This is a genomic window from Rhodococcus sp. IEGM 1370 (assembly GCF_033142325.1).
GTDB lineage: Bacteria > Actinomycetota > Actinomycetes > Mycobacteriales > Mycobacteriaceae > Rhodococcoides.
The window spans coordinates 56,804-168,627 of sequence record NZ_JAWLRY010000006.1; the positions used below are offsets into that span (position 1 = coordinate 56,804).

The following is a 111,824-nucleotide window of genomic DNA, read 5'->3' on the forward strand; positions in this document are numbered from 1 at the left end:
TGCCGCCGATCGTGACGGTCACCAGATCGGTTTCAGGGGTCAACGCGTCGAGTTGCACAGGAACCTCACCGCTGGAGGTTTCCTGCGGAGTGGAGAGGATGTTCTCGGTGACGGCACCCGAGCAGGTGACGTCGACGAACGAGCCGACCGCCAGATCCTCGGCGAGTACGTGCGGGTAGTTGGCATCGGACTGCTGGCATCCCGGTACGCCGACCTGGTTGGGGATTCGCGGGCCCGATGCGGCCGAGTCACCCAACGCGACGTAGTTCACCGAAACCGGGGCCTCCGACGGCTGAGCGGGCGCTTCCGATACCGAAGACTCCGACGAACAGCCCGCCAGTACGCAGGCGGACACAGCAAGACCGACGAGAATTCCCTGGCTCCTCACAGCTTCGACGCTACAGCTGCCGGTAACCTCGACCGGGTTGTCCAGGACAGAGCGTCCATCGCATCGAACAGAGGAATTTTCATGATCACCGCGTTCATCAACCAGATCCTCGGCGGCTTCGGCTCCATTTCCGCTGGCAGCAGCGGCTTCGAGCTGGCACCGGGAACGCTGCCCTTCGGGCTGTAGAGACCTCCGGAACGCCCGCCCGTGCGGGGCCGACGATTGCATCGGTTCCGCGCGGGTACCCCGGGGTCATGACTACCCACAACAACGACTCGAAGAACGACGACACCGCTCCCGACGCCAAGGAAGACGTGACCTCCGATCCGGCCGCGGCGGCGGAAGACAACGATTGGTCGAGCGAAGGCGGAGCAATCGAAACCGGTCCCGCGACCGACGACGAGCGAACCGACAGCAACTAACCGATCAGACGGCGGGGAGCGGCCCGCAACGTGCGGACGTCGCCGTCGGCGACTATATGCTCCACCGTCTCGCCTCGGGTGCGCATCGACTCGCCGACGGTGAAGCTCACGCGAGCGTCACCGAGCCAATCGACGCCGACGACGATTCCCACGGTCCCTTTGGGAATTCCGCTACGCCATCGCACATGTCCCAGGTTGCGGACCGTGATCACGGTCTCGCCGATCTCGAAGTGCCCCACACGCCCCCCCGGCTCGATTCTTACCGACCAGTAGACCTCGAGTGAACGCCCTGTTCAAGCGGTAGATCCGCGCTTACATCGACCGCTGGCCGCCTCGATGCCAGTCGGCACGATCACAATTCGGCACTAGGCCGGGTATGGGCGTTCGATCCCGTCGTGCGGTATTTTTCGATTCCACCATTTGCTGTTGTGGCAAGTTTTCTTGCCAACTGTTGGGCTGTGTCGGACACTCTCCCCATGACTACAGACACCGATCGACACACTCCGGTCGACGCGATCATCGTCGGCGGCGGAGTCGCCGGACTCAGCGCCGCCGTGGCCCTCGGCCGTTCCCGACGATCCGTCGCGATCATCGACGCGGGCGATCCCCGCAACGCTCCGGCAGCGCATTCACACAACTACCTCACCCGCGACGGCGAGTCGCCTCTCGAGCTGGTTCGCCTCGGCCGAGACGAGGCGCTCCACTACGGCGCACGCATCGTCGAGGGTGTCGCGACGTCCGCGAGTCGAACCGAAGCCGGGTTCGAGGTGACTCTCGCCGACGGTTCCGTCGTCCGCGGACGCCGCCTCCTGGTCACCACCGGCCTCACCGATGTACTGCCCGACATCCCCGGCCTCGCCGATCGGTGGGGGCGCGACGTACTGCACTGCCCGTATTGCCATGGCTGGGAGGTACGCGATCGCAGGATCGGCATCATCGGCAGCGCCATGATCGGACATCAGGCACAGATGTGGCGTCAGCTCACCGAGCACGTCACGGTGTTCGCCCACACGGCAACACGATCGGCCACCCAAGAACGCGAGCGACTTGCCGCACGTGGCATCGAGGTCGTCGACGGGGAGATCGCTCGGGTCGATGTCGAGGGCGACGCGATCGTCGGAGTGACGCTCGCGAGCGGCACGCAGATCCCGGTCGACGCATTGGTCGTCGGACCCAACTTCACCTCCCGCGCAGACGTCCTGTTGTCGCTGGGGCTGGCCACGACCGAGATGGTCATGAACGACCATGTTCTCGGCACGTACGTCGAGGCCGACCCCGTCGGTGCCACATCCGTGCCCGGCGTGTGGGTTGCGGGCAACGTGTCTGCACCGATGGACACCGTCGTGGCGGCGTCCGCGGCCGGAGTCAAGGCAGGCGCGGCGATCAACGGTGACCTGATCGAGGAGGAGGTTCGCCTCGCCGTCGAACAGGCGAAGGCCATCGCCTCCTGAATGCCCGGAGACTGGCGCCTGTGCGCTGTCACAACATCTGTTGAGCTTCTCCGGCCTCCGGGTCGTCTTCGGCCCCGTGTGCGCTGCGCAAAGACGTATATTCACCCATGGAGGCGCCGCGAACAGGCACGCGAACGCTACGAGCGAGAAGGAAGTAGGTCCTTCGATGAATACGAAGGTCGCTGCGCCCTTCGCCATGCACACCGTACGAACCGTCGGCCTGGGTGCAGTGGTCGTCGTCGCGGGCACCGTCTTCGTTCTCGGCGACGCCGGAGTGCGGGCCGGTGTGCTGGCCACCGTCGCAGTCGGATCGGTACTGGCCATCAGCGCCGCGATCCGTAGATACCGTCCCGACGACTCTCGATGCTGGTGGGCACTGTTCGGTGCCTCGGTGCTGTTCATGTTCGGGGTCTCGCTCCGCAGCGATCCCACCGCTCTGAACCATTCGTTCCCGCTGCTGCCGGATCTGTTCACCCTGACCGGGTACGCACTCGTCGGGTACGCACTGTCGCGGTGGATTCGAGATCGCCGGTCGATCGACGACATCACTCCGCTCGTCGACGCCGGCCTGATCTTTCTCGGCACCCTGTTCCTGTCGTGGTTGCTGTTCATCTCTCCGGCCCTGGGATCTCCCCGTTCGTCGGCATCGACGGTGTTCAACGGGCTGTATCCGGCGATCGACGCGGCACTGATCACCTTGACCACCTACCTGCTGTTCTCGTCCAAACCCCGTACCCCAGCGCTGCAGTGGGCTCTGATCGCACTCGTCGCGACACTCGTCGGCGACATCTCGTACGCCTTCGCGGCCACCACCGACGACGCGCCGTCCTCGGGATTGCTCGACGGCATCTACCTGTTCGCGTATCTCGCCCTGGCGATGGCCGCCCTGGATCCGTCGATGCGCACCGTCTCCCAGCGGCAGACTCCTGCACCGGCGCACAGCAGCCGCCGCGTCGTGTTCGTGGTGACGCTGCTGGTCGTCTGCGCCACGGTCCCGCTGCTGGGCTCGGCCGTGTCCACCGGAGATCTGATCGTGCGGTCCCTGTTGCTCGCCTCGATCCTGGTGGGGGCCTTCCTGCGCGGCGAACGCGCACTGACCCGAGTGCAGGTCGGCGAGGAGCACGCGAAATACCTTGCCGCTCACGATCTGTTGACCGGCCTACCGAACCGCACGATGCTCGACGAGGAGTTCACCCGGCTCGAGCGCACCGAGACTCCGGGGCGCACGTGCGTCCTGTTCGTCGACCTCGACAACTTCAAGATGGTCAACGACTCGTACGGTCACCGCGTCGGTGACGAACTCATCGTCGCCGCAGCGCGACGCATCCGCGCCGCCGTCGGTGCCGCCGACACCGTGGTCAGGTACGCCGGTGACGAGTTCGTCGTGTTGACCCGCCGCGATCGCGGCGGAGCAGAAGCGTTGGCCCGCCGCATCATCGATCGGACCAACGAGCCGTTCCCTCTGAGCGCCGCAACGGCATACGTCACGGCCTCGGTGGGAATCGCGGACGCGGACCGACTGCACGACGCCATCCGAGAGGCCGACACCGCGATGTATCACGCGAAATCTCTCGGCGCGGCGCGCTACGCGTCCTTCGACGAATCCCTGCGGGCCCGAGCGACATCCGCGATCGAGACCGCCACCGCGCTGCGCGGCGCGATCAGACGCGGCGAGCTCGAGGTGTACTACCAGCCTATCGTCGAGACGACCTCGCGCACCACCGTCGTCTACGAGGCACTCCTGCGCTGGAACTGGCAGGGGCGAGTGCGTACCCCCAACGAGTTCATCCCGATCGCCGAATCCACCAATCTCATCAAGGAAATCGGCGAATGGGTGCTGCGCACCGCGATGTCGGATCTGGTGACACTTCGTTCCAACGGGCAGGACGTCACCATGTCGGTGAACGTGTCCCCGATGCAGTTGCGTGACGATTCGTTGCCGGTGATCGTCGCGCGACTGCTCGACACGTACGGCCTCGACGGAGCAGATCTGGCCCTCGAGATCACCGAGAGCGTGCTGATCGACGACATGGGTACGGCGAAAAGCGTTCTCGACCGACTCGCCGCGATGGGTGTGCTCATCGTTCTCGACGACTTCGGTATCGGCTACTCCTCGTTGAGCAGGCTGCGCGCGATGCCGATCGCACTGCTCAAGATCGACAAGTCGTTCGTCCACCAGATCGGCACTTCGGAATCCGACACGCAGCTGATTCGCGCGATCGTCGCCATGGCGTCGGCGCTGCCGGTGGCCACGGTCGCCGAGGGCGTCGAGACCGAGGAGCAGGCCGCGATCATCGAGGCTCTCGAATGCCGCTTCGCGCAGGGCTTTCTGTTCGGTAGACCGGCACCCGTCGCGCATTGGCTTCTCGAATCTGCCGAGACCCGTGCCGGCAGGTGAGCCGGGTGTTAGCGTCGGGCGGTGTCTGTAATCGGAGTGCACCGCTCGACTGTCCTTGCGTGTGCCCTACTGCTGGTGCCGCTCGCCGCGTGCAGTAGCAGCGAGAGCACCGATCCCGACCCCGCGTCCGAGAACAGCTGTGTTCTCGGTGCCAGCGGCGGCACCCCGGTAGAGGGGACGCCGAGTGCGAGTTCGGGTGACATCTCCACCAATCCCGAAGTGGCGACCGGGTATCGATCCGACATGGCTCCGGTGGAGACGGCCTCGTATTCCGTCTCGACGGCCAACCCGGTCTCCACCGAGGCCGCGTGCGCGGTCCTGCGTGACGGTGGCACCGCGACCGACGCGCTGATCGTGGCGCAGACGGTGCTCGGCCTCGTCGAGCCGCAGTCCTCCGGCATCGGCGGCGGGGCCTTCCTGATGTACTACGACGCGGCCACCGGTGAAGTACAGAGCTACGACGGCCGCGAGACCGCCCCGATGAGTGCGACCGGCGACTACCTGCGGTACATCGACGACGTCGATCGCACTCTGCCGCAACCCGATGCCCGTTCGAGCGGCCGATCGATCGGCGTCCCCGGGGTGCTGCGGATGCTCGAGCAAGCCCACGACGATCACGGCACCAAGCAGTGGGGTGAGCTGTTCGACCCCGCAATCGGTCTCGCCGACAACGGAATCGAGATCAGCCCGCGCATGGCATCGTCCATTGCCGACTCGGCACCGAAGCTCGCCCTCGACCCCGCGTCCAAGGACTACTTCCTGGAGCCGGACGGCACCGGCAAGCCGGCCGGGACGGTGCTGAACAACCCGGCGATGTCGAAGACGCTCTCCGCCATCGCAACCGACGGTGCGGACGCCTTCTACACCGGTGACATCGCGCAGGCCATCGTCGACGCGACCGCGGACACCACCGCCGGCCGTACCCCCGGACAGATCACGCTGGAGGATCTCGCCGCGTACGAACCCAAGACCCGCACGGCCGTCTGCACCGAGTATCGCGACCACGACATCTGCGGTATGCCCGGCCCGTCCTCGGGCGGTATCGCGGTGGCGTCGGCGATGGGAATTCTGTCGAATTTCGATCTCGCGCAGTACGCCCCGACGGGAATGGACGCCAACGGCGGAACCCCGACGGCCGAGGGCGTGCACCTGATCGCCGAGGCCGAGCGCTTGGCCTACGCCGACCGCGACAAGTACGTCGCCGATCCGGACTTCGTACCACTGCCCGGCGGATCCCCCGATGCACTGCTCGATCCCGAATACCTCAGTGAGCGAGCGGGACTGATCGACGAGGGCAGATCCATGGGCACAGCGCAGCCCGGCGACTTCGGCCCGGTGCAGTTCGCCTCGTCCACCGATCCCGAGTTCGGCACCAGCCACATCTCCGTCGTCGACAGCCAGGGCAATGCAGCCTCGATGACGACGACCGTCGAGTCGGCTTTCGGCTCGTTCCACATGGTCGACGGCTTCCTGCTCAACAATCAGCTCACCGACTTCTCGGCATCGCCGGTGGCCGAGGACGGTACGCCGGTGGCCAATCGCGTCGAGCCGGGGAAGCGTCCGCGTAGTTCGATGGCACCGACCCTGGTCTTCGACCGAAACGACGACGGCACGCGCGGAGATCTGGCGCTCGTCGCCGGCTCTCCCGGCGGTTCGGTGATCATCCAGTTCGTCGTCAAAACACTGGTGGGACTGCTCGATTGGGGTATGGATCCGCAGCAGGCGGTGTCGATGGTCGACTTCGGTGCGGCCAACACCCCGTCGACCAACTACGGCGGTGAGCACCCGAACGTGATGGGCGAGAACGATCCGGTGGTCGTGCAGCTCCGCGAGATGGGCCACCAGGTGTCGGTCGCCGACCAGTCCAGCGGACTGAGTGCGCTGCAACGGACCGACGGAGGTTGGATCGGGGGAGCGGACCCACGCCGCGAGGGTGAGGTACTGGGCGGTTAACTCACAAACCGGTAGCCCATACCGGTTTCGGTGATCAGATGCACCGGGGACGCCGGATCTCGTTCGAGCTTCTGCCGCAGTTGGCCGAGATAGATTCGCAGATAATGTGTTTCACGCTCGTGGCCGGGTCCCCACACGGTGCGCAGTATGTCCTTCTGCGACACCAGCTTGCCCTCGTAGCGCACCAGCAGTTCGAGAACCCCCCATTCGGTGCGGGTCAGGTGCACGTTCTCGCCCTGCCGTACAACGGTTTTGGCGGCGAGATCGACGGTGAAGTCCTCGGTGACGACAACGGGGTCGGCGACGGAGTGCGGTCCACGGCGCAGCGCGGCGCGCAATCGGGCCAGCAACTCGTCCATGCCGAAGGGCTTGGTGACGAAGTCGTCGGCACCGGCGTCGAGTGCCTCGACGGTATCGGCCGAATCGGTGCGAGCCGAGAGCACCAGGATCGGTACGTCGGTCCAGCCGCGCAGACCGGCGATGACGTCGATTCCGTCGATGTCGGGCAGCCCGAGGTCGAGAATCACGATGTCCGGGTGGAAGTTCGCGGCCACCCGCAGCGCCTCTCCGCCACTCGCCGCGCTGACCACCTCGAACCCACGGACATTGAGGTTGATCCGCAGCGCCCGCACGATCTGCGGCTCGTCGTCGACGACGAGCACCCGCACCTTCACCTACTCGCCGCCTTCAACTCGACCGTCATCGTCAGCCCGCCGCCCACGGTGTTCGATGCCGTGACGGTACCGCCCATCGCCCGCACGAATCCTCGCACCACCGACAACCCGAGCCCGACGCCCACCGAGTTGTCGCGATCCCCGAGGCGCTGGAACGCGTCGAACATCGTCTCCTCGGCTCCCTCGGTGATGCCGGGGCCGTGGTCGGCGACGGAGATACTCGCCCACTCGCCGTGCACCGCCGCACTGACGATGATGTCGCCGGTGGGTGCGTAGCGGGCACTGTTGTGCACCAGGTTCGCCAGCACCCGCTCGAGCAGACCCGGGTCCGCCAGCACTTCGACATCGCCCACGTCCACTCGAACCCGATCGTCGGCTCCGATCAATGCGCCGGCCAACACGTCGTCGACGAAAACGGGTCGCAGGCTCGGCTGAACCACGCCCGCTTGCAGCCGCGAGGAATCGAGCAGATTGCTCACCAGAGCGGTCAGCTGATCGGCAGACTCGTCGATGGTGGCCAGCAACTCGTCGGTGTCCTCGGGCGAGAATTGCACGTCGGTGCTGCGCAGCGACGAGGACGCCGCTTTGACCGCCGACAGTGGCGTCCGCAGATCGTGGCTGACGGCGGAGAGCAATGCTCGACGCAACGCGTCGGCCTCGGCGAGCGCGTTGGCTCGGCTGGCTTCCTCGGCAAGACGCGCCTGACGGACCATGCCGGCCGCCTGATTGGCCACCGCCGCGAGTACCCGCCGATCGTGCGCGTGTGTGCGTTCGCCGACGAGCAGCAGCGTGAAGTCGCCCGCGTCGACCTCGGTGTCGGCTGCGGCACGGTCGACAGGAGCCTGCGCACCGGCGCTGCCCACGATGGATCCGGACTGGTTGTCCCACAGCGCAACGCCCGTCTGCCGATAGGTCTCACGGGCGCGTTCGAGGAGTGCGGTCAGATCCGCTCCGCGGAGTACCGATCCGGCGAACAGCGTCAGCAGCTCGGCTTCCTGGGTGGCCCGGCGTGCCTGACGCGTCCGCCGGGCGGCGGCGTCGACGAGGGCGGCGACGGCAACGGCGACGAGGAGCAGCACGACGGTGACGACGAAGTTGTCGGGCTCGGCGATCGTCAGGCTGTACCGGGGTGTGGTGAAGAAGCAGTTGAGCAGGAAGCCCGCGATCAACGCCGAGAGTGCCGCCGGCGCAACCCCTCCCAGCAGCGCGACACAGAGCACCACCATGAAGAACAGGGCGCTCTCACCGCTGGAGTCGAAGTCCGGTCCGACCGTGCTCAGTACGGCCGCGGCCAGGCACGGCACCAGGACGGCGGCGACCCACGCGATGATCCGTCGACGACCCGAATCGACCTGCATGCCCCTGCGGGTGGCCTGCTCGGCGTGGGTGACCATGTGTACGTCGATCTTTCCCGAGTTCTGCACCACCGCAGCGCCGATGCCCTCGTCGAGGATGCGGGCGGCACGTGACCGTCTCGAGGTGCCGATCACCAGCTGCGTCGCATTCACCCCGCGGGCGAAGTCGAGCAGCGTCGTCGGCACGTCGTCGCCGACGACGCTGTGCACGCTGGCACCCAGCCCGGCGGCCAGCTTGCGCACCGAACCCATCTGCGGTGCCGAGACACCCATGAGCCCGTCGCCGCGGACGATGTGCAGCACCATCAGCTCGGCACTGGACTTCGAGGCGATGCGACTGGCGCGGCGCAGCAACGTTTCCGATTCCGGGCCACCGGTCACCGCCACCACCACGCGCTCGCGGGCCTCCCACGTGTCGGTGATGCGATTGTCCTTGCGGTACTTCACCAGTGCCGCGTCGACCTGATCGGCGATCCACAGCAGCGCGAGCTCGCGCAGGGCGGTGAGGTTACCGCCGCGGAAGTAGTTGCTCAGTGCGGCGTCGACCTTCTCGGCGGCGTAGACGTTGCCGTGCCGCAATCTGCTGCGCAGCGCCTCGGGGGTGATGTCGACCAACTCGACCTCGTCAGCGGCTCGAACGACGCTGTCGGGCACGGTCTCTCGCTGCGGCACCCCGGTGATCTGCTGCACCACGTCGTTGAGCGATTCGAGATGCTGGACGTTGAGGGTGGAGATGACGTCGATGCCTGCGTCGAGCAGCACTTCGACGTCCTGCCACCGCTTGCCGTGCACGCTGCCCGGGGTGTTGGTGTGCGCCAGTTCGTCGACGAGCACCACCTGCGGCTTTCGGGCCAGGACGGCGTCGAGATCGAGTTCCTGCGCCGAGGACCCGCGGTACTCGACGGTCGCCATCGGCAACACTTCGATGCCGTCGAGCGCGTCGATCGTTCGCGCTCGGCCGTGTGTCTCGACGACCGCCGCCACGACGTCGCAGCCCCGGCTGCGCAGTCGATGCGCCTCGCCGAGCATGGCGAAGGTCTTGCCGACGCCGGGCGCTGCGCCGAGGTAGATCCGCAGCTCACCCCTGTCCGCCACAGCCTGTCTCCTCACCCGGCCGGTATGTGTCCCGTAGTGCCAGGTTCAACTCCGGAACGTTCACCGCTTCGGCACCGAGTACACCGTACTGCGGCCCGTGCGTGTACTCCGCGACCAGAGCCTCGACGTCGCTCACCGACGCCCCGTTGGCCTGAGCCACTCGCGCGATCTGGATGGCCGCGTAGGCGGGGCTGATGTCGGGATCGATCCCCGAACCGGACCCGGTGACGGCATCGGCGGGTACCGCAGCAGGATCGACGTTCTCCCGAGCGGCGATGGCAGCGCGGCGCTGCTCGACGAACGACGCCAGCACCTCGCTCGACGGCCCCTGGTTGGTCGGCAGCGCCGCCGCCGGATCCCCCGGAGCGAACGCGTCGTCGTCGGACACCGACCCGGTGACGCGGGTGTGGAAGAACGGATCCGGCTCTCCCGGAGCCACCTGCGGGTCGACGCCGATCAACGAGCTTCCGACGACGCAGCCCCGGGCGTCGCGCAGCGGCGAACCCTCGGCGGAGTCGGTCCCGATACGGCTGATGCCCCAGACCACGGCCGGGTAGCCGATGCCGAGAACGACCGTCAATGCCAGCAGCACTGCGAAGCCGGCCACGACCTGGCGAAGAAATCCCTGTACGAAGCGCATGATCAGCCAATCCCTGGAATGTGTCGAACGAGGAGGTCGATGAGCCAGATGCCGACGAACGGGCTGATGACGCCGCCGACGCCGTACACCAGCAGGTTCCGGCGCAGCAATGCTGCCGCCGACGCCGGGGTGTAGCGAACACCTTTCAGCGCCAACGGGATCAGCGCGACGATCACCAACGCATTGAAGATCACCGCAGACAGGATCGCCGATTCCGGCGTCGCCAGACGCATGATGTTGAGCCCACCGAGCTGCGGATAGACGGTGGAGAACATCGCCGGCAGAATCGCGGAGTACTTCGCCAGATCGTTGGCCAGCGAGAACGTCGTCAGCGCGCCGCGGGTGATGAGGAGCTGCTTGCCGATCTCGACGATCTCGATCAACTTCGTCGGGTCGGAATCGAGATCGACCATGTTGCCGGCTTCCTTGGCGGCGGACGTGCCGGTGTTCATCGCGACACCGACGTCGGCCTGGGCGAGAGCCGGGGCGTCGTTGGTCCCGTCGCCGGTCATCGCGACCAGCCTGCCGCCCTCCTGTTCCTGCCGGATCAGCGTGAGCTTGTCCTCGGGCGTCGCCTCGGCGAGGTAATCGTCGACCCCGGCCTCGGCGGCGATGGCCTTGGCGGTGAGCGGATTGTCGCCGGTCACCATCACCGTCCGAATTCCCATGGCGCGCAGCTGTGCGAACCGCTCGGCGATGCCCGGCTTGACCACGTCGGAGAGCTCCACGACACCGAGAGCACGAGCAGCAGAACCGGTCTCGCGTACCGCCACCACCAGCGGCGTACCGCCGTTCTGGGCAATGTCGTGCACGGTGGCGTCGAGATCTGCCGTCCCGCCACCCTCACGAATCCAGCCGTAGACCGAATCCGCTGCACCCTTGCGGATCTCCATGCCCGGTAGGTCCAACCCACTCATCCGAGTTTGCGCCGTGAAGGCCACGAACTCACCGCGCTCGGATTCGCCTTCTGCCGTTGCAGATTCGAAGTCACGCTCGACCAGTTCGACGATGCTGCGGCCCTCGGGGGTGCCGTCGGCGAGTGAGGACAGTCGGGCTGCCCGAGCCAGTTCGACGGCGTCGACGCCTGTGGCCGGGTGCAGTCCGGTCGCGCGTCGATTTCCGAACGTAATGGTGCCGGTCTTGTCCATCAGCAACGTGTCGATGTCGCCTGCCGCTTCCACTGCGCGTCCGGACATCGCCAGCACGTTGCGTTGCACCAGTCGGTCCATGCCCGCGATGCCGATCGCCGAGAGCAGCGCGCCGATCGTGGTGGGGATCAGACAGACCAACAGTGCGATCAGCTGGATCAGATCCTGCTGCTGCCCTGCGTAGTTCGACATCGGACCGATGGCGACGACGGCGAAGAGGAACACGATCGTCAGGGACGCGAGCAGGATGTTCAGGGCGATCTCGTTCGGCGTCTTCTGCCGAGCCGCGCCCTCGACGAGTGCGATCATTCGATCGACGAACGTCTCACCCTGCGCTGCAGTGATTTTCACGACGATCTCGTCCGAGAGCACGATGGTTCCGCCGGTCACCGCCGATCGGTCGCCGCCGGACTCGCGCACCACGGGAGCCGATTCTCCCGTGATCGCCGACTCGTCGACGGTGGCGATGCCCTCGATGACGTCGCCGTCACCGGGTATGACCTCACCTGCCGAGACGATCACCTCGTCGCCGACGAGCAATTCGGCACCGGCGACCTCTTCCACTCCGGATGCGGTGCGACGTCGGGCAACAGTGTCCTGCTTGACCTTTCGCAGGCTGGCGGCCTGGGCCTTGCCGCGGCCCTCGGCCACGGATTCGGCGAGGTTGGCGAACAGCACCGTGAACCACAGCCATCCGGTGACGAACCAGGCGAACACCGACGGCTGGGCGATCGAGAGGATGGTGGTGACGATGGAGCCGAGGAAGACGACGAACATGACCGGGTTGCGGGCCAGGTGCCTCGGGTCGAGTTTGCGGAACGCGCCGGGGACGGCCGTTCTCAGTGACAGGTTCATTGCATGGCCTCTGCTATGGGTCCGAGAGCAAGTGCGGGGAAGAACGTGAGGGCGGCGACGAGAATCGCGGTGCCGATCAGCAATGTGCCGAACAGCGGCCCGTCGGTGGGGAGGGTGCCTGCGTTGGGTGCGCTGCGTTTGGTCGTCGCCAGCGATCCGGCCAGTGCCAGCACGAAGACGATCGGCAGGAAGCGGCCGAGCAACATCGCGACACCGAGGGAGATCTGGAACCAGTCGCTGGTCACCGTCAGTCCACCGAAGGCGCTGCCGTTGTTGTTCGAGGCCGACGCGTAGGCGTAGAGCACCTCGGTGAAGCCGTGGATACCGGGATTGCCCTGATAGCTCGTCGTCGATTCGAGAATCACGGTGATGGACGTGCCGACGAGCACGAGGATCGGCATCACCAGTACCGACAGCGCGGCCATCGTGATGGCGCGTCGACCCAGCTTCTTGCCGAGGAATTCCGGAGTGCGGCCGACGAGCAGGCCACCGACGAACACGGCGATGACCGCGAGCACGAGCAATCCGTACAGGCCGGTGCCGACGCCGCCGGGCGCGATCTCGCCGAACAGCATGTTCAGCAGTACTGTTCCGCCGCCGAGTGCAGACATACTGTCGTGGGCGGAATTGACTGCGCCGGTGGATGTTCCGGTGGTGGACACGGCGAACAACGCCGACGCCGGAATTCCGAAGCGGACTTCCTTGCCTTCCATCATCGCGCCCGCGGCGGTTGCTGCGACGCCACGGGTTCCGGACTCGGCGAACAGCGTGACCGCCAGCAGCGTGGCCCAGAGCGACGCCATGACCGCCAGCAGCGTCACGCCCTGCTTGCGGTTTCCGACCATGGTGCCGAACGTGCGGGTGAGCGCGACCGGAATCAACAGCAGCGAGATGATCTGGACGATGTTGGTCAGTGGGGTCGGGTTCTCGAAAGGATGCGCGGAGTTGGCTGCGAGGATGCCGCCGCCGTTGGTGCCGATTTCCTTGATCGCCTCCTGAGAGGCAACGGGCGCAAGCGCATTGGTGACAGCCTGCCCGTCCAGTCCGGTGGAGGTGAATCCGGTCGAGAACGACATGATGGTGCCCTGAGTCAGCATGATCACGGCCACCAGCAGCGCCAGCGGCAACAGAATGCGCAGTGTCCCGCGAGTGAGGTCGACCCAGAAGTTGCCGAGCTCCCCGCCGGTGGAGACACGCACGAAGCCACGGATGACGGCGATCGCAACCGCGAGACCGACTGCGGCAGAGACGAAGTTCTGCACCGCGAGGCCCAGCGGCTGCGTCAGGTTGGACAGCGTGGTCTCGGGGACGTACGACTGCCAGTTGGTGTTGGTGACGAACGACGCGGCGGTGTTGAACGCCATCGCCGGGCTGACACCGGACAGGCCTCCGTTCAGCGGCAGCACACCCTGAATTCGCTGCAGTACGAACAGGAACACGACGCCGGCGAACGAGAACCCCAGCAGACTGGTGGAATAACCCACCCACGTCTGTTCCGAGGCGGAGTTCACCCGAGCCACCCGATAGAGCAGACGCTCGACGCGCGTGTCGTGGGACGAGTCGAACACTCGGGCCATGTAGTCGCCGAGCGGTACGTACGCCGCAGCCAGCACGACGATCACCACCGCGATCTGCAGGCCCGCGACAAGAGCAGGATTCATGGCGGCGTCAGAACCTCTCCGGATCGAGGAGAGCGACGAACAGGTACACCGCAACACATGCGGCAACCACGAGACAGAGCAATTCGGTCATTGCTCGATCCTGAATCCCGCCACCGAGCCGAGCCGCGTTCCTTACGCTTTCTTACGCCGTCGACCAGCGGTCATGACGCAGTTATTACGCTAGCGCTCCTCGATGTCGTCGACGCGGATCTCCACGACATCGCGTCCGAGGGTGGTGCCCAGCAGATCCGACACGGTGTCGATCGCGATGGTCGCCAGCTCGTCTCCCGCGGCCTGCAGGTCGTCGCCGTACACGCCGATCACCGCGACGAACAGGCCGATACAGGCATGGTCGTCGAGGTCGAGGTCGATCTCGGTCGGCTGCGCGCCGCGTACGCCTGCGAGTGCACGCCGGAGCGTCGTCTTGACGATGTGATCGCTGATGCGCAGCGAGTCCGCCGGTCCCGCCGTGGAGCCGAGCGGATACGCGCTGTCGATGGGCCACGTACGCCTGGTGGTGTTGCGCACTTTCGTGAGGATGGACGCGCTGATGTCCACCCAATTCGGTTCCGGCGGTGCGTCCCGAAGTTCGGTGGCAGCACGCGCGAGAACCGAATCCGGCTCTACTGGGTTCGCCATGTTGCCAACCTTTCGCTCAATGTTGCTCGTGCTCTGGTCAACTGACCACGTACTGCGCCTGCGGACAACGTCATGATCGCGCCGATCTCGGGATGTGTCAGGCCCTCGACCTCGCGGAGCAGCCAGCATGCCCGCTGGCGATAGGGCAGCTCCGACAACGCGACGCCCAGCTCGGTCATGAAGCTGTCGGCCTCGACATCGGCCTCGGGATTGCTGCCCGCGCCGGTGCTCTTGCGCTCGAACAACCAATCTTCGGCGGGTGGAACGCTGCGCTTGCGGCGATGGTCGATCACCTTGTGCGACACCAACGAGAACAACCATGTTCGCAGAGCCGATTCCCCACGGAAATTGTCGAGGCCCTTCCACGCTGCCACAAAAGCGTCCTGCACCACCTCCTCGGCGGCACCTTGATCGGACAACATGTTGCGCGCATAGCGGAACATCTCCGGGCCGTAGCGCCGGACGATCTCCTCGAACGCATCGGTCTCGCCCAGCGCCGCAGCGCCGACGAGAACGCGGTCCGACGCGTCAACCCACTCCATCGGGCCCCCAGTTCGCTTCATCGTGGTCATCGATCACGCAAGTCTCTCGATACCGGTTTACCAGTAGACGTAATCTATGACGTAGGTCACTTTATCCGGGCGTGCGTTTCACCGATCGAGCTACGACCAACTCCTGTCACACACTCTGCACCGAAGACATACAACGAAGAGAGGCATTCATGAGCTCCACGACGGACACCAAGGCAACCGTATCCGCAGCAGGCGAAGGAAAGACCGACATCACCACCAAGTCGGACTCCGTGCTCGTCAGCTCGCAGGGCCGCACCACCATTGCCGATACCGTCGTCTCCAAGATCGCCGGCATCGCCACCCGTGAGGTCCAGGGAGTGCACGCCGTCGGCGGCGGAGCCAGCCGCGCAATCGGCGCTCTCCGCGAGCGCATCCCCGGTGCCCGCGTCAACCAGTCGCAGGGCGTGTCGGTCGAGGTCGGCGAGCGTCAGGCAGCGGTCGACATCGACATCGTCGCTGACTACGGCGTCTCCATTGCAGACCTCGCAGCGGGCATCCGTCGCAACGTCATCAACGCCGTCGAGCGCATGACCGGCCTCGAGGTCACCGAGGTCAACATCGTCGTTCACGACATCTACCTCGACGACGGCTCGGACGACGAAGACACCACCAGCGAGCCCGCCACCACCCGAGTGCAGTGACCGACCCGCACATGACGGAACGTGACAGGTCCGAGGACATCGCCGACGCCGTACTGGCGATCGACGGTGTCGTCGGGCTGCACGGCGGCATGTTCGGTGAGGCCGCTACGTATCTGCCCGGGCGTCGTATCGCCGGCATCCGAATCGGTGAGGACGGGACCGAGGTCCACGTATCGCTGGAGTTCGGTGTCGCAGTCCGCGAGACGGCCGATGCAGTACGACGCACAGTGGCGGCGATGGTCGACGGGCCCGTGCACGTCACCGTCGAGGACATTGTGCGAGTCTGACCAGGTGAACCAGCACGCAGCGCAGGACCGAGCCGCCGAATACAAGGCGGCTCGGCGCGCTGTGGCACGCGAACACCACCCCGACATCGGCGGCGATCCGGCCCGGTACATGGCCGAACTCGCTGATGTCGACCGACGATTCGCGGTGCTGCCCTCGGCCCCTGTCAACGCAGCGAGCACACCGACGGCATTCCGTGCGTCCTCGATTCCGTCCCCTCTACGCACACTTCCCAAGCGGATCGCTCGTATCCGCAAACGCGTCACCAGGCGCAACTACTTCGAACTCTGAGTGGAGATCAAGACCATGACCACTGCAACCATCGGTTTGTTCGTGGGACTTCTGCTGGCCATCGCCGCAGCGGCAGGCGGCTTCACCGGCTTCCTCATCGCCATCGTTCTCGGCGGCCTCGGATTCTTCGTCGGCCGCTACATCGACGGCGAACTGGACCTGAACTCGATCATGCGTGGTCGCGGTCGTGACTGAGACAGCTGCGACCGACACCCCCGAGGACGCCGGCGAACGCGGATCACTGGAGATCAAGCACAAGGCCGTCGAGCGCCTGGCAGTACTCGCTGCCCGCAGCACCGACGCCGTTGCCGATCCTCAGCCGGGCCTGCGCGTCCTCGGTGGGCGTGACCTACCCAAGGCCGACGTGACGATCAACGGCTCCCGCGTTCGCGCCCAGGTCGCGGTGGCGGTCACCTGGCCATCGCCGCTGGCGAAGGTGGCCGCTGAAGTTCGCGCCGCCGTGGCTCGGGATCTGTCCGAGCTGGGCATCTACACCGTCGATCGAGTCGACGTCACCGTCCAATGCGTACCCGCCGAAGCAACCGTCGAAGAAGGGAGAGTGCAATGACCGCGAAAGCGACGAAGAAGCCGGTAGCGAACCCCGCCGCGGCCGTACCCGCAATCCTGTTCGCACTCGTCCTCATCGGAGCCGGTGTGGTCCTCGGCCGAGAAGCGTTGCTGAACCTGGGTGCCATCGACGGCCCCGAGTGGGTCGGCCCCGCTGCCACGAACCTGGACGGGCTCACCGCGCAGAGTTGGATGTTGCCGGGCGGAATCGCCGCCGTCGTCGTCGGATTCATCCTCGTTCTGCTCGCCGTCAAGCCACGCCGGCGGACTCACCGTGCCCTCACCGAGCAGGACGTCTGGCTCCGCAAGGGTGACGTCGCCGCTGTTGCTCGCACTGCCACTCTCGACAACGCCGGTGTCGACTCCGCGACGGCCAAGGCCGGAAACAAGAAGGTCACCGTCGCCGCGTCGACCGTGACGGGCACCGACACCGCAGCGCTGAAATCGTCGATCGCCACCTCCGTCGACGACGCTCTCCGCCCACTCGCGCCGGCACCGAAAGTCCGCACGCGAGTGCGAACGACAGGACAACCATCGTGAAACGCGCAACTGCCTCGGTCGACCGCACCAGTACAGCGGTCGTCGGACTCGCACTGATCGCCCTCGGCGGCGGAGCAATCGCGTGGGAACGTGGCCAGTTCCCGGGCCGCGAGCGCATCGATGCCGCGTTCGTCGACACCACCGTCGACGCCGGCTGGTGGCCTTGGGCTCTCGGAGCAGGCGCGATCGTTCTCGTACTTCTCGGACTCTGGTGGTTGCTCGCGCACCTGCCCCGCCGTTCGGTCGGCACCGTCGCGTTCTCGTCCACCGCAGACTCGGATGTCGACGGCAGGCTCAGTGTCGATCTGACCACCGTCGCCAAGAGTGCTGCCAAGTCCCTGGCAGCTCACGAGGGCGTCGTGTCGGCACACGGCCGATCGGTGTCGGACCGCGGTCAGCGGGTCGTCGAGATCACCGCGACCATCGACCCGGCCGTGACGACACTCGACAAGGTCTCCGCGGTGGCGGCACAGACGCGCAACGACATCGTGACGTCACTGGACGGCACTCCCGCCGCAGTGCGAATCCTGTTGCAGTGCGGAAAGTCTCGAAAGCAGTCCGTTCGCGTGAGCTGACTTCCGCTCGCACGCTCAGGAGAATTCGATCTCCCCGATCAGGCCGTGATGGTCCGATCCGGGGAGATCGATTCTTTCCAGCGACCGCGCATGGCCGGAGTTGGTGAGGATGTGGTCGATCCCGACGACAGCGGGCGTGCCCTTGTCCGTGGGATAGGTCGGGATCAGGCCCTTGCCCAATTGTGCTGCGGCGTCCGAGTATCCGACGTCGAGCAGGTTGCGGAACTTCTTGTGCGAGTACGTGGTGTTGAAGTCCCCGCTGACGATCACCCGGCCGGTGCCTGCCACCGCCTCCAAATCGTTTCGGAGCGTGTCCAATTCAGCGGTCCAGATGTCCGCCGGGGTGATGTAGGCGGGACCGGGATGCACGGCCAGCAGCGTGACCGGCTCGGAACCGGGGACCTCGACCTCGGTGGCGAGATTGACCGGGCCGTATCCGTTGAGCTGCCGGTTGTCCGAGATCGGGAATCGGCTGTAGATTCCGGCTCCGCCGCCGCCGGTCACGTGCGGCTCGAGGTAGCTGTAGGGAAAGAGTTCGTCCATACCGGCGTCACGGAGACCGACCACCGACGCGTCGGTCAGTTCCTGGATCGTGACGACATCGACGGCACTGTCGCGGGCCTGACCGACCACAGCAATGGGATCGGCCAGCCCGATCATCAGATTCGCCTGCATGACGCGCAACCGCACGCCCTCGCTGCCCGTCGCGTCCTCCGGTGCCGCGTCCGCCACGTAGAGCGGTGCGTAGGCCACTGCGCCTGCAGCGAGAACCAGTGCGGAGACTCCCGCCAGAACCCAGCGCCTACCGATCAACGCCACCAGGGCACCGACCACCACGGCGATGAACATCAGCGGAACGAACGACGCGAGCGCGATCAGGACGTTGACCCGGGTGTCGGTGTAGTAGACGCCCAGTGCCACGAGCCCAGTAGCGATGCCCAGAATGGCGATCGAGCCGGTGAGTATTCGTATCCAGGTTCGCTGCATCCGCCCTAGAGTAGCTACGCTCGCACGCCGCCGACCAACGCTCGGATGGTCGTCCAGGTCATCGACAACAAACCGCGAACCGCCGCGAACGAGAACGCAATGGACCACACCGTTCGTGTCGACGGTTCTTCGACCGGCACTCCGGCGAATCGATCGGACAACCAGTTCAAAGTCAGAGGCGCACCGATCGGGTGCAGCGACAGGTGTTCGCTCAGCCGATCCCGCAGATAGGTCACGTGGGCTCCGGCCTCGATGTACCGATCCACCTGCCCGTCGACGTCGTCGACGGCGATGATCTGATCGTGCACCGACTGAATGACCAGCAGCGGTGCCGTCGGGGCGGTGCGCCCGGGCTGAATATCCAGGAACACCTGCACGATCTCGGGCAGTGCCAACAGATCGGCCAGCGGAACGTCGATGTAGTGGTCCAGGTCGTGCCTGGCCAGTTTGGTCACGGCGCGCACTGTCGTCATCGACTCCACGGAATCGAGAATGCGCATTCCGTCCTCGTCGACGTGCTGACGGATCACCCGATCGAGCTCGGGGTAGGTCCGCCGCAGGCCGGCCACCACCAGTGTCGGCAATGCTGCGTGCAGCGTCGCATTGAGCCGGGTGAACGCCGAACCCGGATCGCCGACGGGGGAGCCGAGGGCGGCACCGACCAGCTCGATCTCCGGTGCGTATTCCGGAGCCATCTCCGCTGCCCAGGATGTTGCGAGCCCGCCGCCCGAGTAGCCCCACAGCGCGACCGGCGTGCTGTCGTTCAATTCGAGCGGCTCGAACGACAACGCCGCGCGGATGGCGTCGAGCGTGCAGAACCCGGGTTCCTGCGGCGAACCCCAGTGGCCGTCGGGTCCCTCGTGATCCGGGATCGAGATGGTCCACCCTCGGCGCAGGGCGTGCAGTACCAGCAGGAACTCGAACTGTGGGACCGCGCCGAACGCCCGCGAGCCACGCCGAAGCGCGTAGGACGGGAAGCACGAGGATGCGACGCCGTCGATCGCACACTGATACGACAGAAGTACCGGCTCCGCGTCCCGCGGGCGCAGCACCGTCGTGACGCTGGCCTGGGGATACCCACCGAGATCAGCGGTTCGATAGAGCAGCTGCCATGCATCGACTCGCTGGCGCACACGACCGAACATCGCGACCTCGACCGGCCGTACCTTGAGAATCGTCCCCGGTGGAGCCGCTTCGTACCCATCGGGCGCGGCGTAGAAGGGGTCGTCCTCCGGCCTGGTCGCGTCGCTCCGGCTCGGTGCTCGTTCCACCGGCCAGGGCTGTTCGTCCTCCATCGATCTGTCGACGCTCATGTCCCACCGCTTCTTGTCCGAGTCTCGCCGTCACACTAACTTGCCCTCAACGACTCCATTTCATGCAGCCTGCTGCCAATTGGTGATCAGGACGTCGGTCGCGTAGCTGAGGTCGAGGCCCTCCCCACCCCAGTTCGGGATTATGGCGTCGGGCGCGATGCCTTTGTGTCGCCGCCTGAGTTCGTCCGCGTCGCCGGACATCGTCGGCGCGTGAATCATCTCCATTCCCGAAGGATGGTGAAACGAGAAGCGTTGATCGTCGAGGGCTTCGATGAAGAAGTAGCCGTCGTGCAGCGCTCGATGGTGTTCGCCGCACAGCAGGACCAGGTTGTCGAGCGTGGTCTTGCCTCCCTGTGAGCGGTAGGTGACGTGATGGGCATGCAGAAATCGAGTGCGCCCACACCCGGGCACCGTGCAGCATCGATCCCGAATGATCAACTGCCGCAATTGGGTTCGGCTCGGCGCTTTCGCAGTCGAACTCCACCGCACAGTCTTGCCGAGGCGGCCGTGGCCGACCGTCCGCATGACCGCAGAACACAGCACCTGAGCCAACGTTTCGTCGTCCAGACCCGGGCCGTCGTCGAAATGGGCATGATCGTGACCCGCCTCGTCGATGCCGCCGAGGTGGACCAACACTTCCGCTGCCGGTGAGACCACCGGCGAATCCATTCCGGCACAGACCATCTCGGCCATGGCAATCATCGCCGGCACCGGGTTCGACGGTGCCGGAGCCGCCCGGTCACCCTCGGATTCGCCCTCGGTTCGGGTGCGCTCGTACTCCGCCCTGGTCAATGCAGCCAGAAACCGCTTGCCGTCCTCGGGCCGAAAGCGCGCCGTCAGCACGAGCGAGCCGTCGTCCTCGTCCCAGCGCCACCGCCCCACGGACGGATCGGCATCGACTCCGTTACCCCTGGTCGGACGCATCGCTTTCTTCAGGCCACGGCACAGACGCTCGATGTGGGCAGCAGGTGCATCGAGCGCCTTCTGCAGCAGCGACGCCTCGTTGTCGACCGTGGCCACCCTCGTCATCGCCCGAACCTTCGAGTAGGAAACCGTGCCGCTCAGGTACGCCGAGGTGATCAGCGGCAACTCCCGCATCGCCTTGGCCACCCGTACCTGCTCACGGGCCGTGTGCAGGTCGACTCCCGCACGCCACGACAACCAGTGCGCACAGGACCGCACTTCCCATCCCGCCCATCCGCGTCGAGCATCGAACTCACCCACCAGAATCAGATACTGCGCCGACGCCGCAGCGATCTGACCGGCCAGAGCGCAGATCTCGGTCTCGATTTCTCTCGTCTCGATCCGTCCCGCCTCGGATCCTGCCTCTTGCATGTCGCTCATGAACGCCCCCATTCATCGAATGCATGTTCGACGAAGCGTACGACGCGGTACCGACAAGAACTTCTCGACGAGGTCCGACGCGTCCCCGCGGGGACGTTCCGGGCTTGCTTTCTCGCTGTCCGGCCCGATACTGACACCGGATGCTGGTTCCGAGCGGAGGGCGGTAGGCGCACGTGAGCGACGACCCGCCGGTACCCGAGCAGGCCACGAGACATCCGGCACCGACTGGGCAGCGAATGCCCTACATGGCCGACGTCCGCAATCCTCTCGCGCGCTTTCGCAGTCCGCTGCGCAGCACGTGGTTGACGTCGCTGTTCGGTGCGGTGCTGCTCGTCGCGCTGCCGATCATCACGGTGACGGGGCTGCTCTCGTACAGCGCCTACGGACCGCAGTTCGGCCAGGCCAGACCCGGAGCCGTCGGGTGGCTGCGGTTGCCGTACTTCGACTGGCCCACCAACCCTGCCTGGCTGTACCAACTCACCCAGGGCCTGCACGTCGGGCTCGGGCTGATCATCGTGCCGCTCGTCATCGCCAAACTGTGGTCGGTGATGCCCAAGCTGGTCGAACTACCACCGGTCCGATCGCCGGCACATGCGCTCGAACGACTGTCGCTGTTGGCACTGGTCGGTGGCCTGCTGTTCGAGATCGTCACCGGCGTTCTCAACATCCAGTACGACTACGTGTTCGGTTTCGACTTCTACGCCGCTCACTACTTCGGTGCCTGGGTGTTCATCTCCGGATTTCTCGTGCACCTCGGTCTCAAGGTTCCGCTGATGTGGCGCACCCTGAGGTCCGAGTCCCTGATGGACGTGTTGCGGGCCCGCAACGAAGCTCCGGACCAGCAGTGCGACGACAGCCCCCCGTCGACCATGAGTCGACGCGGTGCCATCGGATTGGTCGCTGCCGGAATGGGTTTCGTCGCGGTGTTGACCGTCGGCCAGACGCTCGGAGGAGTGCTGCGCAAGGCCGCGATTCTGCTGCCTCGCGGACGCTCGTACGGTGACGGCCCCAACGACTTCCAGATCAACCGAACCGCCGAAGCTGCGGGGATCACCGAGGCGCAGACCGGGCCCGACTGGCAACTGACGATCAGCAGCGCAGCCGACGACGCCGTCCCGGTGGTGCTGTCTCGGGGCAGGCTGCTGTCGATGCCGCAGCGCACTGCCGAACTTCCGATCGCGTGCGTAGAAGGATGGTCGACCACGCAGACGTGGACCGGCGTCCCGTTGGCCGAACTCGCCGCGCTCGCAGGCGTACCCGCACCGCGATCGGCCGAGGTCACTTCGCTCGAGCAGAACGGTGCATTCACGCGCGCGGTACTACAGGGAAATCAAGCGAGCCATCCGGATTCGTTGCTCGCGTTGCAAGTCAACGGCGTGGATCTCTCGCTCGATCACGGATTTCCCGCGCGCGTGATCGTGCCTGCGCTGCCGGGCGTACACAACACCAAATGGGTTGCCACCATCGTGTTCCGTTCGTGACTTCCGGCTGTGCGCTTTTCAAACCTCCGTGAATGGTAAAGAATCTTTCTTCGGTGGCCCGTGGGGCTGCCGACGAGGGTGTGTTCTCTCGCCTCGATGAGTTCCGAAGGTCATGCCACGATGCTTGCTTTGTCCAGAGGCCTCCTCGCCGCAGGTGCAGCGCTCACGCTGCTGTTCGCCGCAGGATGCTCGTCGTCCGAATCGGGCAATGCCGTTGCCGCAGACACCACCACCTCGTCCTCCACGTCCGCCGCGGCCGGCACCACCGATGACGTATCCGGCCAGGAAGGCATCGACGCCGGCGGCTCCACCGACATCGACGTCGAGATCGGTCAATGCGTCCAACTCGGCGGAACGATGACGGCCGCCACCATCGAGAACGCCGAATGCGGCAGCATGGAATCGAACTACAAGGTCATCGCCAAGGCCGAGCAGAACGAGCAGTGCCCCACCGACGTGAATCAGACCTACTACGAGACACTCGACGGTGTGGAGCAGGGGGCACTGTGCCTCGACGTCGACTGGGTCGTCGACGCTGCATGAGCGTGCCCACCGTCGGTATGGACGAGCCCTCACGAGTCGACTGCAACGACCCCACCGCGACCGACGTCGAACAGGTCACCGAGATCAAGACCGGTACCGCCGATCCCAACGAATGCCCCGAGGGTGGATTCGCCTACGATTCAAGGCAATTCGTCGTCTGCACCACGACGATCTCCTAGTCGAGCTGCGCCGTCACCATCTGCGTGACGTAGCGGTAGTCCACGTAGCTGTGGCGGGCGATGGCCGCGTGTACTGCGCCCAGGACCTCGCCGCGGCGCACGTCGTCCAGGGCTAGATGGCTCGAGTACGTGGCGGCCATGGCGCAGAATTCATCTGCGGAATAGCGCTGAACCCATTCGTATGTCGAGGTCGTCCACGGACCGAAGCCGGCAGCGCGGGGCACGTTCGACTCCGGTTGCGCACCGAGAGAGTGCGCCAACAGTGGTGCCGCTGCCGGCTCGGTTGCGTCGTAGGCCGCCCTGACCGCTTCCCATGCCGGGCCCTCTAGGTCGCCCGGCATGTTCCACCACAACCGAAGGACGCCGCCGGGGACCAACGCGCGGGCCGCTACTGCAGCTCCTTGCTCGTGGTTCACCCAATGCCAGGATTGGGCGGCGACGACTACATCGAACGACGCCGCCGGGACTGCACAATCCTCGAACCGTGACACCTGCACTTCGACGTCGCGGTTCTCGGTGCGCCGCCGAACCAGCTCTGCCATAGCCGGATCCGGTTCCACCGCAACGACGGACGCACCGAGTTCGGCCAATGCAACGGTGGCTTTACCGGTGCCTGCTCCCGCCTCGAGCACTCGCAGCCCGTCCCCGGTCACGACGTCCGCGTACAACTCGGCGGGGTAGCCGGGACGGGCCCGGTCGTAATTCTCGGCAACCTTGCCGAAGCTCAGTGCACGCGATGACTGCTCTCCGTCGGTCACCGCATCGACGGTACCGAGCGCTGACTTGCCAGGAACCGTACGTTTCGTAAAGAGTGAGACAGGTCACTGAGCAACCCCCGGCGCACGAGGAGAATCGATGACCGAGACCACTGCACCTCCGAAATGGAAGGTGGTCGGCCCCGGACTCGTGGTCGCCGCAACCGGCATCGGGGCTGCCGACCTAGTCGCGACTCTGGTGGCCGGCTCGCGCTACGGCTACGCACTGCTCTGGGTCATCATCGTCGGCGTCGTCATGAAAGTCGTTCTGGTGGAGGGTGCCGGCCGCTACACGTTGGCGTCGGGCAACACGATCTTTCAGGGCTGGCGTTCGCTGGGTAAGTGGACGACGGTCTATTTCGCGCCGTACATCGTGATCTGGGGATTCGTCTACGGTGCTGCGGCGATGTCGTCGAGCGCGTTGCCGATCGTCGCGCTGTTCCCGGCCTTGGATCTGAAGGTTGTCGCCATCGCGTCCGGGCTCCTCGGGTTCGCGTTGATCTGGCTCGGTAGCTACGGGTTCTTCGAGAAGATCATCACCGTCTTCGTGGGCATCATGTTCGTGACCGTGATCGGCGCTGCGGTAGTAGCGGTTCCGAACGTTCCCGCCATCGTCAAGGGCATCGTCCCCACCATTCCCGACGGCTCCATCGTGTACGTCCTCGGCCTCGCAGGTGGCGTCGGCGGCACCATCACGCTCGCCGCATACGGCTACTGGCTGCGCGAGAAAGGCTGGATCACACCGAAATTCATGCGCGTCATGCGCATCGACAATTCGATGGCCTACGTCATCTCCGGAATCTTCGTCCTCGCCATGCTCATCGTCGGTGCCGAGCTGCTGTACTCGTCGCAGATCGCGATCTCCACCGGCGATCAGGGCCTGATTCAACTCTCCGACGTGCTCGCCGAGCGCTACGGCACGGTGTTCGGGTACGTCTTCCTCATCGGATTCTGGTCGGCGTCGTTCTCGTCCCTGATCGGGGTGTGGAACGGAGTGAGCCTGATGTTCGCGGACTTCGTCGGCAATCTGAAGGGGCTCGAACAGGGCCACCCCGAAACACGCGTGGGCGGTAAGTACTTCCGCTGGTACGTCGCATGGTTGACGTTCCCGCCGATGGCGCTGCTGTGGCTGGACCAACCGATCGGACTCGTGCTCGCATACGGCGTCCTCGGGGCGGTCTTCATGCCGTTCCTGGCGGTGACGCTGTTGATTCTGCTCAACAGCGATCGGGTGCCACAGCAGTGGCGCAACGGCTGGTTCACCAACCTGACGCTGGGTGTCTGCGCATTCCTGTTCGCGTGGCTCGCCGTCGACCAGGTCTTGGACGCACTCGACAAGTACGTGTACTAGTCGGCCGCTTCCAGGCGGGCGCGCAGCGTCGACTCCGTGTGCTTGATCGCCTGACCCACAACGGGTTCGACCACAGCGCCGAGCACCTTGCCTGCAATTCCGCCGGGAAGGCTGTAGCGGAACACCACATCCAGACGGGTACCGCCGTCTGCCGTGTCGGAGAACGACCACGTGGACGAGTTGGACAGGCCCTCGACCGATTCGAGCGTGAGCCTCTCGTTGTGGACCCATTCGGTCACGTGCACAACGGAGGTGAGAGCCTTCGGACCGATCTGCATCGTCGCGTCGTACGTGGCTCCGAGACCGGACAAAATGTCGCTCCTCGGCTCGAACCGGGTGATGCCGAACATCCACTGCGGGACGTTTCTGAAGTCGTCCATGTAAGCGAATGCCGCATCACGACTGGTCGACGCCATGGCCGAACGATTGATTTCACGCACTCGTGCACCCTAGTACATGCTACGGCGTGTTACGCATACTTTGGCGGTCCGTTTCAGCGGCGCACGTATCCCGCCTGCATATCCACCACGTTGACCAATGCCGAACCGCGGACGTACCGCTGCAGGTTGTCCTCGAACAGCGCCCACAGACGCTCTGCGAAATCGTCGGAGTCGCCCGCCAGATGCGCGGTCAGGATGACGTTGTCCATGTCCCACAGCGGGCTCGTGTCCGGCAACGGTTCGACCTCGAACACGTCCAACACGGCCCACCCGATCGCTCCGGATCCCAGGGCATCGCACAGGGCCCGCTCGTCGACGACGGGACCGCGGGCGATGTTGACCAGGCCTGCATCGGAACGCATGGCCCCCAGCACCGCCGCGTCGACGAGTCCGCGCGAGGCATCGGTCAGCGGTGTCGCCAGCACGATCACGTCGTATTCGCCTGCATACGAGGGCAATTCTCGAAAGTTTCGGATCCGCGAGAACTCCGAATCGCCCGGTCGCTCGGACGTTGCCGCCGCCTCGACGCGCATACCGAGCGCGCCGAGTACGCGGCCGATCTCGCGTCCGATCGAACCAGGACCGACGACGAGGGCGGCGCGACCGTGAATTCCGCCGGCAACTCTGTGCTCCCACACCCGCTCGCGCTGCCGAGCAAGCGCCAGGGGCAGCTTCTTCACCGACGCCAGGATGCCGGCTGCGACGTACTCGGCGATGGCCCGGTCGAGGATGCCACCGGAATTGGTCAGCGTCCACAGGCTCTCGCGCAGAACCGGATCCAGCAGTCTGTCGACTCCGGCACTCGACGCGTGGATCCAGCGAAGATTCTCGGCACCGGGCCACACGCCCCGCAGATCGGCAGTCTCGAAGGTCCGAAACAGCAGCACCTCGGCCCACGACACCGCGTCGGCGAGTTCGTCCATGAGGCAGCTTCGGAAGTCGACTCCATCGATCAGGGGGAAGGTCCTCCGGTCCGAACCGCTCTCGACCACAAGCACGTTCACCACAGAACTCGCCACCTCCGTACCATGGCACCGTGCTCACCGTGGAACCCGCAACTGCCGCCGACGCGGCAACGATACTCGGCCTCCGGCACGCCGCCGAGGACTGGCTCTCGGATCGAGGAATCGATCAGTGGACGCCACGCGAGGTGCCCCTCGGCACTGTCGCAGCGCAGATCGAGGCAGGAGAGTTCTACGTCGCCCGACGCGATCCCGGCGGCCCGATAGTCGGAGCACTGCGCTTGATCGGATCCGACCCGACCATCTGGCCCGAGCACGACGAACTGGCCTGCTACGTACACGGATTGGTGATCGACAGAAGCGAGGCCGGTACCGGCCTCGGCGCGTCGCTGCTCGAGTGGGCGTCGGAGCAGACTCGCCGGGAAGGACGCTCGCTGCTGCGTCTGGACTGCGCCGAGACCAACGGTGCGTTGCGCAGCTACTACCTCGATCAGGGGTTCCGCTACGTCGGCCGCCGCGAGTTCGCCGAGGGCAGTGCATGGTTCAGCGTTGCCCTTTTCGAGAAGCCGACCGATCGGTAGTGTCTCGTCCATGGGCGAGAACCGGGATCGTATGCTGCGCGGAGAACTGTACCGAGACAACGATCCCGAACTGGTGGCGTCTCGGGTGGCGTGCGGCAGGCTATTGGACCGATTCAACGCAACCGACGCAGACCGGAACGAAGAGCGTCGGGAGATTCTCGGCGAATTGCTCGGATCCTTCGGAGACGATTCGTGGATCATGCCCAGGTTCCAATGTGATTACGGCACAAACATTTCCATCGGATCGAACAGTTTCCTCAACTACGACGCGATCCTGTTGGACTGCGCGCCCATCACCATCGGCGACGATGTGTCGATCGGACCACGGGCACAACTGCTGACGCCGCTGCACCCCATGGAGGATCACGAGGCGCGCCGAACACGCTGGGAGAGCGCTCTTCCCATCGTCATCGGGAACAACGTCTGGCTGGGCGGCGGAGTCATCGTGTGCCCGGGCGTCACGATCGGCGACAACTCGGTGATCGGTGCAGGCAGCGTCGTCACCCGGGACGTGCCGTCGCGCACCTTCGCTGCCGGCAACCCGAGTCGGACCATTCGCGCCCTACCGTGAGATCACCTCGTGCAAGATCTTGTCGGAGTCACCGACGAGGGTGCCGACGGCCATCCGGGCGCCCCACCAGATGCCCAACCACCCGATAGCCGCGGCCACGGGAACGGACAGGTACGCGAACGCACCGGGCAGGAGCAGTGCCAGCAGCAGACCGGGCACCACCGACACTCCGAGTACGACCATCGACAGCAAGATCAATGCGAACGAACCTCCGTTGAACGACCCTCGGGTGTTCAGCGAAAAGGCCTTGGTGGGTTCGGGGACCGGGTAGGCGGCACGGACCGAGATCACGACGATGAGCCCTGCACTGACCCCGAGCATCGACAGCGTCACCGAAATGGGGACCGCCAGCCGGTCGAGCCCGAGGTCACCGAACACTCGGACCACCGTCGTCGACACGATAGCGAACGGTGCCGCAACCATCAGCCACGCGATCTGCCGACCACGGACGTCGTCGCGCAGAGCCTGCGGAATCATCACCAGATGCCACATCGAACCGCCGTCGAGGCCGTACAGATTCGATCCCGCGCCCATCGCCATGTAGATCACCATCCACGCACCCCACTCTGCGGTGAACGGAATCGAGTCGGTCAGCAACGGCTGAGACATCGCCACGGTGACCACCCTGGACAGCGTCACGAAGAGTACGACGGTCGCAGGCCAGGCCACCAGGGCAAGCGGAAGTGCTGCGAGAGAACGGGACACGGCATAGATCGGGATCGACGCGGTCGCGATGGCTGTCAACGGCACGAGCATCCCGTACGCCGAGGTGGCCAACAGGGCACGCGCCAGGCGTGAGGGTTTCACCGACAGCATCTGGAAGTGGCGGGGCTGGATGTTGTCGTCGGAGATACCCGAGAGCACCGGGAACAGCACCCAGCTCAGACCGATCAGTGTCAGCCCGAGGCTCACGGTGCCGCCGACCAACACCTGCGAGGCTCCACTGCGCGCAGACAACACACACGCCAATACCGCGAAGACCAGCCCCAGCAACCCGAACACGCTTTTCACCACTGCTTGGCCGCCCCTGAATTGCCTGCGGTAGAGCGTGATTCGCATCTGCAAGACGGTTCGACCCAGAGACGTCACGAGCGCATCCAGGACAGGCCGTCGGGGTTCTGTTCGCGAGTACCGACCAGGCGAACGAAGGCCTCGTCCAGACTTCCGCCGTTGCGGACCTCGTCCACCGTTCCCGCAGCCACGACTCGGCCACCGGTGATGACGCCGACGTGGGTACAGAGCTGCTCGACGAGTGCCATCACGTGACTCGACAGGATCACCGATCCGCCGGACCGGACGAATTGGACCAGGATGGTGCGAATGGTGGTGGAGGAGATGGGGTCGACCGCCTCGAAGGGCTCGTCCAGCACCAACAGCCGGGGGCCGTGCAACAGCGCCGAGGCCAGCCCGATCTTCTTGGTCATACCCGCTGAATAGTCGGCGATGACGGTTCCCCCGGCGTCGGCAAGATCCAATGCGTCCAACAGCTCGTCTCGACGCTGCGCAATCACGTCCTCGGGCATTGCGCGCAGTCGTCCGAAGTAGGTCAGAAGCTCGTGGCCGGTGAACTGGGATGGCAGAGCGAGCCCGTCGGGCAGTACTCCGAGTAGCTCTTTCGCGGCGATGGGGTCGGCCCAGACGTCTCGTCCGAACACCAGACTTCGGCCGTACTGTGGCCTGAGCAGACCGACTGCCATGGACAGACACGTCGTCTTGCCTGCGCCGTTGGGGCCGACGAGCCCGAACATCGAACCGGGTGGAACCATCAGCGACAGGTCGTCGACTGCAACTTTGGGGCCGAAAGCCATACAGAGGTGCTCGATCAGCAGGGCAGCAGAATTCGTTTGCACGGGTAACAGACTAACCGGTATGGGACGGTTCGTCATCCGGTATCGATCAGCCGTCCCGGTACCATCTGGGCATGAATCGCACGGCAGTGGTCACCGGAGCTTCGTCGGGTATCGGACACGCGGTTGCGCAGGCGCTCCTCGCCCGGGGGTATCGAGTGATCGGCACCTCCCGCAATCCGGACTCGATGACCGACGCGCAACGGGCCACCGGCGTCGAGTATCGCGCTCTCGACCTCACCGATGCCGACTCGATCCGGAACTTCGTCGCCGATCTCGGTGTCGTCGACGTGTTGGTCAACAACGCCGGTGAGAGTCAGTCCGGGCCGTTCGAGGAGCTGCCGACCGATGCCATCGAGCGGTTGTTCCAGTTGAACGTCTTCGGTGCAGTGACGCTGTCCCAGGGCGTCATTCCCGGTATGCGCGAGCGTGGCTACGGCCGCATCGTGATGATCGGATCGATGCTGGCGAGCTTCCCGCTCGCCTACCGCTCGTCGTACGCGTCGACGAAGGCCGCCATCAAGGGCTTCTCCGATGCCGCGCGCCTGGAACTCTCGCCCTTCGGCGTGTGGATGACCACCGTCGAGCCGGGCTCGATCAACACCGGAATCAGTGAGCGTCGGACCAAATACATCGCACCGGATTCGGTCCACCGAGACGACTTCCACACCGCGATCTCGTCCCTGGACCGCAAGGAGGGAACCGGCATCTCCGCCGAGCAAGTCGCGGAGGTGGTGTTGAAGGCCATCGAGGCAGACAAGCCGAAACCGTTGTACGCCAGAGGAAGCAACGCACCGGTCGTGTTCATGGCGCGGCGATTGCTCCCGGCGACCTTCATGGAGAAGACAATTGCGAAGATGTTCGGGCTGAAGAGATAGTTTGAACCTCTGACCTGGTGGAATACAGCCGGGTGAACTATTTCCCTCTCGACTTACCGTGATAGAAACTCTCGGCTTGGTCCTGGCCGCCACGGGTCTGATCGTCGCCGCACAGGTGATCTCGAAGAAGACGACGCTGCCCGCGGCCGCGTTGCTGACCCTCGCCGGCCTGGCGGTCTCGGCATCGGCGTTGCCCGACATCGTTCTCGACCCCGAGGTCGTTCTGACCCTGGTAATTCCGCCGCTGCTCTACAGCGCTGCGCTGAACTCTTCACTGATCGCCATCCGCCGCAACGTATGGACGATTCTGAGCTTGTCCGTGGCCTTGGTGGTGGCCACGGCAGCACTGGTGGGAGTGGGCCTTTGGCTGCTCGTGCCCGGCATCACGTTGGCGGCCGGTATGGCGCTGGGTGCTGCCGTGGCACCACCGGACCCGGTGGCGGCGCTCGCGGTGGGTCGACGCGCGGGCATCCCACCGAAGCTGGTGACGCTCATCGAAGGCGAGGGACTGCTGAACGATGCGACCGCGCTGACGATGCTGACCGTGGCGATCGCCGCGATCTCGAGTCAGGACATGACAGCCGCCCATGCCGCGGGATTGTTCGTGCTCGCCGCAGCAGGCGGCATCGTCGTGGGCCTCATCGTTGCACTACTGATTCGATTGGTGCAGAGGTTCGTTCACGATTCGCTACTGCTCAATATCGTGTCGCTGTCGACGCCGTTCGTCGCGTACCTCGCGGCCGAAGAAGTGCATGCGTCCGGGGTGTTGGCGGTCGTCGTTGCAGCATTGGTGATCGGTCACCACACCCGTCACGCCATCTCCGGAGCCAGCCGCCTACAGACCAGCGCGGTGTGGCGATTGATCGATCTTCTGCTGGAAGGCTTTGTGTTCCTGTTGATCGGCGAGCAGTTGCCCACCGTGGTGGGCGGCCTGTCGGCCTACTCGGGGACGACCATCGCCCTGGCAGTCACGGTCACGCTCGCCGGCGTCCTCCTGCTGCGGCCGCTGTGGTTGCTGACCACGGGGCTGTCCGCCCGCGAGGCGGTGGTGATGAGTTGGGCAGGCACTCGCGGAGTCATCACCGTCGCCGCCGTCTTCACGTTGCCGCTCACCATCGACTCGGGCGAGCCGTTCGAGAGCCGAGATCTGCTGCTGTTCTGCGCATTTCTCGTCGTGCTGGTGACGGTGATAGGTCAGGGGCTGACATTCGCGCCACTGGTACGCAGGTTGAACGTCGTGGCCGATCCCGCAGAGGAGGCGCGACTACGGAACGAAGCGCGCGAGGGTTCGACGAAAGCTGCTCTGTCACAGTTGGATCGAATAGCCGACGAGGAGAACCTGGACGACGAGGGTCGGGAGATATTGCGGCACGAGTTGGAACACCGCATCGACCGCTACCACCGCCGGCTCGATCACCTCGACGAATCCGAAGTGGGCGATTCGGTAATTTCACCGGAGCAGATCGCCGCGATGAGTACCCGGCGACGCATCCTGGCCGTCGAGCGTGAGGAGTTGCTGTGCTGGCGAGACGCCGGCCGGTTACCGGACAACAGCATGCGCAGCCTCGAACACGAACTCGACCACGAGGAGCACTCCTTCCGCCCGCACCGAGAAACCGACTAACCGGCGATCGCCGCGTGCATTTCCCACACGATCACTTCGGCTCCGGTTGCGGTGCTCAGTTTCTGCCCGCCGCCTCCGGAGATCCGCACGGCGTCGCCCTCGGCAAGTACGCCGACACCCTCGAGCATCGCTTCACCCTCGGCTACGAAGATGTGCACGAACGGCGCGTCGGGAACGTCGACCGGGGCTTGTCCTGGCTGCAGACGTGCAGCGTGCATCGCGGCGTACTTGTTCTTGATTCGGATCGCCGCGTGATCGGCGTGGCGCGCCATCCCTGACGCCACCGGAACCAGCCCGCCACTGAGCAATTCGCTGTCGATTTCGAGCTGCTCGTAGCCCGGGGTGATGCCCTGTTCGTCGGGCACAACCCACATCTGGACGAATCGAACGGGATCGCCGTGCTTGCCCGAGTACGAGCCGGCGGTTTCACCGAGTCGCCACGAGTCGTTCTTCTCCGAGTGCAGAATTCCTGTGCCTGCACTCATGCGCTGCGCGAGGCCGGGATAGATGACGCCGGAGTGGCCCATCGAATCCTGGTGCACCAGCGATCCTTGCAGTACCCAGGTCACGATCTCCATGTCACGGTGTGGGTGGGTGTCGAATCCCTGCCCGGGGGTGACGATGTCGTCGTTGTTGACCATCAAGACACCGTGGTGGGTGTTGCCACGATCGAAGTGATTGCCGAAGGAGAAGGAGTGCTTGGAGTCGAGCCAGCCGATCTTGGTCTTGAATCGGTCGTCGGCCCGTCGGACGTCGAGTGTGGTTGCTGCAGAGGTCATGTCATTGCCTCGAATCTCGAAGTATGGGGGGTCAGAGAACGTGCGAGCCGTACATCTCACCGAGTGGATCGGCGATCAGTTCGAGACGCGCACCGTCGGGGTCGCGGAAGTACAGCGAGACATCGCTGTGCTCGATCAGTTCCACTCCGGCGTCGATCAGCTTGGTACGCAGGTGTTCCCACCTGGTGGGCTCGACGCTGATCGCCACGTGGTGGAGGCCGCCGAGCACCTCTGCATACGGTCCGACGTCGAGTCCGGGAAAGTCGAAGAACGCCAGCAGGTTGCTGTTGCCGATATCGAAGAAGAAGTGCGAGGAGCCTGGGTAGTCACGGTTCTCGATGAGTTCGGTGAGCGGGAACTCGAGGAGATCCTGGTAGAAGCGAACCGTGGCTTCGACGTCGCTGCTGACCAAAGCGGTGTGATGCAGTCCCCTGGCCGACGACGCGGGCCGCTCGCCTGCAGGCTTCATGTGCTGGGCACGGATGCGGTCACGCTCGATGGTGTGCTGATCTGTCTCGGTCATCGCTCTACCCTTCGGGTCAAGTAGTTGCTTCGTCAACTACCACGACAGTACACCGAGTAGTTGCGTTGTCAACTAATATGGACCCATGGAATCTCCACGGTGGCTCAGCCAGGACGAACAGTCGGCCTGGCGCGCATACCTCGACGCGACTCGGCTGCTGCTTCGCGATCTCGACAACCAGCTCACTCGCGACTCCGGTATCTCGTTCACCGACTTCGAGTTGCTGGTGGTGCTCTCCGAAGCGCCCGATCGCCGACGCCGCATGAGCGAACTCGCCGACGCCGTCACCACCACTCGAAGCGGCGTGACGAGGGCTATCAGCCGGTTGGTCGAGTGCGGTTGGGTTCGACGCGTCAAATGCGACGACGACAAGCGGGGCATGTCCGCCGAGCTCACCGAGTCCGGCCTCAGCACCCTCGCCGAGGCCAGTCCAGGGCACGCCGCAGCGGTACGGGAGAACATGTTCGACCTGGTGAACCCAGAGGATCTCGCGGCCCTCACCCGCACTTTCTCGGCAATGCGGAACCACGCGTCGTGACCCTCACCCACATTCCCGGCGAGCAGCGGCATCACTGGTGGAACGAATGGCTCGACTCCAAACAGTCCTTCCCCGCCACCGGCAACTACGACCTGGCGGCGAACGCACACGGGCTGCTGATGGTGCACAACGAGGACACCGTCTTTCCCGGTGAGGGCTTCGATTCGCACGAGCACCGGAACATGGAGATCCTCACGTGGGTACTCGAGGGCACGCTCGCGCACACCGATTCCGAGGGCAATTCCGGACTGATCCGCCCCGGTCTGATTCAACGCATGAGTGCGGGCACCGGCATTCGCCACACCGAACGCAACGCGTCGAGCCTGACCAGCCGCGACAAGCTACGCGTCGTACAGATGTGGATCCCGCCGGATGCCGACGGACGAGTGCCCTCGTACGACGAACTGGACGTGCGCGGCGAGTTGGCATCCGGCGAGCTGGTCTGTGTGGCATCGGGAATGCCGAGCAGAAGTGGAATTCACATCGGCAATCGCTTTGCGGCACTGCACGTTGCGCGGCTCCGGCCGGGGCAGTCCATCACCGTTCCCGACGCGCCGTTCGGTCACGTCTTCGTCGCCGACGGTTCGGCGATGTTCGAGGACATCGGCGATCTCGCCCAGGGTGACGCGGTGCGACTGACCTCCACCGGCGGACACCGTGTGACAGCATCGACCGCGAGCGAAATCATGATCTGGGAAATGCACGCCACCTTCGCCTGAGGGAGTGTCGACTATGCCGACCATCACCACCGACGATGCTGTCACCCTGAACTATCTGGACGAGGGCACAGGCCCGGCCGTGGTGCTCATTGCCGGTTTCTGCGCGCCCGCGACGACCTGGGCGCTGCAGCAGAAAGCGTTGGTGGACGCCGGATATCGCGTTCTGGCGCTCGATCGACGAGGACACGGCGCTTCGGAGGCACCGATCCACGGGGCGTCCATGGAGCGACACGGACGCGACGTGGCGAACTTCCTGTCCGAGGTGGGCGTCGACGAGGCCGTCTTGATCGGCGGCTCCATGGGGGCTAGCACCATCTGGTCGTACATCTCGCAATTCGGCACCGAGCACGTACGAGCCGTCGTATCAGTGGATCAGACGCCGAAGATGGTGAACAGCTCCGACTGGAAGAACGGCTTCTACGGTCTCACCGAGGACAACCGAACGACGTTCTTCGACAACGGAATACCCGATACCGGACACGGCCTGCCCAAGTGGAAGTCCGTGCCGTCGCTCCTGAAGCTCACGCTCGCGCTACGTGCGGTTCCGAAGATGGCGTCGCCCGATACCCCGCCGATGAAGGCTCTGCTCGCAGACCATGCTGCCCAGGATTGGCGCGCGACCATCGCAGCAACGGATCGGCCGTACCTGATGGTCGCCGGGCGTGAGAGTCAGTTCTGGCCTGCTGCACACGCTTCCGATTCCGTCGTAGGCAACTCACACGGTCGATCGGTAGTGCTGGAAAAATGCGGCCACGCCGCGAACATGGACCGGCCGAACGAATCAACACGGCAATGCTGGAGTTCCTCGACTCGATCGAGTGAGGTCACGCGTGCGGGTGGCCGCCCAATGCCTCCGCGCACGCAACAAGATTGCGATGCAGCACTTCCCGCTCCTGCGCGGAGAGCGATTCGATCATGGTGCGTTCCACGTCTGCGACGGCGGCCGACGCTTGTCGTAGCCGTTCGATTCCCCGAGCCGTCACGTGCAGGCGTTGGTCTCGACCGGTGCCTTCGATCTCCACCAAGCCATCGCGCGTCAGCCCGGCCAGCAGCTGATGGGTTGCCTGCCGGCTGACGAACACCGCGCGGGCGAGCTCTGCGTTGGACAGCCCCGGCTTGTGTGCGAGGAGTTCGAGGCTCGAATACTGCGAGACCGTGATGTCGAGTTCGCGGAGGCGGTCGTCCATCGCCGAACGCAGGGCGGAGGTTGCCCGCTTGAGGGCGTAACCGATCGAGGTGTCGAGGTCCACTTGACTCATGTCAACATCTTGACATACATTCCAACCGTCAAGAACTTGACGACCATCTCGAAAGGACCCCACATGACCACGGCTACCGTTTCCGGACCGAGCTTCCTCTCTCTGCAAGTACGCGACCTCGCCGTCAGCGCAGACTTCTACGAGAGCCGGCTCGGTCTGGTCCGCGCTCCCCAGGCACCCCCCGGAGCGGTGGTGTTCACAACCTCACCCATCCCGTTCGCCGTCCGAAACCCAACTCCCGGAACCGATCTCGACAGCGGACAGGCGGGACTGGGGGTAGCCCTGTGGCTCTCCTGCGACGACGCCGAGGCGCTGCACGAGTCACTGGTCGCCGCCGGCGTGCCCATCCTGACAGCACCCTTCGACGGCCCATTCGGTAAGACCTTAGTCCTGTCCGACCCGGACGGATACGCCGTGACCGTGCACAGCAGTTAGTTCCGAAAGCGCGGCGGCCATGAGACCCTGAAACCGCCACGGCCTCCGCAGAGTAGGGACCTTCACCATTCTCAGAGCCTTGATCGACCGGACCATCGCGGCATCCAATGCACCACGAAAGCCCGCCAAACCACCAGGCCCGATCCTATTGACATTCACCACAAGCGTCGTCGCCGCCTGGGTCTGTCTGTCCAGAAGTTGGTGGCCGTCCCCGTACGGCGAGCTGACAGGACCTGACCGGTTGCTCGTCGCACTGATTGCAACCGTGGCACTGCTGATCATCGGCCTGATCTGGGCCATCCGGGTTCTCCACGTCATCGGCCAGGATCGACGATGGTCGTGGTGAATAGTGCCCGCTCCGATCATCGTCGGCATCGGGGCGACACTGTTGATGCTGTCGCCGTCGGCGTAGTTCCGCAGACAACACCTACCTATACAGCAGTAAGTTCCGAAAGAACTATTGCGAAATATCTCTTTCGGGTTATGGTTGTCGTATGACCCCACCACCTCAGGATCGGACGCCACGGAAGCTGACGGACATGTCCGAGCTGAAGGCGCTGACGCATCCCATCCGGCTGCGACTGCTCTATGCGTTGCGCGCCAACAAGTCGATGACAGCGACCCAGCTCGGCGATCTGGTGGACGAGTCACCCGCCTCGGTGAGCTATCACCTGCGGAAACTCGCCGAGCACGGGTTCGTGAAGGAGGTCGAGAACGGATCGGACAAACGTCAGCGCTGGTGGTCGGAGGCCAACGAGAACGGGTTCAGCTGGTCCGAGAACGACTTTGCGGACTCACCCGAATCGCTACAGGTTGCGAAAGCATCCAAGGACTCCTGGTTGGCACACCAGTGGTCGCGTCTGCGCAACTTCGATCGAACATCCGAATCGTGGGGTCCGGAGTGGGTATCGGCTGCCTTCAGCACCGACAACGTCCTGCGACTGACCGCGAGCGAAACCGCCGAGATGGACGTGGAATTACGTGCCGTCGTGGACAGGTGGCGTCGACATGGGGAAGCCGCGACCTCGGGGGAGCGCGAACACGTCATGGTTCTGATGCACGGATTCCCCACGACACCATAGGAGTTGGCATGTATCCGTTCGATCCGCACACGTACCTGTTCATCGCCCGGCACGATCGCGAGTTGCATGTGCTTCGAGCCGAGCGCCGCAGACTGGCTGCTGCCCAGAAACGCCTGCGCCGCGACGAACTTCGCGTTCAGCGCGCATGGGACCAGTTGACGGCATCGCTCGCCGATGTCTGCGTATCCGAGCAACGGGTGCTCGAGCTCATTCATCGGTAAGGAAAGCGGCCACTACTTCGCGGCAGCCCGCTTGGCGAGTACCTTCGAGATCCCCAGCTGCGCAGCGACGATGATGCCGCCCACGATCGCGCCGATGATCGCGGACGCGAGGGTGTTGACGATCCACGCCAGCACTCCGCCGATGCCGGCCACGCCTCGTACGGCATCCTCGCCGTGGTGCACGAGTTCGTAGATCGGATGGAATCCGAGCTCGTCGATACCGACGAGCAGGATGTGTCCGCCGACCCACAGCATCGCCGCGGTGCCGACGACCGAGAGCACCGACATGACCTTCGGCATGCCCTTGACCAGGCCTCGGCCGAACTTCTCCACGAATCCGGTGGAGCCGTCGGCCAGTTTGAGACCGATGTCGTCCATCTTCACGATCAGCGCGACGACTCCGTACACGACGATCGTGATGACCACGGCGACAACCGCCAGGATGATCAGGCGGCTCCAAAAGTCCTCTGCAGCAATGGTGTCCAGCGCGATGACCATGATCTCGGCGGACAGAATCAGATCGGTGCGCACTGCGCCGGAGACAACGGTGTCCTCGTCGCGCGGCTCGTCCTCGGCGGCGGCGTGATGGTCGCCGTGGCCGAACAGCGCGCCCCAGATCTTGTGCGCGGCCTCATAGCTGAGGTAGCAGCCGCCGAGCATCAGAATCGGCGTCAACAGCCACGGTAGGAACTGACTGAGCAACAAGGCGATCGGCAGAATGATGAGCAGCTTGTTGCGCAGTGAGCCCACGGCGATGCGCTTGATGATGGGCAGTTCACGTTCGGCTGCGAGACCGCGAACGTACTGCGGCGTCACTGCTGCGTCGTCGATCACGACGCCGGCGGCCTTGGCCGTCGCCTTGCCTGTCGCCGCACCGACATCGTCGATGGACGCAGCTGCCAGACGCGCCAGCGCTGCCACGTCGTCGAGCAGGGCTACGAGTCCGCCGGCCATCACAAACCTCCGCGTCGATACGAGAACACCACTGGGCTCCTCATGATGCGAGCCCTTGGAACCCTACCGTCCGCAGGTGGTCTGTGATCGCCGTCCGGCCCCTCCTTGTCGGTGGCTACGCGATCTTGCGCTCCTCCTCGACCTCGACGACCTTCGCAGGCGGCAATCCGATGCTCGGGTCGTGTCCTCGGAAATTCTTCAACCACCAGCTCCAGTCCTCGGGCACCAGCGAGAACGGGTCACCGTGGCCGAGCTCGCGTGCAGCCCACACCGGCCAGTGCGGGTTGGCCAGCGCCGGACGACCGAGCAACACCACGTCGATCTTGCCGTCGCGGATCACGGCGTCCGCATTTTCCGGAACACCGAGGTTCCAGCTGCACGTCACCGGAATATCCAGCTCACGCTTGACCCGCGCGGCGCGCTCGACCATGAACCCCATGTCGCCGAACGGCGGGTCCACCATGTCGTCCGTGTTGAAGCCGAGGCTGACATCGGCCATATCCAGGCCGTGTTCCTTCATCCATCCGATGGCGATCATGGATTCGTCGAACTGAACCCCGTCGGGGTGATGGTCGTCCGAGCCCAACCGCATGGTGAGCGGGTACTTCTCGGGCCACACCTCACGCACCGCGTCGAGTGCCTCGAGGTGGAACCGTGCCCGGTTCTCCAGGCTTCCGCCGTACTGGTCGGTGCGCTGGTTCGCCAGCGGGGAGAAGAAGCTGGCACCGAGATAACCATGGGCGTAGTGCATTTCGAGCCACTCGTACCCGGCTTCCGCAGCACGAACAGCTGCGTCGGCGTAGCTCTGATGGATCGCCTTGATCTCGGGCACGCTGAGTTCGTGGACGGGGAACGAGTGGTCGCCGCCGTAGGGAATCGCCGACGGCGCAACACACTCCCATCCGTCGGGATGGTCTGCCGGAAGCTGGTGTCCGCCCTGCCACGGTGGCACTTCACTGCCCTTGCGTCCGGTGTGGCCCAGCTGAATCGCCGGAACCGATCCCATCTGCTTGATCATCGCCGTCACGCGAGCGTGACCCTCGATCTGATCGTCGTCGTAGATCCCGGCGCATCCGGGAGTGGTGCGTCCGTCAGGCGTGATCGCAACCTGCTCCGGGAACACCATCCCGAAGCCGCCTGCCGCACGCGCACCGAGATACATGAGGTGGAAGTCGTTCATCTTCCCGTCGACGGCGCGGTACATCGTCATCGGCGACATGGCGATGCGGTTTCGAAGCGTGACGCCCTTGAGCGTGAACGGACTGAAGAGATCGGGCATGGCAGTGGTCCTTTCCTCGGTAGAACCACCTCATCACCTGGCAGGTTTCGACCGACTACACCGGTGGTGCAAATCGGTGACGGTTTTCTCACCGTCCAACTCACCCGAGTGTGAGGGCCGATCTTCACTGCCGGTACGAGCTCATGAAGTTGCCCAGCCGCTCGAGCGCCGTTGCGAGATCGTCCACGTTGGGCAGGGTCACCAGTCGGAAGTGATCGGGCACATCCCAATTGAATGCGCGGCCGTGGCTGACCAAAATCTTCTCGGACTCGAGCAAGTCGAGGACGAATTTCTCGTCGTCGACGATGCCGAAGCGTTCGGTGTCGAGTTTGGGGAACATGTACAGCGCACCCGCTGCCTGCACGCAGCTGATTCCGTCGATGGAGTTGAGCATGCGATGCGCCAGATCGCGCTGCGCGGTCAGCCTGCCCGCCGGAAGTAGGAGATCCTCGATCGACTGCCGACCGCCGAGCGCGGTCTGTATCGCGTGCTGCGCCGGGACATTCGCACACATGCGCATATTGGACAGCAGGGTAATGCCCTCGATGAAACTCGCCGCGCGCCGACGCGGGCCCGTGATCGCCAGCCACCCGGCACGAAATCCACACACTCGGTAAGCTTTCGACAGACCCGAATAGGTCAGGCACAGAACATCTTTGCCCGTCAGAGTGGCGAGATTGATCATCTCCGCACCGTCGTAGACGATCTTCTCGTAGATCTCGTCGGCCAGCAGAATGAGATCGTGCTTCCGCGCCAGGTCGACGAATCGCTCCAGTGCCTCACGCGGATACACCGCTCCCGTGGGGTTGTTGGGATTGATCACCACGATCGCACGGGTGCGGGGGGTGATCTTGGCTTCGAGGTCCTCGAAGTCCGGGGCCCAGTCCTGGCTTTCGTCGGCCAGATAGTGGACGGGTACGCCCCCGGCGAGAGCCACCGAGCCCGTCCACAGCGGATAGTCGGGCGACGGGATCAGGATTTCGTCTTCAGGGTTGCACAAGGCCTGCATCGTCATGGTGATCAATTCCGATACCCCGTTGCCGAGGTAGACGTCGCCCACGTCGAGATCGGTCAGGCCTTTGGTCTGGTAGTACTGGACCACCGCGGTGCGGGCAGAGAACAGGCCCCGGGAGTCCGAATAACCCTGTGCGGTAGGGAGGTTGCGGATCATCGCCATCATGATCTCGTCCGGTGCCTCGAAACCGAACGGGGCAGGATTGCCGACGTTGAGCCGCAGGATCGCGTGCCCCTGCTCCTCGAGTTCTTCGGTCTTGTCCAGAATGCGTCCACGAATGTCGTACCGCACGTTCTCGAGCTTGCGCGCTTGATCGATCGATTTCGTCATTTCGAAAACTCCTCCTGCCGAACGGTCGGCGACATCCGGGTCCGGACCGCCACTGTTGCACACACGATGACCGCCGCTCCACCCACGAGCACCGGCCAGGTCAAGCCCTCGCGCAGGATGATCGCGGCCCAGCAGATGGTGAGCACAGGTTGGATCAACTGGACCTGGCTGACGCTGGACATCGGACCGATCGCCAATCCCCGGTACCAAGCGAAGAACCCCAGGTACATACTCACCACCGCCAGATACCCGAAGGCTGTCCACTCGGGCGCACCGGCTGTCGAGGGTTGCTGCCACCACGCGAACGCGGCCGATGCGCCGGTGACCGGTACGGACACGACCAGCGCCCACGACACCGTCTGCCACGCGCCTAGTTCTCGCGACAACAGGCCGCCCTCGGCGTATCCCACCGCCGCGGCCACCACTGCTCCGAGCAGCAGCAGATCCGACCACTGCACACCCGTCGACTGCCCGCCTTGCAGAGCAGCGAATCCGACTGCGACGGCAGCGCCCACGCCTGCGACCAACCAGAACATCGGCCGCACGGGTTGCCGTTCGCGGACAACAGCGACGACGGCGGTGGCGGCCGGCAACAATGCGATGACAACGGCGCTGTGCCCGGCCGATGCAGTGGTGAGGGCGTACGAGGTGAGCACCGGGAAGCCGATGACGACACCGGCCGCGATCACCGCGAGCCGCATCCACTGCCGCCCCTGAGGGAGCCGTTGCCCAGTAGCGGCGAGCGCTACCGCAGCCAATGCGGCGGCGACTACAGCGCGTCCAGTTCCGACGAAAAGCGGGGACAGGCCCCCGGTGACGGCGACGCGGGTCAGCGGCACCGTGAACGAGAACGCCGTGACGCCTGCCAGGCCCCAGAGCAGTCCGGCGCGGGATAGCAGACCCGCCCCAGACCGAGTAGCGCTACTATGCTGTGTCATGTCCGACGATAGCAGTTCCCGGATCGTGTCTGCACTGAGAATATGGATTGCGACTGCGCCACCGGAAGCCCGGCTGCCGTCCACCCGCGCCCTGGTCGCCGAACATTCGGCAAGCCCGGTCACGGTTCAGAAGGCTCTCCGCACGCTCATCGCGCAGGGCGTCATCGAAAGCCGGCCTGGCGTCGGCACATTCGTCAAGACGGTGCGCACAGCGCGCCCCAACGATTACGGGTGGCAGACTGCGGCTCTGGGAGCGCCGGACAATCGACTGCAACTGCCAGCGGCTCTGCAGTCGACCTCGAGCGACGTGATCGCTCTGCATTCTGGCTACCCGGCCCGAGAGTTGTTGCCGGAAAGGCTTGTTCACGCGGCATTCACTCGCGCCTCCCGCACCGACGCGGTGATCGACCGACCACCCACCGCGGGCCTGCCGGAACTGCGGGCATGGTTCGCCGCCGAGTTGGGGGCGTCGACACCGTTGGGCATCACGCCACCGTCGGCCAGTGACGTCGTCATCATCCCCGGCAGCCAGACCGGACTCAGCACGGCATTTCGGGCGCTCGTCGGAGCCGGTCGGCCGTTGCTCATGGAGTCCCCGACGTACTGGGGCGCGATCCTTGCTGCCACGCAGGCAGGTGTCCGCGTCGTACCGATACCCAGCGGCGTCGACGGTCCGGACCCCGACGCGCTCGCTCGGGCATTCGCGCACACCGGCGCTCGGGCGTTCTATGCCCAACCCACGTTCGCCAGCCCCACCGGTGCACAGTGGTCGCCCACATTGTCCGAGCAGGTCCTCGCCACTGTTCGACGCCACGGCGCGTTTCTGATCGAGGACGACTCGGCCCACGATTTCGGCATCACCGCGGAGCCGAGTCCGCTGGCCGCACGGGACGACGCCGGGCATGTCGTCTACCTTCGCTCACTCACCAAGACGGTGTCACCCTCGGTTCGCCTGGCAGGCCTGATTGCTCGCGGGCCCGCACACGAACGCATCCTCGCCGATACGGGAGCCGAATCGATGTATGTCAGCGGGATTCTGCAAGCCGTGGCGCTCGATGTGGTCACGCAGCCTGCCTGGCGAACCCACCTGCGGCGGTTGCGTACTCAGCTGGCTTCGCGTCGAGACTTGTTGGCGAACAGCCTCATCGAGTTCGCACCGCGTGGACATCTCGACGCGGTGCCCCGAGGTGGACTCAATCTCTGGATGCGACTGAGCGACGACGCAGATCTGGAACGCATTGTGCGAGAATGCAAATCGGCGGGCGTCATCGTCGGGGCCGGCGACGACTACTTCCCCGCCGAACCAACCGGAAAGTACCTTCGACTCAACTATGCGGGCCCCAACCCCGGGGAGTTCGCCGACGCGGCGCGCACGATCGGTTCGATCATCTGAGACCGTTGGAGGCATCGACGGCGAACGTCGACTTCCGACCCCACACGAACCAGACCAGGGGACCGAGGAACGGGAACGCCAGAACGACGAAGATCCACACTGCGCGACCGGCGACGGTGTAGTTCGGCGATCCGATGATGCTGACCAGCGCAGCAACGAACAGTACGACCGCGCCGAGCACTGCCACCAGAACGACGGTTCCCAACCCCCACCCCAGCACCTGCTCGGTGGTGGACGGTTGCTGAGACAGAAGTGTTACGGCGTGCATGACGGTTCCTCCGATATAGCTGTTTCGTTGACCTGGACAACGTTACGAACCGGCAGGCCGCGCCACATCGGTCTGCGTGGGTATTTCGTCGTACATCTCGAGATGTACGACGCGGTCCGGGTCGGCCCCGTTGTTCAGTCGACCGAACGACACAAGCCTTTGGGGCACAGACAATTTGGCTCCGAACGATCATCCGAACAAGGGATATCCGACGCGGTTCCGTTGTGTCACCATCGCTGAGACGGACAGCCCGTCCAATACTTTCGGTGGAGGAATTGTGTCGAGCAAGAGTGGAATTCGTAAGAACCTGGCGCGCCGTTCGGTGGCGGTGGCCCTGACCGCCGCAGCGTTCACATTGGCCGCGCCCTCGTCGGCCCTGGCCCAGCCCGAACTCGGCCCGATCGTCGACAGCGGCAGCGCCATCGTCGACAGTGGCAGCGCGATTCTCGACGGCGGGAACATCATCGACAACGGTGTACGCATTCTCGGCAGCGGAAGTGCCATCGCCGGCGACATCCTCGGGATCGACACGGGTTCGGCGAACGGAGGTATCGCGACCCAGCAGTGCAACGCCTCGACACTGTCGGGCGAAGAGGGCCTGACGGAGACCCTGCACGAGTTGGGTCGAACCGGACCGACGTCGTTCGTTCTCAGCTACGACACCGTCGACGTTCCCGATCAGATCGAGGTGTTCTACCAGGGCGCACTGATCCACAACACCGGCTATGTCGGCGGCAGCACCGGCGTCGGCTCGGTGGTGGTGGCAGTTCCGCCCGGCGCAGCAACCAATGTTCTGGTGCGCGTCACCGGACCGGTCGGCACCGTCTGGACCTACACCGTGAGCTGCCCGGCCTGAGGTAGAGCTACCCACGACAGGCCCCTCCGGGCTACGTTGTCGCTGAGCGACGTGACCTGGGGGGGCTGTGCACAACGTCAAGAGCGACTACGCCGCGTGGATGGAACTGGGGCCGGGCGGCCTTCCCGCGAACGTGGGCGGCTGGCTGATCACCACTGCCCTGAGGCCACTTGCTCGACGCGATCCACTGACGGTCGCCGGCACATCGAGTCCTGGCCTGCACTGGCATCTCGAACAGCGCCCCGGGACTCGGCCGGCGATCGCGCCGCACCCCATTCCTCATCGCCAACTCACCGATCGAGGTACCCATGCTTCGATCGAGCGTCTGACTGCCGCCGTCGCCGAACACGCCGGACCGGAATCGCCGTTTCACATGGAGCGCAGTCGATTCGAGCGACGAGGCGACGCGCTGTACGTCTCGGACATCAGTGCTGCCGCGCCGTGGATATCCCGAACGAAGGGCGAAGTTCTGCACGTACACGAGAGCGAAGGCTCGATGCACGTGGTGATGCAGCCGGACGACGCCCAGACCGTCATCTCCGCCGGGTGGGGCGAACTGCACCCTTTGGCCGGACGCCCGGTCCTCGGGTTGCCCGAGACCTACGTCTTCCTCTACGCACCACGAGACTCCGACGACATCTACGGAATCGAACAGATCATCGGTCGCGCGGTCTCCACCGCGAGGGCCTGATCCTCCGCTCGAGCGGGCGATCACCGGTTTTCATCGGACGCGCCTGTCAGGTGACGGAGCATGTCTGCTTGCGTGATCGCAAGCATCGCGTCGAGCATCGGTTGGTCGACGATCCGTCGTTGCCGCAGTGACACAGCGCCGTTCATCGCCGCCCAGGCATTCAGAACCAATGCACGGGGGACGACGTCGGCACCGGCATCCTCCACCGCTCGCGTCACCGAATCGATGAGTCCTCCGAGTGCAGTGTCGATCCTGTTCTTCGCCTCACCGACCGATGCGGACTCGGACCTGTCCACATCCGTCAACGCCAGCAGTCGCAGCGCCAGCGGATTCTCGCGGTGGAACGCGACGTACCGATCGAGGAACTCGGCAACTACACGGATGGGGTCGTCCGCGCCGATGGGCGCAGACATCTGCTCTACGTGAGTGAGCGCCGTTCGCCACGCCAATGCCGCATAGACGTCGACCTTGCCTGCGCCGAAGTTGGCATAGATCGAACTCACTGCCACATCTGCTGCTGCAGTGAGCATCTCGATCGTCGTCCCGCGATAGCCGTGCCGAAGGAACAGCGTCTGACCGGCGTCGAGCACAGCGTTGTGCGTTCGACGCTTCCGCTTGTCGGTGGGGGTATCCAAGACCATAACTTTATCGTACTCTGAAACCGATATCGGAATCTAATTACGATAGAGGGGTAGCGATGACAGCCAACGAAGTACAGGCACCGGACAGCGGCAGCGCGGCGATGACCATGTTTCTCCCGCAGTCACCGTTCGTTCAGCAACTGGGCATCGAGCTGGTCGACATCGACGAAGGCACAGCTCGGCTGCGGCTGCCGTACCGCGACGAGCTGTCCACCGTCGGCCAGATGCTGCACGGCGGCGTGATCGCCGGCTGCATCGATATCGGGATCATGACCGCCGCATGGGCCGGATCCGCAGTGCCCGAGAAGCTTCGGGGCGTCACGGTCTCCATGTCTGTGCAGTTCATGGAGCCGGTATACGCCGAGGGTGTCGACATCGTCGGTACCCGGATGCACGCGGGTCGGAGCCTGAAGACGTGTCGAGTCGACATCGTCGGGACCGAATCCGGCCGCCTCGTCGCGACCGGTACGGGAACCTACAAAGTCGGCTGAACTCTGGGCAGAAGCTGCCGAACATGTGACGATCGATGAATGACACTCGACGACATCGTGAACGTGGTCGCAAGCTTCGAGGGCACCGTGACGCAGCGCCCACGAGAGGGTGATGGAGCTCCCGAACTCGCTTGGGGCGATGCGTTCTTCTACTACTCACCCGACGGGACGATCCCGACGACGCAGCCGTTCGCAACCATCGTGACCAAGAACTATCCGGGTGACGAGCTGTCCCAACTGAACAGGCCAGGCGCGTTCCGCGTCAATATCGTTGCAGGAAAGCAGGACTTCGAGAGGATTCTGGGAGTGCCGCCCCGCGAGGCCGCCCACGCACCCCAGGCCGACAGCGACGATGTCATCGCCGCCCATCCTCAATACGGCACCGCCGGCTGGCTTTCGGTGGTCAACCCGTCGGCGCAGACCGAAACACACGTTCGGGAACTACTGGACTCCGCCTACGACGTTGCCAAGAGCGGATACGAACGACGCCAGGGCTGATCAGCCGAAGAAGTCGTCCATCGATCGGGACAGCCCGTCGACGTCCAGGCCGTTGGCCCGATCGTGTTCGGCCACTGTGCCGTACTTGCGACGCTCTCCGGGCTCCACCCCGATTCCCAACACCCGATGACGCACATCGGCCATGGCCCGATCGATCTCCAGCACAGACGTTCCCGCGAGATACGGCTCGACGATCATGATGTCCGGCGCCGTCAGCGTCTCTCGTAGAGTGGCACTGTCGAAGGGCCTGATCGTCGACGCATGCAGCACCGTCAGGTCGCGCCCCGACGCCGCGGCCAGAACTCGGTCCGTCATCGGTCCGACGGAGATGACCGTTCCCGAATTGCCCTGCTGCAGAACGGTGAACCACCCGTCGGACCGTCCGTACGGGCGATCGTTGCACACCCCGTCGAGCCTGAGGTACACGCGATCGTCGGTGGCCGCCGCGCCGTGCAGCATCCACTCGACCTCGTCTACGTGACCGGGGACGTGGACCGTCCACTCGCCCAGCGTGTCGAGGAGTGCGACATCTCGCTGACCGAAATGAGTCTCGCCGCCCTGCGGCCATCCGTAGGACCCGCCGGAGCTCACCAGGATCGCTCCGACGCCCTGGTGCCCCAGATCGAGCTTCACCTGCTCGAAGGGTCGCTCGATCAGAAACGGCGGGAAGGTGTGCACGATCGGCCGCATTCCGGCCAGGGCCAGACCACCGGCGACACCTATCATCGCCTGCTCTCGAATCCCGACGTTGATCACCCGCGATCGAATATCGGGGGTGAGGTGCGGTTCCAGATATCCGACTCCGATCTCCGCCAGCACCAACGCTGTTCGCTCGTTCTGCGCCAACAATTGGGGCACCAGACTGTAGAAGTACTCGCGTTGATCCAGCGATGCACTCATCAGCTCTCCTTCTTTTCGACGTGAGCGACCACCACGTGCGGACGGCCTGCGTGATCGGCGCGAAACGCCTGGCGAAGAGCACTGTGGTCTCGACCGTCGACGTCAGAGGTGAGCCACCCCTCGACGGCGAACCGCGAGGCGATACCTCCGGGCCAACCCAGACCGGCAGAATCGTTGTCGATCACCACGGCGGTCAAATTGCCCAACTCGGTCCGCGCAGCGAATTGGATGGCCTCCATATTGCTGCCCTCGTCGAGTTCCGCGTCGCCGATCAGCACGAAGACTCGGGCAATGCGCTTCTGAATCCGCAGCGCGACAGCAGTTCCAGCGGCCAGCGCCAGACCATGACCGAGCGATCCGGATCCGATGTCGACCCCGGGAATGAGCGTGCGGTCCGGATGATTACCCAGCGGAGAGTGGTAGCTGCCGAACGAGGCGAGCTCGGAGGGCGTCAAGAATCCACGTGCCGCGAGCACGGCGTAGTACGCCATCGGGCCATGCCCCTTGGACAGATAGAACCGATCACGATTCGGGTCATCGGGATTCGTAGGATCGAGCCGCAATATGTCGGAGTACAGCACCCACAGCACATCCAGCGTCGAAGTGGCACTGGTGCTGTGCTTTTCGTCGCCCGTCATCAATGTCATGAGTTGCGGTAACTCGCCGTAAGTCCTTTGCATGACCCCACCCTGCAACCTCGAGCGCACTCGAGGTCAAGAGCTCTGTGGGTGGTGCGGTGGGTGTCCAACGTTTGCGCTCCGAGGCGCTTTCCAGATTCTCGAGGGGAATTGTGGACACTGAGCGCACCACCGCCCGTAGTCTCCAGACATGCCGCGAACACACCTCGCTGTAGCGGGGACGTCCATCGACTGCGCCGAGCCGGCGGAGCTGGCTCGCTTCTACCTCGCCCTACTCGGTGGAGAGCTGTTGTGGGAGAACCCGTCGAGCTCGGGCATACGCACGCAGGCAGGCCTGAATATCGTTGCGCAGAAAGTAGCGAACTACATTCCGCCCGTGTGGCCGTCGACGTCGATCGTGCACTTCGACCTGGACGCAGAAGGGGACCTCGCGGGATCTGTTTCCTACGCAGTCGAATGCGGAGCGACCGAGGCGACGGACCAGCCTGACCCCCGTTGGCGCGTTCTCCTCGACCCTGCAGGCCACCCCTTCTGCATCACCACGGAGGTGTACGACGGTTGACGGTCGATACCGAATTGCGACGCTGAGTCGTTGCCCATACCGGGGTGCGGTGACAGCATGAAAGGCATGAAGGCCAAAGAACGCCCCTGGAAGCGTTACGGGCTTGCCGTGTTGCTCGCCGCACTCGCGTTCCTGACGATCAGCGACCTCGTATCCGATCCTTCTGCCTGGAACTGGTCGAAGCTGGTTGTGCTGGCTGTAGCCGGTCCGTTCATCTGGTACGGAGAGAGCCGGCCCCGGACGTCCCCGGAGAAGATCGGGCCCGAGGCCGTACCCGCCGAGGATGTCGACGCGGTGGTCGCAGAATCCGGCAGAACTGTCCACGCCATCAAAGCGCTACGAGAGATGCATCCCGGTCTCGGACTGCGCGACGCCAAGAATCTCGTTCAACCGGATCACTGACGGGGGAGAAGTCGATGACATCGGTCAGCGGTACACGTGCCGTCCAGGATGCCGCCGAATTCATCGAGGCTGCGCAGCTGTTGATCGATTTCAATCGCGAGTACGACTACCCGGTGCCCGAGCCCGACTGGCTTGCAGCACATCTCGATACTCTGGTGAAGTCGGGCGACACCAGCGTGCTGACATTCGGGACTCCTGCCATCGGTGTTGCGGTACTGCGCTTTCGGACCGGTACTCTCAGCGCAGACCTCGAGGCCTACCTCGCCGAGCTCTACGTCCAGCCCGGTGTTCGCGGGAAGGGCTACGGCACAACCTTTCTCGACGACGTCATCCAGCACGCGCGCGGCAGGGGTGCCACCTACATGGACCTCAATACCTCCGAGGACGACGAGGCGGCGCGACACGTATACGAAAAGCGTGGGTTCGACTGCCACGAAGGCCGCGGCGAGGGACCGAAGGCTCTCTACTACGAACTCGAACTGAACTGACGCAGGAGATGTACCCTGGCTATATGGTTAGCCGAGATAACAGCTCGACGTCGTTCGGGACCGTCGCCGACGTGTACGAATCCGCTCGCCCCGAGTACGCGTCGGCCGCGGTCGAATGGCTGTTGGAACCGGTTCTCGAGGTCGGCAGGCGTCCTCTTGTCGCGGACGTCGGAGCCGGCACCGGCAAGCTCACCCGCATCATCGTCGCTGCAGGGTGCGACGCCGTCGCCGTCGACCCTGATCCCGCCATGCTCGACGCCCTGCGCGACGCAGTGCCCGGCGTTTCCGCCCACGTCGGCACTGCCGAGTCCCTCCCGTTGGAAGACGGAAGCGTGGATGCCGTTCTGCTCGGACAGGCCTGGCACTGGGTCGAGCCAGTGGCCGCGTCACGCGAGATCGGCCGGGTTCTTCGTCCGGGCGGCACCCTGGGACTGATCTGGAACCTTCGCGACGAATCGCAACCGTGGGTTCGGCGACTGAACTCGGTGGTCTCGCGCGGTGGAGCCCTGACCATGTTCGACGACGGTCCACCGCCGATCGCAGAACCGTTCCATCAGCTCGACGAGGAGCGGTGGACGTGGTCGCGGACGGTGACTCGGTCCCAGTTGACCGACCTGGTTCGGTCGCGCAGCTTCTACATCACTGCCACCGCCGATGAGCGCAGCCGCATCGATCAGGATCTCGCCGCACTGTTCGACGAACTGATCCTGAACGGCTCGACGACGATCGACCTTCCCTACGTGACCAGAGCGTTCCGCACCACGATGCCGATCCGATGATGCTTCCCGCGACCTCGGAAGTCGCCACAGCCGAACAAAACGAATACGATTCCCAATAAGTGGGTCAGGTTCGAATGCGAGGAGCTACAACATGGCGTTTCCGATCATCGTCGCGAAGGCAGTATCGACGGTCGTAACAGGCGCAGTCGGCGTCGCCGCATACAACGGTGCCAAGAAGCTGTACGACAAGGCTCCCGTCCGCAAGGCTGCGGTATCGGCAACCGAACTCGGTCTCCGCGCCGCACGAAAAGCCGAAATCCACGCCGAATCAGCGCGTTTGGCTGTGTCCGATGTCGTTGCGGAGGCACGCGACCGACTCGGCGAGGAGGTACCGCCACCCTCGGCCACCGAAGTCGGCCACGGCCACTCGCACTGACCGCGACAGCACGCCGACTATGACGACGCTCGTCGAACACTCGCTCGATGCGGCTCCCGACCGCGCGGATGGCATCGAAATCCTGTCCGACGCAGCCGGCCGCATGCGGCTCCGCGTCGACTGGCTGCGGTCCAGTCCGGGTCGCGCGGTCGCCGTCGAAGACCACGTCGACAAGATTCGCGGCGTGCGGGCCGTCCACGCGTATCCCCGCACCGCATCGGTTGTGGTCTGGTACTCCCGCTCCCGCATCGACCGGGCCGAGTTGTTCGACGCAGTGAACGCCGGTCGCACCACCGACTGGGGACTCGTACCGGTCCGTAGCCCACGGTCCGCGGACGTCAACAACGGCGACGTCCTGCGCATGACCATCGGCGGGGCCGCGCTGGTCCTGCTCGGCTTACGTCGCTACGCCTTCCGGCGGCCACCCATCCTCGGCCCCACCAGCCGTGTCGTGGCCACCGGAGCCACCATCTTCACCGGCTATCCGTTCCTGAAGGGAGCGCTGCGCTCGCTGGCCGGAAACCGGTCCGCCGGCACCGACGCGCTCGTCAGCGCTGCCACTGTGGCAAGTCTCGTACTCCGCGAGAATGTCGTTGCCCTGACCGTGCTGTGGCTGCTCAACATCGGCGAATACCTGCAGGAGCTGACCCTCAAGCGCACTCGTCGGGCAATCTCCGATCTCCTGACCGGCACGCAGGACACCGCATGGATCCGGCTGCCCGACGGTTCCGAGATCTCCGTGGACGTCGATCGGCTGGAGATCGGCGACGAGGTCGTCGTGCACGACCACGTCGGCGTTCCGGTGGACGGGACCGTCGTCGATGGGGACGCGGTGGTCGACCAATCGGCGATCACCGGTGAGACACTGCCGGTATCGATCGTTGCAGGCGACCGCATCCACGCCGGATCCGTCGTGGTTCGTGGTCGCATCGTCATCCGTGCGTCTGCGGTGGGCCGCGATACGACGATCGGTCGAATCATTTCCCGTGTCGAGGAAGCGCAGGAAGACCGCGCCCCGATTCAGACTGTGGGAGAGAACTTCTCACGTCGGTTCGTACCCGCGTCGTTCATCCTGTCGGCTCTCACGCTCGTGGTCACCCGCGATGTCCGACGAGCGATGACCATGCTGCTCGTCGCATGCCCGTGCGCGGTGGGTTTGTCGACTCCGACGGCCATCAGCGCCGCTATCGGAAACGGTGCTCGCCGAGGCATTCTCATCAAGGGCGGATCGCATCTGGAACAAGCAGGCAGAGTCGATGCCTTCATGTTCGACAAGACCGGAACCCTCACCGTCGGGCGTCCCGTCGTCACCAATGTCGTGTCGTTTCAGGACGACTGGGAGCCGGAGCAGGTACTCGCATACGCGGCCAGTTCCGAAATCCATTCTCGACATCCGTTGGCCGAGGCCGTGATTCGCAGCACCGAGGAACGCCACATCGTCATTCCTCCGCACGAGGAATGCGAGGTGCTCGTCGGTCTCGGCATGCGCACTGTCTCAGACGGCCGGACCTTGCTGCTGGGCAGTCCTTCGCTGCTGCGCAGCGAGAACGTCGACGTGTCCGAGTATGCAGCCGACTGGGTTTCGCGACTTCAGCGTCAGGCCGAGACCCCATTGCTGCTCGCTGTCGACGGGGTGTTGGTCGGGTTGATCAGCCTGCGTGACGAGGTCCGGTCGAATGCTCTGGAAGTACTGAACGCCCTTCGCGCCGACGGTGTGGAACGCATCGTCATGCTCACCGGAGATCACCCCGAGACCGCTGCGGCCGTAGCCGCCGAACTGGGCATTGCCGAGTGGCGAGCCGAGGTGATGCCCGACGACAAACTCGAAGCCGTCCGGAAGCTACAAGAAGAGGGTTACGTCGTCGCGATGGTCGGAGACGGCACCAACGACGCTCCCGCCCTCGCCGTCGCGGATATCGGAATCGCAATGGGCCTGGCGGGCACCGATGTCGCCGTCGAGACGGCCGATGTAGCTCTGGCCAGCGACGACCTGACACGGTTGCTCGACGTTCGCGATCTCGGCCGACATTCGGTGTCCGTCATCCGGCAGAACTACGGAATGTCGATCGCTGTGAATGCACTGGGCCTCGTGGTCAGCGCCGGTGGAGCACTGTCTCCGGTGCTCGCCGCGATTTTGCACAACGCATCCTCGGTCGCGGTGGTGGGCAACAGCTCACGACTGATCCGATACCGAATCTGATCAGTAGCGCCCGAACGCGATCGAGGTACTCGACGAAGTCCGCTACTTCGCGCCGCGGAAGTACGGTTCGACCGTGCCCTTGAGCTTGACGAGCATGGGATTTCCGAAGCGATCCTTGGCGGTGGGGACTTCGACTCGCACCCAACCCTCGGTCACGTTGTATTCGCGGACACTGGTCTTCTCGACGCCGTTGAAGCGAATACCCACGTCCCGCTGAAGAACTTCTTCGTTGTAGAAGGGGCTCCGCGGATCGATCGAGAGGTGATTCGGTGGAACGTCTACGTTCTGGTCCTCTGGCATGGATCACTTTCGTCGAATGCGGCGTCAGGTGCTCGGTTGATTCACAGCGAGAATACGCGATCCCGCGCTGATGACCCCTAGCCCCGCGCCATGTCCACGAATCTGGACAGGTGAAGCTGGTGTGCCACGGTGATCGTCGCGGTCGGACCGTTACGGTGCTTGCCGAGAATCAAGTCGGCCTCACCGCCGCGGGGGTCGTCGCGCTCGATCGCGTCGGGGCGGTGCAGCAGAATCACCATGTCGGCGTCCTGCTCGAGTGAGCCGGACTCACGGAGGTCGGACACCATCGGCTTCTTGTCGGTTCGCTGCTCAGGACCACGGTTCAGCTGGCAGACCGCGACCACCGGGCATTCGAGTTCCTTCGCCAACAGCTTGAGCTGACGCGAGAAGTCCGAGACCTCCTGCTGACGGGATTCGACCTTCTTGCCGGACGACATCAGCTGAAGGTAGTCCACCACAATGAGTTTCAGACCGTTGCGCTGTTTGAGGCGACGCGCCTTGGCTCGGATTTCCATCATCGTCAGGTTCGGAGAATCGTCGACGAACAACGGCGCTTCGCTGATCTCGCTCATTCGGCGGGCCAGCTTGGTCCAGTCGTCGTCGGTCATCTTTCCCGAACGCATGTCGCCGAGCTTGATCTTCGCCTCGGCGGACAACAGTCGCATGACGATCTCGGTGCGACTCATCTCCAGAGAGAAGATGACACTGGGCATGCCGTGCTTGATGGAGCACGAACGCATGAAATCCATTGACAGCGTCGAGTTGTGAGTCGGAATCATCGAGTCGCTGGCGAGATACAGATGCTCTGCGTTGTCGACCTCGACACAGCGAACCGGAACCGAGTCGACTCGGCGAACGTCGACGATGAATCGGGATCCCGACCTCACGGTAGATCCGGCAGCGCGACGTTCCTTGTGCAGCATCTGCTTCCGGTGCAGACCGAACACCACATCGTCCGTCGCGAACGTCAGAGTGAACGCCGTCGACGACGCTTCGCTGCGACCTCGGACCCTCTTGGTCGACATCTGCACGCGATAGCCCAAACTGACGATCAGTTCACGCACCCCGAGAACGAGCCGCTCACTGGTCACCGAGAACTGAACCGAGCCACCCCCGGTGACAGTGCCGTCGGTGTCGAGCAGACCCGCCAACAACGCACGTCGCTGAGCCTCGGAACCACGGAGGTAGCCGATGGGTACATGCTTGTCGCCCAGTACGCCGATCGTCCGTAAACGCGCCTGCACGGTCCCGATCGAGTTGCGGCATGCCTGGCAGCGATGCAAACCGGTCGTCACCTTGCCGCAGTCGATGCATGTCGGTACAGCGACCGGAGCGGACATGAAACGCGCTTTGCCGCCGCAAGATTGGCCGCAGGTACGGACATTGAGCGGAAACGGCACGAACTGCTTGCCGCAGACGACACAGTCCTTTGCCTCTACGACCTCGGTAGGAAGTTTGATCGAGTATCGGAGTGCGGCTTTCTCCGACGCCACCACGTGCAGACCTTCGCCTTCTATACGGGCGATGATTTCGGGATCGGCGCTGGTGATCTTCGCGCAGGCCGACGTTCCATCTCCCAGCCATGCGCCGAGGGTGTAGGGCGGCACCAGAAGCTCACGCTCGGGCAACTGAACGGCCTCGGTATTGGTGACCGAGTGATTGATGCGCGCATCCTTCGTCGCGCAGCGCACAGTGTTCGCGATTTCCTCGGTGGTGCGCACGGCAGCGAACGTCTCCTGGTTACGGGTCCGGTTGTAGTTGACCGCCGCGGCCTGCGCCGACTTTCGTGACGCCCTGGTCTCGGTCAACCACTGATGCTCCGCGTCGGCGACGATGACTGTGCCGTCGGAGAATTCGACCTCGTAGCACGGTCGATCGAGCATGATGTCCGTGGCCGCCACGACTCTGGTCGGCATGCCGTGGGCGTCGATGAGGTGGTCGCCCACCGCCACCTCGCCCATCGTGGTCCAGCCGTCGGGCGTTGGAAGCGGCGTGTCGAGGGCGAGCGCCTTGCCCACACCAGGCCTCGCCGCCACGATGATCATCTGACCCGGGTGCAAGCCGTTGGTGATTTCGTCGAGTTCGGCGAATCCTGTTGGTACGCCCAGGGATATGCCGCCGCGGCTGGCGATGGAGTCGATTTCGTCCATCGTGGGCTGCAAGAGTTCCTCGAGGGGGAGGAAGTCCTCGGAGGTGCGGCGCTCGGTGACCTCGTAGACCTCGGCCTGCGCGCGGTCGACGACCTCGGCGACGTCCTGTCCGTCTGCTCCGGCGTAACCGAACTGCACGATGCGGGTACCGGCCTGTACGAGGCGGCGCAGAATCGACTTCTCCGCGACGATCTCGGCGTAGTACCCGGCATTGGCTGCCGTCGGCGTGGTCTGGGTGAGGGTGATCAAGTACGGCGGGCCGCCGATGCGCTTGAGTTCCCCGCGACGATCCAGCTCGGCCGAGACGGTCACCGGGTCGGCGGGCTCACCGCGGCTGTAGAGGTCGAGGATCGCGTCGTACACGTTCTGGTGGGCCGGCCGGTAGAAATCGCCGGGACGAAGAACCTCTAGCACGTCTGCGATGGCGTCCTTGCTCAGCAGCATGCCGCCCAGAACGGACTGTTCCGCGGCCATGTCCTGTGGGGGCTGGCGACCGAAATCCTCGCCGGGCCCCTCGCTGGACGAGGGGCCGGAGTAGTCGGACTGTCCTCGATCGTCCACAACTGCCACGCGAACCGGCCGTCCTCTCCCCATTGTCGTCGGCATCGTCGGGTATCACCCGGCGGTGCTGTGTAGCAAGTTCTACCCCCGGGCACCGACAAGCTTTTTCGGCACCGGATTCGCACTGTCCCGTCGCCGCTGCACGGCATCGAGAGAGACGCTGCACGGACGTTAAGCGCTATCGGCAGGAGTCACAACACGGCCTGTGGATGAACCTGTGCACGAAATGTGGATGGTCTTGAACAACCGTGTTGACCGTCTGGGGATAACCTGGGTATAACTTTCCAAGTTTCGGTCTTTTCGGCAGGTCAGGGCATGTACATAAAGTTTTCTTCCTGTGCATCGATTCTGGATCGGCGTGTCGGCCGAATTGACAGCTCGGGCGTGTTGAGTAAATACCAGGTGAACCCGAGGGTGAACCAGGTCACAGTGGCTGGGATGACTCACAGAAACAGACCAGTGTCCCGTTTGCGCGCGAAGGGCCCGATTCCACGCTCGGAATCGGGCCCCTCGACACTGTTGACGAAAGCTCAGCTACCGATCTCCTGCGGGCACATCGCCGGGTCCAGCACGGTGACCTCCTTGGTACCGATCTGAAGCACTCGTGCCGTGGGAATGTCGAAGAACAGTCCGGTGATGCGCAACCGCCCCTCGGCATTGGCTCGGCCGACGACCCGGTGACGGGTGAGCGTCTGCAACTGCACCGCCACGTTCACCATCGCGAGTTGGTCCGCCTCCCCGAAGCCGAGCTCTGCCGCCTGACGGCCCACCACGTGCCCGCTGCGGTACGCATCCAGGCTCGTCATTGCATGACCCAGCCATTCCGCCACCGACTCGTCCGCGGCGTTCTCCGGTCCACTCAGCACCGCCTTCATGGCACCGCAGCCCGAGTGTCCGCACACCACCACCGACGAGGTGCCCAGTTGATCGACACCGAAGGCCAGCGCTGCCTCCACCGAGCAGTCCTGCCCCTGGGCCGGCACGAGGTTGCCCATGTTTCGGACCGTGAACAGATCGCCCGGTCCGCTACTGGTGATCGTGTTCGGCATCACGCGCGAATCCACGCAGCAGAGGAACAGCGTGTCGGGATCCTGAGACTCGGTCAAACCCTCGAGGTGCGGTCGAATATTGGGCGCGTGGGTGCGGTGATACTCGGCAACACCACTCAGGACCGCCCGTAGCGCGACAGGTGAATCGTCCTGCGTCACATCGCTTTTCAGCTGCCATGCCCGCCACGGTGCCAACGAGCTGCGTACCGTCGCAGATCCCCGCTTGGGCGGCCCCTCGGCGGCAGCTGCCATCGACGCCGTGCCCACTTCCTCGACTCTCACCGTGCCGCCGCCGAGTTCGTGCTGACGGATCCACTCGTTCAGGGCGTCGTGCACCGCATGATCGAGGAAATCCACTCCCAGATGCACGGTGACGACGGTGCCTGCGGGGACGGTGGACAGTACGTGTGTCAATCGAGGGAGCGCAAGGAAGCTCAACGACCCCTCGGTGGTGACGCGCCAGGTGCCGTCGACCGTCTCCTCTGCGCGAACCTTTGCCCACACCACACGGCGCAGCACGAGAACGATCGACAGTGCCAAACCGATCAGCACGCCCTCGAGCAGGTTGAGTGCCACCACGCCGACAACCGTCACTGCATAGACCGCGATGTCTCCGGTCTTGTTGGCGATCTTTATGTCTGCCAGCTTGATCAGCTGCACACCGATCATCACCAGCAATCCGGCGAGTGCGGCGAACGGAACCAATTCGACGATCGAGATGAACAGCACCGAGAAGATCAGAATCCACACGCCGTGCAGAATCGCCGACGCACGGGACTTGGCACCGACCTTGACGTTGGTGGCACTGCGCACGATCACGCCGGTGATCGGCAGACCGCCGATGGCACCGGAGGCCATGTTGCCCGCGCCCTGGGCCATCAGTTCCCGGTCGAAGTTGGTGCGCTCACCACTGTGCATCTTGTCGACGGCCACCGCGGAGAGCAGACTCTCGACGCTGGCGATCAACGCGATGGTGATGACGCCGGTCGCGAAGGCGCTCCACTGCCCGTCGGGCATGATCGGAAAGCTCAGCGATTCGATCAGGTTGCCGGGCAACTCGATTCGCTCGACATCCAGGGAGAAGAAGATCGAGACCGCAGTAGCGGTGACCACCGCGACCAGCGCAGCCGGCACCTTCGTGATCTTCGCCATCACGCCCGACACTCCAGCCAATCGCGGCCAGCCGAACATGAGCACGACCACGATTCCGCCGACGATGATCGACGGCCATTGGCCGTTGGCGACCGATGTGGGAATGGCGAGGACGTTCTGAACTGCGGAGCTTTCGGATTCACCGCCGAGGAGTACGTGAATCTGTTGCAGCGCAATGGTTATACCGATTCCGGCCAGCATGGCGTGCACCACCACGGGCGAGATGGCCAGCGCACTGCGCGCAATCCGGCTCATTCCCAGCAGTATCTGTACCGCACCGGCCAGCACCGTGATGGCACACGTTACGCCCCAACCGAATTGGTTGACGAGCTCGGCAACCACCACGGTCAGTCCCGCGGCGGGCCCACTGACCTGCAACGGTGATCCGCCGAGTATGCCGGCGAGAATTCCGCCGACCACGGCGGCAATGAGGCCGGCCATGATCGGGGCACCGGAGGCGACGGCGATACCGATCGAAAGTGGTACTGCCACAAGGAAGACGACCAACGAGGCCGGTACGTCGTATTTCAGGATCGACCCGACGCGAGACTGCGGCTCGGGTCGGGTCTCGGGACTGGGGTCGGAATCGGGTTCCACGGTCGTGGTCACGGCAGCGTTTCTCCGGGCGTCTAGGCGTCAGGTCGGGTGGATCCAGTTGGTGATGATGTTCGATGTCGCCCCGCCTAAAGACTACGCAAAGCTTTGCTCACGAACCTTTGAAGAGAGATGCTTCACAAATCGGAACCCATTGCGACAGTTGATCTTTGTGAGAAGACACGAAAAAGCCCCACGAACCCAGGGTTCGTGGGGCTTTGTTCGACCGAAACGGGCCGAAAGCTGAAATCAGCTTCCGACGACCTCCAGCTTGAACTTCGCGGTCACGTCGGGGTGCAGGTTCACGACGATGTCGTGCTTGCCCGTGCTCTTGACGTGAGCCTTCGGCAGATCGATGCTGCGCTTGTCGACGACCGGGCCACCGGCAGCCTTCAGAGCAGAAGCGACGTCCGACGCGGTGACCGAGCCGAACAGCTTGCCCGAGTCGCCCGCGGTCTTCACGGACAGCGTGACGGCCTCGAGGCCTTCGATGGCCTGCTTGAGCTCGTTGGCGTGCTCGAGGCCGCGGACGGCACGAGCTTCCTGAGCGCGGCGGATGCCGTCGACCTGCTTCTGAGCTCCACGGGTGGCCTGGATGGCCAATCCGCGGGGCAGCAGGAAGTTACGGCCGTAGCCGTCCTTGACCTCTACGGTGTCGCCAGGCGCACCGAGGTTGTCCACATCAGCGGTGAGGATCAGTTTCATACCAATCGCCCTTTCTATCGAGCCGTCGCGGCGTAAGGCAGCAGTGCTACCTCACGCGAGTTCTTCACGGCAACGGCCACGTCACGCTGATGCTGGACGCAGTTGCCGGTGACACGGCGAGCACGGATCTTTCCGCGATCGCTGACGTACTTACGCAGCAACGTCGTGTCCTTGTAATCGATCGACGTGTTCTTTTCCTTGCAGAAGGAACACGCTTTCTTCTTGAGCACCTTGTCGCGCAATGGCGGTTTGGGCATGGGTCTTTCTCCGTTACATCTGGTTGTTCTCGATCGAAGGATCTAGAACGGTGGCTCTTCGTCTCCGCCACGTCCGCCGAAGGAGCCCGACGCCGCCGGGGCACTGCCCCAGGGATCGTCTCCGCCGGAACCGGAGTTGGACGAGGAGTTCGAGCGGCCGCCGCCCGATCCGCCGGAGGAACCGGAGCCGGAGCCGGAGTTGAAGCCGCCTCCGCCGCCACCTCCACCGCGATTGGCCTTGTTGACCTTTGCGGTGGCGTAGCGAAGTGAAGGTCCGATCTCGTCGACTTCGAGCTCGACGACTGTCCGCTTCTCACCTTCACGCGTCTCGTACGAGCGCTGCCGCAGCCGTCCGCTCACGATCACTCGCGAGCCTCGGGTCAAGCTCTCGGCAACGTTCTCCGCTGCCTCGCGCCAGATGTTGCAGCGCATGAAGAGCGCGTCGCCGTCTTTCCACTCGTTCGTCTGACGATCGAATGTGCGCGGGGTGGATGCAACCGTGAAGTTGGCAACCGCCGCACCGGCGGGGGTGAATCGAAGTTCTGGATCAGCCGTCAAGTTTCCGATGACGGTGATGACGGTCTCGCCTGCCATGGTTCCTCTTTCAGTAGTAAGCGTTGTAGATGCCAGCCTAGAGGCGGGCAACGACAATTACTTGCCCTGTCGCAGGACCTTCGTGCGCAGAACGGACTCGTTGAGTCCGAGCTGACGATCCAGCTCGCTGACCGTGGCAGGCTCGGCGTTGAGGTTCACAACGGCGTAGATGCCCTCGGCATGCTTGAGGATTTCGTAGGCCAGACGACGCTTGCCCCACACATCGACCTTGTCGACGGTGCCGCCATCCTTGCGAACGACGTTGAGGAACGTATCGAGCGACGGAGCGACAGTGCGCTCGTCCAGATTGGGGTCGAGAATGACCATCAATTCGTAATGACGCATAAGACCTCATCACCTCCTGTGGACTAGTGAAAACGGCCACGGACTGTCCGTGGCAGGAGGGTCGTTGCGTCAGCAACCCCTCGAAGATACACGAGGCGGGCCCTGACCTGCTAATTCGCGTCGGGCGCACGGTCCGGCGTTCGCGCGTCATAGTCTTGCACCATGCGATCCGGGGTCCGCGCCAATCCGATGACGGTCGTCGTGGTCGTCGCGATGGCTGCGGTGGGATTGATTCTGGGTTATCTGAACAAGGCCCGATGCGCGGTCGCGCCGTTCGACGCCTCCGGTCGCAGCACGATGTTCGACGCCATCAAGGATTCCTCGGTCTGCTACTCCGACATCCAATTCCTGTGGCTCGGCCGAGACATCGACAATCACATCTTTCCGTACATTCACGGGGCCATCACCAGCGACGGAATCCTCACGGGCGGAACGGTGGAGTACCCGGTCCTCAGTGGATTGCTGATGTGGCTCGGAGCCATTCCGGCCCACACCGATGCACAGTTCCTGTTGACCTCGGCGTTGATTCTCGCGCCGTTCGGTCTGCTCACCGCCTGGATGCTCGGCCGGATGGCAGGCTGGCCCGCCTTGCTCTGGTCGATCGGCCCGCCTCTGGTGATGTACGCCTTCCACAACTGGGAGCTTCCCGTCGTGGCCACCGCCGTCGGCGCGATCTTCGTCATGACGCTGCCGATGCCGCTGCGACGCAAGGCGATTCTCGCCTCGGTGCTGCTGGCCGTGGGCTTCTGCCTCAAGCTCTATCCGGGAGCATTCGTGTTGCCCCTGATCGCGTACGTGGTCACCGGCGGCATCGATGGACGTGAGTCCGCTGACACCGTCCGAGCTCGCTGGGACATCCGCGGCGGCCTGATGGTGGCCGGCGCTGCCATCGGCACGGTCGTCGCAGTGAATCTGCCGTTCGCGGTGCTCGGTTACGAAGGATGGCGGGCGTCGTTCACGTTCCAGTCGCTGCGGCAGGCAGACCTGACGACCAACTCCATCTGGTACTGGGGATTGCGCCATTTCTACATCAACGACCAGATGAATCCCGATGCCTACGCCGAGGCCGAGGCCTCCTTCCAGAACGTGGTCGACGTGGCGTCGCCGCTGCTGGTGTTCGCCGCGTTCGCTCTCGCGCTGTGGCTCGGATGGCGTCGCGCGAAGGTGGCCGGGACGTACCCGTGGGTCGCGGTCAGCGGATCGATGCTGTGCGGTTTCATGCTGCTGCACAAGGTGCACTCGCCCCAGTACACCCTGTGGCTGCTGCCCTTCCTGGTGCTGCTTCGGGTCCCGTGGGGGCTCGTCGCCGCGTATCTGGTCGTCGATCTGTCGATGGGAATCGGCGTCTTCAAGTACTTCGCCGCGTTGGCCTCGGGGGCCGATGCCACCGACGAGGAGTTCTTCGTTCTCGTCGGAGTGTGGGGACGAGCGCTGCTGCTGCTGGTGTTCTTCGTGCTGTTCCTCCGAGCTCGGATGCGGGTTCCGTTCCCGGGCGAAACCGACCAGGCGTCTGTATCATCGCCCCGACCAGCAACGATATCGCTGACAACATCACCGGGGCAGTAGCACGTAGGGCGGGGCGGGGACATGACACAGGTGTCGCAATCGCAGGAGAACACCGAGAGACGAACTACCGAAGTACGACGCGTCGGCCTCGTCGAGGACCACGAATCGGTAGCGCTCGGACTCAAGGCCATGCTCGCAGACGAACCCGACCTGGACTTGGTGTCCACCGCCGCCACGGTCGCGGAGCTGCTCGCCCAACAGCCGACACTCGATCTGGTGGTGCTCGATCTTCGTCTGGGTGACGGTTCGTCACCCCGCTCGAACGTGGAGCAGTTGCACGCCGCCGGTGCGCGCGTCCTCGTCTACACCGGAGCCGAGAACGCCTTTCTCGTTCGTTCGGCAGCCCGTGCAGGTGTGCTCGGCGTGGTCCGAAAGTCCGCCCCCGCGGCGGCGATCGTCTCCGCGATCCGACGCGCAGCGAGCGGCGGACAGGTGGTCACGACGGATTGGGCTGCCGCGATCGACGGTGATCCGCAGCTTCCCGACGTCGGACTCAGTCCGCGTCAGCGCGAGGTACTCGCCCTCTACGCGTCGGGCGAGAAGGCCGGACGCGTTGCCCGCCTCGCCGGATTGTCCGAGCAGACCGTCAACGACTACCTGGTACGGATCCGCAACAAATACGCCGAGGCCGGGCGTCCGGCACCGACGAAAACCGATCTGTACAAGCGAGCGGTCGAGGACGGCTGGCTGCCGATGCCCGAACTACCTCCGCAGGATTGACCCGCGGACTTGCTGTGGTTCATCCCACAGTGTCGACGCGGGTGAGCACCGCGGTTTCCGACGCACTCAAGGGTTCGACGAGCGGGGTGGTGACCGCTCGGATACTGCCGCCCGGCCGCGCGAGGATCGTATCCATCCTGGTCAGCGACTCGAGCGCCGACGTGCGGATCGAACTCGATGCCGACGGCCGGCAGTCTGTCGTAGCTTCGTGACACGCTCATCGGACGGTTGACGGTTCAATGCCCCTAATAGTCAGGGCAGAAAACCTGCGAATTACCTGTGAGAATCATTCCCATTGGTTTAGTTGGTCTCAACCCACTACGGCGTCCGGGAGAATTGATGTCTGCACTGCTCGAACCCATGCCCTCCGCGGACGACGCGGGAGTCCCGACGACGCCTCGTTCACGTGGGCCCATCAGCTTGGTTCCGCCTGCGATGCAGATTCACCCCGTCCCGGCCGCCCCGAGCCCGTTCCCGCCGCGACCGGATCTGACCGGCCGCGAGATCGAGGTGCTGCTCTGCTGGATTCGACACGACTCGAAGACCGAAGTGGCGAAGACACTGTTTCTCTCGCTCGGCACGGTCAACACGCACCTCACCCGAATCCGGGCCAAGTACACCTCGGTGGGGCGCCCGGCACCGACCAAAGCCGCCCTCGTCGCACGGGCCCTGCAGGACGGGCTGGTCGATATCTCGGAGCTGTGAACTCGCCGGTCAGACGCTGACTGCGGTCTCCACGCCTTCGTTCTCCAGACGCTTGTTGCGTCGGATGCTGCTCAGCAGGGCGGCTCCGATGAACAGAATTCCCACGAAGCCGGTGATCAGCTCGTTGATGTGCACACCGATCGAGACCAGCAGGATGATGGACAACGCGCCGATCGCCCAGTGCGCACCGTGCTCGAGGTACACGTAGTCGGACAACGTTCCCTTGCGGACCAGGAACACCGTGATCGAGCGGACGAACATCGCGCCGATGAAGCCGAGGCCGAGCGCAATGATGATGGGATCGGCGGTGATGGCGAAGGCACCGATGACACCGTCGAACGAGAAGGACGCGTCGAGCACCTCGAGGTAGAGGAACAGGAAGAAGCCGGCCTTACCCGTCGCCTTTGCCAGTTCGCTCGGTCCGCCCGAGGACTCTTCGCCCTCTTCCTCGACGTGGAAGAGCTCACCGAGTCCGTTGACCGAGATGTAGGTGATCATGCCCAGCACACCCGAGACCATGACGGTGGAGATCTTGTCGTCCTCGGCGAGGAACTCGGCACTGAGTACCAACAGCAGGCCCGCGACGACCACGGAGAGCTGATCGAGGCGGCCGATCCGGGCGAGGGGCTTCTCGAGCCAGCTCAACCAGGTGATCTCGCGGTCCTCGAAAATGAAGCCGAGGAACAACATCAGCAGGAACATGCCACCGAACGCGGCGATCTGAGGATGCGCGTCGGTGAGCAGAGTTTCGTAACTCGGCGACCCGTCCGGGAAGGTCGCGGCACCGTCGGCGGGCGGGTTGAGTGCCAGATCGAGTGCCGCCACCGGGCCCAGACCGGACGCGGCCCAGACGATGACCAGCGGGAAAAGCAGCCGCATGCCGAACACCGCGATGATGATGCCGATGGTGAGGAAGATCTTCTGCCAGAACTCGCTCATGCGTCGCAGCACGGTGGCATTGATGACGGCGTTGTCGAAGGACAGCGACACCTCGAGCACGCCGAGGATGAGGACGAGGATCATCGCCTCGATCCCGCCGTACAGGAAAGCCACGATCACGGACACGATGGTGACCGCGATCGACCATCCGAAGATCTTCACAACCACAGGCGTGGCCCTTCTCGAGACTAAATACGGGAAAACCCCCGCCCATCATGAATGACGAGGCGGGGGTACTCCCAATCTTGAGAGGGCCTTTACTACACGTTTACCCCGAAATCGCGGGCGATTCCTGCGAGTCCGGATGCGTAGCCCTGACCGACCGCGCGGAACTTCCACTCCGCGCCGTTGCGGTACAGCTCACCGAAGACCATGGCGGTCTCGGTGGAGGCATCCTCGCTGAGGTCGTAGCGAGCGAGCTCGGAGTTGTCGGCCTGGTTGATGACGCGAATGAACGCGTTGCGCACCTGACCGAACGACTGCGAGCGTGCGTCCGCATCGTAGATCGACACGGGGAAGGTGATGGTCTCGATCTCCGGCGGTACTGCGGCGAGATCGACCTTGATCTGCTCGTCGTCTCCGTCGCCCTCACCCGTGGTGTTGTCGCCGGTGTGCTCGATGGAGCCGTCCGGAGACTTCAGGTTGTTGAAGAACACGAAGTGCCCGTCGCTCAAGGCCTTCTTCGTCGAGTTCAGAGCGATGGCGCTGGCGTCGAGATCGAAGTCGGTGCCGGTCGTCGTGCGGATGTCCCATCCGAGACCGACCACGACCGCGGTCAGGTTCGGAGCTGCCTTGGTGAGCGAGACATTGCCACCCTTGCTGAGGCTGACGCCCATGGAGAGGTCCTTTCGCAATTGGTTTCCCGTTACGGGTTCAACCGTAGTGGGAATGTCCGGTTCTTGGACGTACTCCGCCAACGAGTACGACATCGCCAGGGTTCCCGTCAGTACTATCGAGCAGGTGACAAGTCGCTGGCCTGGGGTGTTCCGCCGGGGTACCGAATCCGACGCCGCCGCGCGTCGTTCCCAGGACAACGCTGTCGCCGCGTTCCTCGACATGGACAAACGTCAGTCCATCGCCTCGGCGGGCGTCGAGGCCTCCACCGCGCTGCGTCCTCAGGATCGACTCGCGAGCCGGTGGGCAGACACCGAGAAGCAATGTTTCGACGCCGGAGCTGCCTACCTCGCCGCCGTCGATCAGTTCGACGGAATCACCACTCCTGCCGCCAGATCGGCATTCGACCGAGCGACCGCGCTTCTGCACGACGCCAGCTCGGCTGTGGATCGGTTCTACGACGCACATCGAGACACCCTCGAGCAGTCCTCCGCTCAGTTCGCCGCGACCCCGCGGTTGGTCCAGGACGCACTGGCCGAGGCCGACGCAGCCCGATCGACCGTCGACGAACAGTTTGCCGGCTACCCCTCACTCCGGCAGGCGTGGCGCGAACTCGATTCGGCGACAACGCAATTGCAGGCCGATCAGCGCGACCCCCTGCGCGCCCGAGAGCACGCCGCCCTGGTCCGCGAGCGGGCGGCCGCACTGCGTGCCGCAGTGAACTCGGCCCCGGGCCGCCTTCAGGAGGCCCGAACGGCACTGGCCTCGGTGCGCACCCGAATCGAAGCCGTGCGAACGAGATCCGAGGGCATTGCCCCGGCCTTCTCGAGCTTGCTGCGGGAGTTCAACGCCAAGAGTTCGGCGGACCTCTCTCGCAACGAACGGTCCAGTGCGCGCCACATCGAGCAGGCCGACGAGGATCTGAGCGCAGCGCGTTCTGCACTCGACGCGGGCAATCCCGAACACTCGTTGGATCTGGTGACCCAGGCACGCCAACACCTGAGCGATGCCGAACAACTGGTCGACGCGGTCACCGACCGAGTTCGTCTACTGCGCGCGGTCAAAGCCGATCCGAAACAGACCGAGAACAAAGTGCGGTTCAAACTTCGTGACGCCCAACAACTCGCGGTCAACCGTGGTCTGGTTGCCGAATGGGGCTCGGTGTTGGATGCTCAGCTCGCCCGGATCGACAGGGCGAGCACAGCCCTGTCGGGTACCCACCCCGACTACTGGTCATATCTGCAGGATCTGGATACCATTTCGGACTTCATCGCAGGCGTGATCGACCGCATGCGTACCTCGCACTGATCACATTCACACGAAGGACAGTGGTGCAACACTTTCGCCATCTCGACGCAGACACCCGTGAACGAGTGTTCTTCCTGCAGCCGGAGGACATCGAGACGAGCGACGGAAACGACCTCGTGGCAACGGCTCTCGGAGCGACGCTATACATCCCGGCGACGCGTCCCGACCTGACCGCGACGGTGAACAAACGCACCGACGAGGGGGTTCGGTCCATCGTCATCGATCTCGAAGACGCTGTGGCGGACCATAATCTGGAAGAAGCGCTGGCCAACACCGTACGAACTCTGAACGAACTCTCGGGTTCGGGATCACTGGTGTTCGTTCGAGCTCGCACCGCCGCGCACATCCGCAGCATCTGCGCCGGCCTGAACCACGGTGCCGCCGGGCTCGCCGGATTCGTCGTACCGAAGTTCACGGCAGCACGCGGAGCCGAGTTCCTCGACGAGATCGTCGCCGCGTCCACGACACACGGCACCCGTCTGTTCGCCATGCCCGTCCTCGAATCCACGGAAGTGGTGCACCGGGAGACACGCGACGCGGAACTGGTTGCCATCCGTGAACTCCTCGGTGAGTACCGCGACACCGTGCTGGCGGTACGAATCGGGGCCACCGACATGTGCGGCACCTTCGGCATCCGCCGCGACCGCGACCTGACGATCTACGACGTCCGCGTCGTCGCCGACGTCATCAGCGCCATCGTCAATCACCTGGGTCGTTACGACGGATCGGGTTTCGTCATCACCGGACCGGTGTGGGAGTACTTCGCAGACCACGAACGCATGTTCCGCCCGCTGCTGCGGCAGACGCCGTTCGTCGATCAGGAGGCCGTGCGCTTTCGCCAGCAACTGGTGAGCAGCGACCTCGACGCCCTCCTGCGCGAGGTGGCACTCGACCGCGCGAACGGCATTCAGGGCAAGACCGTCATCCACCCCTCGCACGTGCCTGCGGTGCACGCGCTGTCCGCGGTGACGCACGAGGAATACCACGACGCACTCGACATTCTCTCTTCCGACCAGGGCGGTGTCCAGGCATCCGGCTACCGCAACAAGATGAACGAGCTGGGACCGCACCGCATTTGGGCGAAACAGACGGTGGTGCGCGCCAGGGCGTTCGGTGTCACCAACGAGGGGATCACGTTCGTGGATCTACTGACCGCGCTGGCACAGCGATGAACGCGAATCCGGCCGACGGCATCGTGCTCACCGACACCGGTTCGTCGTCGTCCTGGACGGCAACACAGTTGGTGCTGCCCGGTCTGCGTCGCAACCCTCGCCGCGCCCACCTGTTGGTCTCGACGGTGCTCGGCAAACACATACCCGTCGATCCGGACGTCGTCATCGCCGCCGGCAACGAACTGGCCGCCCTGGTGCAGACCGCGGTGGGCGGCTCCGATGTCGACGTGCTCGGATTTGCCGAAACGGCAACCGGATTGGGCCATACCGTCGCGACGGCTCTGGGCGCGCACTGCTACCTGCACTCGACGCGTCGCCACGTTCCCGGCATGACCGTGCACGGCGAGTTCGAGGAGGGTCACTCACACGCCACCGACCACCTGCTGATGCCCACCTCGGCCGACCTTCTCGCCGGCGACCTGCCGTTGATACTCGTCGACGACGAGATCTCGACCGGAGCGACCGCGCTCGATGCCCTTCGGCAGATTCACGCATCCGCCGGCCGCGCGCACTACGTCATCGCGTCCCTGGTGGACATGCGCACCACCGAGCATCTCGCTGCTGCTGCGGCGGTGGCAACAGAACTCGGCGTTCGGATCGACAACGTGAGCCTGGCGCAGGGATCGGTTGAGCTCGAGCCAGGCCTGGTGGAGACGGTGCTGGCCCTCCCTGATCCGGAGTTCGATCCGGTTGCTGCACAGCCTGGTTCGGTTCGCCGCGTCGATGCGCAGTGGCCGGCAACCCTGCCCGACGGCGGCCGGCACGGGTTCCTCCGATCCGACGCCGCCGGTTTCGACTCGGCGATCGATGCTCTCGCAGCCACCGTCGACTCCTCGCTCCCCGGATCGGCACCGGTGGTCGTCATCGGCCACGAGGAGCTCATGTACCTGCCGCTCCGACTGGCGGCGGCATTGCAGGAGCGCGGTCACACCGCACTGTTCCAGACCACCACTCGGTCACCGGCTTACGTTCTCGACGTGCCCGGCTACCCCCTGCGCCGCGGCTTCGAGTTCACTGCGCCCGAGGACGAATCGGGACTGCGCTACCTCTACAACGCGTCCGGACCGGACGACGCGACACTGGTGCTCGTCGCCGACGCTCCCGCCGACACCGACGCTCTGGCAGCAGCCGCCGAGACCCTGGCCGCCTCGGGTACCGACGTGCTGCTGGTCGTCGTCACGGGCGCGGACCCGGTGGCTCTCGAAGTCTCGCGGCGGGCACGTCCGCTGCGGGGGCCGGAATTCGGTTCGTACGCAGCCGACGAAGTCACCTGGCTGCTCAAGGACCTCTCGTCGGTCTCACTCGAAGCAGGAATCGAGGAGCGGGAGAAGCGCATTCAGGCAGGCGAAGCCCACTACGCCGAATCGCTTCCGGTCGAGTATCAACCGGATCTTGCCTACCGCGAACTGTTCGAGAAAGTGCTGCAGGAGAGCGCGTCACGGCTGGCGGTCGCGGTCGGCACCGTCACCGAGGTCGTGCTGGCCGAGCGCGGACACGACATCGCACTGGCGTCCCTGGCCCGCGCGGGCACACCCGTCGGAATTCTGATGCGCCGCTGGGCATTCGCAGCCCATGGCCTCGAGATTCCGCACTATGCCGTCTCGATCGTGCGCGATCGAGGCATCGACGCCGTCGCCCTGCGTTACCTGGCCGAGCATCACGATTCGCGCTCGGTGGTGTTCGTCGACGGCTGGACGGGCAAGGGCGCGATCGCTCGCGAACTCACCGCGGCGCTGCGCGAGTTCCCCGGAGCCGAGTTCGACGACGACCTCGCCGTGCTCGCCGATCCGGGCAACTGCGCTCGCACCTACGGCACCCGCGACGACTTCCTCATCGCCTCGGCCTGTCTGAACTCGACTGTGTCGGGCCTGGTTTCACGAACCGTGCTCAACGACAGTCTGATTCGTCCCGGGGACTTCCACGGCGCGAAGTACTACGCCGATCTCGCCTCCGACGACGTCTCGCGTCACCTGCTCGACACCGTCGCTGCCCGTTTCGAGGACGTCCGGGACGAGGTCGATGCCTCGGTAGCAGCCGTGCTCGGCTCCGACCGAACACCCACGTGGTCCGGCTGGGCATCGGTGGAGAAGGTCCGCGAGGAGTACGGCATATCGCACGTCAATTTCGTCAAACCCGGCGTCGGCGAAACCACTCGGGTGCTGCTGCGTCGTGTCCCGTGGCGAGTACTGGTGCGCGAGGCCGATGCGCCCGAGCACGAACACATCAGGATGCTCGCTGCGGCCAGGGGAGTGCCGGTGGATGTGGTTTCCGACCTCGCATATTCGTGCATGGGGCTGATCAAGAACGTGTCGAGTGGGGACGCGTCGTGAGCGCTCTCGTCGCGGTGGATCTCGACCGTACGATGATCTTCTCCGAGGGCGCACTCGGTGTGCCCCTGGACGATTCGTTCGAGTGCGTGGAGCTGTACGAGGAAAAGCCGTTGTCGTACATGTCTTCTCGTTCGATCTCTCTGCTGCGCGAGTTGAGCGAGAATGTTGTGGTCGTGCCGACCACGACACGTACCATCGAGCAGTTTCAGCGGATCGCACTCCCAGGTGCCCCGTGGCGGTACGCCATCACCAGCAACGGCGGCAACATTCTTGTCGACGGCCAGCCGGACATGCACTGGCGCAACGGGTTCGAGTTGAACCTGGCCGGCATCGGTGCCGAGTTGAGATCGAGGGTCTCCGAGGACTGGGTCCTGAAGTACCGCGAAGCCGACGGCCTGTTCTGCTACCTGGTGGTGAACACGGCGGCCGTGCCCGAGGGCTTCGTCGCGGAGTGGTCGCAGTGGTGCGCCGCTAGGGACTGGAACGTCTCGCAACAGGGGCGCAAGATCTACACGATGCCCAACGCGGTGTGCAAGAGCTCTGCGGTGGCCGAGGTTCGGACCAGGCTGGTACAGGACGGCACCCTCGACGCCGATGCCCGAGTCCTCGCCGCAGGTGACGGTGCACTCGACGCCGAGATGCTCATCGCGGCCGACGCCGCGATCCGTCCGCGGCACGGCGAACTGGAGCTGCTCGGATTCACTCGACCCGGCTTGACCGTCACCGAGTCCTCCGGTGTCCGGGCCAGCGAGGAAATTCTCGAGTGGCTGCGGAACCGAACCGCCGTGCGCCGCGTCTAACTGTTCGTCGGGGAGGCAGACGTAGGGCAAGGGGTGGGCATGACGGATCCGTACGAGGAACTCGCAGCGACGATCGACAACATCGTCACCAGTGCGTTCGTGACGCCGGTCGGTCCCGAATTTCTCGGCTCCGTTCTGAATGCGGCATTCGAGAAGGCGAACGTGGCCCTCGACTACCGTGGCGAGTTCGAGCCGGCCGAAGTGGTCATCACGGAGGCGTTCGAGGTGATGCCGCACGAGCAGATCGCGGCCATGGTGAAATCGCTGGGTACCGAAACCATCGGGGAATCGTCCAGGAACTGGAACGACTTGTCCGCTGCCGCGAACAGCGGATCCGACGGCTTCCGGTCCGGCATCGAGGCGGCCATGACGTCGGGCTGGTCGGGACCTACAGCCGACGCCGTCCGCGGCGGTGTGGGCGACTACGTCTCGTCTGCGAACGCGCTGTCCACCTCCATGAGTCTGATCAGCAACAAGTTGCTCGAGGCGCACTCCGGTTTCACGCAGACGAAGTCGAGGATGCCGCCGGTGGTTGCGGGAGCCGAAAGCAGCTTGATCGATTCCCTGCTGCCCATCCCCTTCGCCGCGAAGGAGGTGGTGTCGGCCCGAGAGGAGCAGCAGGAAGAAGCACGCCGAATCATGCGCTCGGTCTACGTACCGGGGGTGCTGCAGTCCGATTCCGAGGTCCCGGTGCTACCGGCAGCGCACAACCCGGTCGCTGACGGTGGTGGTTCCGGCGGCAGCTGGGGACTCGGTAGTTCTGCCGGGGGCGGAGATGGGGGTATCGGAGCGACCTCGTTCGGCGGCTCAGGTACCGAGGGTGGGGCTGACAGGGCAGCGCAGGCGCAGGCCGGCGGCACCGAGGCTGCCGAAGCGGGTCGGGCAGGTACTGCGGCGTCGGAGCAGCCCGGGTCGAGCGGTTCGGGTTCCCTGCCGCCGGCCGACAACTCCGATGAAACTCGTGCCGCAGCGGCCACCGGGCCGGGTGCTTCCGGCGGTGGTACGGGTTCCGGGGTCGGCGCAGGTCCCGGCGGGGGGTTCGGCGGAACAGGACCGGGCGGCAGCGGCTTCGCAGGATCCAATGGTTCCAGCTACGGCGGCGGTGCGGGATACGGAGGCAGTTCCGGTGCCGGATCGGGTTACGGCGGCTCGATTCTCGGCTCTCCGATCGGCGGCGGCACGGGCGGGATCGGTGCTGGCGGCAGCGGGGCGGGAGGCAGCGGGGCGGGCAGCCCAGCTGCGGCGTCGGCCGGGCGCGCGGGAGCACACGGCATGCCGGGAATGGGTGCCATGGGCGCAGCAGGCGCACGAGGAGCCGGCGACAACGACGGAGAGCACGCCGTTCCCGGCTACCTCGTCGATGTGAGCAACGGCAGCGAACTGATCGGCGATCTACCCCTGGTCGCACCTCCGGTACTCGGCGGCTGACGGTGACGAAATGGACCATGCCCGGCATCGACTTCATGATGCTGTGCAGTCGATTCGGACGCGACCGACTGCCGTACCCCCTGGCGGTCACCATCGACGTCGAGACCGTCGACGAACTCCGACAGCTGCGGAGCGAGGCGTCGGCGAGGATCGACGCGATGATGGACGAGAGACTCGGCGCAGCTGTTCGGACCGTCGTCGACCCGATCGTTCGCATCGAATGTCGCGGCGAGACAATCGATTCTCGTCACGGCATCGTGCGCAGCCACTCAGCGATTCGCCACGACACTGCCGCGGTGCTCACTCAGGAGCCCGGGCCCGACGCCTCCTCGGGCGGTGCCGTCACCGTCCAACTGACCGGCCCTGCCCATGCCCCCGCCGTCGTTCTCGGATCCGTACCGAACATCGCTGCAGGCCGCCGACCGGCCGAGCGACTCGAACGTGCCATTGCTGCAACGACTTCGGTTGGGTCGCATCTGACGACCGCAACCCGGGGGGCGACGGCGGACGAGCAGTTCCGGTCGTTCTTCGACCGCCCGCGGACTGCAGTCGGCGAAATCATCGTCGCGCGCGGCAAGACCTTCGACAACCGCCGCGACACCGATGCCGTCTCGTTCTTCTGGATGGACTTCGAACACGACGGCCGATACATCGTCCACTCCGCGGAAACGATCGACATCGCGCCCGCCGATACGACCGGCCTGGCGTCGGAGATCGGACGGCACGTGGCAGTGGCGCTGAGGCGGTGAGAACGGCGCGCTCTTGACACCGTATCGATTTTCGATAGGTTATCGATATTCGTTGTTATCGACTATCGATATGGAGACGGCGGGATGGCATACGGACTGAGCTCGGCACGGGCGAACAAATGGACGATGGCCTTCTATGCGGCGGCAGCTGTGATCTGGACCGGTCGGAAGTTGCAGGAATACCACTCCTCGGACTACGTCAGCGCCACCGTCACGCCTCTGGAGGAGTCGCCGACGCTCGACCTGTTCGGCGGACAGTTGCAACCAGGCAACGTCATCGAGCTCAGTGTCGCCAAAAGCGACGTCCAGCGGCTCATCGGGATGATCGACTTCATGAGGTACGGCGAGATCGTGGCCGGCGGAGTCCTCATCCTGGTAGGAATCTTCTTCGCGTACCGATTCTTCGACAATGTCATCAAGGAAACCCCGTTCAGCGTCGGTGCCAGCCTCGACCTGGTCGTGGTTGCTGCCTGCCTGGTCCTGTACCCGGTCATCACCGGAGGGCTTCGGGTGATGAGTACCAACGCCATCCAGGCCGCACTCGAAACAACCGAGGTCACCGATACTGCACGAAGCTTCGGCTCGGTCTGGCTGGCCTTGATCGTCGCTCTGGTCCTGCAATTCGTCTACGCAGTTCTTCGGCAAGGCTCCAAGCTCGCTCGCGATGCCGATGGTCTGGTCTGATGGCGGAAGAGTTCGTCGACCATCTCGTCGTCTGTCATCTGGGCGAGATTCTCGACGCCCGCGGTATGACTCTCGCGGAACTCTCGCGTCTCGCCGGGGTCAGCGTCGTCAATCTGTCGGTGCTCAAGAACGACCGCGCCAAGGCCATCCGATTCTCGACGCTCACCGCAGTCTGCCGCGTCCTCGGCTGCACACCCGGCGACCTGTTCACCCTCCGCGAGATCTGACGTCCGCCCGATCGCAGCCACACCAGTCGGACAAATCGAACAAGTACATTGGATGACGGTAACCAGCACTACGAGAGAGAGTCCATCACATTGTCTGCTCCGGCCGGTCAACCGTTGTCCAAGGGTCAGAACGGCCCCCTCACTGTCGGTGACGTCGTCGTCTCCATCTCGCTGGCCGTACCCGCGGACCTGTCCGCGCTACTGGTCACCGACGCCGGAAAAGTACGCACCGACGCCGACTTCGTGTTCTTCAACCAGCCCACCGGCCCCGGCGTACGCCTCGAGCCCGGCCAAGGCGGACCGGCCCGGCTCGCCGTGTCGCTCGCTGCAGTGCCCGCCGACATCGAGCAGATCCGCGCGGTCATCACCCTCGACGACGCGTCGAGCAACTTCGGGCGCTCCACCGCCCCCGTGGCGCGGGTGAGCGATACAGCCGGAAATGTGTTGTACGAGTACACAATCGATGGCCTGAGCTCGGAGTCCATCGTGATCGCGCTGGAGATCTACCGCCGTCAGGGAAGTTGGAAGGTGCGAGCCGTCGGGCAGGGCTACGCGGGCGGGTTCGCAGCCCTGGTGACCGATCACGGTGTGTCCGTGGACGACGCCCCTGCTCCCACACCTCCCGCACCGACACCGCCACCCGCTCCCGCTCCCGCTACTCCACCGCCGCCGGCTGCCCCGCCGGCACCGCCCGCCGCCCCGGTCCCCACCGAGGCTCCGGAAGTCAGCCTCACCAAGTCCAAGCCCGTCAGCCTCACGAAAGGCCAGAAGGTCACCCTCCGCAAGGACGGCGGCGTGGCGCTGACGGTCATCCGGATGGGTCTGGGCTGGGACCCGGTGACCACTCCGAAGAAGGGCGGATTCTTCGGCGGCGGAGGCCGAGCCGCGAACATCGACCTGGACGCGTCGGCGATCATGCTCGCCGACCGCAACGTCAACGATGTCGTCTACTACGGGCAGCTCAATGCCAAGGACGGCTCGATCGTGCACCAGGGTGACAACCTCACCGGCGAAGGCGAGGGCGACGACGAGGTGATCGTGGTCGACCTGACGCGGGTACCCAAGCACGTGACCGGCATCGTCTTCACGGTCACGTCGTACCGCGGTCAGACGTTCGAGCAGGTCGCGAACGCATTCTGCCGTCTCGTCGACAACACCACCAACACCGAACTGGCCCGCTTCACCCTGCAGGGCGGCATGCCGTTCACCGGTCTGGTGATGGCGAAGGTGTACCGCCAGGGCAGCGAATGGAAGCTCCAGGCCATCGGCGACGGTATCCAGGCCAAGCACGCCGGTGAAGCCGTCAAACAGCTCGGCCGCTATATGTGACCTTGCGGGCAGTAGTCGTCCGATCTGCAGCGCCGTCGAGCACGCCACCGAGCGGGTCGACGGCGCTGCCGTTTCGAATGAGATCCTCGGCCGGCCGGTAGATCTGCCGAACGATCAACGCGCACAATCCGATCACGGCGACATCGCGCACCACGACGGTCGCGGTGAACCACTGTTCGGGTAGACCCTTGTTCTCCACACCCAGGTAGTAGTACATCCGCGGGAACCAGACGAAGGCGTCGATCGTCATCCACGCCAACAGAATTCGACGATGCGGCAGCGCCAGTACAGCCAGCGGAACCAGCCACAGCGAGTACTGCGGACTCCACACCTTGTTGGTGAGCAGGAACCCGGCGACCACCAGGAACACCAGCTGCGCGAGCCGCGGCCGCGTCGGAGCCGTCGTGCCGATGTACGCGATCAGCGCACACACGATGGCGAACAACACGAGCGTCACGGCATTGAGAACCAACGGTTTGTCGCCCGGGTACAGCGGACCGTCGAAACCGGTCCAACCGGTGAACGAGGTGACGACGTTGTACAGCGAATCCGGGTCCGCACCACGCTCGGAATTGAGCCGGAAGAACTCGTACCATCCCGACGGATACAGCAGCGCCAGTGGAAGATTCACCGCCATCCACGCACCGATCGCCGCACCGGCGGTGATGCCCCACTCGCGCATCTTTCCGGTGCGCCAGCACAGCACCAGCAGGGGCCCGAGGAACAGCAGGGGATAGAGCTTGGTGGCACCGCCGAGACCGATCAGAACTCCGGCCAGCACCGGCTTCTTCTTGGCCCATGCCAGCAACCCGGTGAGCGCGAAAGCCGTTGCGAGAGCGTCGAAATTGGTGAATCCGTGCACGATCACCAGAGGTGAGGCCGCCACGAGGGCAGCGTCCCAGATGCGGCGTCCGGCGGCTATGGCGGTGGCCCACACGGTGACCAACCAGGCGACGGCCAATCCCAGGGCAACCACATTGAAGTACACGACGACCGGCAACGCCTGCGGCAGGAAACTCAGTGAGTTCCACGCCTTTCCGACGACCATCGACCCGTACTGGTAGAGCCCGGCGAGCACCGGGTACTCCATGTACCGAATCTGACTCGACCCGTCGGCCTTGGTCTCTTCCCAGGACTTCTTGTACGGGAACGCACCTTGATCGAGTCGCTCCGCCCCGTACAGCGGCACGGTATCGGAGTAACACATCGCCACGTACTGACGACTGCCACTCCAATCGAGTCCGAGCTCACCGCCCGGTCCCACCGGTGCCTGCTGGATACACGCGGCCTTGGCGAACCAACCGAAGCAGAGAAAGACCACCGCGAGCAGCAGAATCACCCGGAGCGCCGTGAACCAGCGCTGCCGACCGATCACCGCGTGCTTGCCGACCGGACCGCCGATGACCGAGGACAGTTCCTCGGTCATCGGATCGGTACGACTGGGTAGATCGCGGTCCGCAGCGCTCGCCGAATCTAGGCGACCGGGGCTCGCCACGGCTCGACCCTTGCGGTCGGGTTCGGTCGTCACCGCCGCGTCGCTACTGCCCGGGCGCTGCCGGTTCGGGCGCTGCCGGTTCGGGTGCCGCCGGTTCGGGTCCCGCGGGCTGCGCCGGTGCCAGTCCGGGAAGCGGAATGGTCACGCCGGGCAGAATCTCGACCTGCCGCGGAGTGATGACGACCGGCGGCGAGATCTCCGTCGGAATCGGCAGGGTCACCTGCGGCGGAGCTGTCGATGGTGCCACCGTCGTCGCCGGAGCGGGTGCCGAGTACTGCGGCACACCGGCCTGACCCGCGATGGCCTCGGGCGTCGGGAAGGTCTCGTTCGAGGTGCCGTCCAACGTGCCGTCCATCGTGTCTTTCCAGATGTCCGACGGTAGGCCCGATCCGTAGATCGGTCCGCCGTAACTGTTCTCGAGCGGCAGACCCTGCTCGGTGCCCACCCAGACGGCAGTGGACAGCGACGGCGTGTAGCCGACCATCCAGGCATCCTTGTTCTGACCGGTGTCTCCGAGCTGAGCGGTACCGGTCTTGGCTGCCGACTGGCGACCGCCTGCGAGGTTGTGACCGTTGGAGTAGCCGGCGATCGGACGCATCGCCGAGGTCACGTTGTCCGCAACCGCAGCCGAGACGACCTGCTGGCCGGCTTCGGGAGCCCTGTCGAGCAGCACGGTGCCGTCGGCGGTGACGACCTTCTGCACGAAGTGCGGAGTGTGATAGACGCCGGACGCAGCCAGTGTCGCGTAGGCAGAAGCCATGTCGATGACGCGAGACTGGTACTGGCCGAGCACGACTCCGTAGTTGGGGCCCGCGTTGTCGGGCTCGGTGAGGGTGGGTCCGACGCCCTCGATCTCCTGCGGGATGCCGAGCTTGTGTGCCATGTCCGCGATGGCCTGCGGACCGTTGTCCATGCTGAGCATCATCCGGTAGAAGCTGGTGTTCAGTGAACGCTTCAGCGCCTCGGCGATGGTGCACGTTCCACAGGAGGCACCCTCGACATTGCTGATCTCGATGCCGTTGACGTCGAGCGGGGAGCTGTCGTACATCTTCGACAGCGGAATGCCCTGATCCAGCGCGGCGGCCAGACCGAACACCTTGAACGAGGATCCGGTCTGCAAGCCGGACTGGGCGAAGTCGAATCCTCGACCGTCCGCACCGCCGTAGTACGAGCGGACCGCACCGGTGCGTGGATCGATCGACACCGACGCCGTCCGCAGCTCCGAGGGCTCGCCCTCCATGTTGCCGTTCACGGCCTCGACCGCCGCCGCCTGGGCGTTCGGGTCGATGGTCGTGGTGATCTGCAGCCCCTCGGTGTTGAGGTCCTGGTCACTGATACCCACCGCCGACAACTCTCGCAGCACCTGGGCCTTGATCAAGCCGTCCGGCCCGGCATCCTGAGCATCACCGGTATCGACCTGCGCGCTCGGGACCACCGCCGGGAACATCATCGACGCCCGCTGGGTCGCATCGAGCTGACCCTGGGAGACCATGCCGTCGAGCACGTAGTCCCAACGCGCTTGCGCGCCGGTGGGGTTGAACTCGGGATCGAGATTGGAGGGTTGCTGGATGACGGAGGCGAGAACCGCACCCTCCTCCACCGACAGCTGGTCGACGGACTTGCCGAAGTACGCCGTCGACGCGGCGGCGATGCCGTAGGCACCGCGACCGAAGTAGATGGTGTTCAGGTACGCCGCAAGAATGTCGTCCTTGGACCACTGCCGCGCCATCTTCGAGGAGATGACGAGCTCACGCATCTTTCGGGTCAGCGTCCGATCGTTACCGACCAGCGCGTTCTTGACGTACTGCTGGGTGATGGTCGAGCCACCGCCTGCACTGTCGCGTCCGAGCACATTGTCACGCAAAGCCCGGCCGAAACCGGTCACCGAGAATCCCGGATTGGAATAGAAGTCGCGATCCTCGGCCGAGAGAACGGCGTTGCGCACGTGCTCCGGGATCTGATCGATAGTCACGTCGGTGCGGTTGCCCTCGGGTGGCACCACCTTGCCGAGCACACTCGAGCCGTCGGCCGCGAAGATCGTGGCGACCTGGTTGGTTCTGATGTCGCCGGGACGCGGCACGTCCTCGACGGTGTAGGCCACCATGAACGCCAGGATCGGCACGATCAGACCCAGGGCGATCAACGCATACATCGTGCGTCGAGCGACCCGCCACTTGGACTTCTTCTTCGTTTTCGCGGCGGGACCTCTTTCGGGCGGCTCGGGCGGTTCGCTGCCCGAGGAGAGAACTGATGGATCGTTCGGTTCGTGGGGTGGTGGCACAGCGCCGGACCGAGTGACGCCCGTCGGGGCAGTGGATCGGACAGGAGGCGCGATGGGCGGCTCTCCGTACCGACGTTCGCCGTAGGGACGCTCGCCCGCGGGACGTCCACTCACCGGATCCACCGGCGGCCTGCCCTGAACGGGTCGGCCCTGCGGGGGCATGGGAGGGCGGCCCTGCGGGGGCATCGGACGCTGACCGGGAGGGGGACCGGGTCGCTGACCGGGAGGAGGCATCGGAGGACGGCCCTGCGGCGGCATCGGACGCTGCCCGGGAGGAGGTCCCGGTCGCTGGCCGGGAGGGGGTACCGGTCGCTGGCCGGGAGGAGGCATCGGAGGACGGCCCTGCGGCGGCATCGGACGCTGCCCGGGCGGGGGTACCGGCCGACGCCCGGGGTCGGAATGGCGACTGCCGCGTGGCGGCCCGGGCACGTCGGGACGCCGTCCGGAGTCGCTACGGCCCGGTTCGTTGCTACCCGGATTGTTGTCGTAGGGGGAACTCACGTACGAATCTCCAGTAATTTCGGCGGCCGCGTCGAATTCTCGGTGGATGGGATCAGCGGAGCGATTGTGTCACTCACTCGCTGTTCGACGGTTCGGTTGACGGGAACCCGATCGCGGACGACGGGGTTGCTTGGGCGCGGGGACGGCCCCGAGGACATAGGACTGGACGAGGTGGTTCCAACTGCACGACCTACACACCTCGACCACGTGGACCGAGAACTCCTCCTGGGTCGCCGCGAGACGGACGAGTTCGTCCGACGTTCTCGCCGACCCGGACAGTGCCCCGAGCTTCTCGCCGAACACCCAGGACACCAGCGTGAGCTGCTCCTTGCGGCAGATTGGGCACACCACATCGCTGCCACGTCCGTGAAACTTGGCGGCGCGAAGAAGGTACGGATCCGCATCACAGACCGCTGCGACGCCCGTCCTTCCGGAGTACACCTCGGCCAGCAGCGACCGACGCTGAAGGGCGTAGTCCACCACCTGTCGCTGAAGTCGCACGAGGACCAGAGTACGTGCGGCCCCTCCGATGCGGACCTGCGAACCCCGCCTCGGCGGGGAGCAGGGCCCATTTCGGTTCTCGGAAACTCCGCTTTACCTGTGCCGACGCGGTCTGCCCCTCGACGCAGGCGAGAGACGCAGATCGCACCGACGTGGATTCGGTGTGAGCTCCGGTCCCTACACTTGCTCGCATGTCGGCCACATCGGGAATCCACGTGCGCCCCCGACGACACGGCGACCTGACCACTCTCCTGCCCATCCTGCAACGAGCGCACGAATTACACCGTTATCCCGTGCGCGCAGTGGCGGTGCGAGCCGACTGGCTTGTCCCACCGAACGAACTCGCGGCCTGGGTGGCCGAGTCCGACGACGCCGTCGTCGGCCATATCGCGCTGCACTCGACGGCAGCACCGGGAACCGATGCCGGCGCGGACGACGCAAGCGCGCAGTGGCGGCGAGCAACGGGGGTGGGTGCCGATCGACTCGCTGTGGTGTCGCGCTTGGTCACCGACGGCTCGGTACCGGGCAGTGGAACGACTCTGCTTGCACACGCGATCGATGCTGCGCGCGATGTAGGCCGCGTGGCGGTTCTGCTCGTCGAGCCGAGTAGCACCGCCCTCGGCTTCTACCGCAGGCGAGGGTGGCGACAGATCGGGACGTCTGCGCAGCAGTGGGGCGAGTATCGAGTCGACGCCGTGCTGATGGTGGCACCGGCTCGCTGAACCGACAGGCCACTTGCACGTTCACCCGCGCTCGATCACGCCGACAGAGCGAAAAGGGCACACACCACGGCACCGCAGAGACGTACGCGGTCCGCCGATCGCAGCCGACTCATCAGGTGTTCGTTGCGTCCCGAACGCCCCAGTTCGCCATGGGTGGGGGCAGCCACGAAGGCAGTCGCCGACGCCGAGACCGCCGCGCCGCCGATGCTCGTCAAGACAACCGCATCGATCGGCCCGGACACCAACACCCACAGACACGCAGCAGCGAGCAGCACGTAGACCGGACCGACGACGAGGGTTATCCGACGCGAGTGCGCGTCGTGGGCACGCGACCAGTCTTCGTCCGGAACGTCCGCCAGCGCCGGATAGACGACGCCGGTCACCACCATCTGAAAGCCCAGGTGGAGGGCCGCGGCGGCGAGAAGCGCGTCGACCGGGGTCATGTGTCGCACGATACGTGCACGGCCGAGTTGTCAGAATATGTATCGGCGCGATACATTCTTCGATAGTGCGGTCAATCGCATCGTCATGATGTGATCGTTGGATTCGAGAAGGGGGAGTTGCATGCTCGAGCTCGCAATTCTCGGACTGCTTCTCGAATCACCCATGCACGGTTACGAGCTCCGCAAGCGGCTGACCGGCCTGCTCGGAGCTTTTCGAGCGTTTTCGTACGGATCGCTGTACCCGGCACTCCGTCGACTGCAAACCGACGGTCTCATCGCCGAGGACGCCGGTCCCGACTTGCTCGTGAAGAGACGAGCAAAACGGGTGTATCAGCTCACCCCGCTCGGCAGGGAACGATTTGCCGAACTGGTGGCCGACACCGGACCGCAGAACTACACCGACGACGGATTCGGCGTACATCTTGCCTTCTTCAGTCGGACTCCCGCGGAAGCTCGAGTCCGCATTCTCGAAGGCAGACGTCGCCAGGTCGAGGAGCGCCGAGAAGGCCTCCGCGACGCTGTGGCCAAGGCGAACGGGACACTCGACCGCTACACCAGGCAGCTACACCAGCTCGGTCTCGAATCGAGCGAACGCGAGGTGCGCTGGCTCAACGAAGTCATCGCAGCCGAGCAGGCCGACCCCAACCCAGCACCGTCCCGCACAGCACCAAACAGGACAGTCAAGACAGAAGGAGAACCCGACCATGGGTGAGAACAACAACGCAATCCGCGTGGCCATTGTGGGTGTGGGCAACTGCGCCTCATCCCTGGTCCAGGGTGTCGAGTACTACAAGGACGCGGACGAGAACGCCACCGTCCCCGGCCTCATGCACGTCATGTTCGGCAAGTACCACGTCCGCGACGTCGAGTTCGTCGCCGCGTTCGACGTGGACGCCAAGAAGGTCGGCTTCGATCTCTCCGAGGCCATCTTCTCCAGCGAGAACAACACCATCAAGATCGCCGACGTACCCCCGAAGGACGTCCACGTCCTCCGCGGACCGACCCTGGACGGCCTCGGCAAGTACTACCGCGAGACCATCACCGAAGCCGACGGCGAAGCAGTCGACGTCGCACAGGCACTGCGTGACGCCAAGGTCGACGTCCTCGTGTCCTACCTGCCCGTCGGATCCGAAGAAGCCGACAAGTTCTACGCACAGGCAGCCATCGACGCAGGCGTCGCCTTCGTCAACGCCCTCCCCGTCTTCATCGCCAGCGATCCCGTCTGGGCCAAGAAGTTCGAGGACGCTGGCGTCCCCATCGTCGGCGACGACATCAAGAGCCAGGTCGGTGCCACCATCACCCACCGCGTCATGGCCAAGCTCTTCGAAGACCGCGGCGTGCAGCTCGACCGCACCATGCAGCTCAACGTCGGCGGCAACATGGACTTCCTCAACATGCTCGAGCGCACCCGCCTCGAGTCGAAGAAGATCTCCAAGACCCAGGCCGTCACGTCGAACCTGCAGAAGGAATTCAACGCCAAGGACGTCCACATCGGACCGTCCGACCACGTCGGCTGGCTCGACGACCGCAAGTGGGCCTACGTCCGCCTCGAAGGCCGCGCCTTCGGTGACGTTCCCCTGAGCCTCGAGTACAAGCTCGAAGTATGGGACTCGCCCAACTCCGCAGGCGTCATCATCGACGCAGTCCGCGCCGCGAAAATCGCCAAGGACCGCGGCATCGGTGGACCGGTCATCCCGGCTTCGGCCTACCTGATGAAGAGCCCGCCGAAGCAGCTGGCCGACGACGTCGCTCGCGAGCAACTCGAAGCGTTCATCATCGACGCATAAATGCCTGCGACAGTGATGTGACTGAGCGCCTGCGACGGCACTCATCCGCGCCACTGCCCCCGCCCACCGGTCCACTCGATGTGACATTGACCCCCCAAAAGGTCACTGAATGTCACGTTGAGTGGACCGGTGGGCGTTCGTCTATCCCGCCGCGGTGATTTCTCGTGGATCGAATGTCACCCGGATTTCCCTGATTGTTCCGTCCTCGATTCGCTGCCAATTGGCGGTGCTTGCCGGGGAGGCGATCGACGTGTGCAGATCGAACCACGTCAGTACGTTGGGGCCGTCCACGAAGACGTGGGCGATATCGATGTCGGTGACGATCTCCGACATTCCTTTCAATCCCGCCACACATTCCGCGCCGTTGGCCGCTGTGCCCAGTGGTCCCCTGAATGACGCGTCCTCGTGCAGGATCGACGCCAGAGTGTCGAAGTCCTTGCTTTTCCAAGCCTCGAAGTAGGTCGCGGCAACTTCTTTCGGTGCCCGTGTCATGACATCGAGTCTCGAGCGCACCGGGTCAGAAGTCCAACAGTTGATTCCGATGATCATCAGAAGTTCTACTCATAGCCGCAGCTGAAGCTAGCGCGCTATCGTGTGCTCGTGGCCATCGATCCCACGTCCAAGCATCCGGTCCTCGAACGCGTCCGCGCGCTGGCCTTCGCCTATCCCGAGGTGTCCGAGAAGATCTCCCATGGACGGCCTACCTTCCGTACGTCCTCGGTCTTCGTGTACTTCGGCGGTGGCGTCAAAGGCGGCGACCAACACGACCTCTCGATCCTGGTCAAATGCGAGAGCGCCGAGGAACAGCGTGCCTGCGAGCTCGAACCCCGGTACTTCCACCCCGCTTACCTCGGCCCGGCCGGCTGGGTGGGCTTCGACCTCTCCGACGCCGATGACGACGTCTGGGCCGAGGCCGCCGAACTGATCGACTGCAGTTACCGCATCACTGCCCCGAAGCGGAACGTCGCCAGACTCGACGCCGGCGAGGGTCCGAATCTGGGTGTTCAGCAGTGGAACTGAGGCAGCTGGAGTACTTCGTCGCGGTGGCCGAGGAAGCGAACTTCACGCGCGCCGCGGCCCGAGTTCACATCAGCCAATCCGGCGTCAGCGCCCAGATCCGCGCGCTCGAACGAGAACTCGGTGCCGAATTGATCGACAGATCCGGCGGCACAGCAACATTGACCACCGCAGGCCAGGCCGCGCTGACACACGCCCGTGCGACTCTGGCCGCCGCCGACTCGGTTCGGCAATCCGTCGACGATGTTGCCGGACTTCTACGCGGATCGGTACGGATCGGCATGGTGACCGCGTGCACCGTCCCACAACTGTTCGACGCGTTGGCCCGCTTCCGTTCCACGTATCCTGGCGTCGAACTTGCTCTGCAGGAGGGGAATTCGGACCGTCTGGTATCCGATGTGCGCTCCGGGGAACTGGATCTCGCACTCGTCGGCGTCGCGGCTCGGGCCCCGGACGGACTGGAATCGATGGTGATCATCGAGGAGCGAATCTGCGCGGCCGTGGCACCGAACCATCCGTTGGCATCGCTCGAGCGGGCGACGTTGGCGCAGGTGAATCACTACCCGATCGTCTCGCTTCCCGTGGGTACCGGAGTGCGGGCGGTGTTCGACCGTGACTGCGCCGGAGCGGGACTGTCGCCGTCGATCACGTTGCAGGCCAGCGCTCCCGACGCAGTCGCCGACCTCGCTGCGCGCGGTGTAGGAGTGGCGATCCTGAGCGCATCGATGATCGATACCTACGGCGATCGACTGACTGTTGTGGAGCTGGCGGACTCGACCACGGCAGCGCTGTTGGCTCTCGTCTGGACCCCGAAACCGAACGCCGCGTCGGCGAGGTTGGTCTCGATGGCACAGGATGCCTTCGGTTCCACCGCGATCTGAACCGGATCGAGAACCGGAGTCGTTCGGCGCACAGGTCGGGACTTCCTACCCCAGCGCCGCGCGCACCTGCGAACCTACGGTCGAAGACATGAAAACTCCCACCTTCGGTCAGCGTCTTCGCTACGACGTCGGCGGCGTCCTCCCGGACGACCTACGGGATTGGGTCCTCCACGACCTGACCGGACGTGGATCCACTCCGCGCTATCTGGCCCGATTCCTCGTTCCACTGGCCGCCGTGCTCTTGCTGTTCCTCCTGTTTCCAGGGCCGAACTGGATTGCGGGCCTGATGATGATGCTGATCTTCGTCCCGGTCGTCTACTTCGCCTCGGCACTGCATCTGATCTATCGCGCGTTCCGGCTCGGGCAACACGGGATCGACGCAGCCTCGATTCCACGCGCGACGCCCAGTGCGGAACGCGACCGCAAGACCTACGAGGCCAACTACAGGCACCCGTGACCACCACACCCGATACCCGACCGAAAACAGCACAGGACGAGGCAACCATGACCAGCACCCAGACAGAGCCCGCGACCGACGTCGGAATGCCACGAATCGGAGACCGCGCGCCGTCGTTCACCGCAGTCACCACGCAAGGGCCCATCGACTTCCCCGCCGACTACCGCGGAAAATGGGTCATATTCTTCTCGCACCCCGCAGATTTCACACCCGTCTGCACCAGTGAGTTCATCACATTCGCCGCCATGTCCGACGAATTGCGCGAGTACAACACCGAATTGGTCGGACTGTCGATCGATGGTCTGTACAGCCATATAGCGTGGTTGCGCACGATCAAGGACAAGATCAGTTTCAACGGGATGTCCGGCATCGAGGTCGAATTTCCTTTGGTCGAGGACATCTCGATGGACATCGCCCGCGCGTACGGCATGATCATGCCCGGCGAGAGTTCGTCGAAGGCAGTGCGGGCGGTGTTCGTCGTGGACCCGAAGAGTGTGGTGCGCGCAGTCATCTACTACCCGCTGAGCACCGGTCGGAACTTCGACGAGATCCTGCGTCTGATCAAGGCACTGCAGACCGCAGACGCATTCGACGTTGCGACGCCGGCAGATTGGCGCCCGGGCGATCCGGTCATCGTGCCACCGGCCGGTTCGTGCGGTACTGCCGCGGACCGAATGGACGGTACCGATTCCGACGTGGAATGCCAGGATTGGTTCTTCTGCACACGGTCGATCAGCGCCGAAGACATCGAAGGTGCCATCCGCGCACGCTGAGAGTCAGCGAATCTTCTTGACGGTGAACCACAGTGCGACAAGCAGACCCAGCAGCGCCAGCGACGGCAGTACGCCGGGATCACCCCCGATGATCCCGGCGACCGCGAACCCGAGAGCCACCAGCGCGAAGAATCCCAGAATGCCCGCCAGCAGCTGCAGATGATCCTGTGCCGTCACGACTTGACGCCGCCTGCGGTCAAGCCGGAGATGATGCGGCGTTGGAACAGCAGCACCATGATCACCAACGGGATGGCCACGATCGTCCCGGCGGCCATGATTGCGGCATACGGCACCACCAGCGGATCGTTGCCGGTGAACCGCGCGATGGCCACGGTCACCGGCTCGGTGCTGTCACTCGAGAGCTGACTCGCCAGCAGGTACTCGTTCACCGCGGCGATGAACGCGAGGATGGCGGTGGTGAACAGGGCAGGTGCGGCAAGTGGAAGCATCACCAATCGGAAGGCCTGGAAGCGTCCGGCGCCGTCGATCCGGGCGGCTTCTTCGAGCTCCCAGGGCAATTCGGCGAAGAACGCTGCCAGCGTGTAGATCGTCAACGGCAGTACGAACGAGATGTTCGGGATGATCATGGCCTGATAGCTGCCGATCCACCCGATGTTGGTGAAGAACTGGAACAGCGGGGTGACCAGCGCGACGACCGGGAACATCGAGGCGCCCAGGATGATGCCCGTCACCACGTACTTGAAGCGAAAGTCGATGCGCGAGAGTGCATATGCAGTGAAGATGCCGATGGTCAGTGCGATCAGCGTGGTCGCTCCGCCGACGATGAGGCTGTTGCCCACCGCCCGCAGAAAGTTGTTGCCGTTCGCGGTCGACAGGGCGTTTTCGAAATTTTCCCACGTGACATGCGTCGGCCACGGCGTCGTGTCGAAGGTGTAGCGCGGGTCGCGGAACGCGGTGACGACCATCCAGTAGAACGGTGCCAGTCCCCACACGAGAATCACGACGACGCCGAGATAGATGCGGGCCTGCTTCATCGGCCGGCCCCCTTACGCTGATTGTCCTGAGTGGCAACGGCATTGGCACCGAGGAACTTGACCAGGATGAACGCCACGACGAAGATCATGACGAACGAGATGGTCGACAGTGACGCAGCGCTGTTGAATCCCTGCCGGATCTGCTCCACCACCAGGATCGAGATGGTTCGCGTGGCGGGATTGCCCTCGGTGAGGATGGCGGGAAGGTCGTACATCCGCAGCGCATCCATGGTGCGGAACAGAATCGCGACCATCAACGCGGGCTTGACCAGTGGCAGCGTGATCTTGGTGAACCGCTGCCATGCCGACGCACCGTCGACGCGAGCTGCCTCGTAGACGTCCGCCGGAATCATCTGCAGCCCGGCCAGAATCAGCAGCGCCATGAACGGCGTCGTCTTCCACACGTCGGCGATGATCACCGCGAAACGCGCGGGCCACGCGTCCCCGGTCCACAGAATGTTCGTTCCCAGAATGCGATTGGCGATACCGTCGTACGCGAAGATGAAGTACCAGAGCTTGGCCGTGACCGCCGTCGGGATAGCCCACGGAATCAGGATCGCGGCGCGCAGCAGGGCCCGTCCGGCGAAGGTCTTGCCCATGATCACGGCCATGGCGAAGCCGATGACCACCTCGATGGACACCGTCACGACGGTGAAGAACGCGGTGTTGCCGACCGCGCCCCAGAACTGAGAACCGAGAGTTCCCGGCGGGCAGGGCACCAGCGTGCCCGACGCCGACGTGCATTGCTGCAGTATCCAATGCGTGTAATTGGCGAAACCGGCAGAACCGCCGGAGACGAACATGCCGGTAGCGGGATCGAGACCGGGATCCTTGGAGAAGGACATCACCAGGGCTCGGATCACCGGGTAGACGATGACGATCGCGAGGATCACCATCGTCGGTGCGATCAACAGCCAGGCCCGACCCTGCGTCAGGCCGAAGCGTTTGTTCTTGGACCGCACATGCCGACCGCGGCCGGGGGACGAGCCCCCGGCCGCGGTGGTTGCGCCGGCCCCACTGGTCACACCAGCAGGTACAGCCATTGGTTCTCCCGAAATCAGTTGGCGCCGGCGGTTTCGATACCGGCCTGCATGTCCGTGATCGCCTGGTCCACGTTCTTCTCACCCTTGATCGCGGCAGACACGTTGTCCTGCACGGCCTTCGATACGGCCGGGTAGAACGGGGTTACGGGACGCGGAACTGCATTCTCGATGGATTCCTTCAGTGCGGGAAGGTACGGCATCGCGGCGATCAGTGCGGGGTCGTCGTACAGCGATGCGAGCACGGGCGGCAGTGCACCCTCGGCGATGATGCGCTGAGCCTGCTCGCCCTGCAGGAATCGCAGGAAGTCGGCAGCGGTGGCCTTGTTCTCGGAGTACGCGCTGATCGCGGCGTTGTATCCGCCGAGCGTCGAGGTGCCGACTCCGGTGACTCCGGGAAGCGGTGCGACCGAGTACTTTCCGGCCACAGCCGAACCTTCCTCGGCCGCGGTGCCGTAGACGTACGGCCAGTTGCGCAGGAACAAGGTCTGACCGTCCTGGAATGCCTGCTGGCTCTCGGATTCCTTGAACGTGGTGTCCTGAGCCGGAATGACGCCGGTCTCGAACGCGGTGACGAGGGTCTGCAGTCCTGCCCTCGCCTCCGGGCTGTCGACGGTGGGGGTCTTGCCGTCCTCGTCCACGATGGATCCGCCGTGCGCGTTGATGATCTCCGACGCATTGGCCGTCAGACCTTCGTACGGGGCGAATTGTCCGGCGTAGCAGTCGATGTTGTTGTTCCGGGCGACCTGGCAGTCCTCGGTGAGCTCGGCCCAGGTGGTGGGCGCCTCGGGGAGCAGATCACTGCGGTAGTAGAGCAGTCCGCCGTTGGTGTTCTTCGGTGCGGCGTACTGCGTGCCGTTGTAGGTCGCGCTGGCAACGGTCGCGGGCAGAACGCCTGCGTTGTCGAGCGCGAATTCGCCCTCGAGCGGCACGAGCCAGCCCTTGGCCGCGAATTCGGCGGTCCAGACGACGTCGAGTGCCATCACGTCGTAATCGCTCTGCTGAGCCTGCAGCTGCTGGACGAAGTCGTCGTGGGCCTGATCGGCGTCGGCGGACTGCTCCTTGAAGGTGACCTGCTCGTCGGGGTGGCTGGAGTTCCACTCCGAGATGATCTGCTGGACGACACCGGTCTCGGTGGTGTCCTGGCCCTCTACATAGGTGATAGGTCCACGGCCGTCGGCATTTTCGGATGCAGCACCCGAATCGCCGCCCGAGCCGCTGTCGCTCGAACATCCGGTGAGCGTCAGCAGCGTGGCTGCCGTTGCAACCACCGCCACCTTCGTGATCAAAGACGCCATTGTTCTCTCCACTTACTTCTACGCGGTGGTATGAGCCCGGAGATGGGCACGCAGAATCTCGCTGTGATGCTCCCCCCGACACATATGTCGATGGGTACTGTGGCACACATCGCACCGCGCAGTGGTCGTTATTGCGTTCCTGAATCGGTCAACCAGGACGTGTCGTAAGGGGCCGGTAGCCTTTCGCTCATGAGTTCGGACAAGATGCTGACGCGGATCGGCGGGCTGCTGCGCCAGGCCGAGTCCACCGACAATCCACACGAGGCCGAGGCCTTCATGGAGGCAGCTCAGCGTCTGGCCACGTCGGCGTCGGTCGATCTGGCAGTGGCTCGTTCGCACAGCGCGTCGCGGGAACGGCAGGCAACACCCAGCCAGAAGGTGATCCCCATCGGAGAACCGGGCAAGCGTGGACTCAAGACCTACGTGCACCTGTTCGTGTCCATCGCGCACGCCAACGACGTCCAATGCGATGTGTCCCGATCGTCGACGCAGGTGTTCGCCTACGGTTTCGACTCCGACATCGAGACCACCGAAGCCCTCTACTCCTCGCTGCTGATCCAGATGGTGCGAGCCTCCGACGCGTACATCAAGTCCGGTGCCTACAAATCCGAGACGGCCATCCGCACCGTCACCGAGATCAAGAATCGCCGACGCTACACCCGGCGTGAGGAAGTGCCCGTCGCTGCGGTGACGGCGCGGCTGAACTTCCAGACCGCATTCGCGTCGCGCATCGGTCAACGACTCGGTGACGTGAAGAAGGACACCGAGGCCAAGGCCATCGCACAGGAACAGCAGGGCGCCGGTACGGCGCTGGTGTTGCGCAACAAAGAGATCGAACTCCGCGACTACTACCGGCAGACCTCGACCGCGCGCGGACACTGGCGCGGCCAGAGCGCGAACGCCGGCTACTCCGAGGGTGCCCGAAAGGCCGGAGATCGAGCGGGGCGAAACGCGAAGATCGGCGGTCATGCCGAAATCGACGCCGCGAGCCGGCAGTTGGGTCGCTGACTACCGAGTTCGCGGCGATGCCGCAAACACCGGCCATCCAATTTCCGTGCGCCACAGCGACGAATCCTCGGTATCACGTGGCCCGACGACATAGACCTCACGAACAGGCCCCACAATGGCCAGGCCGTTGGTCTCCACGTAGATCCCCAGAGCGCCGTAAGTGACGTCGATATCGTCGTGCGGCCCGTGATGAACCGTTACTGCGAGTTCGGTCGGCTGCAGCGTCATCGACCGAATTCTGTTGACGGACAACGGATCCAGCGTGGGCACGTACACCGTCATGACGCCGCGGCCCTCGGTGAACAACTCGTTGTCGTACAACCCACCCGGAGGTCCGGTGGTTTCGTAAGCAGCTGCGTCGATCTCGGCCATCGCGTCGGAGTACCAATTCAGCACCTCGGACGCGTCGACCATCTCGGAAATTGCTGCGACAGAGCACTCTACGGTGAGTATGCGTCGAACCTCGATGGTCGGTGGCGTCGGATCGATGAGTCGCCGCAGGGCCGTGACCGCTGATCGGGTGTCGTCCAACTGCCGCTCGAGCCGAGTGAGGTGCTCGGTGATCAGTCGGGCTCGGGCGTCGGGATCAGGTGTGGTGACGATCGCCCGTACCTCACGCTCGGGCATCTGCATACTGCGGAACCGCCTGATGACCTGCGCCGTCGCAACCTGATCGGTGTCGTAGTACCGATAGCCGGAGTAGTCGTCGACGGTCGCAGGCTCGAGCAGACCCGACTCGTGATAGCGCCGCAGCGTCTTGACCGACAGGTGCGTGATCCGAGAGAACTCACCGATCGTCAGCAAACCGTTCATGTCGACATTCTGACCCCTCCCCCTGCGGGAGAGTGAACTCTTGCCTTGGGACAGGGGTGACACTCGGTTCACGGCCGAGTTTCGGTGCTGCGGATTCGGGTGTAGCCGGGGCCGGTCGCAAATGCGTGCGCATTCGCCAGGTGCGCGGGGAATCGCGTCGAATCGGAGACGAATCTGCTCGCGTATGACAAACGCGCGCGCATTTGCGGGGACTCGGGGGTGGGGGGACTCCGGAGGTGGGGGCTCGGGGGCGGGGGGGACTCGGGGGCGGCGGGAACTCCGGGGGCGACGGGGTCAGGGCCGACGGGCTCAGGGCCGACGGACTCAGGGGCGACGGGCTCAGGTCAGTCGAGGCGAGCGAGCACCACGCGCAGTCCGATGACACTGGCGATGGGGAACAGGGCCGCGACCAGCCAGGGGATGGCCGCACCCCAGCCGGTGTCGGGGGAGGCGTCGATCACCACACCGAGTGCGGTCGATCCGATGAGCACTCCGATGCCCCCGAGCGAGGCCATGAAGCCGTAGTACGAACCCAGTCGACGTTCGGCGGCCATACGCGGCACCAGATCCCTGGCCTGCGGCATAGCGATCATCTGCCCCAGCGCCAGCAGCAGAACGAACAGGGCGGCCGGGACGAGACCGACCAGACCTTCCAACTCGAAGGGACTGAATACCGCGACCAGGGCGAAAGAAACTGCCATGACGGCGAATCCGATCGGCAGCGTGGTCCTCGGTGATACCGCGGCGACGCGTCGGGTGATGGGCAGTTGCGCAGATACCACCAGTACTGCCGAGATCGCGAAGAACCACCCCAGCACCGTCTGCGAACCCCAGGCGCGTTCGACCTCGAGGGGCAGCAGCAGGTACAGCTGGTTGTAGGTCACCAACTGCGCGCTCATCGCCACCGCGAACAGCACGAAGGTTCGGTTGCGCACCACGTCGGTCCAGCCCGAGAGCCATGGGTCGTCGCGATGTTCGCCGCGCTCACGCGGCAGCCACCGCACGTGAGCGGCGACGACCAGAACGAAGATCGCCGCGGCCACGAGGCACGCGATCCTGAAATCGACGAGCAGCAACACCGATCCGACGAGCGGGCCGGTGAACGAACCGATCTGGCTGCACACCGACATCAGCGCGAAGCTCTCCACGCGCGTGGGTCCGCCGTCGCGTTCGCTCTTGCCCGCCTCGATCGCCACTGCGGATTCGACTGCAGGGGAGAACAATGCGGCTGCAAATCCCACCATCACCGTCGCGATCAACACGGCAGGTAGCGAATCGGCGAAGGCGAGACCGACAAATCCCAGCACCCGCAGAACACAGCCGACGAGAACGACCGGCTTGATACCCCACCGATCGGCGAGGGTGCCACCGACGAAGAACAGTCCCTGCTGCGAGAACGTTCTGATTCCGAGAACCACTCCGACGACCGCGGCACCGAGCCCGAGGTCGCTCGTCAGATGCACCGACAGATACGGCAACACCATGAAAAAGCCGATGTTGAAGGTCATTTGAGTGAGGACGAGCAAGCGGACGGTGGGGGTGGCCCGCCGCAGATCGACCAGAAACGACCACCGCCACCGCGTCGGCGATCCGTCGGTCCTCGTGCTCACGTACTGCGCCCTCCTGCGTCGACTTTCTCGATGACGCTACCGGTCTTGCGCACGCGTCCCGAGGTGGCACCGGCGAGCGAGACTGCGAGAACGGCGAGTGCGATCAAGGAACCGAGGGGAGCGGCGGTGACCCACGGTGCCCTCTCGACGGCGGCGACCCCGTCGGACAGTATCAATCCCCAATCCGCAGTGGGGGGTTGCGGACCGAGGCCGAGGAATCCGAGGGCCGCGAGAGCAAGAGCGACACCGGGAAGCCGAATCATGGCGTGCCGCAGCACTACCGGAACGACGCTGGGCACGATGGACCCGAACAGGATTCGCGCATTGCCTGCCCCGAGTGTCGGCAGAATGGAGATGTACGGCCGGGCACGAGTCTCCTCGACCAGGGCGGCCGTGTGCGCGGCGAGCGGAGCCCACGTGACGATGAGAACGGCAACGGCCGCCCCGCCTGCACTCGGACCCCAGATCGCCGCGATGAGAATGCCGGTGACGACGGGCGGGGCCGCATTGGTGACCTCGACGAGACCACGCGAGGCCCGCGGAATCAGTCCCAGCAGCACGCCGACCACCAGGGCCGCGAACGTCACCGCCAGCGAGAGTCCGATGGAGCGCAGTGCGCCGTCGGCGACGCGGGCCAACAGATCTCGACCCGACGCGTCCGTACCGAAGGGGTGTGCCGATGACGGGGCTGCGAACTTCTCCCGCGTCGTCGCCTGGCCGTCGCGTGGGAGTCCGGCCACGACCATGATCAGCAGGACCGACGCCGCCGCGATCGGCACCACCCAACGCCGGGGTGACGGGTGGAAGACGCCGGACGGGATGGGCATCGCCTTCTCGTGCAGTGCGCTGCCGAGCAGTAGCCGTCGGGCCAATTCTGCCGTGATCCCGAGGACGGCGCTGACAGCCAGCAGAAGGATGATGTCGATCTGCAGGGCGGGAAGATCCTGTGATTGCGCATCGCCGAGAGTGGTGCGGCCCAATCCCGGTATGGCGAAGACCTTTTCGACGGCCACTGCGCCACCGGTCATGGCGACCATGATCAGCCCGATCTGCGAGGCGAGCCCGGGGAGGGCACGTCGCAGAACCGCACCGGCGATCTGCCGCCGCGAGAAGCCTGCGACCGTCCACGTGATGACCCAGCCCTCGGTGAAGGTGACGGCGATCGCGTCGGCGAGAAGGCGTCCGATCAGCCCGCCTGCAGGCAACCCGAGCGCGAGTGCAGGCAACACCGCGTACTCCGGGCCGTTCCAGCCGTACGCCGGGAACGACAACCACACGGCTCCGACGAGGACCAGCACCGACGCGAGCAGAAACTCCGGCATCGACGTGATTGCTGCGGCGACGCCACCTCCGGTTCGCTTCGGGGTGCCGCTCAATCCCGCCCGCACGCTGGGGAGCACGACCAGGGCGGCCGTGACGACCGCAACCAGCATGGCGAAGCCCATGAGGGTGAGCGAGACCGTCAATGCATCCAGAGCACCGGGCAGTACGGGCTTGCCGGTGTTCCACGATGTTCCGGGATTGCCCGACGCGATGCCGGTGAGCCAGTCCCAGAACATCCGCAGCGGCCCGGCATCGAGCCCGAGGTCGCGGCGAATGGCCGCCAGGGCCTCCGGGGTTGCTTCCTGTTCGGCCGAGCGAGCTCGCAGAATGCTCAGTGCCGGATCGCGATTCGACAACCACGGCAGCATCCCGACGAGGAGGACCACACCGGCGACGGCAACCAGCCGCGAGACCGCTGTTCTCACTGCTTACTCGAAGGCGGTCTGGTTGGTGATGAGCGTGCGTTCCCGCGGATCGCGGGCGACACCGGTGAGGCCTTCGGATTCACCCTGGATGACGCGTTCGTGCAGCATCGGCACGGCCGCATCCTTCTCCAGGATGAGCTTCTCGGCGTCCAGGATCGCGGCGCGGCGGTCGTCTCCTGGTTCGGTGGCCGAGGCATCAGCCAGCGCCGCGTCGACCTGCGGGTCGCAGAACTGGGAGATGTTGAACGATCCCTCGCAGGCGAAGTCGGAGTACATGTATGCCACCGGGTCACCGGAGTCGAGGACGGTGGCGCGGGAGAGGATGAAGGCATCGAATGCACCACTGAGCGCGTCGGTTTCGATGAACTGGTATTCGCGCACCACCTGCTCGACCACGAAGCCCTTCGCCTCGAGTTCCTGCTGCAGCAGCACGGCGACCTCGGGAAGTTCGGCGCGGTCGGTGAACGTGGCGAGGGTGATCTTCTTGCCGGTGGCATCGCCCGCCGAGGTCTCGGTGCGCGCCGGACGGTCCGCCGCCCACGGCAGCGCGGGGCCGAGCAATCCGTTCGCAGCGTCGGCGCGACCCTCGTACACCTGCTCGACCAGACGATCCTTGTCCACCGACTCCCGTGCGGCGGCGCGCATGGCGGGGTCCGCGAACACTCCGGACGACGTGTTCAGGTACAGGGTGTTGGTGCGCGGCATCGGAACCTCGTGCACCAGCGACTGGTCGATGTTGGCGGCCTGCGACACCGGAATCGCCTCCACCACATCGGCGGTGCCGTTACGTAGCGCTGCTGCTCGGGCCGTACCGTCGGGCACGAAGTCGACGTCGATGCCGGCGAGCTTCGCGGGCTCACCCCAGTAGTTCTCGTTGCGGTCCAGCGTGGCACTGACCGTGCCGTTCACTGTGGTGAGCACGAAAGGTCCGGTGCCGGTTCCGACGGGGTCGCTGCCGCCTGCAGAGTAGGCCGCGGGTGCCAGGATGGCGAGCTGCGGGCTCGAGAGTCGTTGCGGCACCAAAGGATCGACGTCCTCGGTGGACACCTCCACCGTGTCGTCGTCGGTGGCGGTCACCGTCAGCTCGACCCCGTCGAGGATGCGCGGCTTCGGCGCGGCGGTAGTGGCAGCAGTCAGTGCGGTGACGACGGCAGCGGAGTCGAGTGGCGCACCGTTGTGGAACCTCACGTCGGGTCGGAGGTCGAAACTCCAGGTCCGGTCGTCGACGCGATTCCAGGCGGTGGCCAGCGCGGGCTCGGCGTCGCCGAGATCATCGAGGGTGACGAGGGTTTCGGCGGTGGACCAGCGCGAAAGCTTGAAGGCATCATCGCTGAACTGCGAGAGCCCCGAGCGCGGCGGTTGCAGCATCGCCACGCGGGCTCGATCTGCGGTGTCGTCGGCAGCACCCGAAGAGAAGCAGCCGGTGAGCGTGAGGGTGCCTACCGCTGCCAGGGTGCCGATACGGAACACGTTGGTAGACAACAGAGTGGTGGTCAATGAATCTCCTGTGGTGGTCATGCAAGCCGGGGTACGGCGTCGATCAGGTCTCGGGTGTAGGAGTGCTGTGGTTCGGTGAGAATGTCTCGTACGCTGCCGGTTTCGACGATTCTGCCGTCGTGCATCACCGATACGTCGCTGCAGAGTCGAGCGACCGCAGACAGGTCGTGGCTCACGATCAGCAACGCGCTGGGCAGTCCGGCCAGGACCGCGAGGACCTGCTCACGCAGATCCGGGTCCAGTCCGCTGACCGGCTCGTCCGCCAGCAGATACTGCGGTTCGCATGCCACCGCGCGCGCGATGGCGACGCGTTGATTCTGACCACCGGACAGTTCCGTCGGTCGGCGTTGCAGATAACGCTCGTCCAGCCCGACAGCGGCGAGTGCGGCACCCGCTTTCGCTCGATGATCGCCGTCGACGCCGAGAAGTCGAAGCGGCGTCGCCACCAGATCCAGCACACTGCGGCGTGGATCGAGGCTGGTGGCCGGATCCTGGGGTACGTACTGCACGAGTGTGCGAAACCACCGCAGCGATCGCGCGGAACCCGGACGTACTGTGCGGGCGTCCAATTCGATGGCCCCTCCGGAGGGCACATCCAGCGCCAACAGCATGCGCAGCAACGTCGTCTTTCCCGAACCCGATTCGCCGACGACGGCGATGCGAGCGGCCGGTGGCAGCGTGAACGAGACGGCGTCCAGCGCGGTACGAGAAGAGCCGTGCCGTACGTAGGTGCGCGTGATGTCCGTGGCCACCAAGCCCGTCATGGCGCGACCAGCTGACGAAACGGATCGGCGGCGCGGGCCCGATCGAGCATGCGCACCACGAGCTCGGATTCCGGGCGCTCGAGAATTGCTGCCGTGGAACCGGATTCGACGACCTTCCCCGAGTCGAGAACCATCAGGTGATCGCACAGCTGCGCGGCGACGGCGATGTCGTGCGTGATCAGCAGCAGCGACGCCACCTCACGGAGAGCGTCGAGCACCCGCGCCTGACTGATCACGTCGAGGGCCGTCGTGGGCTCGTCCGCGATCACCAGCGGGCTCTCACGCGCCAATGCGACTGCGATACAGACGCGTTGACGCTGGCCACCGGACAGCTCGAGCGGGTGCGAGGCCAGGATGCGTTCGGTGTCGCGCAGTCCCACGCGCTCGAGCAGCGCGGAGGCGTCGGGTGTGCGGAGTTGTTTGCCGACGGTGACCATCGGGTTCAGTGCGGTGGCCGAATCCTGGAAGACCATCGCCGGGCGGGCGGGGCGTGGCCGGCGGGGCGTCGGAACTCCGGCGACGTCGTGGCCGTCGACGACGATGCGGCCGGTGCAGGTGATGCCCGGCGGGAGCGCTCCGACCAACGCCGAGGCGATCAGCGACTTTCCTGATCCGGACGCGCCGAGCAGGCCCAGGCGTCGGCCGTCGGGAATCTCGAAGGACACGTTCCGGACGATCCGCGCGCGTCCGGCGTCGATGCAGAGGTCATCGACGGCGAGCACGGATTCTCCTGAGGATAGAAATGGGAACGACTTCGACAATCGTTGTCGATAGATGACTGTAGGCGAGTTCGAACGACGACACAAATTAGGCTGACCGGATGAGCAGGGCGAGGGACACGCAACGAGCGGCCGTCTACGACGCAGAACAACTGGTCCGCACCATGTTCGATCGCGCCGAGGAGCGGGGCCTTCGCGTGGTGCAGGTGTTGGGTTCCCAGATCACGCTGCCGATCGAACGAAAGTTCGCCTCCCTCGACTCGGTACAGACGTACGTCGATGCGGTGCTGCGGCTGGATTGGGTGGCCGCAACGTGGCCCGATGCCGGTCGTGTGGTCACCGTTCGAGCCCGATCGGGTTCGGCTGCGGCGCACTACGAATCGGACACCGCCACCATCGCAGTGCCCCTGCACAGGGGCAACAGGGCGTGGGCGTTGCGGGAACTGGTGGTGTTGCACGAGCTCGCGCACCACTTCGCCGACGAGAACGAGGAACAACACGGCGGCGCATTCGTCGACCGCTACATCACTCTCGTCGGCGAGATCGTCGGCTCGGAGGCCGGGTTCGTCCTGCGCGCGATGATGGCCGAGAGCGGCGTCCGCATCGGCTGATGCCGTTCGGGTGCATCATGGGAGACGCAGCCCACACGACGAGGAGATGTCCATGACCGTCAAGATCGGTGTTCAGCTTCAGCCCCAGCACGCTCCCGACTATCAGTTGATCCGCGACGCGGTGTTGCGCTCGGAGGATGCGGGCGTCGACATCGTCTTCAACTGGGACCACTTCTATCCGCTGTACGGCGACCTCGACGGTGCGCACTTCGAGTGCTGGACGATGCTCGGGGCCTGGGCCGAGCAGACATCGAACGTCGAGATCGGCGCACTCGTCACCGGCGGCGGCTACCGCAATCCGGACCTGTTGGCCGATATGGCGCGCACCGTCGACCACATCAGCGGCGGACGGTTGATCCTCGGCATCGGCGCCGGTTGGAACGAGAAGGACTACGACAACTTCGGGTACGAGTTCGGCACGGCCGGTTCGCGACTGGCCTTGCTGAAAGAGAGCCTCGCCAGAATCCGCCACCGCCTCGACGTCGGAAACCCGGCCCCGACCCGCGACATCCCGATCCTCATCGGCGGCGGCGGAGAGAAGAAGACGCTGAAGATGGTGGCCGAGTACGCGCACATCTGGCACAGCTTCGCCGACCTCGAGGCGCTGAAGCGCAAGTCCGAGATCCTTGCCGAGCACGGCACCACCGTCGGACGCGACGTCTCGGTCATCACCCGCTCGGTCGCGTGGCCGGGAGCGGACACCGCCCAGGACTTCGTCGACGCCGGAGCCACCCTGTTCACCGTCGGCGTCAACGGACCCGAGTACGACCTGGCCGAACTCGGCCAGGCCATCGCGTGGCGGGACGCGCACAAGTAGTCACACGTCACTCCAGTTCGCTGAGCGAAACCCTTGCGCGTGGCGCGTTTGGGTGAGTGGGCCCTGGTCCGCTTAGGGTTTTGTACATGGTTGCCGTACGCGCCTCACGCGCGCTCGTGGTTCTCGTTCTCGGACTGTTGATGGCCCTCACGCTCGCCGCGTGTGGCACGTCGAATTCCGATGATCAGGCGGCGGCAGGTCCGACCGACCTGTGCGCCCCTCCCGGAGTCGACAGTGCGTCGTCCACCCCGACGAACTTCGACGCTGCCGCAGCAGCCGCGACGGAGGACAGATACACGACGGACAATGTCACGCCGCTGGACCGGATCGACACCGCGTCCCTCGGATTGGCGACGCCGGGAGTGCTGACCGTCGGAACCCTGTCCGATGCGCCGCCGAGCATCTGCCTGGACTCGGCCGGTCAGTACACCGGGTACGACAACGAGTTGCTGAAGGCCGTTGCCGAGAAGCTCGGTCTGCAGATCAACTTCTCGGGCACCGAGTTCTCGGGTCTGCTCGCGCAGGTTGCGGGCCGCCGTTTCGACGTCGGGTCGTCCTCGATCACGACGACGGACGAGCGACGCAACACCGTCGGATTCACCAACGGATACGACTTCGGCTACTTCTCCCTCGTGGCCACCACCGGCGGCCCGATCAGCCGGTTCGAGGACCTGAACGCAGGCAGCAGGATCGGCGTCGTGCAGGGCACCGTGCAGGACGACTACGTGGTGAACACACTCGGCCTCGATCCGGTGAAGTTCCCGGATTACAACACCGCGTACGCGAACCTGCGGACCGGTCAGATCGACGCCTGGGTGGCCCCGTCCCAGCAGGCGGAGGGCTTGGTCAAGCCGGAAGACGGCACCGCGATCACGCAGAACACGTTCTCGCTGAACAACTTCGTCGGCTGGGCCGTCGCTCGCGACAATCAACCGCTGATCGACGCATTGAACTCCGGTCTCGACGCGGTGATCGCTGACGGCACCTGGGCCACCCTGTACTCCGACTGGGTACCGCGCGAACTGCCCGACGGCTTCAAGCCGGGCAGCAAGGCCGCCCCCGAGCCGGAGCTACCCGACTTCGCTGCCATCGCGGCACAGAACGACGCCGACGCTCCCGAAGCCGTTGCCGTTCAACCCAAATCCACGCTGGCACAGCTGGCGGATACGTTCTTCGACTGGTCGCTGTACAAGTCCGCCATCCCGGACCTGTTCAAGGTGGGCCTGCCCAACACGCTGATTCTGGCGTTGGCGTCGGGCATCATCGGTACGGTCCTGGGCATGTTGCTGGCCCTGGCCGGGCTGTCTCGCACCCGCTGGCTGCGCTGGCCGGCGCGCGTCTACACCGACATCTTCCGCGGATTGCCCGCCGTGGTCATCATTCTGATCATCGGACTCGGAATCGGACCGGTGGTGCAGGGGGTGACCGGCGGCAATCCGTACTGGCTCGGCGCCGCGGCACTGTCACTGCTCGCCGCCGCGTACATCGGTGAGATCTTCCGATCCGGCATCCAGAGCGTCGAGGCCGGTCAGATGGAAGCTGCGCGGGCACTGGGCTTCAGCCGTCGCCGGTCGATGAACCTAGTCGTCGTCCCACAGGGTGTCCGACGCGTTCTGCCGGCGCTGATGAACCAGTTCATCTCACTGATCAAGGACTCGTCGCTGATCTACTTCCTCGGACTGCTCGCCACTCAACGCGAACTGTTCGCCGTCGGTCGAGATCTCAACGCACAGACCGGAAATCTGTCCCCGCTCGTCGCCGCCGGATTGTTCTACCTGGTGCTGACCGTGCCGCTCACCCATCTCGTGAACTACATCGACAAGCGACTGCGCACCGGCAAAGCCGAGCAGACGCTGGACCCGGTCGAGCAGGCCGTCGTCGTGGAAAGAGGCTGACATGACTTCTGTTTCGCTCGTAGGCAAGGACATTCACCTGTCCTTCGGCACCAACAAGGTCCTGCGCGGGGTGAGCATCGACGTTCCGGCCGGCACGACGACGACGGTCATCGGGCCGTCGGGGTCGGGCAAGTCGACGCTGCTGCGTGCTCTCAATCGACTGCACGAGCCCGAACAGGGCGACATCCTGCTCGACGGCAAGTCGGTGCTGAAGGACAACCCCGACGAGCTGCGTCAGCGCATCGGCATGGTGTTCCAGCAGTTCAACCTGTTTCCGCACAAGACCGTTGCGGACAACATCGCTCTGGGCCCGCGCAAGCTGCTCGGTCTGTCCAAGGAGGCGGCTCGTGCGGCGGCGATGGATCAGCTCGAGCTGGTGGGACTGACCGACAAGGCGGATTCGCGTCCGGGCAACCTGTCCGGTGGCCAGCAGCAGCGCGTCGCCATCGCTCGGGCCCTCGCCATGAAGCCCGAGGTGATGTTCTTCGACGAGGCCACCTCCGCTCTGGACCCCGAATTGGTGAAAGGTGTGCTGGCACTGATGGCCGACCTCGCGAAGGGCGGAATGACCATGGTCGTGGTGACCCACGAAATGGGCTTCGCGCGATCGGTGTCCAACAGGGTGCTGTTCATGGATCACGGCAGCGCCGTCGAAACCGGAACGCCGGAGCAGTTGTTCGACGATCCGCACACCGATCGACTGAAAACGTTTCTGTCGCAGGTGCTGTAGCGAGCATCGGTCAACTCGGTACCCGGTACAGACGCCAATCCGGTTGATCTGCACCGTCGTTCGGAACTTCGAGAACGAGTGGATACAGGTCGGCTCCGTTGTCGTAGATCGTCGGATATCGCCGGTTGACCGCGTCGGACACTCCGCGGCCCTCGTTGGGCACCGTCAGCAGATACTGCACGCCCGCCGATGCCGGGTTGTTGAGGATCTCGGTGAAGTCCAGGTCGGACGGAACCACGAACCGCTTCGGGTGTTCCGACGCTGCCACGACGGCGAACCCGTAGACGGTGTCGAGGAGGATCGACCCCTCCGGGAGGTTCTGGCCGTCGAGGTACGACGCCAGTCGACGTTCGGTGGAGAAGGAATCGATGACTCGACGGGCCGCGATCGCCTGGGGATCGTCGGCCCGAGGATTTTCGTCGAGGAGACTGCCGAGGGCGTATTGCTGACTGGACAACCCCGGCTGCACCATCGCCCACCCCGTGACCGGAAGAGCCAGCGCACAGACCGTCAGTGCCACCGCCGCGGCGGCAGGACGCAGCGGCGCGAGCACCGGGCGGTGCCGTCGGTAGGCCCCTGCGCGCCGGGTCGGCCGTTCTCCGGTGGCCGGGAACAGTTGCACCACAACGACTGCGGCCAATGGAACGGCACAGATGAAGAATCGCAGGAAGCCGAACGTCGAACCGGTGATGTAGCTTGCGGCCTGGAAGCCGAGCACCCCACCGAAAAGCAATGGTGCCACAAGGAATTCGAGGTCTCGGCGACGCAGCGCCAGCATCGCGGCCAGCGGTAGCGTCACCAGCAACGCCGGTCCCAGCACGACGACGGCACCGAGCGAGAACAGGCCGGTGCCGATCAGGTCGCCGCTGGACCCGCCGGACTGCGTCAGAATCGCGGCGTTTCCGTAGCTCGAGGACAGCTGGGCGAGCGCCTCGCCGGTGATCAGCCAGCTCGTGCTGATCCACACCAGAAACACTGCCGTGCCGGGCCCTGCCACGAGTACTGCGTCCAGAATTGCTCTGCGGCGCATGCTTTTCCAATACGGCCGGCCCTGACGAAGAGCCGTCACGACCGCCACCAGTACCGCGGCCAGAGCTATCGGGACGACGCCCTCGTAGCGAGCGAGGAAGGCGAGAGCCAATGCGACGCAGGCCAACAGGAGATCGTGAACGTCGTCGGTGTTCATCCATCGAATCAACCGTCGTACAGCCCAGCAGAGGAAGAACAGGAAGCCTGCCTCGCTCATGCCGTTGGCTCCGTAGAAGACGATCATCGGGTTGATCGCGAAGACGACGGTGAGCAGGAGGCTGTATCGGCCGGGAAGTCCGCGGTCTCGGCAGATCCCGTGGATCATCACCACTGCACCGGCCATGAACACCGCCGACACCGCGATGCCCGAGATGTTCCACCGGGTGATCGCCGGCCACCACGATGCGAACGCGACCATGGGCAACTGCGCGAGGGCGGTCAACAGCGTGAAGATGAAGCCGATGGCCGACACGTGCGGATCACGGCTGAGCAGCACCGCCTGCGCGGCCGAGGTTCGCGACAGTGCGTCGCCGAGGAGATAGCCGAAACGCATGCTCAGAGTCAGCCCCACCGCCAGGTAGCCCGCCAGCGCGCTGCCGAACACGATCCAGGGGGTGCGCCGATTCACGTGTTCTGCTCTTCGCCGACCGGCGGCGCGGCCGGGCCGGACAGGCCGTGGAACGTCTTCTCCCAGTACGACGGATTGCGAACCAACTGCCAACACCCCTTGATGGCGGCCACGCTCATCATCACCCAGTACAGGGGCATCGTGAGGCTGGGAACGAGCAGGTACGCGTTGTCGCTCTCTCGGCTCGCGATGAGGTACATGTACACCGTGGCGATGTTGCCCACCACCAGAGACAGCAACGAGAAGTAGTAGATGTAGGGCGGAAAGAGCTCGGCCACCAATGCCGGCTGACCGAGAATCCATGCCGCCGTGTTGAACCAGAAGACCATGTTGATGCATGCGGTGATCGGTGTTCCCGCGAGCAACAAGGTGAAGCGGTAGGTGCCGACCGGGCCGAGGGCACGAACCGTAGAGACCGGTCTGCGCATGTGCACCAACCACGTCTGCAGATAGCCCTTGTACCAACGAGAGCGCTGGCGAACCCAGTTGATCGGATCGCTGTTGGCCTCTTCGAGAGTGGTGGAGTCCAGCACCGCCGTCGAGTAGCCCGAGGCCGCGATGCGCACACCGAGATCGGCGTCCTCGGTGACGTTGAAGCCGTCCCAGGCCCCCACCTCGTCGATGACATCGCGGCGCAGATGATTCGAGGTTCCGCCGAGGGGAATCGGCGAGGTGCTGGCCATCAGACCGGGCAGCAGATACCCGAACCACAGTGCGTAGTCCGCGGTGAACCACCCGGTCAGCAGATTCTGAGAACCGTTGTGGAACGCCAACTTCGCCTGCACACACGCGACGGTGTCGGGGAGCCGCTCGAAAGCAGCGACGACGCGACGCAGTTGCAGTCGCTCGGGCAGATCCTCGGCATCGAAAATCGTCACGATCGTCCCGGTGGCGAAATGCAATCCGTAGTTGCATGCTTTCGGCTTGGTGCGAGGGTCGCCTGCGGGCACCAGGACCACGTCCACCGAATCGCTGACGCCGCTACGCGCGGCCGCCTCGATGGTGACCTCGTCGTCCTCTTCGAGCAGCAACAGAACCTGCAGCTTGTCGGCGGGATAGTCGAGGCCGGTCATCGCCGCGATGAGGTCACCCACCACTTCCGGCTCGTCGTACGCCGGAACCAGAATGGTGTAGTACGGCAACCGATCGTCGGGAACGGCCCTGGCCTCCTCGTCGGTCACCGTGACGATCGCCGACGCGTCCAGACCACGGGAGAACAACAGTAGGCGGTCGATCATCGCCAGCAGATATCCGATGGTGCAGACGACCGTGACCGCGAGCAGCGTCCCGACCGGGGCGAACACTCCGCAAGCGAGGAGCAACAGCGCAGCCCCGATCGCTGTGTACTTCTGCCAGGGAACGAAAGCAATTGCAGCCGACGCCAGCGGATTTCGATCGGCCAATCCGTTGATCGCGTCGTAGAGCGCAGCTGCTCGGAACTCGTCGGTTTCCGTTCCGACACGCGGGGGCGTCGGTCGTCTCTCCATGGGAGTTGTGGTCACAGCGGCGCACCGTCCGCCAGGGCCCACTGCTGGCGAACGAGTCCGGTGCCGAAGGTCGTCAACAGCTCACGATCCTTGTACTCCGGATCGTCGTCGATGGAGATGGCGTTGCCCCGAAGCAAGGTGCCGATCGCCGTACTGAGATTCGATGCCATCGACGGCATCGGCTGCGGGAACGCGGCATCGAGGTCGTGGTTGTCGACGCTGATGACGGTCACACGTTGGAACACATCGCCTCGCTGCCACTGGAACACGAGCTTGGTCCAGGTGAGCAGCAGTGCGTCGCTGACCGAGGTGTACAGCGCACCCGTCACCCCGCGTCCGAGATCGACGGTCAGGGGTTGGCTCGTGCGCGTGTTGGTCAAGCGATACAGGGTGCTCTCCGGATAGACGGCCAGACTGGCCCGATTGGTCGTCGACAGAACGTCGACCACCACGGTCCGTGGTCTCGACCGCAGGTCCCAGGCGGAATTGCCTTCGTCGGCGCGCATCGTCTGCCGAGTCAGAGTGGCTCGAGTTCCGAAGAACGCACGGACCCAATCGAATTGCTCGATATCGAGCTCGCTGAAACCGACCGGCGGAACCAAGGGAACCGATGCCGCACCAGGTGGTCCCGCCGGTGCCGCCACGGGGGTGCGGTCAGGTAGGGGAACGAGAGCGAGAACCACGGCCGCCACGATCGCGACGACGATCGAGGTCGGCGACCATTTCGCCGTCGGGACAGCGAGGCGGCGCGGCCGACGCTCGTCGAATCGGCCGCGACGCGCAGCGAGATAGAAGGCGCTTCCGGTGACTGCTGCCGCGCCGACGGTCGGGACGAGCTGCAGCCACACGATGTCGATCTGTGGCCACAGCACCAACATCAGTGCAGCAACTGCCAATCCGGACGAGACGGTGCACACGAACCCGAGCCACCCGCGCCGTGTGGTTCGGCCGACGGCGATGGCACCGGCGATTCCCGCCAAGAGCACCATCACCGTCGCGTAGGCGAAACGGCCTCCGCCCAAACCGATGGCGACCAATCGGTATCCCAGCGGACTCAACGCGAGCAGCAACAGCCAGACGGACCAGAACCGACCCACCGGCCGCAGTCCGAACATCAGTATCGCGCCGCCGAAGAAAAACGACAGCGCCGCAAGAACATCCAGGTGTGCCAACTCGTACTGGTCGGCGTAGCGCGGCAGCCACAGCGCCTTGATCGCGATGGACACCAACAGGCAGATACCGCCGACGATGTTGTCGGTCTGACGATCGTGGATGGGCAACTCGTCGGCCCGACGCCGCGCGACCCCCTGCGCCGCAACGACAGCGAGCAGGGGCAACACGAAGATGTACGCGGTGATGGCACCGTCGGACGCCTCCTGCGCCAGCCGCACCCAGGTGGGAAGGAACGCGAGAACGACACAGGCGAGGAGAACCACCCAGCGCACGACCAGGACATCGAGCGGACGCCGTGCTCGCCACCGAGGCGGCGCGGCCGGCTCCGCGCCCGTGTTCGGGGCGATGTCCACTGTCATGTCGAGTCGCTCATGTCGAGTCGCTGTGCCGGCTCGGCTCGGTCGTCGACCGCCGTCCTCGGAGCGCGAGCACGAGTGCGCTCACGCCTGCGACTGTAAGGACCGCAAGACCGACTCCCACGACGAGCACGGTCGTTCGGTCGGTTGTGTTTTCGGGCGCCGCTACGGTGTCGTCCGCACCGGACAGTGCCGAGCCCGACAGTGAGATCGGTTCGGTGTTCTGCGCGGCGAACACGATGTCGCCGTCGAGCGCGAACCACCGAGCCGGGTCGTCGTCGAGCCAGGACAGCATCGCGTCGAATCGGTCCGGAGCCGAGTTCCAGGATCCGACGAGAACTGCGTTGTCCTGCACCGACGTCACCTGCACCGTCGCGAAGGGCTCGTCGGTGTCGACCGTCAATTCGACGGCACCGCCGGCGGACTCCGGGTCGGCGACCCGAAATGTCGTCTCGTCGATCGACGACAGCGGCAGCGTCACCGTGTCCGGCAATTCCGAGGCAGGCGCGATCACGAGCGCGGGGGCGCTACCGTCGAGCGCCTGCTCCATCGACACGACCTCCGGGAGGAGGGGCAGACTCGACAGACGCTGCAGTCCGGTTGCCATCGTGACCGCTCGGACCACTCCCGCGTAGGACTCGTCGGCCAGCGCGATCTCGAACTGCGGCATCAGCGCCTGCGGCATAGAGCGAAGTCCCAGCGGGGCCGGTGTCGTGGAATCCGACGACCGCACCAGAGTCGAACCGTCCACGGTCACACTCGTATCGGCGGCCGCGGAACAACCACCGCCACCCGTGGTCGACGGATGGTCGACGGAAATGTCGAGTGTCTCGACGCGGGACAGTGCCGAATTCGGAACGTCGATCCAACGATCGAGCCGACCGGTGTCGTCGGCCTCCCACACTGCGAGCGGTGACCCGTTCACCGTGGCCCGCACCGATCCTGCGCCCGGTGTGTAGCTGCCGATCAGGTGCACGGACAGGTTCGATGCAGATCGGCCGAGCCGGGTCTGATCGATCGTGATCGACGCGGTCGCCGTGGCACCGCCCGAACCGGTCACCGTGCCGATGCCGAGGTCGTCGAGCGTGATCGATTCGGGCGGAAGTTGCGCTGTTGCCGACGATGGTCCTGCCGAAGCAGCCGTGGAGACTGCGATGTCGGAGAGATCACTGGTGATGAGGCGGGCCTGATCGGTCAGATCCGATCCGGTACCGGTGAGGTACATCCGTGGTGGAGCCTGGTCGACGGGGTAGATCAGTTCCACACCGGCGTCGGAGTTCTTCGCCAATACGACCGACCTCTCGAACGGTCCGTCCGGTGCCGCCCCTGCCAGCTCACTGTCCGGCCGCACGGCGACCCGGACCGGCTGCGCCCCGTAGTGGTGGATCACCGAGGTTGCCACAATCGTTGCGGCGGTGATGGTTTCGCGATCCGCGTCCGATGGGACGAACAGCGTCAGCGTCCTCAGCACTACCGGCAGAAAGTCCGCAATGGTCCCGGGCACCGCCGGTTGCCCCTGGTAGGCCACGGTCGCGTCGATCAATCGGACGGCATCGGAGGCAGGATCGGGGCAGTATCGATCGTCGGGAATGAGGGACGGGATCAGATCGAGGGCGATTGCTCCGTCGACCGTCGGCACCGCAGCCAATGGAATCGACACCGCGGTGGTCGGTGCGGCGTTGTCGAGTGTGATGCGGGTGATCGGCCGACCGTCCGATTCGACGTCGACCCAGCCCCGGTCGAGCCAAGCAGGCACCGTCAACACTGCATCGAGCATCGAGGGCACCGAGCCTGCAGGGGACGGCACGGTCAGTCTGGTGGCCTGTCCGGTCGAGTCCACGGTGGTGGACCGACCCAGTCCCAATTCGCCAAAGGTGAAGCGATCCACATAATCCTGTTGCTCTCCATCGATCGGTTGCGCCGATACGAACGGGGCCGTAAGCAGAAACGTAGTTGCGACGAGAACTGCCGTCGATGCAACGTATGCGATTCGCATTGGGGGATTTCCAGCTTTCGCATAATGAAACGGAAACCCGAACTGTACTGCGTATTCCCGATCTTCGGTACATCGGAAAGTCGTACATTTACCCATCTGGATCGAAATGCGGCCAGAAACATACTGGGAGACACGAAAGTTCGACTCAATGAGCGGCTCGGCCCGGTGGAATCGAATTCCGACGCAACGGTGCTCGTCGAATTGTACGAATACGGTGATATTTCCGTCCAGGGGCCGTCGAATTCACAATTTTAGAAATTCGCGCAGCAGACATCTAGCATTACGCCGATGCGGATCGTTTCGATGTTTTCACGGTGCGCAGTGGGCGCAGCAATAGTGCTGTCCCTCGCGCTGAGCACCGGCGTGCCCGACGCGGCAGCAGCCCCCGAGTCCGGTGCCCGCGTCACGGCAAGCGCCGACGGTCTCGCACTCGACGGAAATCCTTGGTGGCCGACCGGATTCAATGCCTATCAGCTCGCGACCGATTGGTCGGTCAACGCAGGCTGTGGAGCGATGGTGGACCTGAACGGCTACTTCGGTGCCCTGCCTCCACATTCCCTCACGCGGTTCAACGCGTTCCAGGCGCTGGCGATCAACCGATTCACCGGCGCACTCGACTTTCGCCCGATGGACGCGGTCTTCGCGGCGGCCGAGGCACACGGGCAACTGGTCGTCCCGGTTCTCTCGCCCCAGGACGGGGCCTGTGAAGGAAACGCCTTCAAGGGCAGACAGTGGTACGTCGACGGATGGACGACGCCCCCTGCCGTCCCCGACGCGAATGCGCTGACGAGTTTCGAGCAGTGGATGCTCACTGCTGTGAACCGGTGGAAGGATTCGCCCGCACTGGCAGCCTGGGAGTTGGTCGGTGAGCCGGAAACCAGCTCGTGCACCGACGCGGCGTGCTCGTGGACCACCCGGACATGCACCGCCGACGCCGCCCAGGTTCTGCGCTCCTTCTTCGACACCGCGGGGCAGCAGCTCCGCACTGTCGATCCCCGCACCCTGATCACCGCCGGTCTCACCGGCGGCGGACAGTGCGGTAGCCAGGGTGACGAGTACGAGTACCTCGCCCAGTCGTCGTTCGTCGATGTGCTGCAGTACCACGACTACGGATTCGACGGTGTGCCGTTGCCCGGAGATCAGTGGAACGGGCTGCAGCGGCGGATCACCCAGAGCGCTGCGGTGGGCAAACCCCTCCTGGTCGGGGAGATCGGCCAACTCGCCGGTTCCTGTGGCGATATCGGCTCTCGCGCAACGAGTATCGCCACCAAGATCGACGGCCAACGTGCCGCGGGCACAGCCGGAGCTCTGCTGTGGGCCTTCGTACCCGACCCGCGGCCGGGCGAGTGCACCTATGACATCGGACCCGGTGATCCACTGTGGCAGACGATCGGACGTTAGGGCATCCTCGTTGTCCGCGACTTCACCTGAACGTTCCTTTACTTTCGCTTTTGGGTGACAGCGTGCCGTGACATGAAGCCACTACCCTTGTTCGCGGTTCACGACGGAAGCTCCAAGCGCTCATCATTGACGTGCAAGTACAAGTGTGGGGATGCGTGTTTCCACGAGGTTCCCAACACGTCGAAGGGCGAGTACTTCGGCGACATCGTCAAGACCGCCATGTCGCGGCGCGGTGTGATCAAGGGCGGTGCCATGGCGGTGCTCGCCGTGGGTGCCGGTAGCGCTCTCGCGGCGTGCTCGACCGACGAGCCCGCCACCACCGGAAGCGGAACCTCCAGCACGTCGGGTGCCGACACCCCGCCCGTCGACGGTGTGGATTTCGTTGCGGTGGAACCGAACACCGAGGACGCAGTCGTGATACCCGAGGGCCACGAGCAGGCCGTCGTCATTCGCTGGGGCGACCCGGTGCTCGACGACGCTCCCGCGTTCGACTTCGACAACCAGACCGGTGCGGCGCAGGCCATGCAGTTCGGCTTCAACAACGACTTCGCCGGCCTGCTGCCGGTGGAGGGCACGCCCAACGCATTCCTGC

At 64.7% G+C, this 111,824-nt stretch carries 120 protein-coding genes and 1 pseudogene (2 of these 121 running past the window's edge); 64 read left to right on the forward strand and 57 right to left on the reverse strand.

The features are described 5' to 3' along the window. Nucleotides 1-388 carry the start of an SGNH/GDSL hydrolase family protein gene (locus R4P47_RS10870; protein WP_269596144.1) on the reverse strand. 503 nt of this gene lie to the left of the window's left edge, so only the first 388 of its 891 coding nucleotides appear in the window; its start codon is at nt 386-388; the stop codon falls past the left edge of the window. Between the two features lie 254 nt (nt 389-642). On the opposite strand from R4P47_RS10870, the gene R4P47_RS10875 reads away from it, so the two are divergent. After that, the gene (locus tag R4P47_RS10875) at nt 643-810 is read left to right on the forward strand and encodes a hypothetical protein (RefSeq protein WP_269596145.1); all 168 of its coding nucleotides are present in this window, start codon (nt 643-645) and stop codon (nt 808-810) included. On the opposite strand, the gene R4P47_RS10880 is transcribed toward R4P47_RS10875, so the two are convergent. Then, the gene (locus R4P47_RS10880; protein ID WP_269596146.1) at nt 807-1,049 is read right to left on the reverse strand and encodes a hypothetical protein; all 243 of its coding nucleotides are present in this window, start codon (nt 1,047-1,049) and stop codon (nt 807-809) included. The genes R4P47_RS10875 and R4P47_RS10880 overlap by 4 nt on opposite strands. Nucleotides 1,050-1,286: 237 nt before the next feature. Here R4P47_RS10880 and R4P47_RS10885 point away from each other — a divergent pair, with 237 nt between their 5' ends. The 3 genes from R4P47_RS10885 (at nt 1,287) to ggt (ending at nt 6,612) form a co-directional block, all read left to right on the forward strand. Next, nucleotides 1,287-2,261, forward strand: coding sequence for an NAD(P)/FAD-dependent oxidoreductase (locus tag R4P47_RS10885; RefSeq protein WP_269596147.1), 975 nt, complete (start codon nt 1,287-1,289; stop codon nt 2,259-2,261). A 166-nt stretch (nt 2,262-2,427) separates the two neighbouring features. Next, on the forward strand, nt 2,428-4,659 hold the full coding sequence (locus R4P47_RS10890) for a putative bifunctional diguanylate cyclase/phosphodiesterase (protein WP_269596148.1): 2,232 nt from the start codon (nt 2,428-2,430) through the stop codon (nt 4,657-4,659). A gap of 30 nt (nt 4,660-4,689) precedes the next feature. Beyond that, the gene (gene ggt / locus R4P47_RS10895) at nt 4,690-6,612 is read left to right on the forward strand and encodes a gamma-glutamyltransferase (protein WP_411567326.1); all 1,923 of its coding nucleotides are present in this window, start codon (nt 4,690-4,692) and stop codon (nt 6,610-6,612) included. On the opposite strand, the gene R4P47_RS10900 is transcribed toward ggt, so the two are convergent. From R4P47_RS10900 to R4P47_RS10930, 8 genes are all read right to left on the reverse strand, one after another. Beyond that, nucleotides 6,609-7,286: a response regulator gene (locus R4P47_RS10900; RefSeq protein ID WP_317533056.1), complete on the reverse strand. Its 678-nt coding sequence runs from the start codon at nt 7,284-7,286 to the stop codon at nt 6,609-6,611. The genes ggt and R4P47_RS10900 overlap by 4 nt on opposite strands. Next, complete coding sequence (locus R4P47_RS10905) at nt 7,283-9,736, reverse strand: sensor histidine kinase KdpD (protein ID WP_317533055.1); 2,454 nt, start codon at nt 9,734-9,736, stop codon at nt 7,283-7,285. Before R4P47_RS10905 ends, R4P47_RS10900 begins: the two co-directional genes overlap by 4 nt. Further along, nucleotides 9,720-10,376 (reverse strand): potassium-transporting ATPase subunit C, encoded by a 657-nt coding sequence (locus R4P47_RS10910; protein ID WP_149406782.1) that lies wholly within the window; start codon nt 10,374-10,376, stop codon nt 9,720-9,722. Before R4P47_RS10910 ends, R4P47_RS10905 begins: the two co-directional genes overlap by 17 nt. A 2-nt stretch (nt 10,377-10,378) precedes the next feature. Then, nucleotides 10,379-12,379, reverse strand: coding sequence for a potassium-transporting ATPase subunit KdpB (gene kdpB, locus R4P47_RS10915; protein ID WP_317533054.1), 2,001 nt, complete (start codon nt 12,377-12,379; stop codon nt 10,379-10,381). Further along, nucleotides 12,376-14,040 carry a potassium-transporting ATPase subunit KdpA gene (kdpA, locus tag R4P47_RS10920; RefSeq protein ID WP_317533053.1) on the reverse strand — a complete coding sequence of 555 codons (1,665 nt, stop codon included), beginning with the start codon at nt 14,038-14,040 and terminating at the stop codon, nt 12,376-12,378. Before kdpA ends, kdpB begins: the two co-directional genes overlap by 4 nt. Nucleotides 14,041-14,047: 7 nt before the next feature. After that, entirely contained in the window at nt 14,048-14,131 is an 84-nt protein-coding gene (locus R4P47_RS25105; protein WP_082898670.1) for a potassium-transporting ATPase subunit F, read from the reverse strand. A gap of 89 nt (nt 14,132-14,220) precedes the next feature. Further along, complete coding sequence (locus tag R4P47_RS10925) at nt 14,221-14,679, reverse strand: hypothetical protein (protein ID WP_317533052.1); 459 nt, start codon at nt 14,677-14,679, stop codon at nt 14,221-14,223. Beyond that, complete coding sequence (locus R4P47_RS10930; RefSeq protein WP_317533051.1) at nt 14,664-15,251, reverse strand: sigma-70 family RNA polymerase sigma factor; 588 nt, start codon at nt 15,249-15,251, stop codon at nt 14,664-14,666. Before R4P47_RS10930 ends, R4P47_RS10925 begins: the two co-directional genes overlap by 16 nt. Before the next feature lie 149 nt (nt 15,252-15,400). Between R4P47_RS10930 and R4P47_RS10935 the strand changes: the two genes are divergently transcribed. Genes R4P47_RS10935 through R4P47_RS10965 form a run of 7 tightly spaced genes read left to right on the forward strand, consistent with a single transcriptional unit; the run spans nt 15,401 to nt 18,150 of the window. Continuing rightward, a complete protein-coding gene (locus R4P47_RS10935; protein WP_068049443.1) occupies nt 15,401-15,892 on the forward strand; it encodes an Asp23/Gls24 family envelope stress response protein in 492 nt (163 codons plus the stop codon). Nucleotides 15,893-15,903: 11 nt separating this feature from the next. Then, complete coding sequence (locus R4P47_RS10940) at nt 15,904-16,179, forward strand: Asp23/Gls24 family envelope stress response protein (RefSeq protein ID WP_317533050.1); 276 nt, start codon at nt 15,904-15,906, stop codon at nt 16,177-16,179. A 4-nt stretch (nt 16,180-16,183) separates the two neighbouring features. Beyond that, nucleotides 16,184-16,468, forward strand: a complete 285-nt coding sequence (locus tag R4P47_RS10945; protein ID WP_317533049.1) for a hypothetical protein — start codon at nt 16,184-16,186, stop codon at nt 16,466-16,468. Nucleotides 16,469-16,483: 15 nt separating this feature from the next. After that, a complete protein-coding gene (locus R4P47_RS10950; protein WP_027495126.1) occupies nt 16,484-16,663 on the forward strand; it encodes a hypothetical protein in 180 nt (59 codons plus the stop codon). After that, nucleotides 16,656-17,036: an Asp23/Gls24 family envelope stress response protein gene (locus R4P47_RS10955; RefSeq protein ID WP_317533048.1), complete on the forward strand. Its 381-nt coding sequence runs from the start codon at nt 16,656-16,658 to the stop codon at nt 17,034-17,036. Before R4P47_RS10950 ends, R4P47_RS10955 begins: the two co-directional genes overlap by 8 nt. Further along, on the forward strand, nt 17,033-17,575 hold the full coding sequence (locus tag R4P47_RS10960) for a DUF6286 domain-containing protein (protein WP_317533047.1): 543 nt from the start codon (nt 17,033-17,035) through the stop codon (nt 17,573-17,575). The genes R4P47_RS10955 and R4P47_RS10960 overlap by 4 nt, the downstream gene beginning before the upstream one ends. After that, the gene (locus R4P47_RS10965) at nt 17,572-18,150 is read left to right on the forward strand and encodes a hypothetical protein (RefSeq protein ID WP_317533046.1); all 579 of its coding nucleotides are present in this window, start codon (nt 17,572-17,574) and stop codon (nt 18,148-18,150) included. Before R4P47_RS10960 ends, R4P47_RS10965 begins: the two co-directional genes overlap by 4 nt. 15 nt (nt 18,151-18,165) lie before the next feature. Here R4P47_RS10965 and R4P47_RS10970 read toward each other — a convergent pair whose 3' ends face one another. Genes R4P47_RS10970 through R4P47_RS10980 form a run of 3 tightly spaced genes read right to left on the reverse strand, consistent with a single transcriptional unit; the run spans nt 18,166 to nt 21,794 of the window. Beyond that, nucleotides 18,166-19,137, reverse strand: coding sequence for an endonuclease/exonuclease/phosphatase family protein (locus tag R4P47_RS10970; RefSeq protein WP_317533045.1), 972 nt, complete (start codon nt 19,135-19,137; stop codon nt 18,166-18,168). A 14-nt stretch (nt 19,138-19,151) separates the two neighbouring features. Then, the gene (locus R4P47_RS10975) at nt 19,152-20,450 is read right to left on the reverse strand and encodes a lipase family protein (RefSeq protein ID WP_269596158.1); all 1,299 of its coding nucleotides are present in this window, start codon (nt 20,448-20,450) and stop codon (nt 19,152-19,154) included. A gap of 60 nt (nt 20,451-20,510) precedes the next feature. Beyond that, nucleotides 20,511-21,794: an HNH endonuclease signature motif containing protein gene (locus R4P47_RS10980; protein ID WP_269596159.1), complete on the reverse strand. Its 1,284-nt coding sequence runs from the start codon at nt 21,792-21,794 to the stop codon at nt 20,511-20,513. Between the two features lie 236 nt (nt 21,795-22,030). On the opposite strand from R4P47_RS10980, the gene R4P47_RS10985 reads away from it, so the two are divergent. The 3 genes from R4P47_RS10985 (at nt 22,031) to R4P47_RS10995 (ending at nt 23,997) form a co-directional block, all read left to right on the forward strand. Next, the gene (locus tag R4P47_RS10985) at nt 22,031-23,275 is read left to right on the forward strand and encodes a molybdopterin-dependent oxidoreductase (RefSeq protein WP_269596169.1); all 1,245 of its coding nucleotides are present in this window, start codon (nt 22,031-22,033) and stop codon (nt 23,273-23,275) included. Nucleotides 23,276-23,371: 96 nt separating this feature from the next. After that, nucleotides 23,372-23,818, forward strand: coding sequence for a hypothetical protein (locus tag R4P47_RS10990; RefSeq protein ID WP_269596160.1), 447 nt, complete (start codon nt 23,372-23,374; stop codon nt 23,816-23,818). Next, the gene (locus R4P47_RS10995) at nt 23,815-23,997 is read left to right on the forward strand and encodes a hypothetical protein (RefSeq protein ID WP_269596161.1); all 183 of its coding nucleotides are present in this window, start codon (nt 23,815-23,817) and stop codon (nt 23,995-23,997) included. The genes R4P47_RS10990 and R4P47_RS10995 overlap by 4 nt, the downstream gene beginning before the upstream one ends. Here the strand turns inward: R4P47_RS10995 and R4P47_RS11000 are convergent. Further along, nucleotides 23,994-24,755 (reverse strand): class I SAM-dependent methyltransferase, encoded by a 762-nt coding sequence (locus R4P47_RS11000; protein WP_317533044.1) that lies wholly within the window; start codon nt 24,753-24,755, stop codon nt 23,994-23,996. The two genes, R4P47_RS10995 and R4P47_RS11000, sit on opposite strands and share 4 nt — an antisense overlap. A gap of 97 nt (nt 24,756-24,852) precedes the next feature. On the opposite strand from R4P47_RS11000, the gene R4P47_RS11005 reads away from it, so the two are divergent. After that, the gene (locus tag R4P47_RS11005) at nt 24,853-26,103 is read left to right on the forward strand and encodes an Nramp family divalent metal transporter (RefSeq protein WP_300514765.1); all 1,251 of its coding nucleotides are present in this window, start codon (nt 24,853-24,855) and stop codon (nt 26,101-26,103) included. Here R4P47_RS11005 and R4P47_RS11010 read toward each other — a convergent pair. Beyond that, a complete protein-coding gene (locus R4P47_RS11010; RefSeq protein ID WP_394855281.1) occupies nt 26,100-26,543 on the reverse strand; it encodes an SRPBCC family protein in 444 nt (147 codons plus the stop codon). The two genes, R4P47_RS11005 and R4P47_RS11010, sit on opposite strands and share 4 nt — an antisense overlap. Nucleotides 26,544-26,596: 53 nt before the next feature. Then, nucleotides 26,597-27,466, reverse strand: a complete 870-nt coding sequence (locus R4P47_RS11015) for a D-2-hydroxyacid dehydrogenase (RefSeq protein WP_317533042.1) — start codon at nt 27,464-27,466, stop codon at nt 26,597-26,599. 113 nt (nt 27,467-27,579) lie between these two features. On the opposite strand from R4P47_RS11015, the gene R4P47_RS11020 reads away from it, so the two are divergent. Together R4P47_RS11020 and R4P47_RS11025 are read left to right on the forward strand one after the other, a co-directional pair. Next, nucleotides 27,580-28,086 (forward strand): GNAT family N-acetyltransferase, encoded by a 507-nt coding sequence (locus R4P47_RS11020; RefSeq protein WP_269596164.1) that lies wholly within the window; start codon nt 27,580-27,582, stop codon nt 28,084-28,086. 10 nt (nt 28,087-28,096) lie between these two features. Then, entirely contained in the window at nt 28,097-28,657 is a 561-nt protein-coding gene (locus R4P47_RS11025; RefSeq protein WP_269596165.1) for a sugar O-acetyltransferase, read from the forward strand. Here the strand turns inward: R4P47_RS11025 and R4P47_RS11030 are convergent. Further along, on the reverse strand, nt 28,649-29,716 hold the full coding sequence (locus R4P47_RS11030; RefSeq protein WP_269596166.1) for a hypothetical protein: 1,068 nt from the start codon (nt 29,714-29,716) through the stop codon (nt 28,649-28,651). The two genes, R4P47_RS11025 and R4P47_RS11030, sit on opposite strands and share 9 nt — an antisense overlap. Nucleotides 29,717-29,742: 26 nt before the next feature. After that, nucleotides 29,743-30,543, reverse strand: a complete 801-nt coding sequence (locus R4P47_RS11035; protein WP_394855280.1) for an ABC transporter ATP-binding protein — start codon at nt 30,541-30,543, stop codon at nt 29,743-29,745. Between the two features lie 35 nt (nt 30,544-30,578). On the opposite strand from R4P47_RS11035, the gene R4P47_RS11040 reads away from it, so the two are divergent. Further along, nucleotides 30,579-31,382 (forward strand): SDR family oxidoreductase, encoded by an 804-nt coding sequence (locus R4P47_RS11040; RefSeq protein WP_317533041.1) that lies wholly within the window; start codon nt 30,579-30,581, stop codon nt 31,380-31,382. Nucleotides 31,383-31,440: 58 nt separating this feature from the next. Next, nucleotides 31,441-33,006 carry a Na+/H+ antiporter gene (locus R4P47_RS11045; protein ID WP_269596168.1) on the forward strand — a complete coding sequence of 522 codons (1,566 nt, stop codon included), beginning with the start codon at nt 31,441-31,443 and terminating at the stop codon, nt 33,004-33,006. On the opposite strand, the gene R4P47_RS11050 is transcribed toward R4P47_RS11045, so the two are convergent. Further along, the gene (locus R4P47_RS11050) at nt 33,003-33,785 is read right to left on the reverse strand and encodes a pirin family protein (protein ID WP_149406764.1); all 783 of its coding nucleotides are present in this window, start codon (nt 33,783-33,785) and stop codon (nt 33,003-33,005) included. The two genes, R4P47_RS11045 and R4P47_RS11050, sit on opposite strands and share 4 nt — an antisense overlap. 31 nt (nt 33,786-33,816) lie before the next feature. Further along, complete coding sequence (locus R4P47_RS11055; protein WP_149406763.1) at nt 33,817-34,308, reverse strand: VOC family protein; 492 nt, start codon at nt 34,306-34,308, stop codon at nt 33,817-33,819. A gap of 85 nt (nt 34,309-34,393) precedes the next feature. On the opposite strand from R4P47_RS11055, the gene R4P47_RS11060 reads away from it, so the two are divergent. From R4P47_RS11060 to R4P47_RS11070, 3 genes and pseudogenes are all read left to right on the forward strand, one after another. Next, nucleotides 34,394-34,846, forward strand: a complete 453-nt coding sequence (locus R4P47_RS11060; RefSeq protein ID WP_094669507.1) for a MarR family winged helix-turn-helix transcriptional regulator — start codon at nt 34,394-34,396, stop codon at nt 34,844-34,846. Then, nucleotides 34,843-35,565, forward strand: a complete 723-nt coding sequence (locus tag R4P47_RS11065) for a pirin family protein (protein ID WP_317533040.1) — start codon at nt 34,843-34,845, stop codon at nt 35,563-35,565. The genes R4P47_RS11060 and R4P47_RS11065 overlap by 4 nt, the downstream gene beginning before the upstream one ends. Nucleotides 35,566-35,578: 13 nt before the next feature. Continuing rightward, a pseudogene (locus R4P47_RS11070) lies at nt 35,579-36,286 on the forward strand (alpha/beta fold hydrolase); the annotation flags it as partial. A gap of 103 nt (nt 36,287-36,389) precedes the next feature. Here R4P47_RS11070 and R4P47_RS11075 read toward each other — a convergent pair. Continuing rightward, complete coding sequence (locus tag R4P47_RS11075) at nt 36,390-36,824, reverse strand: MarR family winged helix-turn-helix transcriptional regulator (protein WP_269596015.1); 435 nt, start codon at nt 36,822-36,824, stop codon at nt 36,390-36,392. A gap of 63 nt (nt 36,825-36,887) precedes the next feature. Here R4P47_RS11075 and R4P47_RS11080 point away from each other — a divergent pair, with 63 nt between their 5' ends. The 4 genes from R4P47_RS11080 to R4P47_RS11095 all read left to right on the forward strand — a co-directional run bounded on the left by R4P47_RS11080 (nt 36,888) and on the right by R4P47_RS11095 (nt 38,562). Beyond that, nucleotides 36,888-37,259, forward strand: a complete 372-nt coding sequence (locus R4P47_RS11080; RefSeq protein WP_317533039.1) for a VOC family protein — start codon at nt 36,888-36,890, stop codon at nt 37,257-37,259. Nucleotides 37,260-37,407: 148 nt separating this feature from the next. Continuing rightward, nucleotides 37,408-37,605 carry a hypothetical protein gene (locus tag R4P47_RS11085; RefSeq protein ID WP_317533038.1) on the forward strand — a complete coding sequence of 66 codons (198 nt, stop codon included), beginning with the start codon at nt 37,408-37,410 and terminating at the stop codon, nt 37,603-37,605. A gap of 148 nt (nt 37,606-37,753) precedes the next feature. Beyond that, entirely contained in the window at nt 37,754-38,341 is a 588-nt protein-coding gene (locus R4P47_RS11090) for a helix-turn-helix domain-containing protein (RefSeq protein WP_317533037.1), read from the forward strand. Between the two features lie 8 nt (nt 38,342-38,349). Further along, nucleotides 38,350-38,562 carry a hypothetical protein gene (locus R4P47_RS11095; protein ID WP_269596018.1) on the forward strand — a complete coding sequence of 71 codons (213 nt, stop codon included), beginning with the start codon at nt 38,350-38,352 and terminating at the stop codon, nt 38,560-38,562. A gap of 12 nt (nt 38,563-38,574) precedes the next feature. On the opposite strand, the gene R4P47_RS11100 is transcribed toward R4P47_RS11095, so the two are convergent. The 4 genes from R4P47_RS11100 to R4P47_RS11115 form a co-directional block, all read right to left on the reverse strand. Next, complete coding sequence (locus R4P47_RS11100; RefSeq protein WP_094638341.1) at nt 38,575-39,516, reverse strand: DUF808 domain-containing protein; 942 nt, start codon at nt 39,514-39,516, stop codon at nt 38,575-38,577. A 115-nt stretch (nt 39,517-39,631) separates the two neighbouring features. Next, nucleotides 39,632-40,795 carry an NADH:flavin oxidoreductase/NADH oxidase gene (locus R4P47_RS11105; RefSeq protein WP_269596020.1) on the reverse strand — a complete coding sequence of 388 codons (1,164 nt, stop codon included), beginning with the start codon at nt 40,793-40,795 and terminating at the stop codon, nt 39,632-39,634. A 124-nt stretch (nt 40,796-40,919) separates the two neighbouring features. Next, nucleotides 40,920-42,140: a pyridoxal phosphate-dependent aminotransferase gene (locus R4P47_RS11110; RefSeq protein WP_149406755.1), complete on the reverse strand. Its 1,221-nt coding sequence runs from the start codon at nt 42,138-42,140 to the stop codon at nt 40,920-40,922. Then, nucleotides 42,137-43,078: a DMT family transporter gene (locus tag R4P47_RS11115; RefSeq protein WP_269596021.1), complete on the reverse strand. Its 942-nt coding sequence runs from the start codon at nt 43,076-43,078 to the stop codon at nt 42,137-42,139. Before R4P47_RS11115 ends, R4P47_RS11110 begins: the two co-directional genes overlap by 4 nt. Between R4P47_RS11115 and R4P47_RS11120 the strand changes: the two genes are divergently transcribed. Beyond that, nucleotides 43,077-44,471, forward strand: coding sequence for a PLP-dependent aminotransferase family protein (locus R4P47_RS11120; RefSeq protein WP_269596022.1), 1,395 nt, complete (start codon nt 43,077-43,079; stop codon nt 44,469-44,471). The two genes, R4P47_RS11115 and R4P47_RS11120, sit on opposite strands and share 2 nt — an antisense overlap. Here R4P47_RS11120 and R4P47_RS11125 read toward each other — a convergent pair. Continuing rightward, nucleotides 44,464-44,739, reverse strand: coding sequence for a PLD nuclease N-terminal domain-containing protein (locus tag R4P47_RS11125; RefSeq protein ID WP_269596023.1), 276 nt, complete (start codon nt 44,737-44,739; stop codon nt 44,464-44,466). The two genes, R4P47_RS11120 and R4P47_RS11125, sit on opposite strands and share 8 nt — an antisense overlap. A gap of 277 nt (nt 44,740-45,016) precedes the next feature. On the opposite strand from R4P47_RS11125, the gene R4P47_RS11130 reads away from it, so the two are divergent. Both R4P47_RS11130 and R4P47_RS11135 read left to right on the forward strand, forming a co-directional pair. Continuing rightward, entirely contained in the window at nt 45,017-45,595 is a 579-nt protein-coding gene (locus tag R4P47_RS11130; protein WP_269596024.1) for a hypothetical protein, read from the forward strand. Between the two features lie 67 nt (nt 45,596-45,662). Further along, nucleotides 45,663-46,286, forward strand: coding sequence for a hypothetical protein (locus tag R4P47_RS11135; protein WP_317533036.1), 624 nt, complete (start codon nt 45,663-45,665; stop codon nt 46,284-46,286). Between the two features lie 20 nt (nt 46,287-46,306). Here R4P47_RS11135 and R4P47_RS11140 read toward each other — a convergent pair whose 3' ends face one another. Then, nucleotides 46,307-46,927 carry a TetR/AcrR family transcriptional regulator gene (locus R4P47_RS11140; RefSeq protein WP_317784752.1) on the reverse strand — a complete coding sequence of 207 codons (621 nt, stop codon included), beginning with the start codon at nt 46,925-46,927 and terminating at the stop codon, nt 46,307-46,309. Between the two features lie 56 nt (nt 46,928-46,983). Between R4P47_RS11140 and R4P47_RS11145 the strand changes: the two genes are divergently transcribed. Together R4P47_RS11145 and R4P47_RS11150 are read left to right on the forward strand one after the other, a co-directional pair. Next, the gene (locus tag R4P47_RS11145; protein WP_317784753.1) at nt 46,984-47,418 is read left to right on the forward strand and encodes a PaaI family thioesterase; all 435 of its coding nucleotides are present in this window, start codon (nt 46,984-46,986) and stop codon (nt 47,416-47,418) included. Nucleotides 47,419-47,457: 39 nt separating this feature from the next. Then, nucleotides 47,458-47,916 (forward strand): DUF6194 family protein, encoded by a 459-nt coding sequence (locus tag R4P47_RS11150; RefSeq protein ID WP_317784754.1) that lies wholly within the window; start codon nt 47,458-47,460, stop codon nt 47,914-47,916. Here the strand turns inward: R4P47_RS11150 and R4P47_RS11155 are convergent, their stop codons facing one another. Together R4P47_RS11155 and R4P47_RS11160 are read right to left on the reverse strand one after the other, a co-directional pair. Next, on the reverse strand, nt 47,917-48,816 hold the full coding sequence (locus tag R4P47_RS11155; RefSeq protein WP_317784755.1) for a transketolase: 900 nt from the start codon (nt 48,814-48,816) through the stop codon (nt 47,917-47,919). Beyond that, nucleotides 48,816-49,496, reverse strand: a complete 681-nt coding sequence (locus R4P47_RS11160; protein ID WP_317784756.1) for a thiamine pyrophosphate-dependent enzyme — start codon at nt 49,494-49,496, stop codon at nt 48,816-48,818. The genes R4P47_RS11155 and R4P47_RS11160 overlap by 1 nt, the downstream gene beginning before the upstream one ends. A 148-nt stretch (nt 49,497-49,644) precedes the next feature. On the opposite strand from R4P47_RS11160, the gene R4P47_RS11165 reads away from it, so the two are divergent. The 6 genes from R4P47_RS11165 (at nt 49,645) to R4P47_RS11190 (ending at nt 54,261) form a co-directional block, all read left to right on the forward strand. Next, on the forward strand, nt 49,645-50,016 hold the full coding sequence (locus R4P47_RS11165; protein ID WP_317784757.1) for a VOC family protein: 372 nt from the start codon (nt 49,645-49,647) through the stop codon (nt 50,014-50,016). 57 nt (nt 50,017-50,073) lie between these two features. After that, nucleotides 50,074-50,418 (forward strand): hypothetical protein, encoded by a 345-nt coding sequence (locus R4P47_RS11170; RefSeq protein WP_317784758.1) that lies wholly within the window; start codon nt 50,074-50,076, stop codon nt 50,416-50,418. A 14-nt stretch (nt 50,419-50,432) separates the two neighbouring features. After that, a complete protein-coding gene (locus R4P47_RS11175) occupies nt 50,433-50,906 on the forward strand; it encodes a GNAT family N-acetyltransferase (RefSeq protein ID WP_317784759.1) in 474 nt (157 codons plus the stop codon). 23 nt (nt 50,907-50,929) lie between these two features. After that, entirely contained in the window at nt 50,930-51,685 is a 756-nt protein-coding gene (locus R4P47_RS11180) for a class I SAM-dependent methyltransferase (RefSeq protein ID WP_317784760.1), read from the forward strand. Between the two features lie 91 nt (nt 51,686-51,776). After that, nucleotides 51,777-52,061, forward strand: coding sequence for a DUF1490 family protein (locus R4P47_RS11185; RefSeq protein WP_068049254.1), 285 nt, complete (start codon nt 51,777-51,779; stop codon nt 52,059-52,061). Between the two features lie 19 nt (nt 52,062-52,080). Further along, nucleotides 52,081-54,261 (forward strand): cation-translocating P-type ATPase, encoded by a 2,181-nt coding sequence (locus tag R4P47_RS11190; protein ID WP_317784761.1) that lies wholly within the window; start codon nt 52,081-52,083, stop codon nt 54,259-54,261. Between the two features lie 42 nt (nt 54,262-54,303). Here the strand turns inward: R4P47_RS11190 and R4P47_RS11195 are convergent, their stop codons facing one another. The 7 genes from R4P47_RS11195 to rpsF form a co-directional block, all read right to left on the reverse strand. After that, nucleotides 54,304-54,561, reverse strand: a complete 258-nt coding sequence (locus R4P47_RS11195; protein ID WP_269596037.1) for a DUF3297 family protein — start codon at nt 54,559-54,561, stop codon at nt 54,304-54,306. A gap of 77 nt (nt 54,562-54,638) precedes the next feature. Continuing rightward, nucleotides 54,639-57,281, reverse strand: a complete 2,643-nt coding sequence (dnaB, locus tag R4P47_RS11200) for a replicative DNA helicase (protein WP_317784762.1) — start codon at nt 57,279-57,281, stop codon at nt 54,639-54,641. Nucleotides 57,282-57,802: 521 nt separating this feature from the next. Further along, nucleotides 57,803-60,082, reverse strand: a complete 2,280-nt coding sequence (locus R4P47_RS11205) for a bifunctional SulP family inorganic anion transporter/carbonic anhydrase (RefSeq protein ID WP_317784763.1) — start codon at nt 60,080-60,082, stop codon at nt 57,803-57,805. A gap of 234 nt (nt 60,083-60,316) precedes the next feature. Then, the gene (gene rplI, locus R4P47_RS11210) at nt 60,317-60,772 is read right to left on the reverse strand and encodes a 50S ribosomal protein L9 (protein ID WP_032378698.1); all 456 of its coding nucleotides are present in this window, start codon (nt 60,770-60,772) and stop codon (nt 60,317-60,319) included. Nucleotides 60,773-60,786: 14 nt separating this feature from the next. Further along, nucleotides 60,787-61,029 carry a 30S ribosomal protein S18 gene (gene rpsR, locus R4P47_RS11215; RefSeq protein WP_032396926.1) on the reverse strand — a complete coding sequence of 81 codons (243 nt, stop codon included), beginning with the start codon at nt 61,027-61,029 and terminating at the stop codon, nt 60,787-60,789. 42 nt (nt 61,030-61,071) lie between these two features. Beyond that, nucleotides 61,072-61,623, reverse strand: a complete 552-nt coding sequence (locus tag R4P47_RS11220; protein ID WP_037195207.1) for a single-stranded DNA-binding protein — start codon at nt 61,621-61,623, stop codon at nt 61,072-61,074. A gap of 57 nt (nt 61,624-61,680) precedes the next feature. Then, nucleotides 61,681-61,968 carry a 30S ribosomal protein S6 gene (gene rpsF, locus R4P47_RS11225; protein ID WP_008711385.1) on the reverse strand — a complete coding sequence of 96 codons (288 nt, stop codon included), beginning with the start codon at nt 61,966-61,968 and terminating at the stop codon, nt 61,681-61,683. Nucleotides 61,969-62,130: 162 nt separating this feature from the next. Between rpsF and R4P47_RS11230 the strand changes: the two genes are divergently transcribed. From R4P47_RS11230 to R4P47_RS11245, 4 genes are all read left to right on the forward strand, one after another. Then, nucleotides 62,131-63,534 (forward strand): hypothetical protein, encoded by a 1,404-nt coding sequence (locus tag R4P47_RS11230; RefSeq protein ID WP_317784764.1) that lies wholly within the window; start codon nt 62,131-62,133, stop codon nt 63,532-63,534. Nucleotides 63,535-63,555: 21 nt separating this feature from the next. Beyond that, entirely contained in the window at nt 63,556-64,254 is a 699-nt protein-coding gene (locus R4P47_RS11235; RefSeq protein WP_317784765.1) for a response regulator transcription factor, read from the forward strand. A 41-nt stretch (nt 64,255-64,295) separates the two neighbouring features. Next, entirely contained in the window at nt 64,296-64,466 is a 171-nt protein-coding gene (locus R4P47_RS11240) for a hypothetical protein (RefSeq protein WP_317784766.1), read from the forward strand. A 127-nt stretch (nt 64,467-64,593) separates the two neighbouring features. Beyond that, on the forward strand, nt 64,594-64,959 hold the full coding sequence (locus R4P47_RS11245) for a helix-turn-helix transcriptional regulator (RefSeq protein WP_317784767.1): 366 nt from the start codon (nt 64,594-64,596) through the stop codon (nt 64,957-64,959). Nucleotides 64,960-64,968: 9 nt separating this feature from the next. Here R4P47_RS11245 and R4P47_RS11250 read toward each other — a convergent pair whose 3' ends face one another. Next, nucleotides 64,969-66,066 carry a DUF475 domain-containing protein gene (locus R4P47_RS11250; protein ID WP_068048447.1) on the reverse strand — a complete coding sequence of 366 codons (1,098 nt, stop codon included), beginning with the start codon at nt 66,064-66,066 and terminating at the stop codon, nt 64,969-64,971. Between the two features lie 92 nt (nt 66,067-66,158). Next, entirely contained in the window at nt 66,159-66,734 is a 576-nt protein-coding gene (locus R4P47_RS11255) for a TerD family protein (protein WP_027495074.1), read from the reverse strand. 220 nt (nt 66,735-66,954) lie between these two features. On the opposite strand from R4P47_RS11255, the gene R4P47_RS11260 reads away from it, so the two are divergent. From R4P47_RS11260 to R4P47_RS11300, 9 genes are all read left to right on the forward strand, one after another. Next, on the forward strand, nt 66,955-68,040 hold the full coding sequence (locus R4P47_RS11260) for a hypothetical protein (RefSeq protein WP_269596065.1): 1,086 nt from the start codon (nt 66,955-66,957) through the stop codon (nt 68,038-68,040). A 23-nt stretch (nt 68,041-68,063) separates the two neighbouring features. After that, entirely contained in the window at nt 68,064-69,212 is a 1,149-nt protein-coding gene (locus tag R4P47_RS11265) for an HpcH/HpaI aldolase/citrate lyase family protein (protein WP_317784768.1), read from the forward strand. After that, entirely contained in the window at nt 69,209-71,542 is a 2,334-nt protein-coding gene (locus tag R4P47_RS11270) for a phosphoribosyltransferase (RefSeq protein WP_317784769.1), read from the forward strand. Before R4P47_RS11265 ends, R4P47_RS11270 begins: the two co-directional genes overlap by 4 nt. Beyond that, a complete protein-coding gene (locus R4P47_RS11275; protein WP_317784770.1) occupies nt 71,539-72,342 on the forward strand; it encodes an HAD family hydrolase in 804 nt (267 codons plus the stop codon). The genes R4P47_RS11270 and R4P47_RS11275 overlap by 4 nt, the downstream gene beginning before the upstream one ends. A gap of 39 nt (nt 72,343-72,381) precedes the next feature. Beyond that, nucleotides 72,382-73,770, forward strand: coding sequence for a hypothetical protein (locus R4P47_RS11280; RefSeq protein WP_317784771.1), 1,389 nt, complete (start codon nt 72,382-72,384; stop codon nt 73,768-73,770). Nucleotides 73,771-73,772: 2 nt separating this feature from the next. Next, nucleotides 73,773-74,519, forward strand: a complete 747-nt coding sequence (locus tag R4P47_RS11285) for an ESX secretion-associated protein EspG (protein WP_317784772.1) — start codon at nt 73,773-73,775, stop codon at nt 74,517-74,519. An 84-nt stretch (nt 74,520-74,603) separates the two neighbouring features. Further along, the gene (locus R4P47_RS11290; RefSeq protein ID WP_317784773.1) at nt 74,604-75,203 is read left to right on the forward strand and encodes a hypothetical protein; all 600 of its coding nucleotides are present in this window, start codon (nt 74,604-74,606) and stop codon (nt 75,201-75,203) included. Then, nucleotides 75,203-75,430 carry a helix-turn-helix domain-containing protein gene (locus R4P47_RS11295; protein WP_068047485.1) on the forward strand — a complete coding sequence of 76 codons (228 nt, stop codon included), beginning with the start codon at nt 75,203-75,205 and terminating at the stop codon, nt 75,428-75,430. The genes R4P47_RS11290 and R4P47_RS11295 overlap by 1 nt, the downstream gene beginning before the upstream one ends. A gap of 90 nt (nt 75,431-75,520) precedes the next feature. Further along, entirely contained in the window at nt 75,521-76,759 is a 1,239-nt protein-coding gene (locus R4P47_RS11300; RefSeq protein ID WP_317784774.1) for a TerD family protein, read from the forward strand. On the opposite strand, the gene R4P47_RS11305 is transcribed toward R4P47_RS11300, so the two are convergent. The 3 genes from R4P47_RS11305 to R4P47_RS11315 all read right to left on the reverse strand — a co-directional run bounded on the left by R4P47_RS11305 (nt 76,734) and on the right by R4P47_RS11315 (nt 81,537). Then, the gene (locus tag R4P47_RS11305; protein ID WP_317784798.1) at nt 76,734-78,185 is read right to left on the reverse strand and encodes a glycosyltransferase family 87 protein; all 1,452 of its coding nucleotides are present in this window, start codon (nt 78,183-78,185) and stop codon (nt 76,734-76,736) included. The two genes, R4P47_RS11300 and R4P47_RS11305, sit on opposite strands and share 26 nt — an antisense overlap. A gap of 112 nt (nt 78,186-78,297) precedes the next feature. Beyond that, entirely contained in the window at nt 78,298-80,793 is a 2,496-nt protein-coding gene (locus R4P47_RS11310; RefSeq protein WP_411567327.1) for a transglycosylase domain-containing protein, read from the reverse strand. Between the two features lie 312 nt (nt 80,794-81,105). Next, on the reverse strand, nt 81,106-81,537 hold the full coding sequence (locus R4P47_RS11315) for a DUF5318 domain-containing protein (protein WP_317784775.1): 432 nt from the start codon (nt 81,535-81,537) through the stop codon (nt 81,106-81,108). A 191-nt stretch (nt 81,538-81,728) separates the two neighbouring features. Between R4P47_RS11315 and R4P47_RS11320 the strand changes: the two genes are divergently transcribed. Then, complete coding sequence (locus tag R4P47_RS11320) at nt 81,729-82,259, forward strand: GNAT family N-acetyltransferase (RefSeq protein ID WP_317784776.1); 531 nt, start codon at nt 81,729-81,731, stop codon at nt 82,257-82,259. A gap of 35 nt (nt 82,260-82,294) precedes the next feature. Here R4P47_RS11320 and R4P47_RS11325 read toward each other — a convergent pair whose 3' ends face one another. Beyond that, entirely contained in the window at nt 82,295-82,702 is a 408-nt protein-coding gene (locus R4P47_RS11325; protein ID WP_317784777.1) for a hypothetical protein, read from the reverse strand. 121 nt (nt 82,703-82,823) lie between these two features. Here R4P47_RS11325 and R4P47_RS11330 point away from each other — a divergent pair, with 121 nt between their 5' ends. After that, nucleotides 82,824-83,414: a PadR family transcriptional regulator gene (locus R4P47_RS11330; protein WP_068047497.1), complete on the forward strand. Its 591-nt coding sequence runs from the start codon at nt 82,824-82,826 to the stop codon at nt 83,412-83,414. After that, complete coding sequence (locus tag R4P47_RS11335; protein ID WP_027495057.1) at nt 83,407-84,489, forward strand: inositol-3-phosphate synthase; 1,083 nt, start codon at nt 83,407-83,409, stop codon at nt 84,487-84,489. Before R4P47_RS11330 ends, R4P47_RS11335 begins: the two co-directional genes overlap by 8 nt. Before the next feature lie 141 nt (nt 84,490-84,630). On the opposite strand, the gene R4P47_RS11340 is transcribed toward R4P47_RS11335, so the two are convergent. Then, nucleotides 84,631-84,981 (reverse strand): nuclear transport factor 2 family protein, encoded by a 351-nt coding sequence (locus R4P47_RS11340; protein WP_317784778.1) that lies wholly within the window; start codon nt 84,979-84,981, stop codon nt 84,631-84,633. A 108-nt stretch (nt 84,982-85,089) separates the two neighbouring features. Between R4P47_RS11340 and R4P47_RS11345 the strand changes: the two genes are divergently transcribed. The 4 genes from R4P47_RS11345 (at nt 85,090) to R4P47_RS11360 (ending at nt 87,617) form a co-directional block, all read left to right on the forward strand. Further along, nucleotides 85,090-85,509, forward strand: coding sequence for an MmcQ/YjbR family DNA-binding protein (locus R4P47_RS11345; protein ID WP_316631460.1), 420 nt, complete (start codon nt 85,090-85,092; stop codon nt 85,507-85,509). Then, nucleotides 85,500-86,387, forward strand: a complete 888-nt coding sequence (locus R4P47_RS11350; protein ID WP_317784779.1) for a LysR family transcriptional regulator — start codon at nt 85,500-85,502, stop codon at nt 86,385-86,387. Before R4P47_RS11345 ends, R4P47_RS11350 begins: the two co-directional genes overlap by 10 nt. Before the next feature lie 88 nt (nt 86,388-86,475). Further along, nucleotides 86,476-86,844 carry a DUF5313 family protein gene (locus R4P47_RS11355; RefSeq protein WP_068047505.1) on the forward strand — a complete coding sequence of 123 codons (369 nt, stop codon included), beginning with the start codon at nt 86,476-86,478 and terminating at the stop codon, nt 86,842-86,844. A gap of 47 nt (nt 86,845-86,891) precedes the next feature. After that, complete coding sequence (locus R4P47_RS11360) at nt 86,892-87,617, forward strand: peroxiredoxin (protein WP_317784780.1); 726 nt, start codon at nt 86,892-86,894, stop codon at nt 87,615-87,617. Between the two features lie 3 nt (nt 87,618-87,620). Here the strand turns inward: R4P47_RS11360 and R4P47_RS11365 are convergent, their stop codons facing one another. The 4 genes from R4P47_RS11365 to R4P47_RS11380 are packed head-to-tail and all read right to left on the reverse strand — an operon-like array spanning nt 87,621 to nt 90,950. Next, on the reverse strand, nt 87,621-87,794 hold the full coding sequence (locus R4P47_RS11365; protein ID WP_176460445.1) for a hypothetical protein: 174 nt from the start codon (nt 87,792-87,794) through the stop codon (nt 87,621-87,623). Continuing rightward, nucleotides 87,791-88,612, reverse strand: a complete 822-nt coding sequence (locus R4P47_RS11370; protein ID WP_068047507.1) for a carbohydrate ABC transporter permease — start codon at nt 88,610-88,612, stop codon at nt 87,791-87,793. Before R4P47_RS11370 ends, R4P47_RS11365 begins: the two co-directional genes overlap by 4 nt. Continuing rightward, complete coding sequence (locus R4P47_RS11375; protein ID WP_317784781.1) at nt 88,609-89,655, reverse strand: sugar ABC transporter permease; 1,047 nt, start codon at nt 89,653-89,655, stop codon at nt 88,609-88,611. The genes R4P47_RS11370 and R4P47_RS11375 overlap by 4 nt, the downstream gene beginning before the upstream one ends. Before the next feature lie 14 nt (nt 89,656-89,669). Continuing rightward, nucleotides 89,670-90,950, reverse strand: a complete 1,281-nt coding sequence (locus tag R4P47_RS11380) for an ABC transporter substrate-binding protein (RefSeq protein ID WP_317784782.1) — start codon at nt 90,948-90,950, stop codon at nt 89,670-89,672. Between the two features lie 189 nt (nt 90,951-91,139). On the opposite strand from R4P47_RS11380, the gene R4P47_RS11385 reads away from it, so the two are divergent. Beyond that, nucleotides 91,140-91,958, forward strand: a complete 819-nt coding sequence (locus tag R4P47_RS11385) for a DUF2786 domain-containing protein (protein ID WP_094668539.1) — start codon at nt 91,140-91,142, stop codon at nt 91,956-91,958. Here R4P47_RS11385 and R4P47_RS11390 read toward each other — a convergent pair whose 3' ends face one another. The 6 genes from R4P47_RS11390 to R4P47_RS11415 form a co-directional block, all read right to left on the reverse strand. Next, nucleotides 91,959-92,771, reverse strand: coding sequence for a MerR family transcriptional regulator (locus R4P47_RS11390; RefSeq protein ID WP_317784783.1), 813 nt, complete (start codon nt 92,769-92,771; stop codon nt 91,959-91,961). It lies immediately after the preceding gene. Between the two features lie 344 nt (nt 92,772-93,115). Next, nucleotides 93,116-94,381 carry an MFS transporter gene (locus R4P47_RS11395; protein ID WP_317784784.1) on the reverse strand — a complete coding sequence of 422 codons (1,266 nt, stop codon included), beginning with the start codon at nt 94,379-94,381 and terminating at the stop codon, nt 93,116-93,118. Continuing rightward, on the reverse strand, nt 94,378-96,129 hold the full coding sequence (locus R4P47_RS11400; protein ID WP_269596250.1) for an ABC transporter permease subunit: 1,752 nt from the start codon (nt 96,127-96,129) through the stop codon (nt 94,378-94,380). Before R4P47_RS11400 ends, R4P47_RS11395 begins: the two co-directional genes overlap by 4 nt. 3 nt (nt 96,130-96,132) lie before the next feature. After that, a complete protein-coding gene (locus tag R4P47_RS11405) occupies nt 96,133-97,647 on the reverse strand; it encodes an ABC transporter substrate-binding protein (RefSeq protein ID WP_269596249.1) in 1,515 nt (504 codons plus the stop codon). Further along, nucleotides 97,644-98,390 carry an ABC transporter ATP-binding protein gene (locus tag R4P47_RS11410; RefSeq protein ID WP_269596248.1) on the reverse strand — a complete coding sequence of 249 codons (747 nt, stop codon included), beginning with the start codon at nt 98,388-98,390 and terminating at the stop codon, nt 97,644-97,646. The genes R4P47_RS11405 and R4P47_RS11410 overlap by 4 nt, the downstream gene beginning before the upstream one ends. Continuing rightward, nucleotides 98,387-99,112 (reverse strand): ATP-binding cassette domain-containing protein, encoded by a 726-nt coding sequence (locus R4P47_RS11415; protein WP_269596247.1) that lies wholly within the window; start codon nt 99,110-99,112, stop codon nt 98,387-98,389. Before R4P47_RS11415 ends, R4P47_RS11410 begins: the two co-directional genes overlap by 4 nt. A 98-nt stretch (nt 99,113-99,210) precedes the next feature. Here R4P47_RS11415 and R4P47_RS11420 point away from each other — a divergent pair, with 98 nt between their 5' ends. The 4 genes from R4P47_RS11420 (at nt 99,211) to R4P47_RS11435 (ending at nt 103,162) form a co-directional block, all read left to right on the forward strand. Further along, complete coding sequence (locus tag R4P47_RS11420; RefSeq protein WP_269596246.1) at nt 99,211-99,720, forward strand: TIGR04338 family metallohydrolase; 510 nt, start codon at nt 99,211-99,213, stop codon at nt 99,718-99,720. Nucleotides 99,721-99,766: 46 nt separating this feature from the next. Next, nucleotides 99,767-100,537, forward strand: coding sequence for an LLM class F420-dependent oxidoreductase (locus R4P47_RS11425; protein ID WP_269596245.1), 771 nt, complete (start codon nt 99,767-99,769; stop codon nt 100,535-100,537). 86 nt (nt 100,538-100,623) lie between these two features. Next, nucleotides 100,624-102,432: an ABC transporter substrate-binding protein/permease gene (locus R4P47_RS11430; RefSeq protein WP_269596244.1), complete on the forward strand. Its 1,809-nt coding sequence runs from the start codon at nt 100,624-100,626 to the stop codon at nt 102,430-102,432. 1 nt (nt 102,433) lies between these two features. Further along, complete coding sequence (locus R4P47_RS11435) at nt 102,434-103,162, forward strand: amino acid ABC transporter ATP-binding protein (RefSeq protein WP_068047565.1); 729 nt, start codon at nt 102,434-102,436, stop codon at nt 103,160-103,162. 10 nt (nt 103,163-103,172) lie between these two features. On the opposite strand, the gene R4P47_RS11440 is transcribed toward R4P47_RS11435, so the two are convergent. From R4P47_RS11440 to R4P47_RS11455, 4 genes are read right to left on the reverse strand one after another with little or no spacing between them, the layout of a single operon-like run. Next, complete coding sequence (locus R4P47_RS11440; RefSeq protein WP_317784785.1) at nt 103,173-104,819, reverse strand: glycosyltransferase family 39 protein; 1,647 nt, start codon at nt 104,817-104,819, stop codon at nt 103,173-103,175. Continuing rightward, on the reverse strand, nt 104,816-106,306 hold the full coding sequence (locus R4P47_RS11445) for a glycosyltransferase (RefSeq protein ID WP_269596255.1): 1,491 nt from the start codon (nt 106,304-106,306) through the stop codon (nt 104,816-104,818). Before R4P47_RS11445 ends, R4P47_RS11440 begins: the two co-directional genes overlap by 4 nt. 11 nt (nt 106,307-106,317) lie before the next feature. Next, complete coding sequence (locus R4P47_RS11450) at nt 106,318-107,838, reverse strand: hypothetical protein (RefSeq protein WP_317784786.1); 1,521 nt, start codon at nt 107,836-107,838, stop codon at nt 106,318-106,320. A gap of 10 nt (nt 107,839-107,848) precedes the next feature. Continuing rightward, entirely contained in the window at nt 107,849-109,675 is a 1,827-nt protein-coding gene (locus tag R4P47_RS11455; RefSeq protein WP_317784787.1) for a hypothetical protein, read from the reverse strand. Between the two features lie 444 nt (nt 109,676-110,119). Between R4P47_RS11455 and R4P47_RS11460 the strand changes: the two genes are divergently transcribed. Next, entirely contained in the window at nt 110,120-111,232 is a 1,113-nt protein-coding gene (locus R4P47_RS11460; RefSeq protein WP_317784788.1) for a beta-mannosidase, read from the forward strand. Between the two features lie 72 nt (nt 111,233-111,304). Beyond that, nucleotides 111,305-111,824 carry the 5' end (the start) of a PhoX family phosphatase gene (locus R4P47_RS11465; RefSeq protein WP_317784789.1) on the forward strand. Its footprint extends 1,538 nt past the window's final position, so 520 of the gene's 2,058 nt are visible here — the first part of the coding sequence; it begins with the start codon at nt 111,305-111,307; the stop codon falls past the right edge of the window.

Bases quoted from the DNA above. Each gene is read 5' to 3' on its own strand.
- R4P47_RS11460 (WP_317784788.1), top strand. From the start codon at position 110,120: ATGCGGATCGTTTCGATGTTTTCACGGTGCGCAGTGGGCGCAGCAATA.
- R4P47_RS11330 (WP_068047497.1), top strand. From the start codon at position 82,824: ATGCTCGAGCTCGCAATTCTCGGACTGCTTCTCGAATCACCCATGCAC.
- R4P47_RS10950 (WP_027495126.1), top strand. From the start codon at position 16,484: ATGACCACTGCAACCATCGGTTTGTTCGTGGGACTTCTGCTGGCCATC.
- kdpA (WP_317533053.1), bottom strand. From the start codon at position 14,040: ATGAATCCTGCTCTTGTCGCGGGCCTGCAGATCGCGGTGGTGATCGTC.
- R4P47_RS11030 (WP_269596166.1), bottom strand. From the start codon at position 29,716: ATGCGAATCACGCTCTACCGCAGGCAATTCAGGGGCGGCCAAGCAGTG.
- R4P47_RS11410 (WP_269596248.1), bottom strand. From the start codon at position 98,390: ATGACGGGCTTGGTGGCCACGGACATCACGCGCACCTACGTACGGCAC.
- R4P47_RS11420 (WP_269596246.1), top strand. From the start codon at position 99,211: ATGAGCAGGGCGAGGGACACGCAACGAGCGGCCGTCTACGACGCAGAA.
- R4P47_RS11230 (WP_317784764.1), top strand. From the start codon at position 62,131: ATGCGATCCGGGGTCCGCGCCAATCCGATGACGGTCGTCGTGGTCGTC.
- R4P47_RS11100 (WP_094638341.1), bottom strand. From the start codon at position 39,516: ATGGCCGGCGGACTCGTAGCCCTGCTCGACGACGTGGCAGCGCTGGCG.
- kdpB (WP_317533054.1), bottom strand. From the start codon at position 12,379: ATGAACCTGTCACTGAGAACGGCCGTCCCCGGCGCGTTCCGCAAACTC.
- R4P47_RS11340 (WP_317784778.1), bottom strand. From the start codon at position 84,981: ATGACACGGGCACCGAAAGAAGTTGCCGCGACCTACTTCGAGGCTTGG.
- rpsR (WP_032396926.1), bottom strand. From the start codon at position 61,029: ATGCCCAAACCGCCATTGCGCGACAAGGTGCTCAAGAAGAAAGCGTGT.
- rpsF (WP_008711385.1), bottom strand. From the start codon at position 61,968: ATGCGTCATTACGAATTGATGGTCATTCTCGACCCCAATCTGGACGAG.
- R4P47_RS11450 (WP_317784786.1), bottom strand. From the start codon at position 107,838: ATGACAGTGGACATCGCCCCGAACACGGGCGCGGAGCCGGCCGCGCCG.
- R4P47_RS11090 (WP_317533037.1), top strand. From the start codon at position 37,754: ATGACCCCACCACCTCAGGATCGGACGCCACGGAAGCTGACGGACATG.
- R4P47_RS11320 (WP_317784776.1), top strand. From the start codon at position 81,729: ATGTCGGCCACATCGGGAATCCACGTGCGCCCCCGACGACACGGCGAC.
- R4P47_RS11080 (WP_317533039.1), top strand. From the start codon at position 36,888: ATGACCACGGCTACCGTTTCCGGACCGAGCTTCCTCTCTCTGCAAGTA.
- R4P47_RS11270 (WP_317784769.1), top strand. From the start codon at position 69,209: ATGAACGCGAATCCGGCCGACGGCATCGTGCTCACCGACACCGGTTCG.
- rplI (WP_032378698.1), bottom strand. From the start codon at position 60,772: ATGAAACTGATCCTCACCGCTGATGTGGACAACCTCGGTGCGCCTGGC.
- R4P47_RS10985 (WP_269596169.1), top strand. From the start codon at position 22,031: ATGCCCTACATGGCCGACGTCCGCAATCCTCTCGCGCGCTTTCGCAGT.
- R4P47_RS10910 (WP_149406782.1), bottom strand. From the start codon at position 10,376: ATGCGCTTCGTACAGGGATTTCTTCGCCAGGTCGTGGCCGGCTTCGCA.
- R4P47_RS10960 (WP_317533047.1), top strand. From the start codon at position 17,033: ATGACCGCGAAAGCGACGAAGAAGCCGGTAGCGAACCCCGCCGCGGCC.
- R4P47_RS11425 (WP_269596245.1), top strand. From the start codon at position 99,767: ATGTCCATGACCGTCAAGATCGGTGTTCAGCTTCAGCCCCAGCACGCT.
- R4P47_RS11025 (WP_269596165.1), top strand. From the start codon at position 28,097: ATGGGCGAGAACCGGGATCGTATGCTGCGCGGAGAACTGTACCGAGAC.
- R4P47_RS11390 (WP_317784783.1), bottom strand. From the start codon at position 92,771: ATGAACGGTTTGCTGACGATCGGTGAGTTCTCTCGGATCACGCACCTG.
- R4P47_RS10940 (WP_317533050.1), top strand. From the start codon at position 15,904: ATGACGGAACGTGACAGGTCCGAGGACATCGCCGACGCCGTACTGGCG.
- R4P47_RS10990 (WP_269596160.1), top strand. From the start codon at position 23,372: ATGAGTTCCGAAGGTCATGCCACGATGCTTGCTTTGTCCAGAGGCCTC.
- R4P47_RS11175 (WP_317784759.1), top strand. From the start codon at position 50,433: ATGACATCGGTCAGCGGTACACGTGCCGTCCAGGATGCCGCCGAATTC.
- R4P47_RS11180 (WP_317784760.1), top strand. From the start codon at position 50,930: ATGGTTAGCCGAGATAACAGCTCGACGTCGTTCGGGACCGTCGCCGAC.
- R4P47_RS11255 (WP_027495074.1), bottom strand. From the start codon at position 66,734: ATGGGCGTCAGCCTCAGCAAGGGTGGCAATGTCTCGCTCACCAAGGCA.
- R4P47_RS11355 (WP_068047505.1), top strand. From the start codon at position 86,476: ATGAAAACTCCCACCTTCGGTCAGCGTCTTCGCTACGACGTCGGCGGC.
- R4P47_RS11150 (WP_317784754.1), top strand. From the start codon at position 47,458: ATGACACTCGACGACATCGTGAACGTGGTCGCAAGCTTCGAGGGCACC.
- R4P47_RS11155 (WP_317784755.1), bottom strand. From the start codon at position 48,816: ATGAGTGCATCGCTGGATCAACGCGAGTACTTCTACAGTCTGGTGCCC.
- R4P47_RS11295 (WP_068047485.1), top strand. From the start codon at position 75,203: ATGGCGGAAGAGTTCGTCGACCATCTCGTCGTCTGTCATCTGGGCGAG.
- R4P47_RS25105 (WP_082898670.1), bottom strand. From the start codon at position 14,131: ATGACCGAATTGCTCTGTCTCGTGGTTGCCGCATGTGTTGCGGTGTAC.
- R4P47_RS10925 (WP_317533052.1), bottom strand. From the start codon at position 14,679: ATGGCGAACCCAGTAGAGCCGGATTCGGTTCTCGCGCGTGCTGCCACC.
- R4P47_RS11140 (WP_317784752.1), bottom strand. From the start codon at position 46,927: ATGGTCTTGGATACCCCCACCGACAAGCGGAAGCGTCGAACGCACAAC.
- R4P47_RS11430 (WP_269596244.1), top strand. From the start codon at position 100,624: ATGGTTGCCGTACGCGCCTCACGCGCGCTCGTGGTTCTCGTTCTCGGA.
- R4P47_RS11165 (WP_317784757.1), top strand. From the start codon at position 49,645: ATGCCGCGAACACACCTCGCTGTAGCGGGGACGTCCATCGACTGCGCC.
- R4P47_RS10995 (WP_269596161.1), top strand. From the start codon at position 23,815: ATGAGCGTGCCCACCGTCGGTATGGACGAGCCCTCACGAGTCGACTGC.
- R4P47_RS11110 (WP_149406755.1), bottom strand. From the start codon at position 42,140: ATGACGAAATCGATCGATCAAGCGCGCAAGCTCGAGAACGTGCGGTAC.
- R4P47_RS10975 (WP_269596158.1), bottom strand. From the start codon at position 20,450: ATGAGCGTCGACAGATCGATGGAGGACGAACAGCCCTGGCCGGTGGAA.
- R4P47_RS11375 (WP_317784781.1), bottom strand. From the start codon at position 89,655: ATGGCTGTACCTGCTGGTGTGACCAGTGGGGCCGGCGCAACCACCGCG.
- R4P47_RS11160 (WP_317784756.1), bottom strand. From the start codon at position 49,496: ATGCAAAGGACTTACGGCGAGTTACCGCAACTCATGACATTGATGACG.
- R4P47_RS11325 (WP_317784777.1), bottom strand. From the start codon at position 82,702: ATGACCCCGGTCGACGCGCTTCTCGCCGCCGCGGCCCTCCACCTGGGC.
- R4P47_RS11125 (WP_269596023.1), bottom strand. From the start codon at position 44,739: ATGCACGCCGTAACACTTCTGTCTCAGCAACCGTCCACCACCGAGCAG.
- R4P47_RS10935 (WP_068049443.1), top strand. From the start codon at position 15,401: ATGAGCTCCACGACGGACACCAAGGCAACCGTATCCGCAGCAGGCGAA.
- R4P47_RS11075 (WP_269596015.1), bottom strand. From the start codon at position 36,824: ATGAGTCAAGTGGACCTCGACACCTCGATCGGTTACGCCCTCAAGCGG.
- R4P47_RS11245 (WP_317784767.1), top strand. From the start codon at position 64,594: ATGTCTGCACTGCTCGAACCCATGCCCTCCGCGGACGACGCGGGAGTC.
- R4P47_RS11060 (WP_094669507.1), top strand. From the start codon at position 34,394: ATGGAATCTCCACGGTGGCTCAGCCAGGACGAACAGTCGGCCTGGCGC.
- R4P47_RS10970 (WP_317533045.1), bottom strand. From the start codon at position 19,137: ATGCAGCGAACCTGGATACGAATACTCACCGGCTCGATCGCCATTCTG.
- R4P47_RS10930 (WP_317533051.1), bottom strand. From the start codon at position 15,251: ATGACCACGATGAAGCGAACTGGGGGCCCGATGGAGTGGGTTGACGCG.
- R4P47_RS10875 (WP_269596145.1), top strand. From the start codon at position 643: ATGACTACCCACAACAACGACTCGAAGAACGACGACACCGCTCCCGAC.
- R4P47_RS11435 (WP_068047565.1), top strand. From the start codon at position 102,434: ATGACTTCTGTTTCGCTCGTAGGCAAGGACATTCACCTGTCCTTCGGC.
- R4P47_RS11170 (WP_317784758.1), top strand. From the start codon at position 50,074: ATGAAAGGCATGAAGGCCAAAGAACGCCCCTGGAAGCGTTACGGGCTT.
- R4P47_RS11190 (WP_317784761.1), top strand. From the start codon at position 52,081: ATGACGACGCTCGTCGAACACTCGCTCGATGCGGCTCCCGACCGCGCG.
- R4P47_RS11445 (WP_269596255.1), bottom strand. From the start codon at position 106,306: ATGGAGAGACGACCGACGCCCCCGCGTGTCGGAACGGAAACCGACGAG.
- R4P47_RS10885 (WP_269596147.1), top strand. From the start codon at position 1,287: ATGACTACAGACACCGATCGACACACTCCGGTCGACGCGATCATCGTC.
- R4P47_RS10980 (WP_269596159.1), bottom strand. From the start codon at position 21,794: ATGAGCGACATGCAAGAGGCAGGATCCGAGGCGGGACGGATCGAGACG.
- R4P47_RS11145 (WP_317784753.1), top strand. From the start codon at position 46,984: ATGACAGCCAACGAAGTACAGGCACCGGACAGCGGCAGCGCGGCGATG.
- R4P47_RS11360 (WP_317784780.1), top strand. From the start codon at position 86,892: ATGACCAGCACCCAGACAGAGCCCGCGACCGACGTCGGAATGCCACGA.
- R4P47_RS11055 (WP_149406763.1), bottom strand. From the start codon at position 34,308: ATGACCGAGACAGATCAGCACACCATCGAGCGTGACCGCATCCGTGCC.
- R4P47_RS11115 (WP_269596021.1), bottom strand. From the start codon at position 43,078: ATGACACAGCATAGTAGCGCTACTCGGTCTGGGGCGGGTCTGCTATCC.
- R4P47_RS11220 (WP_037195207.1), bottom strand. From the start codon at position 61,623: ATGGCAGGCGAGACCGTCATCACCGTCATCGGAAACTTGACGGCTGAT.
- R4P47_RS10890 (WP_269596148.1), top strand. From the start codon at position 2,428: ATGAATACGAAGGTCGCTGCGCCCTTCGCCATGCACACCGTACGAACC.
- R4P47_RS11040 (WP_317533041.1), top strand. From the start codon at position 30,579: ATGAATCGCACGGCAGTGGTCACCGGAGCTTCGTCGGGTATCGGACAC.
- R4P47_RS11005 (WP_300514765.1), top strand. From the start codon at position 24,853: ATGACCGAGACCACTGCACCTCCGAAATGGAAGGTGGTCGGCCCCGGA.
- R4P47_RS11305 (WP_317784798.1), bottom strand. From the start codon at position 78,185: ATGACCGAGGAACTGTCCTCGGTCATCGGCGGTCCGGTCGGCAAGCAC.
- R4P47_RS11185 (WP_068049254.1), top strand. From the start codon at position 51,777: ATGGCGTTTCCGATCATCGTCGCGAAGGCAGTATCGACGGTCGTAACA.
- R4P47_RS11235 (WP_317784765.1), top strand. From the start codon at position 63,556: ATGACACAGGTGTCGCAATCGCAGGAGAACACCGAGAGACGAACTACC.
- R4P47_RS11195 (WP_269596037.1), bottom strand. From the start codon at position 54,561: ATGCCAGAGGACCAGAACGTAGACGTTCCACCGAATCACCTCTCGATC.
- R4P47_RS11385 (WP_094668539.1), top strand. From the start codon at position 91,140: ATGAGTTCGGACAAGATGCTGACGCGGATCGGCGGGCTGCTGCGCCAG.
- R4P47_RS11280 (WP_317784771.1), top strand. From the start codon at position 72,382: ATGACGGATCCGTACGAGGAACTCGCAGCGACGATCGACAACATCGTC.
- R4P47_RS11290 (WP_317784773.1), top strand. From the start codon at position 74,604: ATGGCATACGGACTGAGCTCGGCACGGGCGAACAAATGGACGATGGCC.
- R4P47_RS11120 (WP_269596022.1), top strand. From the start codon at position 43,077: ATGTCCGACGATAGCAGTTCCCGGATCGTGTCTGCACTGAGAATATGG.
- R4P47_RS11095 (WP_269596018.1), top strand. From the start codon at position 38,350: ATGTATCCGTTCGATCCGCACACGTACCTGTTCATCGCCCGGCACGAT.
- R4P47_RS11260 (WP_269596065.1), top strand. From the start codon at position 66,955: ATGGACAAACGTCAGTCCATCGCCTCGGCGGGCGTCGAGGCCTCCACC.
- R4P47_RS11405 (WP_269596249.1), bottom strand. From the start codon at position 97,647: ATGACCACCACAGGAGATTCATTGACCACCACTCTGTTGTCTACCAAC.
- R4P47_RS11015 (WP_317533042.1), bottom strand. From the start codon at position 27,466: ATGGACGAACTCGCCGACGCGGTGTCGTGGGCCGAGGTGCTGCTGTTT.
- R4P47_RS11370 (WP_068047507.1), bottom strand. From the start codon at position 88,612: ATGAAGCAGGCCCGCATCTATCTCGGCGTCGTCGTGATTCTCGTGTGG.
- R4P47_RS11380 (WP_317784782.1), bottom strand. From the start codon at position 90,950: ATGGCGTCTTTGATCACGAAGGTGGCGGTGGTTGCAACGGCAGCCACG.
- R4P47_RS11050 (WP_149406764.1), bottom strand. From the start codon at position 33,785: ATGACCTCTGCAGCAACCACACTCGACGTCCGACGGGCCGACGACCGA.
- R4P47_RS11105 (WP_269596020.1), bottom strand. From the start codon at position 40,795: ATGCCCGATCTCTTCAGTCCGTTCACGCTCAAGGGCGTCACGCTTCGA.
- R4P47_RS11310 (WP_411567327.1), bottom strand. From the start codon at position 80,793: ATGCCGCCGCAGGGCCGTCCTCCGATGCCTCCTCCCGGTCAGCGACCC.
- R4P47_RS11035 (WP_394855280.1), bottom strand. From the start codon at position 30,543: ATGACGAACCGTCCCATACCGGTTAGTCTGTTACCCGTGCAAACGAAT.
- R4P47_RS11335 (WP_027495057.1), top strand. From the start codon at position 83,407: ATGGGTGAGAACAACAACGCAATCCGCGTGGCCATTGTGGGTGTGGGC.